The 114209-nt window shown below is 71.1% G+C and carries 103 protein-coding genes, 5 tRNA genes, 1 pseudogene and 1 riboswitch (2 of these 110 running past the window's edge); of the genes and pseudogenes, 57 read left to right on the forward strand and 52 right to left on the reverse strand.

Annotated elements, in window-relative coordinates; genetic code table 11:
- From wrbA to ACGFYP_RS07815, 3 genes are all read right to left on the reverse strand, one after another.
- Positions 1-467 carry the 5' portion of an NAD(P)H:quinone oxidoreductase gene (wrbA, locus tag ACGFYP_RS07805; protein WP_393487775.1) on the reverse strand. Its footprint begins 142 nt before the window's first position, so only the first 467 of its 609 coding nucleotides appear in the window; its start codon is at positions 465-467; the stop codon falls past the left edge of the window.
- 110 nt (positions 468-577) lie between these two features.
- Positions 578-1666 (reverse strand): RNA polymerase sigma-70 factor, encoded by a 1089-nt coding sequence (locus ACGFYP_RS07810; protein WP_393487777.1) that lies wholly within the window; start codon positions 1664-1666, stop codon positions 578-580.
- Positions 1667-1735: 69 nt separating this feature from the next.
- Complete coding sequence (locus ACGFYP_RS07815; RefSeq protein WP_393487780.1) at positions 1736-2965, reverse strand: NAD(P)/FAD-dependent oxidoreductase; 1230 nt, start codon at positions 2963-2965, stop codon at positions 1736-1738.
- Between the two features lie 193 nt (positions 2966-3158).
- Between ACGFYP_RS07815 and ACGFYP_RS07820 the strand changes: the two genes are divergently transcribed.
- The gene (locus tag ACGFYP_RS07820; protein ID WP_393487783.1) at positions 3159-3785 is read left to right on the forward strand and encodes a TetR/AcrR family transcriptional regulator; all 627 of its coding nucleotides are present in this window, start codon (positions 3159-3161) and stop codon (positions 3783-3785) included.
- On the opposite strand, the gene ACGFYP_RS07825 is transcribed toward ACGFYP_RS07820, so the two are convergent.
- Positions 3766-4773, reverse strand: a complete 1008-nt coding sequence (locus ACGFYP_RS07825; RefSeq protein ID WP_393487785.1) for a TetR/AcrR family transcriptional regulator — start codon at positions 4771-4773, stop codon at positions 3766-3768. The two genes, ACGFYP_RS07820 and ACGFYP_RS07825, sit on opposite strands and share 20 nt — an antisense overlap.
- 96 nt (positions 4774-4869) lie before the next feature.
- Between ACGFYP_RS07825 and ACGFYP_RS07830 the strand changes: the two genes are divergently transcribed.
- The 6 genes from ACGFYP_RS07830 (at position 4870) to ACGFYP_RS07855 (ending at position 12395) form a co-directional block, all read left to right on the forward strand.
- Positions 4870-7140, forward strand: coding sequence for an ATP-binding cassette domain-containing protein (locus ACGFYP_RS07830; RefSeq protein WP_393487788.1), 2271 nt, complete (start codon positions 4870-4872; stop codon positions 7138-7140).
- An 89-nt stretch (positions 7141-7229) separates the two neighbouring features.
- The gene (locus tag ACGFYP_RS07835; protein ID WP_393487790.1) at positions 7230-7835 is read left to right on the forward strand and encodes an RBBP9/YdeN family alpha/beta hydrolase; all 606 of its coding nucleotides are present in this window, start codon (positions 7230-7232) and stop codon (positions 7833-7835) included.
- A gap of 10 nt (positions 7836-7845) precedes the next feature.
- Complete coding sequence (gene pip / locus ACGFYP_RS07840; protein ID WP_393487793.1) at positions 7846-8796, forward strand: prolyl aminopeptidase; 951 nt, start codon at positions 7846-7848, stop codon at positions 8794-8796.
- Between the two features lie 111 nt (positions 8797-8907).
- The gene (locus tag ACGFYP_RS07845; RefSeq protein WP_393487795.1) at positions 8908-10050 is read left to right on the forward strand and encodes a hypothetical protein; all 1143 of its coding nucleotides are present in this window, start codon (positions 8908-8910) and stop codon (positions 10048-10050) included.
- A gap of 54 nt (positions 10051-10104) precedes the next feature.
- Complete coding sequence (locus ACGFYP_RS07850; protein ID WP_361957899.1) at positions 10105-10716, forward strand: HhH-GPD-type base excision DNA repair protein; 612 nt, start codon at positions 10105-10107, stop codon at positions 10714-10716.
- Between the two features lie 116 nt (positions 10717-10832).
- The gene (locus tag ACGFYP_RS07855; protein WP_393487798.1) at positions 10833-12395 is read left to right on the forward strand and encodes a M28 family metallopeptidase; all 1563 of its coding nucleotides are present in this window, start codon (positions 10833-10835) and stop codon (positions 12393-12395) included.
- 50 nt (positions 12396-12445) lie between these two features.
- Here ACGFYP_RS07855 and ACGFYP_RS07860 read toward each other — a convergent pair whose 3' ends face one another.
- Positions 12446-14020: a helicase HerA-like domain-containing protein gene (locus ACGFYP_RS07860; protein ID WP_393487801.1), complete on the reverse strand. Its 1575-nt coding sequence runs from the start codon at positions 14018-14020 to the stop codon at positions 12446-12448.
- Between the two features lie 98 nt (positions 14021-14118).
- On the opposite strand from ACGFYP_RS07860, the gene ACGFYP_RS07865 reads away from it, so the two are divergent.
- Positions 14119-14415 (forward strand): type II toxin-antitoxin system VapB family antitoxin, encoded by a 297-nt coding sequence (locus ACGFYP_RS07865; protein ID WP_260230859.1) that lies wholly within the window; start codon positions 14119-14121, stop codon positions 14413-14415.
- Positions 14416-14578: 163 nt separating this feature from the next.
- A complete protein-coding gene (locus ACGFYP_RS07870) occupies positions 14579-15214 on the forward strand; it encodes a LytR C-terminal domain-containing protein (protein WP_393487804.1) in 636 nt (211 codons plus the stop codon).
- 58 nt (positions 15215-15272) lie between these two features.
- Here the strand turns inward: ACGFYP_RS07870 and upp are convergent, their stop codons facing one another.
- Positions 15273-15908, reverse strand: a complete 636-nt coding sequence (gene upp / locus ACGFYP_RS07875; protein ID WP_361957886.1) for a uracil phosphoribosyltransferase — start codon at positions 15906-15908, stop codon at positions 15273-15275.
- Positions 15909-15992: 84 nt separating this feature from the next.
- Here upp and ACGFYP_RS07880 point away from each other — a divergent pair, with 84 nt between their 5' ends.
- The 10 genes from ACGFYP_RS07880 (at position 15993) to ACGFYP_RS07925 (ending at position 22401) form a co-directional block, all read left to right on the forward strand.
- Entirely contained in the window at positions 15993-16190 is a 198-nt protein-coding gene (locus ACGFYP_RS07880) for a hypothetical protein (RefSeq protein WP_384503552.1), read from the forward strand.
- 228 nt (positions 16191-16418) lie between these two features.
- Complete coding sequence (locus ACGFYP_RS07885; protein WP_393487808.1) at positions 16419-16952, forward strand: hypothetical protein; 534 nt, start codon at positions 16419-16421, stop codon at positions 16950-16952.
- Between the two features lie 131 nt (positions 16953-17083).
- Positions 17084-17566 carry a tRNA adenosine(34) deaminase TadA gene (gene tadA / locus ACGFYP_RS07890; protein ID WP_361958184.1) on the forward strand — a complete coding sequence of 161 codons (483 nt, stop codon included), beginning with the start codon at positions 17084-17086 and terminating at the stop codon, positions 17564-17566.
- A gap of 56 nt (positions 17567-17622) precedes the next feature.
- Positions 17623-17707: transfer RNA gene (locus ACGFYP_RS07895), tRNA-Ser, on the forward strand.
- A gap of 470 nt (positions 17708-18177) precedes the next feature.
- Positions 18178-18342 (forward strand): hypothetical protein, encoded by a 165-nt coding sequence (locus ACGFYP_RS07900; protein WP_355110869.1) that lies wholly within the window; start codon positions 18178-18180, stop codon positions 18340-18342.
- A gap of 23 nt (positions 18343-18365) precedes the next feature.
- Complete coding sequence (locus ACGFYP_RS07905; RefSeq protein WP_361957877.1) at positions 18366-18659, forward strand: Dabb family protein; 294 nt, start codon at positions 18366-18368, stop codon at positions 18657-18659.
- Between the two features lie 194 nt (positions 18660-18853).
- On the forward strand, positions 18854-19804 hold the full coding sequence (locus ACGFYP_RS07910; protein WP_393487812.1) for a SigB/SigF/SigG family RNA polymerase sigma factor: 951 nt from the start codon (positions 18854-18856) through the stop codon (positions 19802-19804).
- Positions 19805-20039: 235 nt separating this feature from the next.
- Positions 20040-20990 (forward strand): RNA polymerase sigma factor SigF, encoded by a 951-nt coding sequence (locus ACGFYP_RS07915; RefSeq protein WP_361957871.1) that lies wholly within the window; start codon positions 20040-20042, stop codon positions 20988-20990.
- Between the two features lie 106 nt (positions 20991-21096).
- Positions 21097-21858, forward strand: a complete 762-nt coding sequence (locus ACGFYP_RS07920; protein WP_393487817.1) for a hypothetical protein — start codon at positions 21097-21099, stop codon at positions 21856-21858.
- Positions 21859-22023: 165 nt separating this feature from the next.
- Positions 22024-22401, forward strand: coding sequence for a hypothetical protein (locus ACGFYP_RS07925; RefSeq protein WP_393487820.1), 378 nt, complete (start codon positions 22024-22026; stop codon positions 22399-22401).
- Position 22402: 1 nt separating this feature from the next.
- Here ACGFYP_RS07925 and ACGFYP_RS07930 read toward each other — a convergent pair whose 3' ends face one another.
- The gene (locus tag ACGFYP_RS07930; RefSeq protein WP_393487822.1) at positions 22403-22741 is read right to left on the reverse strand and encodes a DoxX family protein; all 339 of its coding nucleotides are present in this window, start codon (positions 22739-22741) and stop codon (positions 22403-22405) included.
- 326 nt (positions 22742-23067) lie between these two features.
- Here ACGFYP_RS07930 and ACGFYP_RS07935 point away from each other — a divergent pair, with 326 nt between their 5' ends.
- Positions 23068-24984 (forward strand): calcium-binding protein, encoded by a 1917-nt coding sequence (locus tag ACGFYP_RS07935; protein ID WP_393487824.1) that lies wholly within the window; start codon positions 23068-23070, stop codon positions 24982-24984.
- 98 nt (positions 24985-25082) lie between these two features.
- Here ACGFYP_RS07935 and ACGFYP_RS07940 read toward each other — a convergent pair whose 3' ends face one another.
- Positions 25083-25313, reverse strand: coding sequence for a hypothetical protein (locus ACGFYP_RS07940; RefSeq protein WP_393487827.1), 231 nt, complete (start codon positions 25311-25313; stop codon positions 25083-25085).
- A gap of 235 nt (positions 25314-25548) precedes the next feature.
- Between ACGFYP_RS07940 and ACGFYP_RS07945 the strand changes: the two genes are divergently transcribed.
- Positions 25549-25992, forward strand: a complete 444-nt coding sequence (locus ACGFYP_RS07945; RefSeq protein ID WP_361957853.1) for a MarR family transcriptional regulator — start codon at positions 25549-25551, stop codon at positions 25990-25992.
- 15 nt (positions 25993-26007) lie between these two features.
- Complete coding sequence (locus ACGFYP_RS07950; RefSeq protein ID WP_393487831.1) at positions 26008-27609, forward strand: MDR family MFS transporter; 1602 nt, start codon at positions 26008-26010, stop codon at positions 27607-27609.
- A gap of 91 nt (positions 27610-27700) precedes the next feature.
- Here ACGFYP_RS07950 and ACGFYP_RS07955 read toward each other — a convergent pair whose 3' ends face one another.
- The 9 genes from ACGFYP_RS07955 to ACGFYP_RS07995 form a co-directional block, all read right to left on the reverse strand.
- Complete coding sequence (locus ACGFYP_RS07955) at positions 27701-28480, reverse strand: TetR/AcrR family transcriptional regulator (RefSeq protein WP_393489085.1); 780 nt, start codon at positions 28478-28480, stop codon at positions 27701-27703.
- A gap of 46 nt (positions 28481-28526) precedes the next feature.
- The gene (locus tag ACGFYP_RS07960) at positions 28527-30041 is read right to left on the reverse strand and encodes an MFS transporter (RefSeq protein WP_393487834.1); all 1515 of its coding nucleotides are present in this window, start codon (positions 30039-30041) and stop codon (positions 28527-28529) included.
- Positions 30042-30117: 76 nt separating this feature from the next.
- Entirely contained in the window at positions 30118-32295 is a 2178-nt protein-coding gene (locus ACGFYP_RS07965; protein WP_393487837.1) for an ArnT family glycosyltransferase, read from the reverse strand.
- On the reverse strand, positions 32292-33551 hold the full coding sequence (locus tag ACGFYP_RS07970) for a glycosyltransferase (RefSeq protein WP_393487840.1): 1260 nt from the start codon (positions 33549-33551) through the stop codon (positions 32292-32294). Before ACGFYP_RS07970 ends, ACGFYP_RS07965 begins: the two co-directional genes overlap by 4 nt.
- Positions 33552-33717: 166 nt before the next feature.
- Positions 33718-35199: a sensor histidine kinase gene (locus ACGFYP_RS07975; protein ID WP_393487843.1), complete on the reverse strand. Its 1482-nt coding sequence runs from the start codon at positions 35197-35199 to the stop codon at positions 33718-33720.
- Positions 35200-35207: 8 nt separating this feature from the next.
- Positions 35208-35945, reverse strand: a complete 738-nt coding sequence (locus tag ACGFYP_RS07980) for a response regulator transcription factor (protein ID WP_393487845.1) — start codon at positions 35943-35945, stop codon at positions 35208-35210.
- A gap of 40 nt (positions 35946-35985) precedes the next feature.
- Positions 35986-36930: an amidohydrolase family protein gene (locus ACGFYP_RS07985; RefSeq protein ID WP_393487847.1), complete on the reverse strand. Its 945-nt coding sequence runs from the start codon at positions 36928-36930 to the stop codon at positions 35986-35988.
- Positions 36920-37252 (reverse strand): antibiotic biosynthesis monooxygenase family protein, encoded by a 333-nt coding sequence (locus ACGFYP_RS07990; RefSeq protein WP_393487849.1) that lies wholly within the window; start codon positions 37250-37252, stop codon positions 36920-36922. Before ACGFYP_RS07990 ends, ACGFYP_RS07985 begins: the two co-directional genes overlap by 11 nt.
- 78 nt (positions 37253-37330) lie before the next feature.
- A complete protein-coding gene (locus ACGFYP_RS07995; RefSeq protein WP_393487853.1) occupies positions 37331-38212 on the reverse strand; it encodes a DUF2797 domain-containing protein in 882 nt (293 codons plus the stop codon).
- An 11-nt stretch (positions 38213-38223) separates the two neighbouring features.
- Here ACGFYP_RS07995 and ACGFYP_RS08000 point away from each other — a divergent pair, with 11 nt between their 5' ends.
- A complete protein-coding gene (locus ACGFYP_RS08000) occupies positions 38224-38637 on the forward strand; it encodes a hypothetical protein (RefSeq protein WP_393487855.1) in 414 nt (137 codons plus the stop codon).
- Here ACGFYP_RS08000 and ACGFYP_RS08005 read toward each other — a convergent pair.
- The gene (locus ACGFYP_RS08005) at positions 38622-39593 is read right to left on the reverse strand and encodes a Bro-N domain-containing protein (protein ID WP_393487858.1); all 972 of its coding nucleotides are present in this window, start codon (positions 39591-39593) and stop codon (positions 38622-38624) included. The two genes, ACGFYP_RS08000 and ACGFYP_RS08005, sit on opposite strands and share 16 nt — an antisense overlap.
- A gap of 195 nt (positions 39594-39788) precedes the next feature.
- On the reverse strand, positions 39789-40361 hold the full coding sequence (locus ACGFYP_RS08010) for a hypothetical protein (protein ID WP_393487860.1): 573 nt from the start codon (positions 40359-40361) through the stop codon (positions 39789-39791).
- A gap of 323 nt (positions 40362-40684) precedes the next feature.
- On the opposite strand from ACGFYP_RS08010, the gene ACGFYP_RS08015 reads away from it, so the two are divergent.
- Positions 40685-41134, forward strand: coding sequence for a hypothetical protein (locus ACGFYP_RS08015; protein ID WP_393487862.1), 450 nt, complete (start codon positions 40685-40687; stop codon positions 41132-41134).
- Positions 41135-41598: 464 nt separating this feature from the next.
- Here the strand turns inward: ACGFYP_RS08015 and ACGFYP_RS08020 are convergent, their stop codons facing one another.
- Complete coding sequence (locus tag ACGFYP_RS08020; RefSeq protein WP_361957812.1) at positions 41599-41859, reverse strand: hypothetical protein; 261 nt, start codon at positions 41857-41859, stop codon at positions 41599-41601.
- Positions 41860-42108: 249 nt separating this feature from the next.
- On the opposite strand from ACGFYP_RS08020, the gene ACGFYP_RS08025 reads away from it, so the two are divergent.
- Both ACGFYP_RS08025 and ACGFYP_RS08030 read left to right on the forward strand, forming a co-directional pair.
- Positions 42109-42528: a RidA family protein gene (locus ACGFYP_RS08025; protein WP_393487867.1), complete on the forward strand. Its 420-nt coding sequence runs from the start codon at positions 42109-42111 to the stop codon at positions 42526-42528.
- Positions 42529-42600: 72 nt separating this feature from the next.
- Positions 42601-42842: pseudogene (locus ACGFYP_RS08030) on the forward strand (hypothetical protein); the annotation flags it as partial.
- Here the strand turns inward: ACGFYP_RS08030 and ACGFYP_RS08035 are convergent.
- Positions 42808-42880 (reverse strand) — tRNA-Arg (locus ACGFYP_RS08035). The pseudogene ACGFYP_RS08030 and the gene ACGFYP_RS08035 overlap by 35 nt on opposite strands.
- A gap of 241 nt (positions 42881-43121) precedes the next feature.
- A tRNA-Ser gene (locus tag ACGFYP_RS08040) sits at positions 43122-43212 on the reverse strand.
- Between the two features lie 368 nt (positions 43213-43580).
- Here ACGFYP_RS08040 and ACGFYP_RS08045 point away from each other — a divergent pair.
- Positions 43581-44042 (forward strand): SSI family serine proteinase inhibitor, encoded by a 462-nt coding sequence (locus ACGFYP_RS08045; RefSeq protein ID WP_393487870.1) that lies wholly within the window; start codon positions 43581-43583, stop codon positions 44040-44042.
- Between the two features lie 177 nt (positions 44043-44219).
- Positions 44220-48047, forward strand: coding sequence for a PAS domain-containing protein (locus tag ACGFYP_RS08050; RefSeq protein ID WP_393487873.1), 3828 nt, complete (start codon positions 44220-44222; stop codon positions 48045-48047).
- Positions 48048-48135: 88 nt separating this feature from the next.
- Here the strand turns inward: ACGFYP_RS08050 and ACGFYP_RS08055 are convergent, their stop codons facing one another.
- From ACGFYP_RS08055 to ACGFYP_RS08090, 8 genes are all read right to left on the reverse strand, one after another.
- Entirely contained in the window at positions 48136-49782 is a 1647-nt protein-coding gene (locus tag ACGFYP_RS08055) for a long-chain fatty acid--CoA ligase (protein ID WP_361957800.1), read from the reverse strand.
- A gap of 306 nt (positions 49783-50088) precedes the next feature.
- Positions 50089-50679 carry a SigE family RNA polymerase sigma factor gene (locus ACGFYP_RS08060; protein WP_393487876.1) on the reverse strand — a complete coding sequence of 197 codons (591 nt, stop codon included), beginning with the start codon at positions 50677-50679 and terminating at the stop codon, positions 50089-50091.
- A 169-nt stretch (positions 50680-50848) separates the two neighbouring features.
- Positions 50849-52015 (reverse strand): lipid-transfer protein, encoded by a 1167-nt coding sequence (locus ACGFYP_RS08065; RefSeq protein WP_393487878.1) that lies wholly within the window; start codon positions 52013-52015, stop codon positions 50849-50851.
- Entirely contained in the window at positions 52012-52470 is a 459-nt protein-coding gene (locus ACGFYP_RS08070) for a MaoC family dehydratase (protein ID WP_393487880.1), read from the reverse strand. Before ACGFYP_RS08070 ends, ACGFYP_RS08065 begins: the two co-directional genes overlap by 4 nt.
- On the reverse strand, positions 52467-53594 hold the full coding sequence (locus ACGFYP_RS08075) for an acyl-CoA dehydrogenase family protein (RefSeq protein ID WP_393487883.1): 1128 nt from the start codon (positions 53592-53594) through the stop codon (positions 52467-52469). Before ACGFYP_RS08075 ends, ACGFYP_RS08070 begins: the two co-directional genes overlap by 4 nt.
- Before the next feature lies 1 nt (position 53595).
- Positions 53596-54609: an OB-fold domain-containing protein gene (locus tag ACGFYP_RS08080; protein WP_393487886.1), complete on the reverse strand. Its 1014-nt coding sequence runs from the start codon at positions 54607-54609 to the stop codon at positions 53596-53598.
- Positions 54606-55772, reverse strand: coding sequence for an acyl-CoA dehydrogenase family protein (locus ACGFYP_RS08085; protein WP_393487888.1), 1167 nt, complete (start codon positions 55770-55772; stop codon positions 54606-54608). Before ACGFYP_RS08085 ends, ACGFYP_RS08080 begins: the two co-directional genes overlap by 4 nt.
- A gap of 277 nt (positions 55773-56049) precedes the next feature.
- The gene (locus tag ACGFYP_RS08090) at positions 56050-56358 is read right to left on the reverse strand and encodes a hypothetical protein (RefSeq protein ID WP_361957779.1); all 309 of its coding nucleotides are present in this window, start codon (positions 56356-56358) and stop codon (positions 56050-56052) included.
- 385 nt (positions 56359-56743) lie between these two features.
- Between ACGFYP_RS08090 and ACGFYP_RS08095 the strand changes: the two genes are divergently transcribed.
- Complete coding sequence (locus ACGFYP_RS08095; RefSeq protein ID WP_393487893.1) at positions 56744-57649, forward strand: bifunctional DNA primase/polymerase; 906 nt, start codon at positions 56744-56746, stop codon at positions 57647-57649.
- A gap of 24 nt (positions 57650-57673) precedes the next feature.
- On the opposite strand, the gene ACGFYP_RS08100 is transcribed toward ACGFYP_RS08095, so the two are convergent.
- A tRNA-Ser gene (locus ACGFYP_RS08100) sits at positions 57674-57758 on the reverse strand.
- A gap of 46 nt (positions 57759-57804) precedes the next feature.
- Positions 57805-59340, reverse strand: coding sequence for a S1C family serine protease (locus tag ACGFYP_RS08105; protein ID WP_393487895.1), 1536 nt, complete (start codon positions 59338-59340; stop codon positions 57805-57807).
- A gap of 176 nt (positions 59341-59516) precedes the next feature.
- On the opposite strand from ACGFYP_RS08105, the gene ACGFYP_RS08110 reads away from it, so the two are divergent.
- The 3 genes from ACGFYP_RS08110 to ACGFYP_RS08120 all read left to right on the forward strand — a co-directional run bounded on the left by ACGFYP_RS08110 (position 59517) and on the right by ACGFYP_RS08120 (position 62592).
- On the forward strand, positions 59517-60350 hold the full coding sequence (locus tag ACGFYP_RS08110; RefSeq protein ID WP_361957770.1) for a glycerophosphodiester phosphodiesterase: 834 nt from the start codon (positions 59517-59519) through the stop codon (positions 60348-60350).
- Positions 60351-60521: 171 nt separating this feature from the next.
- The gene (locus ACGFYP_RS08115; protein WP_393487899.1) at positions 60522-61124 is read left to right on the forward strand and encodes an ATP-binding protein; all 603 of its coding nucleotides are present in this window, start codon (positions 60522-60524) and stop codon (positions 61122-61124) included.
- Between the two features lie 499 nt (positions 61125-61623).
- Complete coding sequence (locus tag ACGFYP_RS08120) at positions 61624-62592, forward strand: DUF5926 family protein (RefSeq protein WP_393487903.1); 969 nt, start codon at positions 61624-61626, stop codon at positions 62590-62592.
- Between the two features lie 221 nt (positions 62593-62813).
- Here the strand turns inward: ACGFYP_RS08120 and ACGFYP_RS08125 are convergent, their stop codons facing one another.
- Both ACGFYP_RS08125 and ACGFYP_RS08130 read right to left on the reverse strand, forming a co-directional pair.
- On the reverse strand, positions 62814-63485 hold the full coding sequence (locus tag ACGFYP_RS08125) for a hypothetical protein (RefSeq protein WP_393487906.1): 672 nt from the start codon (positions 63483-63485) through the stop codon (positions 62814-62816).
- Positions 63486-63757: 272 nt separating this feature from the next.
- A complete protein-coding gene (locus tag ACGFYP_RS08130; protein WP_361957758.1) occupies positions 63758-64438 on the reverse strand; it encodes a bifunctional DNA primase/polymerase in 681 nt (226 codons plus the stop codon).
- A gap of 380 nt (positions 64439-64818) precedes the next feature.
- Here ACGFYP_RS08130 and ACGFYP_RS08135 point away from each other — a divergent pair, with 380 nt between their 5' ends.
- The gene (locus ACGFYP_RS08135; RefSeq protein ID WP_393489089.1) at positions 64819-66444 is read left to right on the forward strand and encodes a PP2C family protein-serine/threonine phosphatase; all 1626 of its coding nucleotides are present in this window, start codon (positions 64819-64821) and stop codon (positions 66442-66444) included.
- 201 nt (positions 66445-66645) lie between these two features.
- Entirely contained in the window at positions 66646-68103 is a 1458-nt protein-coding gene (locus tag ACGFYP_RS08140; protein WP_393487909.1) for an aminopeptidase P family protein, read from the forward strand.
- Positions 68104-68188: 85 nt separating this feature from the next.
- Here ACGFYP_RS08140 and ACGFYP_RS08145 read toward each other — a convergent pair whose 3' ends face one another.
- Entirely contained in the window at positions 68189-68635 is a 447-nt protein-coding gene (locus tag ACGFYP_RS08145) for an ATP-binding protein (protein ID WP_361957749.1), read from the reverse strand.
- A gap of 220 nt (positions 68636-68855) precedes the next feature.
- On the opposite strand from ACGFYP_RS08145, the gene ACGFYP_RS08150 reads away from it, so the two are divergent.
- The 9 genes from ACGFYP_RS08150 (at position 68856) to ACGFYP_RS08190 (ending at position 78996) form a co-directional block, all read left to right on the forward strand.
- On the forward strand, positions 68856-69659 hold the full coding sequence (locus tag ACGFYP_RS08150; RefSeq protein WP_393487911.1) for a hypothetical protein: 804 nt from the start codon (positions 68856-68858) through the stop codon (positions 69657-69659).
- Between the two features lie 341 nt (positions 69660-70000).
- Positions 70001-70765, forward strand: coding sequence for a YcnI family protein (locus ACGFYP_RS08155; protein ID WP_393487913.1), 765 nt, complete (start codon positions 70001-70003; stop codon positions 70763-70765).
- A 177-nt stretch (positions 70766-70942) separates the two neighbouring features.
- The gene (locus ACGFYP_RS08160; protein ID WP_393489094.1) at positions 70943-71611 is read left to right on the forward strand and encodes an SCO family protein; all 669 of its coding nucleotides are present in this window, start codon (positions 70943-70945) and stop codon (positions 71609-71611) included.
- Positions 71608-72093, forward strand: coding sequence for a copper chaperone PCu(A)C (locus ACGFYP_RS08165; protein ID WP_393487915.1), 486 nt, complete (start codon positions 71608-71610; stop codon positions 72091-72093). The genes ACGFYP_RS08160 and ACGFYP_RS08165 overlap by 4 nt, the downstream gene beginning before the upstream one ends.
- 24 nt (positions 72094-72117) lie before the next feature.
- The gene (locus ACGFYP_RS08170; protein WP_393487917.1) at positions 72118-74079 is read left to right on the forward strand and encodes a copper resistance protein CopC; all 1962 of its coding nucleotides are present in this window, start codon (positions 72118-72120) and stop codon (positions 74077-74079) included.
- 5 nt (positions 74080-74084) lie between these two features.
- The gene (gene efeB, locus ACGFYP_RS08175) at positions 74085-75377 is read left to right on the forward strand and encodes an iron uptake transporter deferrochelatase/peroxidase subunit (RefSeq protein WP_393487919.1); all 1293 of its coding nucleotides are present in this window, start codon (positions 74085-74087) and stop codon (positions 75375-75377) included.
- A 27-nt stretch (positions 75378-75404) separates the two neighbouring features.
- The gene (pheA, locus tag ACGFYP_RS08180; RefSeq protein ID WP_361957728.1) at positions 75405-76340 is read left to right on the forward strand and encodes a prephenate dehydratase; all 936 of its coding nucleotides are present in this window, start codon (positions 75405-75407) and stop codon (positions 76338-76340) included.
- Between the two features lie 563 nt (positions 76341-76903).
- Positions 76904-78193, forward strand: coding sequence for a serine--tRNA ligase (gene serS / locus ACGFYP_RS08185; protein ID WP_361957725.1), 1290 nt, complete (start codon positions 76904-76906; stop codon positions 78191-78193).
- A complete protein-coding gene (locus ACGFYP_RS08190; protein ID WP_393487922.1) occupies positions 78190-78996 on the forward strand; it encodes an HAD family hydrolase in 807 nt (268 codons plus the stop codon). Before serS ends, ACGFYP_RS08190 begins: the two co-directional genes overlap by 4 nt.
- 90 nt (positions 78997-79086) lie before the next feature.
- On the opposite strand, the gene ACGFYP_RS08195 is transcribed toward ACGFYP_RS08190, so the two are convergent.
- The 3 genes from ACGFYP_RS08195 to lpdA form a co-directional block, all read right to left on the reverse strand.
- Positions 79087-79172: transfer RNA gene (locus ACGFYP_RS08195), tRNA-Ser, on the reverse strand.
- A 118-nt stretch (positions 79173-79290) separates the two neighbouring features.
- Entirely contained in the window at positions 79291-79959 is a 669-nt protein-coding gene (locus ACGFYP_RS08200) for a rhomboid-like protein (RefSeq protein WP_393487924.1), read from the reverse strand.
- 115 nt (positions 79960-80074) lie between these two features.
- Positions 80075-81478 carry a dihydrolipoyl dehydrogenase gene (gene lpdA / locus ACGFYP_RS08205; RefSeq protein WP_393487926.1) on the reverse strand — a complete coding sequence of 468 codons (1404 nt, stop codon included), beginning with the start codon at positions 81476-81478 and terminating at the stop codon, positions 80075-80077.
- A gap of 153 nt (positions 81479-81631) precedes the next feature.
- Here lpdA and ACGFYP_RS08210 point away from each other — a divergent pair, with 153 nt between their 5' ends.
- Positions 81632-82312 carry a FadR/GntR family transcriptional regulator gene (locus ACGFYP_RS08210; RefSeq protein ID WP_393487928.1) on the forward strand — a complete coding sequence of 227 codons (681 nt, stop codon included), beginning with the start codon at positions 81632-81634 and terminating at the stop codon, positions 82310-82312.
- Positions 82313-82364: 52 nt separating this feature from the next.
- Here ACGFYP_RS08210 and ACGFYP_RS08215 read toward each other — a convergent pair whose 3' ends face one another.
- The gene (locus ACGFYP_RS08215) at positions 82365-82502 is read right to left on the reverse strand and encodes a hypothetical protein (protein WP_393487930.1); all 138 of its coding nucleotides are present in this window, start codon (positions 82500-82502) and stop codon (positions 82365-82367) included.
- Here ACGFYP_RS08215 and ACGFYP_RS08220 point away from each other — a divergent pair.
- Positions 82501-83760, forward strand: a complete 1260-nt coding sequence (locus ACGFYP_RS08220) for a CynX/NimT family MFS transporter (RefSeq protein WP_393487932.1) — start codon at positions 82501-82503, stop codon at positions 83758-83760. The genes ACGFYP_RS08215 and ACGFYP_RS08220 overlap by 2 nt on opposite strands.
- Positions 83761-83807: 47 nt before the next feature.
- On the opposite strand, the gene ACGFYP_RS08225 is transcribed toward ACGFYP_RS08220, so the two are convergent.
- Genes ACGFYP_RS08225 through ACGFYP_RS08240 form a run of 4 tightly spaced genes read right to left on the reverse strand, consistent with a single transcriptional unit; the run spans position 83808 to position 87311 of the window.
- Positions 83808-84527 carry an ABC transporter permease gene (locus ACGFYP_RS08225; RefSeq protein WP_361957710.1) on the reverse strand — a complete coding sequence of 240 codons (720 nt, stop codon included), beginning with the start codon at positions 84525-84527 and terminating at the stop codon, positions 83808-83810.
- A gap of 14 nt (positions 84528-84541) precedes the next feature.
- Positions 84542-85453, reverse strand: coding sequence for an ABC transporter ATP-binding protein (locus ACGFYP_RS08230; protein WP_361957707.1), 912 nt, complete (start codon positions 85451-85453; stop codon positions 84542-84544).
- Positions 85450-86346, reverse strand: coding sequence for an ABC transporter permease (locus ACGFYP_RS08235; protein WP_393487936.1), 897 nt, complete (start codon positions 86344-86346; stop codon positions 85450-85452). Before ACGFYP_RS08235 ends, ACGFYP_RS08230 begins: the two co-directional genes overlap by 4 nt.
- Positions 86343-87311: an ABC transporter ATP-binding protein gene (locus ACGFYP_RS08240; RefSeq protein WP_361958174.1), complete on the reverse strand. Its 969-nt coding sequence runs from the start codon at positions 87309-87311 to the stop codon at positions 86343-86345. Before ACGFYP_RS08240 ends, ACGFYP_RS08235 begins: the two co-directional genes overlap by 4 nt.
- A gap of 248 nt (positions 87312-87559) precedes the next feature.
- On the opposite strand from ACGFYP_RS08240, the gene ACGFYP_RS08245 reads away from it, so the two are divergent.
- The 7 genes from ACGFYP_RS08245 (at position 87560) to ACGFYP_RS08275 (ending at position 94482) form a co-directional block, all read left to right on the forward strand.
- On the forward strand, positions 87560-88408 hold the full coding sequence (locus tag ACGFYP_RS08245) for a M24 family metallopeptidase (RefSeq protein WP_361957701.1): 849 nt from the start codon (positions 87560-87562) through the stop codon (positions 88406-88408).
- Positions 88405-90186, forward strand: a complete 1782-nt coding sequence (locus ACGFYP_RS08250; RefSeq protein WP_393487939.1) for an SDR family oxidoreductase — start codon at positions 88405-88407, stop codon at positions 90184-90186. Before ACGFYP_RS08245 ends, ACGFYP_RS08250 begins: the two co-directional genes overlap by 4 nt.
- 110 nt (positions 90187-90296) lie before the next feature.
- On the forward strand, positions 90297-91280 hold the full coding sequence (locus ACGFYP_RS08255; RefSeq protein WP_393487941.1) for a MerR family transcriptional regulator: 984 nt from the start codon (positions 90297-90299) through the stop codon (positions 91278-91280).
- Between the two features lie 131 nt (positions 91281-91411).
- Positions 91412-91954 (forward strand): RNA 2'-phosphotransferase, encoded by a 543-nt coding sequence (locus ACGFYP_RS08260; RefSeq protein ID WP_393489099.1) that lies wholly within the window; start codon positions 91412-91414, stop codon positions 91952-91954.
- A 116-nt stretch (positions 91955-92070) separates the two neighbouring features.
- The gene (locus tag ACGFYP_RS08265; protein WP_393487943.1) at positions 92071-92523 is read left to right on the forward strand and encodes a hypothetical protein; all 453 of its coding nucleotides are present in this window, start codon (positions 92071-92073) and stop codon (positions 92521-92523) included.
- 94 nt (positions 92524-92617) lie between these two features.
- Positions 92618-93520 carry an LLM class flavin-dependent oxidoreductase gene (locus ACGFYP_RS08270; RefSeq protein WP_393487945.1) on the forward strand — a complete coding sequence of 301 codons (903 nt, stop codon included), beginning with the start codon at positions 92618-92620 and terminating at the stop codon, positions 93518-93520.
- A gap of 104 nt (positions 93521-93624) precedes the next feature.
- Positions 93625-94482, forward strand: coding sequence for an HAD family hydrolase (locus ACGFYP_RS08275; RefSeq protein WP_393487948.1), 858 nt, complete (start codon positions 93625-93627; stop codon positions 94480-94482).
- Between the two features lie 42 nt (positions 94483-94524).
- Here the strand turns inward: ACGFYP_RS08275 and ACGFYP_RS08280 are convergent, their stop codons facing one another.
- The 4 genes from ACGFYP_RS08280 to ACGFYP_RS08295 form a co-directional block, all read right to left on the reverse strand.
- A complete protein-coding gene (locus tag ACGFYP_RS08280; protein ID WP_393487950.1) occupies positions 94525-96237 on the reverse strand; it encodes a GAF domain-containing protein in 1713 nt (570 codons plus the stop codon).
- Between the two features lie 136 nt (positions 96238-96373).
- Complete coding sequence (gene cydD, locus ACGFYP_RS08285) at positions 96374-99886, reverse strand: thiol reductant ABC exporter subunit CydD (RefSeq protein ID WP_393487953.1); 3513 nt, start codon at positions 99884-99886, stop codon at positions 96374-96376.
- 15 nt (positions 99887-99901) lie between these two features.
- Positions 99902-100909 (reverse strand): cytochrome d ubiquinol oxidase subunit II, encoded by a 1008-nt coding sequence (gene cydB / locus ACGFYP_RS08290; RefSeq protein WP_393487956.1) that lies wholly within the window; start codon positions 100907-100909, stop codon positions 99902-99904.
- 18 nt (positions 100910-100927) lie between these two features.
- Complete coding sequence (locus ACGFYP_RS08295; RefSeq protein ID WP_393487958.1) at positions 100928-102436, reverse strand: cytochrome ubiquinol oxidase subunit I; 1509 nt, start codon at positions 102434-102436, stop codon at positions 100928-100930.
- Positions 102437-102642: 206 nt separating this feature from the next.
- Between ACGFYP_RS08295 and ACGFYP_RS08300 the strand changes: the two genes are divergently transcribed.
- Positions 102643-103023, forward strand: coding sequence for a cyclophilin-like fold protein (locus ACGFYP_RS08300; protein ID WP_361957671.1), 381 nt, complete (start codon positions 102643-102645; stop codon positions 103021-103023).
- 102 nt (positions 103024-103125) lie between these two features.
- On the opposite strand, the gene hisC is transcribed toward ACGFYP_RS08300, so the two are convergent.
- The gene (gene hisC / locus ACGFYP_RS08305; protein WP_393489102.1) at positions 103126-104250 is read right to left on the reverse strand and encodes a histidinol-phosphate transaminase; all 1125 of its coding nucleotides are present in this window, start codon (positions 104248-104250) and stop codon (positions 103126-103128) included.
- 378 nt (positions 104251-104628) lie between these two features.
- On the opposite strand from hisC, the gene ACGFYP_RS08310 reads away from it, so the two are divergent.
- The 3 genes from ACGFYP_RS08310 (at position 104629) to ACGFYP_RS08320 (ending at position 108217) form a co-directional block, all read left to right on the forward strand.
- Positions 104629-105735 (forward strand): LacI family DNA-binding transcriptional regulator, encoded by a 1107-nt coding sequence (locus ACGFYP_RS08310; RefSeq protein ID WP_315894917.1) that lies wholly within the window; start codon positions 104629-104631, stop codon positions 105733-105735.
- Positions 105736-105958: 223 nt separating this feature from the next.
- Positions 105959-107182 (forward strand): metallophosphoesterase, encoded by a 1224-nt coding sequence (locus ACGFYP_RS08315; protein ID WP_393489106.1) that lies wholly within the window; start codon positions 105959-105961, stop codon positions 107180-107182.
- 159 nt (positions 107183-107341) lie between these two features.
- The gene (locus ACGFYP_RS08320; protein WP_393487961.1) at positions 107342-108217 is read left to right on the forward strand and encodes a hypothetical protein; all 876 of its coding nucleotides are present in this window, start codon (positions 107342-107344) and stop codon (positions 108215-108217) included.
- Positions 108218-108295: 78 nt separating this feature from the next.
- Here ACGFYP_RS08320 and ACGFYP_RS08325 read toward each other — a convergent pair whose 3' ends face one another.
- Entirely contained in the window at positions 108296-109696 is a 1401-nt protein-coding gene (locus ACGFYP_RS08325; protein WP_393487963.1) for a VWA domain-containing protein, read from the reverse strand.
- A 106-nt stretch (positions 109697-109802) separates the two neighbouring features.
- A complete protein-coding gene (gene thiC, locus ACGFYP_RS08330; protein WP_393487965.1) occupies positions 109803-111578 on the reverse strand; it encodes a phosphomethylpyrimidine synthase ThiC in 1776 nt (591 codons plus the stop codon).
- Positions 111572-111719, reverse strand: a riboswitch (TPP riboswitch). (Overlaps the previous gene by 7 nt.)
- A gap of 71 nt (positions 111720-111790) precedes the next feature.
- On the opposite strand from thiC, the gene ACGFYP_RS08335 reads away from it, so the two are divergent.
- Positions 111791-113185, forward strand: coding sequence for a YibE/F family protein (locus tag ACGFYP_RS08335; RefSeq protein WP_393487967.1), 1395 nt, complete (start codon positions 111791-111793; stop codon positions 113183-113185).
- Between the two features lie 81 nt (positions 113186-113266).
- Here ACGFYP_RS08335 and ACGFYP_RS08340 read toward each other — a convergent pair whose 3' ends face one another.
- Positions 113267-113701: an SsgA family sporulation/cell division regulator gene (locus ACGFYP_RS08340; protein WP_393489109.1), complete on the reverse strand. Its 435-nt coding sequence runs from the start codon at positions 113699-113701 to the stop codon at positions 113267-113269.
- A 138-nt stretch (positions 113702-113839) separates the two neighbouring features.
- A protein-coding gene (locus ACGFYP_RS08345; RefSeq protein ID WP_393487969.1) for an IclR family transcriptional regulator crosses the window boundary here: on the reverse strand, positions 113840-114209 show its end. Its footprint extends 401 nt past the window's final position; 370 of the gene's 771 nt are visible here — the last part of the coding sequence; its start codon lies beyond the right edge, outside the window; the stop codon is at positions 113840-113842.

Consider the following 114209-nt stretch of genomic DNA (forward strand, 5'->3'; position numbering starts at 1 on the left):
TAGACGGCCGCGTCGGTGAAGCCGGGGGAGACGATGACCGAACCCCAGTGGTGGAAGGTGTTGTAGAGCGCGAGCAGGGTGGACTCGTTGCCGCCGTGCACGTTGTGGGCGCTGGTGAAGGCGGTGGCGGGCTTGTCCCAGAAGACGCCGCGCTGCCACAGGCCGCCCGTCGTGTCGATGAACTGCTTCAGCTGGGCGGCGACGTTGCCGTACCGGGTCGGCGAGCCGAGCGCGTACGCGTCCGCCCACTCCAGGTCGTCCAACGTGGCGACCTCGACGTCCCCGGTGGCGTCCACGTGGGCGCGCCAGGCGGGGTTGCCGTCGATGGCGGCCTCGGGTGCGAGCTCGGTCACGCGCCGCAGCCGTACCTCCGCACCGGCCTTCTCGGCACCTTCGGCGACGGCCTGCGCGAGCTGGTGCACGCTTCCGGTGGAGGAGTAGTAGATGACAGCGACGTTCACGGACATGACGAGCTCCCCTTTAAGCGGATTCAGTTCCGTTTCAATGAACTCGAGGTTAAGCGGATACCCATCCACTTCGCAAGGGGGCAAGGGGCGCCGACCCTCGGCTTCGGTCCTCAGCGGAGGGTCAGTTCCGTCTCGGACTCCACTCGGGTCAGCTTCTCCGGGTTGCGGACGTAGTACAGGCCGGTGATCCGGGCCTCTTCGAGGCGGACCGCCATGACGCCGTCGATCTCGCCGTCCAGGTGGATGACGAGCGCCGGGCTGCCGTTGACCACGGTGAGGCCGACGGCGAGCGCGCTCTCCTGCCTGCCGGTGCCGCCGATGATGAAGCGGGCCACCTTGTCCGCGCCCACGACCGGCCGCCGCGCCGCCTGCTTGATGCCGCCGCCGTCGCTCAGCAGGACCACCTCGGGGGCGAGGACGTCCAGCAGGCTCTGCAGGTCCCCGGTGGCGAGGGCGCGCTGGAACGACTCCAGGGCCGCCCGGGTCTCGCTCGCGGAGACCACCGCGCGGGGCCGCCGCGCGTCGACGTGCCGGCGTGCGCGGTGCGCGATCTGGCGCACGGCCGCGGGGGTCTTGTCGACGGCGGCCGCGATCTCGTCGTAGCCGACGTCGAACACCTCCCGCAGCACGAAGACGGCGCGTTCCGTCGGCGACAGCGTCTCCAGGACGAGCATCAGCGCCATCGACACGCTCTCGGCGAGCTCGACGTCCTGGGCCACGTCGGGCGCGGTGAGCAGCGGCTCGGGCAGCCACGGGCCGACGTACGCCTCCTTGCGGCGCGACAGGGTGCGCAGCCGGTTGAGCGCCTGGCGGGTGGTGATCCTGACCAGGTACGCCCGGTGCTCACGCACCTCCGCCAGGTCGACGTCGACCCACCGCATCCAGGTCTCCTGGAGGACGTCCTCGGCGTCGGCGGCCGAGCCGAGCATCTCGTACGCGACGGTGAAGAGCAGGTTGCGGTGCGCGACGAAGCTCTCCGTCGCCGGGTCGGAGGCCGGGTCCGACCCGGGGTCGGGCGCCGGGTCGGAGGCCTGGTCCGACCCGGGGTCGGGCACCGGGTCGGACGCGGGGCCTGCCCCGGAGTCCGACGCCAGGCCCGACGCCAGGTCGGGCGCGGGGCCTGTCCCCGAGCCTGACGCCGAGTCAGTCACCGGGTCCGACGCCGGGTCTACGGTGCGCTCTCCGGGCTCGCTGCTCATGCCTCAGCTCCTCGTCCGCGCCCCCGGCCCCGTCGGCCGGAGGCATTCACACGTGCGTCGCGACCCAAGTCAGGCCGCCTGCTCGGCGATCGCGCGCACGTCACCGCGCTCGACGAGCACGGCGCGCTTGGCGTCCTTGGCCCACCACTTGCGCGCGCCCGGCTTGCGAGCCTCGTACCCGAGCTGCCAGGGGACGGCCTTGCAGATGATCTCCTTGATCAGGGCGCCCGCGCGCCCGCCGACGTAGTACTTCTTGACGGTGTCGTCACGGTCGGCGAGCTGGAGGACGCCCCCGCTCCGGCCCAGGCTGATGCACTGGCTGACGAACCCCACCTCGACCTCCGCGGGCCGCTCGCCCGCGATCCTGCTGAGGACCGTCTCGGCGGCCTGCGGGCCGAGCTGGACCGCGGCCTGGCAGCTCATCCGGTACGGCAGGTCCGACGGCGCCGCCGCGTCCCCCGCCGCCACGACCCGCTCGTCGTCCACGCTGGTGAGCGTCTCGTCCGTGAGCAGCCGGCCCAGGGAGTCGGTGCTCAGGCCGCTGCGCGCGGCCAGGTCCGGCACGGTGAACCCGGCGGTCCAGACGGTCACCGCGCTCGCCACCTCGCGCCCGTCCGCCAGCCGCACCGCGTCCCGGGTCACCTCCGCCACCCTCGCGCCCGCGCCCTCGACGACCGTCACCCCGAGCCTGGCCAGCCGCTTGGCGACCGCGCGCCGCCCGCTCTCGTGCAGGGACGGGGCGAGGACGTCGCCGCAGACCAGGGTCACCTTCCGGCCCACCTCCGCCAGCTCGGCGGCCGTCTCGATCCCGGTCGCCCCGCCGCCCACCACGGTGAGCGCGGCCGACGCGGGAGCGGCCGCGACCGCGGCCCGCAGGCGCTGCGCCTCCTCCCACCCGCCGAGCGGGTGGGCGAACTCCGCCGCCCCCGGCACGCGCGCCTCGGCGCTTCCGCTGCCCACCGCGTAGACCAGGTAGTCGTAGGCGACCGTGTCCCCCGACGCCAGCGCCACGCTCCGCCCTGCCGCGTCGATCTCCGCCACCGTGTCCACGACGAGCCCGACGCCCGCGGCCAGCACCTTGCCGTACTCCACGACCCCGTCGTGCGACCCGCCCACGAACTGGTGCAGCCGGATCCGGTCGACGAACGACGACCTCGGGTTGATCAGCGTCACGGCCACGTCCTCGCGCCGCGTCAGCCGGTTGGCCGCCATGACACCGGCGTACCCGCCCCCGATCACGACCACCGCCGTGCTCCCCGTCGCCGTGCCCGCCGTGCTCCCCGTCGTGTTCCTCGTCATGATGTCTCCCTCGCCACGCTTCGGTGAGCCTCGAAAACCTCGTTCGCCCTCTGGACACCGCAGGGCCGCCGGTTGTGACATACGTGAGCCGGATCACGTGACGCGGTGCACCGATCCGGTAACCGGATAGCGCTCCGTTATGCTCGTGAGCAGGGACGGACCGAGGGGGATCGGAAGGAAAGGGCAGGCGGACATGATCAGCGCGAAGGGCTCCGGGGCGGCCGACGTCACCCTGCTGCCGACCGCCGGACGGGCCGTGCCCGAGCGCGCCGACGCCGCGCGGAACCGGCGCAAGATCCTCGACGCGGCCGCCCGGATCGTCGCGGAGACCGGGCCCGCGGGCGTCACCATGAACCAGGTCGCCCACGCCAGCGGCATCGGCGTCGGCACGGTCTACCGCCGCTTCGGCGATGTCTCCCAGCTCCTGTGGGCGCTCCTCGACGACCGGGAAGTGCAGTTCCAGGAGGCGTACATGGGCGGTCCGCCGCCCCTCGGCCCCGGTGCCCCCGCCGACGAACGGCTGCAGGCCTTCCTCGACGCGCTCGTCGACCGTGTCATCGAGCAGCGTGAACTCCTGCTCGCCGCCCAGGCCGCCGCCCCCAGCGCGACCTACACCAGCGGCGCGTACCTCGCCATGCACACCCACGTGACCATGCTGCTCGGCCGGCTCAGGCCCGGGACGGACAGCGCGCTCCTCGCGCACATGCTGCTCGCCCCGTTCACACCGAGCCTGATGAACCACCTCACCGCCGAGCGCGAGTTCACCGCCGACGCGCTCAAGGCCGGGGTCGACGCCCTCCTCAAGCTGGGGAACCCGTAGGGCCCGTCGGACCCGGAGCACCCGTAGGGCCCGGACCGCCCCCAAGGCCCGTAGGCCCCGTAGGGCCCGGAGAACCCTTAGGACCCGTAGGGCCCGGACCAGGGCCCTGACCAGCGACAAGCGCCCCCAGTCCGTCCAGTACCCGCGCCAGGCCGAACCCGTACGCGTACTCAGGGCTGTACATGCCCTGGTACGCCACCGCCGCCGCCTCCCCCACCCGTGCCGCCAGCGGGTACCGCTCCGCGTCGAACACCCGCTCAAGCAGCGGCGCGTGGGCGTCCCACCACTCGTGGTCGGACATCGCGCTCTCGCGATCCACCGCCCGCGCGTCCAGCTCCGTACGAGCCGCGGACTGGACGAACCCGAGAACGTGCGCCAGTGCCGAGTCCATCACCACGTCGTCGAGCCCCAGGCCCTCGAAGGCGCCGAGCTCGTGCTCGTACTTCGCCATCACCCCGGGCCCGAGCGGCGGCCGATGGACCCGCAGCTCCGCCAACCAGGGATGCCCGAGGTAGAGCGCGCGGTTCGCGTCGGCGACCGCCGTCACCCGCTCCCGCCACGGCACCTCCGGCGCGAAGAGGGCCCGCTCCATCCCCAGGAAGACCTGGTCCAGCATCAGGTCGAGCAGCTCGGCCTTGCCGGGGACGTACGTGTAGAGCGTCATCGGGGTCACCCCGAGGCGCTGCGCCACCGCGCGCATGGTGACCGCGTCGAGGCCGCCCTCGTCGGCGAGACCGATCGCCGCGTCGACGACCGCGTCCACGGTCAGACCCTGGCGAGGACCTCGACGGCCACCGCCGCCCCTCCCACCGCCGGTCCGCCCGGCACCGACCCTCCCACCGCCGGCCACCCCCGCCCGATCCGAGTCCCGATCCGAGTCCCGATCCGAGTCCCGATCCGAGTCCTGGTCCCGGTCCCGCCACAGCAGCTCCAGCGTCCGCGCCGGATCCCCCGCCCCGCTGCTCCGCTCGTTCGCCATGGCACCCATTCCCGCAGGTCAGACCTAACTCCCATTACTTTATACGCTGTATAGAGTAACGTGGTCGAGGTACGGACGGGCCACACCATCGGAGGGCGCAACCCCATGACCACCCCCGCCGCAGCGGACAACCACCACGTCATCCAGGTCCGCGGAGCCCGCGAGAACAACCTGCGGAACGTCGACGTCGACCTCCCCAAGCGCCGCCTCACCGTCTTCACCGGCGTCTCCGGCTCCGGAAAGTCCTCGCTCGTCTTCGGCACCATCGCCGCCGAGTCGCAGCGCCTGATCAACGAGACCTACAGCGCCTTCCTCCAGTCCTTCATGCCGGCCCTCGGCCGCCCGGACGTCGACGGCCTGCACAACCTCAGCGCCGCGATCGTCGTCGACCAGGAGCGGATGGGCGCCAACTCCCGCTCCACCGTGGGCACGGCGACCGACGCGTACACGATGCTGCGGATCGTCTTCAGCCGCCTCGGCACCCCGCACGTCGGCACCTCCGGCGCGTTCAGCTTCAACCTGCCCGAGGGCATGTGCCCGCGCTGCGAGGGCGCCGGCCAGATCTCCGACATCGACGTCGACGAGCTCGTCGACCGCACCAAGTCCCTCAACGAGGGCGCCATCACCGTCCCGGGCTACGCCGTCGACTCCTGGATGTGGCAGGTCATGGCCCACTCCGGGTTCTACGACCCCGACAAGAAGCTGGCGGACTTCACCGATCAGGAGTGGGAGGACTTCCTCCACAAGCCGTCCTGCAAGGTGAAGGTCGGCAGCAACAACTTCACCTACGAGGGCCTCGTGGTGAAGCTCCAGCGGACCGTCCTCGTCAAGGACCGCGAGGCCATGCAGGCCCACATCCGCGCCTTCGTCGACCGGGCCGTCGTCTTCCGCACCTGCCCCGAGTGCGAGGGCACCCGCCTCACGCGGGCCGCGCTGTCCTCCCGTATCGACGGGGTCAACATCGCCGAGTGCTCGGCGATGCAGATCAGCGACCTGGCCGGCTTCATCCGCGGGATCGACGATCCGTCCGTCGCCCCGCTCCTCGCCGGCCTGCGCGAACTGCTCGACTCCCTCGTCGAGATCGGCCTCGGCTACCTGAGCCTGGACCGCGCCTCCGGCACGCTCTCCGGCGGCGAGGCGCAGCGCGTGAAGATGGTGCGCCACCTCGGCTCCTCCCTCACCGACGTCACGTACGTCTTCGACGAGCCGACCATCGGGCTGCACCCGCACGACATACGCCGCATGAACGACCTGCTGCTGCGGCTGCGCGACAAGGGCAACACCGTCCTCGTCGTGGAGCACAAGCCGGAGGTCATCGAGATCGCCGACCATGTGGTCGACCTCGGCCCGCGCGCCGGTTCCAACGGCGGCGAGGTCTGCTACTCCGGCGACGTGCCCGGCCTGCGCACCTCCGGGACCCTGACCGGCGAGCACCTCTCCCACCGGGCGAAGCTCCGCCCCGAGGTGCGGCCGAGGACCGGCGCGCTCTCCATCACGGACGCCTCGCAGCACAACCTCCGGAACGTGAGCGTCGAGATCCCGACCGGCGTCCTGACCGTCGTCACGGGCGTCGCCGGCTCCGGCAAGTCGTCCCTGATCCACGGGAACCTGCCGGGCCGCGAGGGGGTCGTCGTCGCCGACCAGTCCCCGATCCGCGGCTCGCGCCGCTCGAACCCGGCGACGTACACGGGTCTGCTGAACCCGATCCGTACCGCCTTCGCCAAGGCCAACGGCGTCAAGGCGGCGCTCTTCAGCGCCAATTCGGAGGGCGCCTGCCCGAAGTGCAACGGCCTCGGGCTCGTCTACACCGACCTGGCGATGATGGCGGGCGTGGCCTCGGTCTGCGAGGAGTGCGAGGGGAAGCGTTTCACCGCGGAGGTGCTCTCCTACACCCTCGACGGCAAGAACATCCACGAGGTCCTGTCGATGTCGATCGAGGAGGCGTACGACTTCTTCACCGCCAAGGGTCAGGCGCGGACGATCCTCGGCCGCCTGAAGGACGTCGGCCTCGGCTACCTCCGCCTCGGCCAGCCCCTCAACACCCTCTCGGGCGGTGAGCGCCAGCGCCTGAAGCTGGCGATCCACATGGCGGAGAAGGGCGCGATCTACGTCCTCGACGAGCCGACGACCGGCCTCCACCTGGCCGATGTCGACCAGCTCCTCGCCCTCCTGGACCGGCTGGTCGAGGCGGGGAACACGGTCGTCGTCATCGAGCACCACCAGGCGGTCATGGCCCACGCCGACTGGCTGATCGACCTCGGTCCGGGCGCGGGCCACGACGGCGGCCGGATCATCTTCGAGGGGACGCCGTCCGAACTGGTCGAGAAGGGCGAGACGCTGACGGCCCGTCATCTGCGGGAGTACGTCGGCGCCTGACGGCCGGCGTGAGGCCGTGAGCCATGGGGTGGGTCCACACCCTGGAAACTCCTGGACCCGCCCCTCCCCCACCCCGCACCATCACCCCCATGGCGACCTTCCTCCTCCTCCACGGCTTCCAGAACCACCGTCCCCCGGGCCACTGGCACCACTGGCTCGCCGGGCAGCTCGCCGAGCGCGGGCACGAGGTCCGGTATCCGCAGCTCCCCGATCCGGACGCGCCCGTACTGGACGACTGGCTGGACGCCCTACGGGAGAACCTGCACCGGCCCGCCGACGGCGGCGAGTTCGTCGTCGTCGCCCACAGCCTCTCCGTGCTCCTGTGGCTGCGGGCCGCGGCGCTCGACCCGGACGCGCTCGACGTCGACCGCGTCCTCCTGGTCGCCCCGCCCTCCCCGGCCGTGACCGCCTCGATCCCCGAGATCGCCGCCTTCGCCGACGGGCTCGACGGGCTCGACCGGCTCGCCGGGCTCGACCTCGGCTCCGTACGGCTCAAGGCGCCCGCCCGGCTCGTGTACGCCGCCGGGGACCCCTACTGCCCCGAGGGGGCCGACGTCCCCTACGGGACCCCGCTCGGCCTCGACATGGACGTGATCCCGGGCGGCGCGCACCTCACGCCGGACTCCGGGTACGGGGAGTGGCCGTCCGTCCTCGCGTGGTGCGAGGACCCGGCGACGCGGCTCGGCCCCCGGTAGGGTCGGCCGGATGTTCCCGGAGATCGAAGCGTACGAAGAGGGCCTGCTCGACGTCGGTGACGGCAACCGCGTCCACTACTCCGTCGCCGGGAACCCGGAAGGGAAGCCCGCCCTGGTCGTCCACGGCGGGCCCGGCTCCGGCACAGGACCGAGGGCGCGCCGCGTCTTCGACCCGGAGAAGTACCGGATCGTCCTCTTCGACCAGCGCGGCTGCGGCCGCTCGCTCCCGCACGCGAGCGACCCGGCCGCCGACATGTCCGTGAACACCACCGCGCGCCTGATCGCGGACATGGAGCGGCTGCGCGAGCACCTCGGCATCGACCGCTGGTTGCTCCACGGCGGCTCCTGGGGCTCCACCCTGATCCTGGCGTACGCCGAGGCCCACCCCTCCCGCGTCTCCGAGATCGTGATCGCCTCCGTGACGACGACCCGCCGCTCGGAGACGGCCTGGCTGTACGAGGGGGTGCGCCGGTTCTTCCCCGAGGCGCACGAACGGTTCCGCGCGGGCGTCGACGCGCCGGAGGACGCGACGGGCCTCGAGCTGGCCGCCGCGTACGCCCGCCGGATGGAGGACCCGGACCTTCCCGTACGGGAGAAGGCGGCGGCGGACTGGTGCGCCTGGGAGGACGCGGTGCTGTCCGGGGAGGGGATGGGCACCCCGTACACCGACCGGGTCGACGACGCCCGTCTCGCCTTCGTCCGGATCTGCGCCCACTACTTCGCCCACGGCGCCTGGCTGGAGGAGGGCGCCCTGCTCCGCGACGCCCACCGGCTCGCCGGCATCCCCGGCGTCCTGATCCACGGCCGCCTGGACATGGCCGGCCCCCTGGACACGGCCTGGGAACTGGCCCGTGCCTGGCCGGACGCGGAGCTGCACGTGGTCGAACGCGCCGGGCATCTCGGCGGCGGGGAGACCCGCGCGCTCATCCTCTCCGCCCTGGAGCGCTTCGCGAAGAAATGACCGTCCCCCATCGCCCATCGCCCACCTCTCCCACACGTGCCCTCACCCTCCCGGGGGAACGGCTCCCGGACCCCTCCTGGTCTTCCCCGCCGCCCCCTAAGGTGGCGAGCCATGTGGTGGCGTACCAGGGGTGCGGTCGAGAACGCGGTCGTCGCCGCGCAGATGCGGACCTTCTTCAAGGGCCTGTCGGCCGAGACCCGTAAAGCCCCCCGACTGGTGGCCCGGGAGTACGGCAAGCACCTCTTCCACAGGCGCCGGGGCAGGCTCGTGGACGAGAAGCGCTTCGCCGCCTCCCGCTTCCACGTCGGCATCGGCGTCGGGGCGGACGACTTCGCCGACCTGACCAAGCGGGCCGTCCTCGTCTCGGACACCCTCCTGCTGTCCCACAACGGCGCGGGCGATCGCCACCACGTCAGGGAGCTCGCGAACCGCGGCTCGTACATTCCCCGGACCGAGGAGGAGGACCGCTCCGGCGTCCTGCCCACCGGGTCGAGCACGACCGAAGACCTGTACATGCACTGCCCCGATCCGGACCGGCTCGGCCGCTGGCTGTTGCAGACCGAACCGCTGCTGCGCGCGGGCTGCGCCTGGTACCTGCCGACGTACTCGGTGTCCCGTCACACCACCCACCACGGTTACGGCGGGGAACCGATCGACCCCGTCTACGAGACGCACTCCGGCCCGAGCACGGACTCCGACGTACCGAGCCTCCTCGACTTCGCCGCGACCGGGCGCCGGGTCGTCGCCCAGAGCCACACCCCCGCCGTACTCAGCCAGCTCGTGATCCCGGTGATCGAGGAACTGGAGCTGCCCTTCATCGACGGCGTCTCGCTGGAGGAGTTCAGCCGGATCACCGTCGGGGAGTTCGACTCCTACCGGGCCCACCGCGGATGGCTGCGCATGGAACTGGCCGGCCTCGACAGCGCGCTCGACGCGGAAGGGCAGCAGAAGGAGCTGCTGAAGATCGGCCTCCGGATGCAGGACGGAGTCCGGGGCATGCAGGCGCAGATGAACCAGGTCCGCCGCAAGCGGGCCGTGGCCGTGACCGGGGCGGTCGTCGGTACGGTCACCGCGAGCCTCGTCGCCGTCTACGGCCCCGCCCTCCAGTCGGCGCTCACCGCCGTCGTCGGCGGGGCGGCCGGTGGACTGTGGGGCGCGTTCCAGGCGGGGGCCGACAACAGCCCGCGCACGCTCCGCGAGAACGCCTGGTACTACGTCTGGACCCTCTCCCGCGCCGCCGACCGGAACCCGTGACCGTAACGGGTGACCGGCCGTGCGGCCCGCCCTCCCGGGGGAGATCATCGGAGCATGACCACCGAGATCCACCTCGCCCAGCAGCCCGAGGCCGACGAACTCCTCGGCCGCTCCCCGCTCGCCGCGCTCGTCGGGATGCTGCTCGACCAGCAGGTGCCCATGGAGTGGGCGTTCTCCGGGCCGTACACGATCGCCCAGCGGCTCGGCGCGGACGATCTCGACGCGGGGCAGATCGCCGCGTACGACCCCGAGGCCTTCGGCGCGCTGCTCTCCGAGAAGCCGGCCGTGCACCGCTATCCGGGGTCGATGGCCAAGCGGATCCAGCAGTTGTGCCAGTTCCTCGTCGACGAGTACGGCGGTGACGCCGAGGCCGTCTGGGCGGACGCGGGGTCCGGCAAGGAGCTGCTCGCCCGGCTGAAGGCGCTGCCCGGTTTCGGGGTGCAGAAGGCGCAGATCTTCCTGGCGCTGCTCGGCAAGCAGTACGGCGTACGGCCTGAGGGCTGGCGGGAGGCGGCGGGCGCGTACGGCGACCAGGGCTCCTACCGTTCGGCAGCCGACATCACGGGGCCCGAGTCGCTGGCGAAGGTGCGGGCCTTCAAGCAGGAGGCCAAGCGCGCGGCGAAGGCCGCCAAAGCCGCGAACGATCCCAAAACCTCCGGGAATTGATCGTTCCGGATGTCAATCCTGCTAAATCAGACATGAATTGTGCTGAGACTGTTCACAGGAAGCACCGGAGATCGCTAACTTCCCCTTCAACCTCGTTCGCACCGGGAAGGACCTCTGTGAACGCATCCTCTCGCAGAGCCGCGGCCACCCTGGCCGCAGCCGCACTCGCCACCCCGCTCCTGCTGGCAGCCGCTTCCCCCGCCACGGCCACGTCGGACCCCGCGGCCAAGCCCGCGCGTGACGCCGCGCAGCTGGCCAAGAAGCTGGTCCGTGAGACGTCGGCACAGGGCGCCTACAAGCACCTGCAGAAGTTCCAGGCCATAGCCGACTCGGCCGGCGGTCACCGCGCGGCCGGCTCGCTCGGGCACGACGCCTCGGCGGCGTACGTGTACCAGCAGCTGAAGAAGGCCGGCTACAACGTCTCGTACCAGAAGTTCAGCTTCATCTACACGCAGACGCTGGCCGAGAAGGCGTCCGTGGTCTCCCCGGCCGCCCGCGACTTCGACATCTCGGCCATGACGTACACGAAGTCGACCCCGGTCGGCGGCATCAAGGCCGACCTCGTCGCCGCGCCGCTCGACGCGGACGGCACGCACGGCTGCGAGCCGGCCGACTTCGCGGCGGGCGCCTTCACCGGCAAGATCGCGCTGATCAAGCGCGGTGCCTGCTCCTTCGCCGTCAAGCAGCAGAACGCGGCGGCGGCCGGTGCCGTCGGCGCGATCATCTACAACAACACCGAGGGGACCCTCTCCGGCACCCTCGGGGACCAGGCCTCCGCCAAGATCCCGACGGGCGGCATCACCCAGGCCGAGGGCGCGAAGCTCGCCGCGGACCTGGCCAAGGGCCCGGTGAACCTCTCCTTCGAGATCCGCCAGCTCCAGGAGAACCGTTCCACCAACAACGTCATCGCGGAGACGAAGGGCGGCAACGCCGCCAACACCGTGATGCTCGGCTCGCACCTCGACTCGGTGACGGCAGGACCCGGCATCAACGACAACGGCTCGGGCTCCGCCGGTCTGCTCCAGGCCGCCCTCGAGCTCGCCGAGTCGAAGGACAAGGTCCGCAACAAGGTCCGCTTCGCCTGGTGGTCCGCGGAGGAGAACGGACTGCTCGGCTCCGAGCACTACGTCGCGAACATGAGCGAGCTGGACAAGAAGGAAGTCAAGCTCTACCTCAACTTCGACATGATCGCCTCGCCGAACTACGGCCTGTTCGTCTACGACGGCGACAACTCCGACGGCGTCGGCGCGGGCGCCGGCCCGGAGGGCTCCGCGCAGCTGGAGCGGGACATCACCGACTTCATGGACAAGCGCGGCCTCCCGCACGAGGGCACCGACTTCACGGGCCGCTCGGACTACGGCCCGTTCATCGAGATCGGCATCCCCTCCGGCGGCACCTTCACGGGCGCCGAGGGCATCAAGACGGCCGCCCAGGCGGCGAAGTTCGGCGGTACGGCCGGCGTCGCGTACGACGTGAACTACCACGCGGCCGGCGACGACCTGTCGAACATCAACATGAAGGCCTTCGACGCCAACATCGACGTCATCGCCAACGCCGTGGGCACCTACGCCCACGACATCAGCTCCCTGAAGCGCCCGGTCACCACGGTCCCGACGGAGGGCGACGCCGGCAGCGGCGGCGGCCTGCACGACGGCCACGACCACGAGGTCACGGAGTAACAAGAAGTCGTACGGAAATCAGGGCCCGGTCCCCTCACGGGGGCCGGGCCCTACCGCTTCCGCCGCGCGGTCCCGAAGATCGACCGACTGATCTCCCGCCCCAGCTGCGTCCCGATCGACCGCGCCAGCGACGTGAAGATCCCGCTCCCCACCACCTGCTGCGCGAGCGACGCGTCCTCCTTGCCCGGCGCCCGCGCGGACGTCTTCGCCGCCTCCGCCGCCTTCGCCGCCTCCGCCTCCTCCGCCGCCCGGACCGCCGCGGCCTCCGCCTCCCGCTGCTCCGCCGTCAGCTTCTCGTACGCCGACTCCCGGTCCACCGCCTCCGCGTACCGCCCCCACAGCAACGAGCCCTTCACCGCCGCCTCGAGCGCGCCCGCGTCGATCGGCCCCATCAGGGACTCCGGCGCCCGCAGCCGTGTCGCCGCGACCGGCGTCGGCGCGCCCGTCTCGCTCAGTACGGTGATCACGGCCTCGCCCGTCCCCAGGCCCGTCAGGACCTCCTCCAGGTCGTAAGGGGAGTTCGGGAACGTCCGTACCGTCGCCTTCAGCGCCTTCGCGTCGTCCGGGGTGAACGCCCGCAGCGCGTGCTGCACCCGGTTGCCCAGCTGGGCGAGCACGTCCCCCGGCACGTCCTTCGGGGTCTGCGTCACGAAGAAGACCCCGACCCCCTTCGAGCGGATCAGCCGCACCGTCTGCGTGATCGACTCCAGGAACGCCTTCGACGCCCCGTTGAAGAGCAGATGCGCCTCGTCGAAGAAGAAGACCAACTTCGGCTTCTCCACGTCCCCGACCTCCGGCAGGTCCCCGAAGAGGTCCGCCAGCATCCACATCAGGAACGTCGAGAAGAGCTGCGGCTTGTCCTGCACCGCCGGCAGCTCCAGTACGGAGACCATCCCCCGCCCGTCCGCCGCCGTGCGCAGGAACTCACTCGTGTCGAACTCAGGCTCCCCGAAGAAGCCGCCGGCGCCCGCCTGCTCGAACGCCGTGATCGCCCGCAGGATCACCCCGGCCGTCACCGTCGAGAGCCCGCCGATCCCCTTCAACTCCGGCTTCCCCACGTCCGACACGAGAAAGGCGACCACCGCCCGCAGATCCTTCAGGTCCACCAGCTCCAGACCCTTCTGGTCCGCGTAGTGGAAGATCAGCCCGAGCGACTGCTCCTGCGTCTGGTTGAGCTGGAGCACCTTCGACAGCAGGACGGGCCCGAAGCTGGTCACCGTGGCCCGTACGGGAATCCCCGGACCGATGCCCCCGAGACCGTAGAACTCGCACGGGAAGCCGGTCGCCACCCACTCCTGCCCCACCTGCCCCGCCCGTTCCCTGACCTTCTCGCCGTCCGTGCCCGGCGCGGAGATCCCCGAGACGTCCCCCTTGATGTCGGCGAGGAAGACCGGAACCCCGTTCGCGGACAGCTGCTCGGCGATGAGCTGGAGCGTCTTCGTCTTGCCGGTACCGGTCGCGCCGGCGACCAGACCGTGCCGGTTGAGCATCGGCAGGGGGATCCGGATACGCGCGTCCGGGTGACATTCCCCGTCCCACAGCAAGGCGCCCAGTTCCAGCGCGGGCCCGGAGAAGGCGTACCCCGCCGCGATCTCGCCGGTCGGAGACTGCTCGCTCACGCTCATGACAGGACCCCTAGTTCCCGAATCGTGACGGTTTGCCCCAGCATCCCACCGGCGCCGCGTGGCTGCGCCGGGAGCCGCTCGCCCGGTAGGCTTTCCGTGTGATCTTCAAGCGCATCGGACAAGGCCGGCCGTACCCCGACCACGGCCGGGAAAGCACCCGGCAGTGGGCGGACGTCGCCCCGCGCCCGGTCCGCCTCGATCAGCTGGTCACCACCAAGGGCCAGCTGGACCTGGAGACGCTGCTCGCCGAGGACTCCACCTTCTACGGCGACCTCTTCGCGCACGTCGTGAAGTGGCGGGGCGACCTCTACCTCGAGGACGGGCTGCACCGCGCCGTGCGCGCGGCGCTCCAGCAGCGACAGGTGCTGCACGCCCGCGTCCTGGAGATGGACTGAGCCCGAGGGCCGACCGAGGGGTGACAGACCAATGGTCAAAGCCCTGCTGACAGGCCTCAGGACGCCGCTCCGCTGATCCTTTCGGGGGCTCTTCCCGCCCATCCGGACGCGATCACATGATCGTCCAGTATCCATCCTCCGGCAGCGGCATTACGCTGCGTCCATGAGCATGCTCACTCCCCCCGGAATGGGCGGAAAGTACCGCATCACGGGGGACAAGTACCCGCGCATGCGACGCCCCCGTCACCGTCGCAGGATCGTCCTCGCGGCCGGAGCCGCCGTGGTCGTGCTCGGCGCCGCCGGGTGGGGGACGCTGCAGCTCATCGACGTGTTCTCGGGTGGTGGCGCCGACGGGACGAAGACCACCGCCGGCCGGGCCGCCGACTGCAAGCCGGCCCCCAAGGCGACGGTCGCGCCCGTCGCCGCGCTGCCCAAACCCACGCAGATCACGGTGAACGTCTACAACGCGACCCCGCGCAGCGGCCTCGCGAAGTCCACCGCCGACGAGCTGAAGAAGCGTGGCTTCGTCATCGGCAAGGTCGGCAACGCCCCCGCCGCGTACGACAAGAAGGTCCCCGGCACCGGGATACTGCTCGGCGCCCCCGGGGCCACCAAGGGCGCGTTCTCGGTCCTCGGGACGCAGCTGAAGGGCGCCACGACGAAGACGGACGCCCGCGCGACGGCGGACGTGGACCTGATCATCGGTACGGCGTTCAAGGCCCTGGACGCGAAAACGACGGCGGACGCGGCCCTGGTCGCTCTGAACAAGCCCAAGCCCGCGCCCGCCGGTAGGTGCTGAAGACGCCGAGCACCGAACGCCGTTGGTGGCCGGCGCGAGTCGGTGCCGGTTGCTGTTACTACTCGGCCGAGCCGTACATCCGGTCGCCCGCGTCGCCGAGGCCCGGCACGATGTAACCGTGCTCGTTGAGGCGCTCGTCGACCGAGGCCGTCACGACGGTCACCGGCGTGCCCGCCAGCTCGCGCTCCATGATCTCGACGCCCTCCGGGGCGGCGAGCAGCACGACGGCCGTGACGTCGTCCGCACCGCGCTTGATCAGCTCGCGGATCGCCGCGACGAGCGTGCCGCCGGTCGCCAGCATCGGGTCCAGGACGTACACCTGGCGGCCCGACAGGTCCTCCGGCATCCGCGTCGCGTAGGTCGACGCCTCCAGCGTCTCCTCGTTGCGGATCATGCCGAGGAAGCCGACCTCGGCGGTCGGGAGCAGCCGGACCATGCCGTCGAGCATGCCGAGACCGGCGCGGAGGATCGGGACCACCAGCGGCCGCGGGTACGACAGCTTCACACCGGTCGTCGGCGTGACGGGGGTCTCGATGTCGACCTGCTCGGTCCGCACGTCCCTGGTGGCCTCGTAGGCGAGCAGGGTGACCAGCTCGTCGGCGAGCCGGCGGAAGGTCGGGGAGTCCGTGCGCTTGTCGCGCAGCGTGGTGAGCTTGTGGGCGACCAGCGGGTGATCGACGACGTGGAGACGCATGACTCCAACAGTAGCCCGCACTGGCATCAACCCACGCCGTGGAGGGAAGGTGGGGGCAAGGACCCAGTCGTGGGGTGGTGGCCCATGCCCGACCCGGAAGACCCGGCGGACGTACGGGGCGGTGAGACGCCGCCCGAGACGGACGCGGAGCGCCGCAGGCGCCGCGCCCAGTTCCTGCGCGAGCTGCACGAGGCGAAGGCGCTGCGCGACCGCGTGCAGCCCCGGCGCGCGCGAGCGGCCCGGATGCGCCAGGCCATGCGGATGCGGACCTTCCGCTGGTGAGGGCGGCGGCGCCCGGCGCCACGCGTGCGCCTCCTGTGCGCCGGGGCCGTGCGCCGGGCCGGTGCGCCGGGTTCGTACGCCCGCCGTCGGCGTGTCGATCAGACTGATGCACGACGCAAGAGCCGAAGACCTCTCCTGAAGCCGCTGTTTCTGCCACGATGCCGATTGGGCGGGGCATCAGGAGCGCGCCGCCGGATCGTCACACCTCTGATCAGTGGGAGAGTCACGGTGTACTTCGCCGCACTGCTCGCGCGCACCGAAGACGGGTGGGAAGCGAGCGACACAGAGCTCGACGATGTGGAGACCCTGTCGGATCTGACCGACCTGGCCCGCGAGGCCTCGGTCGACGACGACATGGTGATCGTCTTCATCGAACAGGAGGACGCCTGGTTCGGCATCCTCCGGGTCGAGGGCGAGGACGACCCTCGCATCTACGTGTCGGACGGGGCGGCCGCCGCCCGCTCCTCGTACGGGGAGATCCTCACCAAGGAGATCCTCGGGGACGACCTGGACGACGCCGACACCCTGGAAGACCTGAACCTCGACGGCACCGAGGACGGCGAGCCGCTCGACCGGGAGGACGACGAGGAGGACGAGGCGGGTGCGTCCGCGGACGCCGTCCCCGCCGCGCCCGTCGGCGACCGGCTGATCCTCGCGGACCTCGGCATGTCCGAGAGCCAGCTGCAGGAGCTCGACAGCGACGCCCTCGCGGAGATCGCGGACGCGCTGGGCGCCGCGGAGGTTCTGGAGACCGTTCGCTAGTGACCGAAGCAGTACCCGATCCCGTACGCGTACCCGTACTGGATCCCGTACCCGATCCCCTGTCCGTACTCGATTCAGTGACCGACGTGGTGACCGACCCCGAATCCGACCCCGCACCCGTACCCGACCCCGTGACCGACCCCGAGCCCGCCGCCGATCCCGTACGGGATCCCTGGCGGGAGTCCATGCGGCTCGCGCTCGCCGAGGCCGACCGGGCCGCGCTGGCCGGTGACGTACCGGTCGGCGCGGTCGTGCTGTCCCCGGACGGCACGGTCCTCGCGGTCGGGCACAACGAGCGCGAGGCGACCGGCGACCCGACCGCGCACGCCGAGGTCCTGGCCCTGCGCCGGGCCGCGGCGGCGACCGGGGAGTGGCGGCTGACCGGCTGCACGCTCGTCGTGACTCTGGAGCCCTGCGTGATGTGCGCCGGCGCGCTCGTGCAGTCCAGGGTCGAGCGGGTGGTGTTCGGCGCGCTCGACGAGAAGGCGGGCGCGGCCGGTTCGCTCTGGGACCTCGTACGGGACCGGCGGCTCAACCACCGTCCCGAGGTGATCCAGGGCGTCCTCGGCGAGGAGTGCTCGGCGCAGCTCACGGCCTTCTTCCGAACCCGCTGACCTGGGGATCGATACGGATTTCATCGCAGCGGCATGTTTGGGCTAAGCTCTCTCTCGGTAGCGTGTCCGAGCGGCCGAAGGAGCTCGCCTCGAAAGCGAGTGTGGCGCAAGTCACCGAGGGTTCAAATCCCTCCGCTACCGCTTCGATCGAAGGGTCCGGTGCATCGCACCGGGCCCTTCGGCGTATCCGGACTCCCTGTGCCCCCCGTCCGCGTGTGCCCCGTCCGTGCGCGGACGACGGAAGGCCCCGGCCACGCGTGTGCGCGGGCCGGGGCCTTCTTCGTCGGACGGGGGGAGCGGCATCGGGGGGACAAGCCGCTCCCCCCGATGAGAACCGGTCCTGCAAGTCCTGCGCCGCAGTCAGGGGGGAAGCTCGCGGCGCGGACCCCGCAGTGAGGGCCGGTTCCTCGGCCCTTCGGATTCCTGCCAGATCCGCCGGGCTCGACATCCATCCTGCTCTGCCGTCACCCTTCCGGGGGGCGGCAAAAGGCCCCGATCTCCGGGCCCTTGGTCCATAAAGTCCCGGTGAAGTGGCTGAAGTGGCTCCGTTAGACTCACGCGTCCACGCAGGGGTACGGACACAGGGACACGGACAGGGGAGGGCGCGGCAGATGGCGCAAGCGAAGAAGGTCGCGCTGTACGCAGTGGTGGTCTTTGTGCTGTACACGATCATCAATTCCCCGGACAGGGCGGCCGATCTCGTCCAGGTAGGGTTCGAGGGCATATCGTCCGCCGCACAGGGCGTCGGCGAGTTCATGACCGAACTCGTCAACTAGAACCACCGACGAGGAGTCCTGCTGTGATCCGCCATCTGGTCCTGTTCAAGCTCAACGAGGGCATCGCGAAGGACGACCCGCGTGCCCTGGCCGCCGCCGAGGCGTTCGACGGGCTGGAGAAGGAGATCCCGGAGCTGGCGTTCTGGGAGTGCGGCTGGAACATCAGCGGGCGCCCGATCGCGTACGACTTCGCCATCAACTCGGCCGTCGCGGACCCCGATGCGCTCCAGCGCTACCTGGAGCACCCCGCCCACCAGGCGGGTGTCGCCCTGTGGCGTGAGATCGCCACGTGGGTGATCGCGGACTACGCGTTCTAGAGCGCACCCCGGTTCACTTTCCGGAAGGCCCCCCGCCGTCATGGCGGGGGGCCTTCCTGGCGTCCGCGTCCGTCGCGACGCCGTCAACACGTTGCTATGCGGTGCTTGCACACAGTGGACATGTCTTGTGATGCTATGACCGCTTTTGACGGATGAGTTGACCGTAGTTGACCAGCAAAAGGGGTGGCGTGAACGTGCCGGCCAGTACAGCGCCTCAAGTCCCGCCCCAGAACGAGGCCGGCGGGGCGGACACCGCGCGCCCCCGGCCAGAGACCCACCGGCCGGAGAACACCCACCCCGAGAACCCCCGACCGGAGACACCCCGACCTGAGACCCACCGACCGGAGACCCCCCGGCCCCAGAACCACCGGCCCCAGAGCACGCGCGGCGCCGACACCCGGGCGCTGACGCAGGTGCTCTTCGGACAGCTCAAGGGGCTTGAGCCGGGCACCCCCGAGCACGACCGCGTGCGCGGGGCGCTGATCGAGGCCAACCTCCCGCTCGTGCGGTACGCGGCGGCCCGCTTCCGCTCCCGCAACGAGCCGATGGAGGACGTCGTCCAGGTCGGCACCATCGGACTCATCAACGCCATCGACCGCTTCGACCCGGACCGGGGCGTGCAGTTCCCGACCTTCGCGATGCCCACCGTCGTCGGCGAGATCAAGCGGTACTTCCGCGACAACGTCCGCACCGTGCACGTACCGCGCCGGCTCCACGAGCTCTGGGTCCAGGTCAACGGCGCCACCGAGGACCTCACCACGGCCCACGGCCGCTCCCCCACCACCGCCGAGATCGCCGAACGCCTGAAGATCGGCGAGGACGAGGTACTGGCCTGCATCGAGGCCGGACGCTCGTACCACGCCACCTCCCTGGAGGCGGCCCAGGAGGGCGACGGACTGCCCGGACTCCTCGACCGGCTCGGCTACGAGGACCCGGCCCTCGCCGGGGTCGAACACCGCGATCTCGTACGGCATCTGCTCGTACAGCTGCCCGAGCGCGAGCAGCGGATCCTGATGCTCCGTTACTACAGCAATCTGACCCAGTCCCAGATCAGCCAGGAACTCGGCGTCTCACAGATGCATGTGTCAAGGCTCCTCGCCCGGAGCTTCGCCCGTTTGAGATCCGCAAACAGGATCGAAGCGTAGCTGAAACGGGTAGACCGGTTCGGAGTAGTTCCGCGGCCTCCCAAATGCCGTACACCCCTTGTTTCCTGCGGATATTCACCCACGCCATGTCGACAAGTCACTACAGCGTGTTGCCGACATGTGACATTCTGCTGGAACCGCGTTTGCCGCAGCCCCGCCTCCGGTATTCAGGTGGAGGCTGCGTTCCTCCGATGGTCGTGGCCGCCGCGACCGTCCGCGACCTCAAGGGGGTGGCATGTCCGCAGAACAGGGCAGCTCGAAGGTGCTCACGCTCACGCCCGCGGCGACGCCGGTATCGATGTCCGAGTCGATGTCCGACCCGATGCCCGTGTCGATGCCTGTGTCGATGCCCGTCCAGCCGTCGGCGGAGACCGTCGAGGCCCCCGCGCCGGTCGTCGTCACGCCGGAAGTCCTCGACACCCGCACGCTCTCCCGCTCCCTCTTCCTCCGGCTCCGCGCCCTGGACGACGACGGCGCTGCCGCGGACAGCCCCGAGCGGACGTACGTCCGTGACACCCTCATCGAGCTGAACCTGCCGCTCGTGCGGTACGCGGCGGCCCGCTTCCGCTCCCGGAACGAGCCGATGGAGGACATCGTCCAGGTCGGCACGATCGGCCTGATCAAGGCGATCGACCGCTTCGACTGCGAACGCGGCGTGGAGTTCCCGACGTTCGCGATGCCGACCGTCGTCGGCGAGATCAAGCGCTTCTTCCGTGACACCTCCTGGTCCGTGCGCGTCCCGCGCCGGCTCCAGGAGCTGCGCCTCGCCCTGACGAAGGCCAGCGACGAGCTCGCCCAGAAGCTCGACCGCTCGCCGACCGTCCCCGAACTCGCCGCCGTGCTCGGGGTGTCGGAGGAGGACGTCGTCGACGGCCTCGCGGTCGGCAACGCGTACACCGCCTCCTCGCTCGACTCCCCCTCCCCGGAGGACGACGGCGGCGAGGGCTCCCTCGCGGACCGCCTCGGCTACGAGGACACGGCCCTGGAGGGCGTCGAGTACCGCGAGTCCCTCAAGCCCCTCCTCGCCAAACTCCCGCCGCGGGAGCGGCAGATCATCATGCTGCGGTTCTTCGCCAACATGACCCAGTCACAGATCGGCGAGGAGGTCGGCATCTCGCAGATGCACGTCTCGCGCCTCCTGACGCGGACGCTGGCGCAGCTACGGCAGGGCCTGATCGCGGACTGAGCGCGGACTGAAAGCGGACTCGCGGACTCGGCGCGGACCGGGCATCGTTCGGGCGAGATTCGCCGTTCGCGTTCCCAACTGACAGTCCGTCAGCAAGACTGGCGCCATGCGGCGACAGACGTCTCTCCTGACAGTGGTCGCGCTCTGCCTCGGTGGAGCGCTGACCGCGTGCGGCAGCGGCAACGACGACGAGGGCTACGCGGCGATCGGCGCGGGCTCCTCCCCGAAGGGCGCGGTCGCGCCGTCGGGATCGGTCACGCTGATCCCCCTGCCCCTGGACGGCACCCCGTCGCCATCGGCGAGCGGTACGACGTCGAGCACGTCCTCACCGTCCCCACGCCCACCGGGGACGACACCATCGGCCGGCGGCTCAGGCACGGGCACGGGATCCGGTACTGGTACAGGTACGGGTACTGGTACAGGTACGGGATCCGGTACGAGTACGACCCCGGGCGCCACCCCCGCCGCCCCACCCGGCACCACCCCGCCCCGCACGGCGACCGCTCCGGCCCCGGGCACGACCGCACCGCCCCCACCGTCCACTCCGGCCCCTCCGGCGACCCCGGCCACGCTGACGCTCTCCGCCCCGGTCCTTGCGGACGCGGACAGACGCTGGTGCGAGCAGGTCACGATGACCTTCCGCAACACGGGCGGCACGGCGGCCACTTCGGGCACGGTCACCTTCGCGACGCACATCATCGGCGCGCTCGGCGTCGACTGGGCGACGATCGACTCGGCCCAGCCGTTGCCGACCCCCATCGCCCCGGGGGCGGCGCGGACCCACACGTACACGGTCTGCGTGGACTCCTGGCGCGTCCCGCTCGGCATGCGCGTCGACACTCAGAAGGTCACGGCGACGTGGAAGTAGCGGGGTCCGCGGCAGGCGATCCGTCCCGTCCTGCTCCTGCCCACCCCGACCTATGATGGGTCGGGGGCGGATGCACGGTCGGCTCGCGAATTCGCCGCTCTGCCAGGTGACTTGACCGAAGGGGACGGGAATCATGCAGATGCACGACACGTTCGTGAGCTCGCTGTGAGCACGAGGGTCCTGTCCATCGGGCTGCACCCCCGGACGCTCGACTACAGCAAGCTGCCCGGCATCGACGAGGCGTCGTTCACCGCCCGGATCCAGGCCGGGAACGCCGCGCTGCGGGAGGCGGGGTTCGACGCCGTCAGTTGTCTGATCGACCCCGACCCCGACCTCGCCGAGGCCGCCGTGCGGGAGGAGCTCAAGGGTGGGGACTTCGGGCTGGCGATGATCGGTGCGGGGGTACGGATGCTGCCCGAGCACACCGTGCTGTTCGAGCGGATCGTGAACGTCCTCACCGAGGCCGTGCCCGGGATCCGGCTCTGCTTCAACACCTCGCCGGAGAGCACCATCGACGCGCTCCGGCGCTGGATCGAGCCGTAGCTCAGGCAAGGACGAGCGCGGCGACGGCCGGGGCCGCGTACATCAGCGGCCAGGCCACGTGCGGGTACTGGCGGGCGCGGATCACGGTGACGACGGCGCCGGTGAAGTACAGGATCACGCCGATCCCGGCCGCCAGGCCGATCGCCGGGACCCACAGGCCGACGACGAGGCCCGCCGCGCCGGCCGCCTTGGCGAGTCCGAGCCAGGTCCACCAGGAGCGGGGCACGCCGTACTCGGTGAGCGGCTGGACGACCCACGGGGCCTTGATGAAGATCGAGAGCGCCGAGAAGCCGACCATGAACGCGGCGACTGCGGTGACGACGATGTAGGTGGTGGACATGGCGGGCTCCTCGGCTCGGTGGCGGCGAGCGTTTCCCGCTCGCACACCCCACTGACGGAGCGCACCGCGCATGTGTGACAGGTACGGGCGGAGAAAGTCACGGCCCTGTCCTGGACGGCGCTCCGACGTGCTCACCCGGGTGGGTGGATCACACCGTCCAAGCAGCTCAGCGGGGCGAGCCGTCGGCCTTGGGCGACGCGCGTGGCCGGAGTCTGTGGACCGTCACGCAGGACGGCCCGATCCGAGAGGTCTCCATGTCCACATTCACTGGTCTGCGAAGAGCCTTGGGGCGCGGTGGTCTCGCGGCAGTCGCGAGTCTGGCGCTGGTGCTCGCCCTTCCCGGAGCGGCGCTGGCCGCCCCGGGAGATCTCGATCCCGGCTTCGGGGGCGACGGCACGGTGCTCACCGACGCCGGCGGTGAGGAGGTGGGCAACGACGTGGTGGTGCAGGCCGACGGCAGGATCGTCGTCGTCGGCACCGACGCGCCGGACTCGTTCGGAAACTTCGCGATCACCCGCTACCTCGCGGACGGCAGTCCTGACCCCACCTTCGGCGACGGTGGAAGGGTCTCCACCGACATCGGTGGCTTCACCGACGCCGCCGAGGCGGTCGCGGTCCAGGACGACGGCAAGATCATCGTGGTCGGGAGCTCCGCCACGGGCTTCGAGGAGTGCTGCACGTTCACGGTGGCCCGCTACACGGCCGCCGGCGGTCTGGACCCGACGTTCGGCGACGGCGGCATCGCCTTCCTCACCGCGTTCGGCCAGCCCGCGGCGGCTCTGGACGTGGCGGTGCGTTCCGACGGCAGGATCGTCGCCGCCGGATACGCCGGCGGTCGCTTCGCGGCGGCCCGCCTCCTGACGGACGGCACCCCGGACCCCAGCTTCGACGGCGACGGCACGGTGGCCACGGACCCGGCCCCGAGTCTGGAGGAGGGCGGCACGGGCCTCTCCCTCTCCCTGCAGTCCGACGGCAAGGTCGTCGTCGGCGGCGAGGTGGGAACCACCCGCTTCGACTTCATGGTGATGCGGTACAACGCCGACGGCAGCCTGGACACCGGGTTCAGCGGTGACGGCATGGTGCGGACCGACTTCGGCGCGTACGAGGGCGCCGAGGAGGTGGCGGTGCAGGCCGACGGCAAGATCGTCGCCATGGGGAACACCGACGCGGACGCCGCGGTGGTCCGGTATCTCGCCGACGGCAGCCTGGACACGAGCTTCAGCGGTGACGGCAGGGTGACCACCGCCGGTGGAGCCGCCAGGGACGGGTTCGTGCAGGCCGACGGCAGGATCGTCGTCGCGGGCAGGGGTGGCGACGGCGGCGACTTCGGGCTGATCCGCTACAACCCCGACGGCGCTCAGGACCCCGGCTTCGGGACCGGTGGCAGGGTGTCCACCTCGTTCGGCGGCGCCGACATCGCCGGCGCGGTCGCGCTGCAGTCCGACGGCAAGATCGTCGCGGCCGGCAACGGCGGGCCGAACGTCGACTTCGCGGTCGCCCGTTACGAAGGCGGCGGGGGCGCCCCGACCCCGCCCTCCGTCGACGTCTCGGTGACCAAGACCGGGCCCGCCACCATCAGCATCGGTGACCAGGCCACGTACACGATCCGGGTGACCAACAACAGCACGACGGCGACGGCCACCGCGGCCTCGGTCTCCGACACGCTCACCGGCGGCTCCGGGACCCTGCTGTCGGCCACGCCCAGCCAGGGCGGCCCGTGCACCGTCAACCCGACCACGATGACGTGCCCGTTGGGCAACCTGGCCCCGGGCGCTTCGGCCACCATCACCGTGGTCGCGGAGCCGCGCGCGACCGGCACCCTGACGGACTGGGTGGCGACGGCGGCGGTCGAGGCCGATCCCGTACCCGCCAACAACAACGCCAACGCGGCCACCACGGTGAACAACGCCCGCGGCTGCACGATCATCGGCACGAGCAACTTCGAGACGCTCAACGGCACCTTCGGCAACGACGTCATCTGCGCCCTCAGCGGCCACGACACCGTCAACGGCGGCGGCGGCAACGACACCGTGTACGCCGGACCGGGCAACGACCTGGTCAACGGCGGCAACGGAGCCGACCGCCTGATCGGGCAGAGCGGCAACGACCGCCTCAACGGCGACGCGGGCAACGACAACCTCGACACCCGGGACAGCGTCGCAGGCAACGACGCCGCATACGGCGGGACGGGCTTCGACACCTGCTCCACCGACACCGGCGACTTCCGCAACAGCTGCCCGTAGCGGACCGACCCGGCCGACCGGCACCGGAGCCCGCGGAGGGCTCCGGTGCCGGTTTCACGTCGGTCCCGGCCGACCAGGGCCGGGCTTCGGCATCGGCCTTAGCCCAGGGCCAACCAGGCCACCGCTCCCAGGACGACGATCGCGGCGATCACGCCGACGATGAGGCCCACGCGGGGGCCGGAGGACTGCGGGGTCACGGCGGCCTGCCGGCCACCGCCCTGGGGGCCCTCGTCGACGAAGGCGCGGAACATCTGGGTGCTGCCGGCGGGGTCGTAGTTGCCCTCGGGGCCGGGGCCCTGGCCGTACGGTGCTTGGGGGTTGTGTGCCATGAGCCTGGACACTAGCGAACCCCGGGTGGAGCGCCCAAGCCCCGGCCGTACCGCGACCGGTTCCGGCACGGATCCAGCACCGGTCGGCCACCGCTCGACCACCGGTCCCCCCACCCGCCTCACACCCACCCCACCCCCACCTTTACCGATTCTTTAGCGCGGTTTGACCGATTTAGTTTGCCTGGAGCAACCATCCATCTCTATGGTTGCCCTAAGCAACAAGATGGGACGTGTGGTGGCCGAGCCGAACCGGTACGAGAACCTCGCCCGACAGGTCAGCGCCATCGGCGCGGTCAAGCGCGGGATGGCCCGCTCACTGCCCGCCGACTGCCCCAGCGGCTCGGCCATCGTCCTCGCCCTCCTCAAGCACGACGGGGACATGAGGATGAGCCGGATCGCCGAGCGGATGGCGGTCGACATGTCGGTCAGCAGCCGCCACGTCTCCCACGCCGTCGACCGCGGCTGGGTCGAGCGGCTGCCCGACCCCGCCGACCGGCGCTCCCGCATCCTGCACCTCACCGCCGAGGGCAGGGAGAAGCTCGACGAGCTGGACCGGCGCCTGACCGCGATGCTCACCCGCAACCTCGCGGACTGGTCCGACGACGACGTCGAACTCCTCACCACCCTCCTCGCCCGTCTCCGCGACTCCTTCGGCGACTGCCGGGCCCACCACGCGTAACAGCAAAGGACGTTCATGGCCACGACCACACCCGCCCCGCCAGCGCAGGCGGGCGGCCACCCCTCCGACGGTGCGGCACCCATGTCACACCGTCAGATCATGGAGGCGCTCTCCGGGCTGCTGCTCGGCATGTTCGTCGCCATCCTGTCCTCGACGATCGTCTCCAACGCCCTGCCGGAGATCATCAAGGACCTCGGCGGCGGCCAGTCCGCGTACACCTGGGTCGTCACCGCCGCGCTTCTGTCGATGACCGCGACCACCCCGCTCTGGGGCAAGCTCGCGGACCTCTTCTCCAAGAAGCTGCTGGTCCAGATAGCCCTGATCATCTACGTCGGCGGCTCGGTCGTCGCCGGTCTCTCCCAGAGCACCGGCATGCTCATCGCCTGCCGTGTCGTCCAGGGCATCGGCGTGGGCGGTCTGACCGCGCTCTCCCAGATCATCCTGGCCGCAATGATCGCCCCGCGTGAGCGCGGGCGGTACAGCGGCTACCTCGGCGCCACCTTCGCCGTCGCCACCGTCGGCGGCCCGCTGCTCGGCGGCGTCATCACCGACACGGACTGGCTCGGCTGGCGCTGGTGCTTCTACGTCGGCGTGCCGTTCGCGCTGATCGCCCTCCTCGTCCTGCAGAAGACGCTGAAGCTCCCGGTCGTGAAGCGCAAGGTCAAGGTCGACTGGGCGGGCGCGTTCGTGATCAGCGCCGCTGTCTCCCTGCTCCTGATCTGGGTGACGTTCGCGGGTGACAAGTACGACTGGATGTCCTGGCAGACGGCCGTCATGGTCGGCGGTTCCGTCCTCCTCGGCGGGCTCTTCCTCCTCGTCGAGAGCAGGGCGAGCGAGCCGATCATCCCGCTCCGCCTCTTCCGCAACCGCACCATCACCCTCGCCTCGCTCGCCTCGCTCTTCGTGGGTGTCGCGATGTTCGCCGGCACGGTCTTCTTCAGCCAGTTCTTCCAGCTGGCCCGGAACGAGTCGCCCACGATGTCCGGCGTCCTCACCATCCCGATGATCGCCGGTCTGTTCGTCTCCTCGACCGTCTCCGGCATGATCATCACCAAGACCGGCCGCTGGAAGGCCTGGCTGGTCAGCGGCGGCGCCCTGACGGCCGGCGGACTCGGGCTGCTCGGCACGATCCGCTACGACACGGCCTACTGGCACATCGCGCTCTTCATGGCCGTCATGGGTCTCGGCCTCGGCATGATGATGCAGAACCTGGTGCTCTGCACACAGAACCAGGTGGCCCCGGCCGACCTCGGCGTCGCCTCCTCCGTCGTCACCTTCTTCCGCTCGCTCGGCGGTGCGATCGGCGTCTCGGCGCTCGGCGCGGTCCTCGGCAACCGGGTCACGCACTACGTCCAGGACGGCATCGCCGCGCTCGGCCCGAAGGCCGCGGCGGCGATGGGCCAGGGCGGCGGGGCGGGCTCCGGCTCGATCCCGGACATGGACAAGCTGCCGGCCCCGATCCGTACGGTCATGGAGAGCGCGTACGGACACGGTGTCGCGGACGTCTTCCTCTACTCGGCGCCGTTCGCGCTGCTCGCCTTCGTGGTGACGCTCTTCATCAAGGAGGTCGCCCTGAAGAGCAACAGCAGCGGCCCCAGCACCACCAAGGAGAGCTGAAAAGACTCCCGGCCGCGCTCCGAGCGGAGGCGCGGCCGGGTCGAGTACGGAGCGGCGGGCAGGGGACGGCCCGCCGCTCCGTCATTTCCTCCTACGCCTCAGGAAGACTCGCTTCCCGCGCAGCCATCACCTCGATGCCCGCGACCAGCACGTCGAGGGCGTAGTCGAAGTCGCGGTCCCAGATCGCGCTGACGCTGCCGTGCGAGGCCCGCTCGTCGAGGATCTCCGCCATCGGTTCGAGCGCCTCCACGAAGTTCGGGTCGTCGCGGAAGGCGCTGACCGCCTCGCCGTAGAAGGCGTCCTGCGACATGCCGGCCTCGGCCGCCCGGCGCTCGAACTGGGACTCGATCGTCCCGTACCCGTACACGAACTGGAAGACGGCCGACATGGCGCTCGGCTGCCGGTTGACGGACAGGCCGGTGTCCCGGACCGCCTCCTGGATCTTGCCGCCCACGGCGATCGCGTGCGGGCCGATGTTCAGGTACTGGGCCGCGAGCGGCGACATCCACGGATGGCGCACCAGCATCCGCCGGTAGTCGAGGGCGAGCACGCGGACCCGGTCCTGCCAGCCCCCGGCGGCGTCGACGGCGGCGAGGTCGATCTCGCCGTAGACGGAGTCGACGGCGAACTCGATGATGTCGTCCTTGGTGTCCACGTACCAGTAGAGGGACATGGCCGTGACGCCCAGTTCGGTCGCCAGCTTGCGCATGGAGAGGCCGGCCAGACCCTCCTCGTCCAGCATCCGGATCGCGGTCGTCACGATCCGTTCGCGGTCGAGTCCGGCCGGGCCGCCTCCGCTGCGCGGGGCGCGCTGCTCCAGCCACACACTGGAACGCGCCGGGTTCTTGGCCCGATCGGCGGCCTTGACCATCGCGTTCCTCCGTGAGTTCACCTGTCAGCGATCCGTCGCCACCATGCTATTCAGCCGCCTCCCTCTTCTCCGACCGCTCCGCCCTCCGCAGCAGCGCCGCGGCGACCAGGCCACCGGCGAAGACGGCGATCGCGCCGACCAGCTGGCTGGTCTGCAGGCCGGAGGCGAAGGCGTCGGAGATCTCCGCCCGTTCGGCGTCGCTGCCGGCCGCCGCGAGGGCCGCGGGCAGCGAGGCGGCGGTGACGGTGACGAGCGCCGCGAACCGGGCGTTGAGGACGGCGCCGAGGACGGCGACGCCCAGGCCGTTGCCGAACTCGGCGAGGGTGCCGTTGATCCCGGCGCCCACGCCCGCCTTCTCCGGCGGGATGGCGCTCATGATCGCGTTGGCCATGGCCGGGGAGGAGACCGCGATGCCCGCGCCCATCAGGACCAGGCCGAGCAGCATGCCCCAGTAGCTGCCGTCCGTGCCGCCGCCGAGCACGGCGATCGACAGCAGACCGCCGGAGACGAGCGTCATGCCGAGCAGGACCGCGGGCGGGGTGCCGATCTTCACGACGAGGCGCGGGCCGAGGCCCGTCAGGTTGAGCCCGACGATCGTCAGCGCGAGCGGCGCCATCCGCAGACCGGCCTCCAGCGGCTCGTAGCCGAGGACGAACTGCAGGTGCTGGGTGAGGAGGAAGAGCGAGCCGCCCATGCCGAAGACGACGAGCAGCGAACCACCGATGGCACCGATGAACTTCTGGTTCCGGAAGAAGTGCATGTCGAGCATCGGATACGGGATGCGCAGCTCCCACAGCGCGAAGGCGCCGAGGACGACGACACCGACGGCGGCCGGGACCAGCACCTCGGCGGAGGTCCAGCCGTGCTCGGGGCCGGTGATGATCGCGTAGACGACCGCCACCATGCCGATGGTGGAGAGCAGCGCGCCCAGCAGGTCGGGGCGGTCGCCCTGCGGGTTCTTCGACTCCGGTACGAGCTTGAGGACGGCGACGAGGCCGATGAGCGCCACCGGAATGTTGATGAGGAAGATCATTCCCCACCAGTAGTGATTGAGGATCACGCCGCCGATCAGCGGTCCCGCGGCGAAGCCGAGCGAGCTGACGGTGGACCAGAGGGCGATGGCCTTGACCCGCTCGGAGTCGTCGAAGATCTGCATGACGACGGCGAGCGTGGTGGTCATGAGCAGTGCGCCGCCGACGCCCATGCCGGCGCGGGCGGCGATCAGCTGGCCGGTGGACTCGGCGAGTCCGGCGGCGAGCGAACCGAGGCCGAAGAGCGCGAGACCGACGGCGAGGAGCTTCTTGCGGCCGTAGCGGTCGGCGGCGTTTCCGGCGGTGAGCAGCAGGCCGGACTGGACGAGCGAGTAGGCGTTGATCATCCACTGGATGTCGCTGGTGGAGGCGTGGAGCTCCGAGGTCAGCGAGGGGATGGCGACGCTGAGGACGGTGTTGTCGAGCAGCACGGTGAGCTGGGCCAGGCAGATGACGCCGAGGATCAGCCAGCGCTGCGGGTGGCCGCCTGCGGCGGCTGGGGGTGAGGACTCGGTGGTCGTCGCCGTCATGGACAGCACTCCTTGTACGGTGTACGGGGCTTGAGCTCGTACACCGTACAAGGGTCTCCCATACGCTGTATAGCGATTACTTCTTCGGGGCCGTCAGGTCGTACAGGGGGGCGCCGTCGACGGTGACCTCCTGGAAGGTGGCCGCGACCCAGCTGGAGATCTCGGAGCCGCCGCCCATGCCGCCACCCATGCCGCCGCCTCCGCCCATTCCGCCTCCGGCCGTTTCGCCGCCGGTTCCGCCCATTCCGCCTCCGCCACCGATGAAGTAGTGGATCTTTCCCTGGGCGACGTACTGCTTGAACTGGGCGAGGGTCGGGGACGGGTCGCTGCCGTTGAATCCGCCGATGGCCATCACGGGCTTCTCGGTGGCGAGCTGATAGCTGGCGGCGTTCTGCGCGCCGATCGCGGCCGCGACCCAGGTGTACGCGTCGGCGTCGGCGAGCAGCGCGGCCTTGGCCTGGGAGCCGACGGAGGCTCCGCCGAGGAGACCGCCCATGCCGCCACCGCCACGGGCGCCTCCGCGCTCCACGCCCTGGGGCGGGGTGCCGCCGGGAGTCTGACCTTGGGGCTGGCCCTGACCACCAGGGGCCATGCCGCCCGGTCCCTGCCCCTGGCCCTGACCCTGACCCCGGCCTCCGTCCATCCGCATGCCGTCGTCACCACCCGGCGCGCGACCGCCCGTCCCGCCGCCGCCCATGCCCATACCGCGCCCGCCCGCAGGCCCGGCGGTCACGATCGAGCCCTGGTGGCCGGTGCTCAGCGTTTCCAGGGTGTACGCGAACGGCGCCGCGAGCCCCGCCGCCAGACCGAGGCCCGCGAGCCCGAGCCCGATCCGCCGGTCGAGCCGCCCCGCGAGCAGCAGCCCGAGCGCGGCGACCGAACCCGCGACCAGGACCGTCCAGCGCAGCCACGGCAGCCAGTCGGGCGTCCGGCCGAGCAGGACGTACGCCCAGACCGCCGTCGCCGCGACCGTCACCGCGAGGGCCGCGGAGGCGAGGAACCGGCCCCGCTCCTCCCACAGGACGCTCGCGCCCATGCCGACGAGCGCGGCGATGTACGGGGCCAGGGCCACCGTGTAGTACTCGTGGAAGATGCCGGCCATGAAGCTGAACACGGCCAGCGTGATCAGCAGCGAACCGCCCCAGACCAGGAACGCGGACCTGGCCGTGTCCGTGCGGGACGAACGCCAGGTGATCACAAGACCGGCCACCAGCAGGAGCAGCGCGGCGGGCAGCAGCCAGGAGATCTGGCCGCCGACGGCGTCGTTGAACATCCGCCCGATGCCGGTCTCGCCCCAGCGGCCACCGCCACCACCACCGGCACCGCCAGGACCGCCACCGGCACCACCGCCCCCGACGCTGCCGACCTCGTTGCCGTTGATCCTGCCGAGCCCGTTGTAGCCGAAGGTGAGCTCGAGGAAGCTGTTGTTCTGCGAGCCTCCGATGTACGGCCGGGAGGCCGAGGGCCACAGCTCGACGACGGCCACCCACCAGCCGGCCGAGACGATCATCGCGAGCCCGCCGAGGGCCAGTTGACCGAGCCTGCGGCCCAGCCCGGCCGGCGCGCACACCGCGTGCACGAGCGCGAGCGGCGGCAGGATCAGGAACGCCTGGAGCGTCTTGGCGAGGAACGCGAGACCGAACGCGACCCCGGCCCACACCAGCCACTTCGTGCCGCTCCTCGCGTCCTCCAGGGCCCGCAGGACGCAGTACACCGCGACGGTCATCAGCAGCACGAGCAGCGCGTCCGGGTTGTTGAAGCGGAACATCAGCGCCGCCACCGGGGTGAGCGCGAGGACCACGCCCGCGATCAGCCCGGCGCCCGCGCCGAACCTGCGCCGAACCGCCCCGTAGAGGACGGCGACGGTCGCCACCCCCATCAGCACCTCGGGCAGCAGGATCTGCCAGGAGCCGAGCCCGAAGAGGCGCACGGACAGCGCCATCGGCCAGAGCGCGGCCGGCGGCTTGTCGACGGTGATGGCGTTGGCCGCGTCGAGCGAGCCGAAGAAGAAGGCCTTCCAGCTCTCGCCGCCTGCCTGGACGGCGGCGGAGTAGAAGGAGTTGGCGTAGCCGGAGGCGCTCAGGTTCCAGACGTAGAGCGCGGTGGTGACGGCGAGGAGGGCGAGGAAGGCGGGGCGTACCCAGGGCGCGTCCTCCGTCCGGCCGCGCCAGAGGCGGGCGAGGCGGCGGCCGGACGGCGCGGCGTGCGCCCCGTGGGCCGCTGGTGTCGCCGTGTCGTACGTGGTCGTGGTCATCGGGTGTTCCTTGAGAGGGAGGTGTCCGGGAAGACCCAGAGCCGGAAGAGGAGGAAGCGGACGACGGTCGCGGCGAGGTTGGCCACGATGAGGACGGCGAGTTCGGTGGAGTGCGCCGGGTCGCCGGTGGCCGCCCCGAGCGCGGCGAGCGAGCCGCTGGTCAGGGCCAGGCCGATGCCGAAGACGACGAGCCCCTGCGCCTGGTGGCGGACGGCCCGGTCCCGGCCGCGTACGCCGAAGGTGAGGCGCCGGTTGGCGGCCGTGTTGGCGACGGCGGAGACCAACAGGGCGGCCGCGTTGGCGAATTGGGAGCCCACGCCGAGCCGGAAGGCCGAGTAGAGCGCGAGGTAGAAGAGGGTGGACATCACGCCGACGACACAGAAGCCGACGAGCTGCCGGGCCAGTCCGCCCGGTACGCCCACCAGTTGGCGGTCGCGCGGGTCGTCGCCGAAGGGCCGGGCGAGCCGGTCGAGCGGCAGGGAGCCGGTGGCGAGCGCCCGGCCGACCCGCCAGACGCCCTTCAGGTCGTCGGTCGCGGTCTTCACGATGTGGACGGTGGAGTCGGGATCGTCGACCCAGTCCACGGGCACCTCGTGGATGCGGAGCCCGGCGCGCTCGGCGAGGACGAGCATCTCGGTGTCGAAGAACCAGCCCGTGTCCTCGACCATCGGCAGCAGGCGCTCGGCGACCTCGCCCCGTATGGCCTTGAAGCCGCACTGCGCGTCGGAGAACCGGGCGGCGAGCGAGCCGCGCAGGATCAGGTTGTAGGCGCGCGAGATGAACTCCCGCTTCGGCCCGCGCACGACCCGCGAGGAACGGGCGAGCCGGGAGCCGATCGCGAGGTCGGAGTGGCCGGAGATGAGCGGCGCGACGAGGGGGAGGAGCGCGTTGAGGTCGGTGGACAGGTCCACGTCCATGTACGCGAGGACGGGCGCGTCCGAGTGCGACCAGACCGTACGCAGCGCCCGGCCGCGCCCCTTCTGATCGAGCCGTACGGACCGCACCTCCGGCAGCTTCTCCGCCAGGGCGGCCGCGACCTCGGGGGTCCGGTCGGTGGAGGCGTTGTCGGCGATCGTGACGCGGAAGCCGTACGGGAAGGTGCGGGTGAGGTGGTCGTGGAGCCGCAGGACGCACGGCTCCAGGTCCTTCTCCTCGTTGTAGACAGGGATCACCACATCGAGGACGGGCCGCCCTGCCGTCCCCACGGGCAGGTGGTCCCGGGCGGGGAGGCTGCCCGCGATCGTTTGGGTTCGCATGGCACAGACCCTCGCCAGGGCGGCTGTCACGGCTGTGTGATGAGCCTGTGCCCTGCCTATGAGTCGAGTCCGGACGGGTGGGACCCGGTCGGGGTGGACCCGGTCGGGGTGGACCCGGTCGGGGACCCGGTCGGGGTGGACCCGGTCGGGGTGGACCCGGTCGGAACTACGCGGGCTCCACGGGGAGCGCCACGGCGAAGACGGTCTCCCCCGGGCGGCTCCGCACGGTCACGTCCCCGCCGTGGGCGGCCGTCACCGCGCGGACGATGGCGAGCCCGAGCCCGGTACTGCTGCTGCCGCCGGCATGGCGGGTGCGGGAGGCGTCCCCCCGGGCGAAGCGCTCGAAGACGACGGGGAGGAGCTCGGGCGGGATGCCGGGGCCGTCGTCCTCGATCTCGACGAGGGCCCGGTCGCCCTCGGCCCGTACGCGCGCGGTGACGATCGTGCCGGGCGGGGTGTGGGTACGGGCGTTGGCGAGCAGGTTGACCAGGACCTGGTGGAGGCGGGCGGCATCGGCTCGTACCGAGACGGCGGAGTCGGGCAGTTCGAGCCGCCACTTGTGGTCCTGACCGGCCGCGCGGGCGTCCGAGAGCGCGTCCACGACCAGCGGCGCGAGATCGGTGCTCTCGTACGAGAGCGGGCGTCCGGCATCGAGCCGGGCGAGCAGCAGCAGGTCCTCCACGAGCCCCGTCATCCGCGTCGCCTCGGACTCGATCCGCCCGAGCGCGTGCCGGGTGTCGGGCCCGCACTCCTCGCGGCCGCGCCGGGTCAGCTCCGCGTAGCCCCGGATCGAGGCCAGCGGGGTGCGCAGCTCGTGACTGGCGTCGGCGACGAACTGCCGTACCCGCGTCTCGCTCTGCTGGCGCGCGTGGAGCGCCGAGTGGACATGGTCGAGCATGCGGTTGATGGCCGCGCCGACCTGCCCGACCTCGGTACGCGGATCGGCCTCGGGAACGCGGTGGTGAAGGGCCGGTTCACCGCTGTGGAGGCGGAGTTCGGAGACCTGGGTCGCGGTCGCGGCGACCCTCCGCAGCGGGCGCAGCGCGATCCCGACGACCGCGCCCCCGGCGAGCGAGGCGGCGACGAGACCGGCGCCCGTGACGCTCACCGTGACGAGGATCAGGGTGGAGAGGGAGCCCTGGAGCTGGTCGAGCGGCAGCCCGACGAGGACGTCGGCGCTGACACCGGAGACGTACACGACCCGGTAGTCCCCGAGCCCCGGCAGCTCCACGGTGTGCGGACGGCCGTCGCGCGACGCGGAGGCGAGCGCGGCGCGCTGCGTCTCGTCGAGCGGGCTGCTGGTGGCCTTCGGCCCGTACCCGGCCTGCTGCACCTCGACGGAACGGTCGGCCTCGCCCAGCGTGCCGCCGTCCACGACGACGGCGCCGACCGTACCGAGCGGGGCGCCTGGCCCGAGGACGAAGGCCAGCGGGTCACGGCCCGGGTCCCCGGTCGCACGGATCGAGGGCGGCGGGCCCTGGGCGCGCGCGGAGACGTTCTGCAGCTGCCCGTCGGCCTGGTCGTACAGGTACGAACGGAACGCGATCGTCGTCACCGTCCCGATGACGGCGGAGACGATCGCGATGAGGGTGACGGCGGAGACGACGAGCCGCGTCCGGAGGGACCACGACCGGGGCGACCGGAACATCGGACGGCCTACTCCCCCGGCTTGATCAGATAGCCCGCACCGCGCCGGGTGTGGATCATCGGGGCGCGCCCGGCGTCGATCTTCCGGCGCAGGTAGGAGATGTACAGCTCGACGACGTTGGCCTGGCCTCCGAAGTCGTACGACCACACCCGGTCGAGGATCTGCGCCTTGCTGAGCACCCGGCGCGGATTGCGCATCAGGTAGCGGAGCAGCTCGAACTCGGTCGCGGTGAGGTGGATGGAGTCGCCGCCGCGCGTGACCTCGTGGCTGTCCTCGTCCAGGGTCAGGTCCCCGACGACGAGCACCGACTCGCTGCGCGCCTGCGCGGCGCCGGACCGCCGGATCAGACCGCGCAGCCGCGCCACGACCTCCTCCAGGCTGAACGGCTTGGTGACGTAGTCGTCGCCGCCGGCGGTGAGCCCGGCGATCCGGTCCTCGACGGCGTCCTTGGCGGTCAGGAAGAGCACCGGCACCTCGGGCAGCTCGCGCCGGAGCCGGCCGAGGAGGGAGAGCCCGTCGATGTCCGGGAGCATCACGTCGAGGACCACGGCGTCGGGCCGGAACGCCCGGGCCACGCGCAGGGCTCCGGCGCCGTCGCCCGCGCTGTCGACCTGCCAGCCCTCGTAGCGCAGGGCCATGGAGAGCAGCTCGGCGAGCGAGGCCTCGTCGTCCACGACGAGGACGCGGACGGCGGAACCGTCGGGCCGGAGCATGTCGGTACGCCCCTGGGGCTTGGTCGCGGTCATACGACCACGCTGGAGGGACGTACTGAGATCTCCCTTTCCGTTACCTGTGAATTCCCTGAGAAAGATCGGGACCCTGGGGAACATCGGGCCCCTGAGAAAGATCGGGGAACAGCGCGGCCCCGTTCTCGTACAGGACGCGCCGCAGCCAGTCGTCGCCGAGGCCGAGGCGTTCGAGTGCGTGGAGCTGATGGACGTACGGGTAGGGGATGTTGGGAAAGTCGGACCCGAGGAGAATGCGGCCCTGGAGTTCGCGTAGCCGGGGAAGCTCGGCGGCCGGGAAGGGCGCGAGGCGTTCGCTGAAGTCGGTGAAGGCCATGGTGGTGTCCAGAAGGACGCCGTCGTACCGCTCGGCGAGGTCGAGGAAGTCGGTGTACTCCGGCATCCCCATGTGGGCGACGACGAGCCGCAGCCGGGGGTGCCGGGCGAGGAGCCGTCCGACGGGCCCGGGCCCGGTGAACTTGCCGGGGGCGGGCCCGGAACCGCAGTGGATGACGACGGGCACGCGGGCGTCGGCGAGGAGTCCCCAACTGTCGTCGAGAGCCTCCTCGTTCGGATCGAAGTCGCCGACCTGAAGGTGCACCTTGAAGACGCGGGCGCCGGATTCGACCGCCCGGCGGACGTATCCGGTCGCGCCGGGCTCGGGGTAGAGGGTGGCGGTGTGGAGGCAGTCGGGCGTGCGGGCGGCGAAGTCGGCGGCCCAGCTGTTGAGCCACTCGGCCATGCCGGCCTTGTGCGGGTAGAGCATCGAGGTGAAGGCGAGGACACCGAACTCCCGCAGGAGCGCGACCCGGCGGTCCTCCTCCTCGCGGTAGGTGATGGGCCACTCGGTGCCGGTCGGGGGGCCGACGGCGTCGAAGTAGGCCCAGACCTTGTCGAGGACGTTCTGGGGCATGAAGTGCGTGTGGACGTCGACGAGCCCCGGGATACCGAGCCGTACGGCGAACTCCCGTGGCGTCTCGCCCTCCTGTGCTGTCTCAGCGCTCAAAGCCGTAGCTCCGCTCGACCTTGCCGATGTGGAGGCTGTAGCTCTCGTACCACTCCTCCCGGCCGCGCCGCTTCGCGGCCTGGTGCTCGGCGTTGTCCCGCCAGGCGTCGAGGGAGGGCAGGTCGCGGAAGTACGCGACGGAGATGGCGATGCCGCCGGGGGTGCGGGCGGACTCGTACCCGAGGAAGCCGGGGAGGCCGCTGACGATCTCCTGCATACGGGCGCCGGTCTCGGCGTACCCCTCGGGGGCCTCGGGACGGATCGAGGTGAAGACAGCGGTGTAGTAGGGCGGTTCGAGGCCCGCCACCAGGTTCGGGGTCATGTGGATCACCCTCCGCCGGGCGGGGTGCGCATGTAAATACGGGCCGCCGGAAGGGATCCAAGTCTTTACTCCGGAGGGTCAGGACGGAAAGAGACTCTCCTGGAAGTCGAGGTCGACGCTCCTCACAGGCACCGTGACGGAGGCCGTCTCGGTACCCGGGTTCACGAGCGCCCACCCCCGCACGAGTCGGGTGTCGAGGGCGAGGCAGCGCCCCTCGGAGTCGAGAAGGTGCAGGTCGGGACCGGCGGCGGCGAGGAGGCGCCCGGCGACGACCCCGTCGTCGACGAGCTCGGTGACGGTGCCGGTGAGCGGGGGCAGGCCGTCGAGCCCGAACGCCTCGCCGTGGTCGTACGCGCGGAACTCCAGCCGTTCCAGGGTCTCGGTCCACCCGGCGAGGGCGGTGGCCCGCCCGTACAGCTCCTCGATCTCGCGGCGGCGCGCGTCGGGGACGGGCAGGTCGTGCCGGACGGCGCGCTTACGGTCGTACGGGATCCGGTCGGGCACCTTCAGGGCGTGCCGCAGCACCTCCTCCGTGCGACGGGCGGCCATGAGCGGCCCGCGCCCCAGCCAGCAGAAGGCGACGGCGCCCTGCTCCAGGAGACGGGCGTCACCGCGCTCCTCGGCGGTGATCCCGACCTTGGTCATGCCGGGCCCGAACCACGCGAGGTACACGCGGTACGGCCGGGGGTCGTCGGCGAGGGTGTCGGCGGCGACGGAGTGGGCCCGGTCGAGCCGCGCGCACTCGGGGCACTGGCCGCCGGTGGCACGGGCGGGGACGGTCGCGGCGAGCGGGCAGGGGTTGCCGCGGGCGCCGGGACAGAGCCGCGACCCGACGGCACGGAAGGCGAGCCGCTGCCCGTACGAGAGCCGGGACACACGTCCGCCCTCCCACCGAAGCCCGGGCACGCCCCCGCTCCACCGCATTCCGGCACACCGCCACACCACGCGCGCGCTCCTCATACTCTCGTCGGGTGTCCAGTCTCCCCGGACTCCCCAGTCTCCTCTACGTCCGCTTCCAGTCCCCGACCCGTAGCGCACGGGGCCACTTCCCCGGCGTCTTCGCCCTGGCGAACGGGCTGGCGCGGGAGGGCAGGCTGTCGGCGTCGGAGCACGCGGTGTGGCGGGCGTCGAACGACTGGTACGACACGCACGTCACGAACCCGACGACGGTCGACCCGTCGGTCTACGACGCGACGCTGAACCCGGGGGCGGCGGCCTGGTTCCGCTCGACGGCGACCGGCCTGCTGACGCGGGTCCTCCCGTACCTGGACATCCTGTCGGCGCACGGGGTCCCCTGCGTACGCCTGGAGTCCCCGGCGCCGGGCCGGATCGTGTACGCGGACGCGGACCAGGTGGTGGCGGTCCCCGGCTACGGCAGCAGGTAGATCCGCGCCCCGTCGGCGGCGACGGGGCTCTCCCGGACGCACCCGCGCTCGACGAGCAGCCCGACGCAGTCCCGTACGCGCTCGACGGCGAGCCCGGTGCGCCGGGCGATCTCCTCCAGCCGGTACCGGGCACCGCCGCGCACGAGCGCGGGGGCGAGACAGGCGGCGACGGCGTGAACGTCGCGCATGTCGCGCACGTCGACGCGTCCGGACCGGCTGGCGGGCTGGTCTGGGGACTGGTCTGGGGACTGATCCGCGGACTGGTCTGGGGACTGGTCTTCGGGCTGGTCTGGGGACTGATCCGCGGACTGGTCTTCGGGCTGGTCTGCGACCGGGGCGAGATGGTCGGCCTGCCAGGAGGCGAGGAGCGCGCGGGCCGAGAGGTGGTGGCCGTCGCGCTGCGGGGGGACGGTGGGCCCCGCTCCCGGCGGGACGAGATCGCTCGCCTCCAGCCGGACGACGATGTCGACGATCTCGGGCGGAAGGACGTACCCCCAGTGCGCGGGCGAGGGTTCGAGCCCGTAGGACCCGTCGCGCTGGATGGCGGCGACGACCTCGGAGACCCAGGCCTTGAAGGGCGCGCAGGCGGGCTTGGTGCCGGCGGTGACGAGCTGGACGAGCCCTTGGAGGTCGACCATCTTCACGGACTTCCGCAGCCCGCGCCCGGCGAGCTCGCGCGCGACGTCCGCTCCACGGACACCGCGCACGAGCTCACCGAGAACCCGCTGCCGCGCCCCCTCCACATGCGCGAGGACCGCCTGCCGGGCGTTGGCGTACCCCAACTGCCTGGCGACCTCGACGGCGGGGAACCAGTGCGTCCCGTCCGGCATCGTCAGCCGCCGCACGCGCGTACCGGTCGCGGCGAACACGAAGTCACCGATGTCGATGGCGTCCCGCTGCGCGCACTCGTTCTCGCCGTCCTCGTCACGCCCGTACTCGTGCTGGTACTCGTCCATCGAGCATCACCTCCAGCAGGGAAGCTAGGCCGATGGCATATTCAAATGTCATGGAATGACCGGACGTTCACCCAAAAGAAGAACGGGGGGCCAGCGATTCCCCGCGGATCCGCGGGGCGCCGAGCCCGTCGTCGTGGAGCCATGTCGGACGGGGCGAGAACCGGGGCCGCGGGCTGCTCGCGGTGAGGCGGATGGTCAGGTGCGAGCCCTTGGGGTGGTGGACGCGGTCCAGGGACTCGGTGCTCCGCCGGCGCACGACCCTGGGGCCCATGTAGCCCACGCCGATGCCGAGCTCGTTGACGACCAGTCCGTTCGTCGTCCGCCGAGAGGACCGGCGGAAGGGCCGGGAGGATCGGGAGGATGGACGACCTCGCGGTGGGCGACGCACCACTCCAACACCTGCCGTGGCGTGGTCCGCAGGCGCGGGTCCTTGCTCAGGCAGGCGGCGGCGAGCGGACGCAGGGCGGGAGGGAGGGCGGCCAGGTCCGCGGCCTCGTGGACGGCGCGGCCGTCCCCGAAGGCACAGGCACCCGCGGCCGCGATCAGGACGGCGCCGAGCGCGAAGACGTCGGTGGCGCCGCTGGCCGGGAGGCCCTGGGCCTGCTCGGGGGCGAGGAATCCGGGGGTGCCGACGACCATGTTGTCGGTGGTGAGCCGGGTCTCGGCAAGGGCGCGGGCGATGCCGAAGTCGAGGACGCGCGGACCGTCGTCCGCGAGGACGATGTTGCCCGGTTTGAGGGCCCCACGCGGCGACGGATCGTCCCCCATGCCACTCACGCCCATCCCGACGGCCCTCCCCCGCAGAGCACCGCACGCCTGCGCGTCATGGTCCGGACCCCGACCCCCACCCTGTACAGCCCCAAACCGGCCAAACACCGCAGCAGGGCAATTCGTTGACCGATCCACAATGGATCGCATTCACCATTGAAAGATGTGCGACTTCAACATCCCGACTTGCGGTCAGGATTCAAGAGTGCTGGTCTGGAATAGGTAGGGGTTCAAACGGTATTGACGCAGACCCGCATACGTGGCGCCGCCAGAGAATCCGCTGCTGTAGGGCTGTTCGCTGCCACCGCTACCGGAGGTTCGCGATGACACACGCCTCTTCTCTACGCCGTCCCCTGCGCCAGTTGATGGCCTTGCTCATGACGGCCGCCTTGACACTCTCCCTCTCGGTCGTGGTGACGCTCACCTCGGCGACACAGGCATCCGCCTCGTGTGTCGCGAGCGGGTTCGGCGGCACCTGGCGCTCGTCCGACGACAGGCTGAGCCGTATCGACGTCTGGCCCGGAGAGGACTGCCAGCTGTACGCCCGGGCCTGGTCCACCTGCGAGCACGACTCGACGCGCGACTGCAGCTGGGGAAACAAGAAACTGGAAGCCACCCCGGAAAGGAACTTCCGGATCTGCAATTACACCTGGAGCAACGCGAGCGAGGTACTGCAACTGACCCTGAAGAGCAAGACTCGCATCTCGGTGTATGACCTCACCGACTACAACTCCGGCAAGAGGGTCGGCTTCAGAATATCGATGTACAAGTGAAGCCCTGACCTAGGCAGCGTCCCAGCCGAAACGACCTTCCAGGCCGTCGGGGCTGAGGTAGGCGAATCCAGCGCCTTGCCCGAAGTTGAGGAAGTACGGTCCGGTGTCGCCGGTGCACACCAGCGCCCCTTGGTCCCGGCCGAACCGACGGTGGCGAACCCGGGCACCCGCCCGCCGGGCTGGATCAGGAGCACGGCCTCACCGTCTTCCGGGTACATGCCACCGGTCTCGTAGTCCTCGTACGACAGGAACAGATACGCCATGCGGGGCTCGTCGCCGGCTCCGACGGGGAGGGGACCTGCCCGATGAAGTCGAGCGGCCCACCCGTGCGCGGGTGCAGAGGCCAGCAGGGCTCCCCCAGCCACACGGGATCACCGCCCAGCTTGGCGACGGGCTCGGTGATGGCGACGCGGCACCCAAGGCGGTCGGAGCGAGCCCCCCAACGCAAGAGGCCCCGGACTCTGTCATTCGAGCGTGGCGATGGCGAGGCCGGCGAGCGCGAGCACGGGCGAGCCGAGAAAGACGATGCCGCCGATGAGCCGAAAGAACCAGGCACCGAATCGCGACGGCTCCGTAAGCCCCATATTCAGCGTCCGCGCTGCGGTCACAGCCCTGACGGCATTGCGCCGCGCGACTGCCTTGTCCGCCGCGCCCCGCAGGTTGAAGAGGAACATCGCCCCCAACACCACGCCCGCCAGCCCCAATACGAACAGCGCAATCCCCACAACCACAGCCGATCCCCTCCCTTGAACACCGCCGTGACCAGCGGTCGTCCGAGGATGATGCCAGCCAGCCGACGGACGAGTACCGACAGCCCCTGGCCGGGGCTCCAGTCCCATCGGTCAGTCAGGTACGTGTCGAGGAGAAGTGGCGGCGCTGCGCGTGGGGGCGGCGAAGAAATGGGAAGGCGGGGACCAACGGGGCGTTGGCAGGATGTCCGAGCTCAACACCCGATGGGAAAGGACCCGAGGACCGTGGCTCGTGCCATTACTTTGATCCGCTCCGCCTCCCTGTCCGACGTCGCCGAGTACGCCTACGCAGCCACGGCGCCTGCCGAGTCCCGCTTGATCTTCCTCGCAGGGGCGTGTCCGCTGAACGATGACGGCTCCACGGCAGCGATCGGGGACTACGCGGGCCAGGCTGCGAAAGCCATCGAGAACATGCGGGCTGCTCTCGCTGCCTCGGGTGCGTCACTCCAGGACGTCATCAGTACAAGGGTTCTCGTCGCCTCGGCCCGGCGGGAGGACCTGGTGGCTGCCTGGGAGGTAGTCCGGGACTCGTTCGCCGACCATGACGTCCCCAGCACCTTGATGGGCGTCACCGTGCTCGGCTACAAGGACCAACTCGTCGAGATCGAGGCCGTCGCCGCCGTGCTCGATTCTTCAGCCCCCTGACCCGCTGTGGCGGCATGACCAGCAGCTTTCACCAACGGCATCCCGATGCTGTCCTGGCAGAGATCCAGTGCCAACACCCGGCACACGTGCAGCTCGCTCCTGGTGGCCTTCACGGTCCACCCGAAGGTGACACAGCGCATCCTTCGGCGCTCACAGATCGCCATGACGATGGAGATCTACGCCAGGCGAGCGAGGAGGCGGTACGCGCCGCGATCGGCAAGCTGCTGTACGGCCCGGAAACGCAAGAGGCCCGGACTCTCGTCCGGGCCTCTCAGGCTGTGCACTCGGCAGGATTCGAACCTGCAACCTTCTGATCCGTAGTCAGATGCTCTATCCGTTAAGCTACGAGTGCTTGTGCTTCTCGGCTTTTTTCTTGCCGGTCGGCGTTGCGTGGACAACATTACATGACCTGCGGCGTAGCGCGAAATCCATTAGCCAGACCCCCTCTGACCTGCGGAAACGCCATCCTGGGGTCTCTCCCTCCCCGCACCGACACCGCCGGACGGGTGACCTCGGAGGGTGCTCGGCGGGCGCTGGAACGGTTCCGGAACGGCCGAAGCCCCGGCCGTGTGGGCCGGGGCTTCGGGGTGGTGCGGAGGCGGAGGGATTTGAACCCTCGATGGGCTTTAAGACCCAAACCGCATTAGCAGTGCGGCGCCATAGACCGGACTAGGCGACGCCTCCATTCGCACCGTCGCGCGGGCGCGAGTGGTGCGTGCAGATGATGACACAGGCGAGCCGGGTGTCACCAATCGCTTCTCACCGTACTAGGCCTCCGGGGCGGAGAGCAAAGCCCGTCGGCGCACCCCGCTTGCGCAACGAACGGCAGTGCGGAGCGTTAGAGGAGACGGGCTCCGCCCGCGCACGAACCGGCCCCCCATCCGCCCAACCCGCCTCGTCCCCATCATCCGCCCAACCCGCCTCGTCCCCATCCGACCGGCCCCCGCACCCTCACCCGCCCCGACGCACCGACGCACCGAGCCTTCCCGACGCACCGCCCCCACCCGGACGCCCCACACCCGCCCCGCCTCACCCCGCCCCCTGGAGTTCGTATGTTGCGACGTCTCGTCCTCGCCTCCCTCGTCACCTCCGCCGCCGGCGTCGGTGGGCTCGGGCCGCTGCCGCCCCTGCCCCTGCTGTCCGCGCCCGACGCGCTCACCGTGACGATCTCCAAGAGCGGGCACCGGAGCGCCGACGGCACCTTCAAGCTGGAGTGCGGCGACAAGGACGGCAAGGACGCCAAGGGCGCCAAGGCCCGCGGGGACCACCCGGCCGCCGCCGGTGCCTGTGAGCGGCTCGCCGGGTACGCCAAGGCCGGGAAGGACCCGTTCGCGCCGGTCGGGAAGGACCGGATGTGCTCCCTCCAGCACGGCGGGCCCGCCGTCGCGCACATCACCGGCGAGTGGCAGGGCCGCGCCGTCGACGCCCGTTTCTCCCGCGCCAACGGCTGCGAGATCGAGCGGTGGGAGAACCTCGAGCCCGTACTGCCCCACCTGTCCCACGTGCGGGGATGAGGTGAGGATGCCGTTCGGATGTTGCCCCCGGCATGCGACCTCCCCCCGCGACCCTCGGACCTGCCTTTAGACTCCCCTCAGTGACAGGCTGCGGCCCGAAGGGCAAGATGGGGCGGGCCGGCCAGCCGGGCAAGGTGCAGTGGGCAAGGTGCAGTGGGTCAGGGAGGAAGCGTCGTCGTGAGCAGCAGGCCATCCCGAGGCGCTGCTCGCCTCGCAGCCATACTTGACGCCCTCCCCGACGGCCTCGTGCTCGTCAACTGCAACGGCACGGTCGTCAACGCCAACACCATCGCCCTCGGCATGTTCGAGACCCCCGGCACCGCACTCGTCGGCCGCGGGCTGCTCGATCTGCTCCCCGGGTTCGACTCGCGCCTGATCCCCGGCTCCATGCGCCGCCCCGAGGGCACCGACGAGCACGGCCGTACGAAGCCCACCCGGATGATCGCGCGCCGGACCGACGGCAGCGAGTTCGCCGTCGAGGTGACCAGCGCCAGCCTGGAGGACGGCCGCGAGGCCTACGACTCGTACACCTCCTACACCGGCGACGAGCTGCTCATGCTCGTCGTCCGCGACCTCACCGGCACGCTCGACACCGAGGCCGAACTCGCCCGCTCCCAGCGCCAGACCGAGATGATCCTGCGCGCGGCCGCCGAGGGCGTCGTCGGTACGGACACCGACGGGCGGGTCGTCCTCGTCAACCCCGCCGCCGCGCAGATCCTCGGCTACCGCGCCAGCGATCTCGGCGGCAAGGAGCTGCACCCGCTGATCCTGCACTCGCGCGCGGACGGCGAGCCGTTCCCGTACGAGGGCTCGCCGCTCGCCGACACCCTCAAGTCCGGGCGCAAGCACCGGGTCCGCGGACAGGTGCTGTGGGCGAAGAACGGCTCCCAGGTGCCGGTCGACCTCACCACCGCGCCTGTACGGGACGGGGACCAGCTCGTCGGCGCGGTGATGACCTTCACCGACCGCCGGCCGTACGAGCAGCTCACCGACGAGCACACGAACGAGCTCACCACGCTCACGAAGAAGCACGCCGCCGAACTCGCCGAGCTGAAGAAGAGCCAGGAAGAGCGGGCGAAGGGCGAGAAGGAGCGGTACGAGTCGCTCGCCGCCCGGCACGAGCAGCTGACGGCCGTCCTCGGCGAGTCGCTGCGCGGGCCGCTGGAGGAGCTGCGTACGGAGCTCTCCTCCCTCGCCGCCGACGACGCCGGGCAGCTGTGGCCCGAGGCCAACCAGCTCCTGCACCACCTGGCCGCCGGTTACGCCCGGATGACCACCCTCGTCGACAACGTCCTGGGCTACCAGCGGCTGAACGCCGGCGCCGAGTCGCTCGCCAAGTCCGTCGTCCTGCTCGACGGGGTCGTCACGGCGGGCGTCGACGGGTCCGTGGAGCTCATCGGGCCCGGCCGGGCGCAGTTCGCCGTGCACGCCCCGCCGATCGAGGCCGAGGTGGACGCGGGCCGCCTCGCGACCGCGCTCGCCCATCTCGTCGCGGACGTGGCCGGGGTCGACTCGACCGGCAAGGCCCGGGTCGTACCGGGCGCCGGGTACGCCGACTCGACGATCGTCGTGGCCGCCGCGCAGCGCGGTGACGTCGTACGCATCGAGGTCCGGGGCCCGTACGCCGGGGGCGACCCCGTGCACCAGCCCATCGTGCGTGGCATCGTGAGCGCGCACGGCGGGGTCGTACAGACGCACGAGGTGCCGGGGATGAGCGGCAGCGCGTACGTCCTGGAGGTGCCGCTCGGCGCCGGTAGGGGCACCGTCGCGCCTCCCCCGGCGGCGGAACCGGCGGCTCCCTCTCCCGAAGGGACGGCGCTCGCGCTGCCCGCGCAGGCCTCGGACACGAACGGCAGCGGCCGGCGCCGCGCCCGACGCGCCTCCACCGACGCCTTCCTGGAGAGCCCGATGGGCGGGGGTACGGGTACGGATTCGGGTACTGGTACTGGTACCGGTGCGGCCGTCGAGCCGACCGGGCGGCGTCGTGGGCGTACGGACGAGACCCCTGCCGGCCCAGCCGAACTGATCCCGGCCCAGAACGCGGGGCCGACGGCCCCTCCCGCCTCCGCCCCTGGCACGTCCGGTACGCCCGTCACGTCCGACTCGCCTGCCGCCCTCGAGCCGACCGGGCGTCGGCGCGGACGGCCCGCCGAGGGCGCCGTGGTGACCGCCGCCGAAGGCGCGCAGGGCCGGGCCGCGCTCGGCGACACCGTGCCCCCGCAGGGGGTACCCGTACCCGTACCGGCGCAGGGCGCCCACTCCGACGCTCCCGCGCTCGCGAGGGCCCTGCCCGCCGCGCCGGGCGACGAGGACCCGGGCCGGCAGCCCAGCGGGCGGCGAGCCCGCCGGGCGCTGGCGGCGCAGGAACGGAACGCGGCCGCCGATTCGGGGCCGCGTACGCCGTTCGCGCTGCCCCCGGCCGACGCCGACCGCGCGCCGGAGCCCCAGGCAACGCAAGGACCCCAGGGGCCGCAGGGGCCGCAAGGGTCCCAAGGACCTCAGGGGTCCCAGGCGGCCACGCCGATGTCCATGCCCATGCCGGTGCCGGCTCCCATGCCCGTACCCATGGCCATGGCCATGCCCATGCCGATGTCGGTGGACGACGAGGGACGGCACGACGCCGTACGGTCCGCGCCGGACGCCGACCACACGCCGCCGCAGCCCCACCCGCTGCCCGAGCCCACCGGCCGCCGCCGGAACCCGGTCGCGGGCGCAGGATCGCCGCAGGAGACCCGTAGCGGTACGGGTACGGCCGCGAGCACCGGTACGGGTACCGGGTCCGTACCGCTGCCGCCGGAGGTGCCCGCCGCGCCTGCCGTGCCTGCCACACCCGCAGCACCCGCCACGCCCACCGCACCCCCGGCCGCCGCGCCGAAGGACGGGTCGCTGGGTGGGCGGGCGTTCAGCGTGCGGACGCTCGGGCAGGGGGTGCCCTTCGCCCAGCAGGTGGGCGCTCAGCAGACGGGCGCCCAGCAGAACGCCACGAGCAACGGGTCCGGGCGGCGGCGCAAGCTCGCCACCCCGCCCGAGGGCGACCGCCCGGCACCCGCGACCGCGACCCCCACGGCACCCCTCGCGACGCCCGCCGCGCCGGCGGAGCCCGTGCCCGCCGCCAAGCAGCACTCGCAGCACAAGCTGGCCCCCGCTGCCCCCGAAGGGCGCGCGTACGCGATAGGAGCCCCCGCCGAGGGTTCCGCCGAGGGCCCCGAGCCGCTCGACGGTCCCGGCGGCGCGGTCGAGGTCTCCAACCAGCCGCCGCCCCGGCCCGTCGACGACGAGCTGCCCCCGGAGCCCCTGGACAACCCGCGCCGGCTGCTCGTCTGGCCCGCGCCGGACGTCCTGACCCAGCAGGCGCTGAGCGACCGCGGCTACCGTCCGGTGATCGTCCACTCCCGCGAGGAGGTCGACGCCCAGATCGCCGCCTTCCCGGCCGCGCTCTTCGTCGACCCGCTGACCGGGCCCATCACCCGTACCGCGCTCCAGTCGCTCCGCCAGGCCGCCGTCGCCGCCGAGGTGCCCGTGCTGCTCGCGGCCGGGCTCGGGCAGGCGACCCGGGAGGCGGCGTACGGCGCCGATCCCGCCGTACTCCTCAAGGCGTTGGCGCCCCGCGACAGCGAGCAGCACCCGTCGCGCGTGCTGCTCATCGAGGAGAACGAGGACATCGCGCAGGCGCTCGCCGCGACCCTGGAGCGGCGCGGGATGCAGGTGGCGCGGGCGGCGGCGGACACGGACGCGGTCGCGCTGGCCGCGCAGATCCGGCCGAACCTGGTGGTGATGGACCTGATGCAGGTGCGCCGCCGCCGGGCCGGGATCATCGACTGGCTGCGCGCGAACGGGCAGCTGAACCGCACCCCGCTCGTCGTCTACACCTCCGCCGGGCTCGACGAGGAGGAGCTGCCGAAGCTGTCGTCGGGCGAGACGGTCCTCTTCCTGGCCGAGCGGTCGACGAGCGCCGAGGTCCAGTCGCGCATCGTCGACCTGCTCGCGAAGATCGGCACCAACTGATCGGAACCAACTGATCGGCACCGACGGATCGGTACCGACGGAAAGGAGGGGGAGCGGTCCGACGACCGCTCCCCCTCCTTCGTACGAACTACAGTTGGGTGACGTCCAGTTCACCGTCCGCGTACTGCTTGCGGATCACCTTCTTGTCGAACTTGCCGACGCTCGTCTTCGGCACCGCCGGAACGATCGCCCAGCGCTCGGGCAGCTGCCACTTGGCGATCGACTCGGCGAGGAAGTCCCTCAGCGTCACGTAGTCGGCCGTCGAGCCCTCCTTGAGGACGACGGTCGCCAGCGGCCGCTCGCCCCACTTCTCGTCCGGCACGGCGACGACGGCGGCCTCGGCGACCTCCGGGTGCGCCATGATCGCGTTCTCCAGCTCGACCGACGAGATCCACTCGCCGCCGGACTTGATGACGTCCTTGGCGCGGTCGGTGAGGGTGAGGTAGCCGTCGGGGCTGATCACGCCGACGTCGCCGGTCTTCAGCCAGCCGTCCTCGCTGAACTTGTCGGCCGGACGCTCCGGTTCGCCGTCGATCCCGCCGAAGTACGAGCCCGCGATCCAGGTGCCGCGCACCTCCAGCTCACCGGCCGACTCGCCGTCCCAGGGCAGCCGTTCGCCGGCGGGGCCGACCAGGCGGGCCTCGACGCCGGCCGGGAAGCGGCCCTGCGTGACGCGGTAGGGCCACTCGTCGTCGGCGGACAGACCGGCCGGCGGGTGGGCCATGGTGCCGAGCGGGGAGGTCTCCGTCATGCCCCAGGCGTGGCAGAGGCGGACGCCGAGCCGGTCGTACGCCGCCATGAGGGAGGGCGGGCAGGCGGCGCCGCCGATGGTGACCTGCCGCATGGAGGTGAGGTCGCGCGGGTTGGCGGTGACCTCGGCGAGCAGGCCCTGCCAGATGGTGGGGACGGCGGCGGCGTGGCTCGGCTTCTCGCGCTCGATCATCTCGGCGAGCGGGGCGGGCTGGAGGAAACGGTCCGGCATGAGCATGTTGATGCCGGTCATGAACGTGGCGTGCGGCAGGCCCCAGGCGTTGACGTGGAACTGCGGGACGACGACGAGGGTCGTGTCGCGGTCCGTCAGGCCCATCGACTCGGCCATGTTGACCTGCATGGAGTGCAGGTAGATCGAACGGTGGGAGTAGACGACACCCTTGGGGTCGCCCGTGGTGCCCGAGGTGTAACACATGGCGGCGGCCGAACGCTCGTCGAGCTCGGGCCAGTCGAAGGTGGTGGGGCGGCCCGCGATCAGCTCCTCGTAGTCGTGCACGCGGGGCGTCACGCCGTCGAGGACGGAACGGTCGCCGGGGCCCGCGACCACGATGTGCTCGATGGTCGGCAGGTGGGGGAGGAGCGGGGCGAGGAGGGGCAGCAGCGAACCGTTGACGATCACCACGCGGTCGGCGGCGTGGTTGACGATGAAGACCAGCTGCTCGGGGGGAAGCCGCAGGTTGAGGGTGTGGAGGACCGCGCCCATGGAGGGGATCGCGAAGTACGCCTCGACATGGAAGCCGTTGTTCCACATGAGCGTCGCAACGCGCTCGTCGCCGGTGACCCCGAGTTCGTCGCGCAGGGCGTTCGCCAGCTGGGTCGCGCGGGCGCCCGTCTCCGCGAAGGTCTGACGCTGCGGCTCGGGCTCCCCGGTCCAGGTGGTGATGATGGACTTTCCGTGGATCGTCATCCCGTGGTTCAGGATGCGGGTCACGGTCAGCTGTACGTCCTGCATCGTGCTCAGCACGGCGTCCTCCCGGTGGGCGCTACGTGGCAGTAGTAGAGGTGTGCCGATTCTGCGCACGTACCGCGCGGTATGTCACTACCCGGGAGTACGGAAATTGCCAGTGATCGCTGGCAGGGGTGGCGGTTGGGGCTGCTGGGGGGGGCGGCGGGGGCTGGGCTGGGCAGGGCGGCAGGGGCTGGGCGGGGCGACAGGGGGGCGGCAGGGGCTGGGCGGGGCGCGGCGGGGGCTGGGCAGGGCGACAGGGGGCTGGGCGGGGCGGCCGGGGCTGGGGGCGGCCTGCCAGGCCGATACGGTCGGGGGCTGCCGTCAGCGGACCGGGGACAGCTCCGGGTCCTCCCGGAGTTTGCCGAGCGCCCGCGACACCGCGCTCTTGACCGTGCCGATCGAGACGCCGAGCACCTCGGCCGTCTGGGCCTCGCTGAGGTCCTCGTAGTACCGCAGGACGACCATCGCCCGCTGGCGGTCGGGGAGCTTCATCACCGCACGCCACATGGCGTCGTGCAGCACCTGCCGCTCGGCCGGGTCCGGCTCGGGCAGCCCGGCCGGCTCCGGCAGCTCCTCGCACGCGAACTCGTCGACCTTGCGCTTGCGCCACTGCGAGGTGCGGGTGTTCAGCAGCGCACGCCGGACGTAACCGTCCAGGGCGCGGTGGTCCTCGATCCGCTCCCAGGCGACGAACGTCTTGGTCAGCGCGGTCTGCAGCAGGTCCTCCGCGTCCGCCGGGTTCGCGGTCAGCGAGCGCGCGGTACGCAGCAGCACGGGCCCGCGAGCCCGCACGTAGGACGAGAACGACGGGTAGCCGGCGGCGGCCGGCGGGTAGCCGACCGCGGTCGACGAGTAGCCGGCGGCGGCCGTGGAGGCGCCGACGCAGACGGGGCCGGAAGGTGGCGGAGTCATGCCTCCACGCTAGGAGCGGGCACCTGGGCGGCGGATCGGCCCCAGGTCCCGAACCGCACTCCCCCTCAGGTTGTAGGGGTGGGGACAACTGGACCTCCTGAAGGTGGAGGGCGGTCGCCGCCCGAGTCAGGGTGCACCCGCCGCTGCCGCCGCCCCTGCCCATCCGCCCTCAGCCGTCCGCCGCCAGGATCAGGCCGGACGTCGGGACCCCGGTGCCCGCCGTGACCAGCGTCCTGGCCGCGCCGGGTATCTGGTTCACGGACGTGCCCCGCACCTGGCGCACCGCCTCCGCGATGCCGTTCATCCCGTGGAGGTACGCCTCGCCCAACTGACCGCCGTGCGTGTTCAGCGGCAGTGCGTCCGCCGCGACGAAGTCGGCCGCCTCGCCCGGTCCGCAGAACCCGAACTCCTCCAGCTGCATGAGCACGAACGGGGTGAAGTGGTCGTAGAGGATGCCGACGTCGATGTCGCCTGGCGCGAGCCCCGAGGTCTGCCACAGCTGCCTGGCCACCACGCCCATCTCGGGCAGGCCCGTCAGGTCGTCGCGGTAGAAGCTGGTCATCGCCTCCTGGGCGCGGCCGGCTCCCTGCGCGGCGGCGACGATCACCGCGGGCGGGTGGCGCAGGTCGCGGGCACGCTCGGCGGAGGTGACGACGATCGCCTGGCCGCCGTCGGTCTCCTGGCAGCAGTCGAGGAGCCGGAGCGGCTCGACGATCCAGCGTGAGGCGGCGTGATCGGCGAGCGTGATCGGTTTGCCGTGGAAGTACGCGGCGGGGTTGGTGGCGGCCCACCGGCGATCGGTGACGGCGACATGACCGAAGGCGTCCGGGGTCAGGCCGTACGTGTGGAGATACCGCTGGGCGATCATGGCGACCCAGGAGGCCGGGGTGAGCAGCCCGTAGGGGAGCTGCCAGCCGAGCGCGGCGCCCTCGGCGGAGGGCTCGCGCTGCTGGACCCCCGAGCCGAAGCGGCGCCCCGAGCGTTCGTTGAACGCCCGGTAGCAGACGACGACTTCGGCGACCCCGGTGGCGACGGCGAGGGCGGCCTGCTGGACGGTGGCGCAGGCGGCCCCGCCTCCGTAGTGAACGCGGGAGAAGAAGGACAGCTCACCGATGCCGGCCGCCTGGGCGACGGTGATCTCCGGGTTGGTGTCCATCGTGAAGGTGACCATGCCGTCGACGTCGGCCGGGGTCAGCCCGGCGTCGTCGAGGGCCGCCCCCACCGCCTCCACGGCGAGCTTGAGCTCGCTGCGGCCGGAGTCCTTGGAGAACTCGGTCGCGCCGATCCCTGCGATGGCCGCACGGCCCCCAAGCAGGTCGGCCCTCCTGATGCTCATGCCTCCACCTCCTTCTCCTTCTCCTTCTCCTGCTCCTGCTCCTGCTCCTGCGACTCGGGCTGCTGCCGGCGCGGCTCCGGCAGCGTCACGGTCACCGTGCCGGTGACGTGGTGACCGAGTCCGTTGGCACCGACCACCCGCACCTGCGCGGTGGCGCCGTCGACCTCAGTGACCGTTCCCGTCAACGTCATCGTGTCTCCGGGGTAGTTGGGCGCACCGAGCCGTATCGCCACCTTGCGCAGCACCGCCCCCGGGCCCAGCCGGTCGGTGATGTACCGCCCCACAAGACCGTTGGTCGTCAGGATGTTCATGAAGATGTCGGGGGAGCCCTTCGCCCTGGCCAGCTCCGCGTCGTGGTGCACGTCCTGGTAGTCCCGGGAGGCGACGGCCCCGGCGACGATCAGGGTGCGGGTGATCGGGACGGCCAGCGGCGCCAGTTCGTACCCGGGCTTCATGAGGGCTCTCCGTTCGCGATCAGGTCGCCCAGTTCGGCGAGGAGTTCGGTGCCGCAGCCGAGATACGCGTCGAGCTGTCTGCCCCAGAGGAAGTACCGGTGGACGGGGTGGTCCAGATCGGCCCCCATGCCGCCGTGCAGATGCTGGCCCGCGTGCACGACGCGCTTGCCCGCCTCCGACGCCCACCAGGCGGCGGTCAGCGCGTGCTCGGCGGCCGGCAAGCCCTCGTCGTGGCGCCAGGCGGCCTCGTAGGCGGTCACCCTGATCGCCTCGGTGTCCATGTGGGCGTCGGCGGCCCTGAGTTGGACCGCCTGGTGGGTGGAGAGGGGGCGCCCGAACTGCTCCCGTACCGAGGTGTACGCCACGGCCCGCGCCAGCGACCCCGCACAGACCCCGGCCTGGAGCCCCGCGAACACGATCCGGGCCATGGCGAGGACGTCCGCTGCGGGGTCCGTGCGGGGACCCGCAGGGGCTTCCGTACGGGTGCCGTCCGGGGCTTCCCTGCGGGTGCCCTCCGGGGCTTCCGTACGGGCTTCCGTACGGGCCCCCGTGCCCCCGAGCCGCTCCCCGCGCGCGCCGTCGAGGACGAGCCGCCCGGCCGCCCAGGGCGCGGTGAGCTCGACGGGCTCCACGAGGGCGTCCGCCGTGGGGACGAGCCAGAGCGCGGCCTCCCGGTCCGGCACGAGAACGTGCGTGGCGTCCCGGAGCCAGGGCACCCACTCCACCACCCCCGTGAGCAGCCCGTCCGCCGCTCCGGCCCGTACGTGTCCGGTGGGCGGGAAGGCCCCGGTCACCACCGTCGTACCGTCCCGGAGCCCCGGCAGCAGCCGCTCCCGCTGCTCCTCCGTACCGTGCCGGGCCACGGCGAGGAGGCCGAACACACAGCTCGCGGCGAACGGCACCTGCGCCGTCGTACGCCCCTGCTCCTCGGCGAGCAGCACCAGGCCGAGCAGCCCGATCTCCTCGACGGCCCCGGGCAGTCCGGCCGCGCACAAGGCCTTCCACAGCTCGGCGTCCGTACCCGTGCCGGCCGCCGCGAGCCGCTCGTGCGTGGCGAGGTCGCCGAAGATCCGCGCCGCCAGCTCCTGGGCCGCGCACTGCTCCTCCGTGGGCGTGAAGTCCATGTCAGCCCTCCCCGCCGTCCTGCGCCCGGAACACGGGCAGCTCCAGCTCCTCGTCCACACGGAGGAACTCCAGCCGGACCGGCATCCCGATCCGGACCTTGTCGTACGGCACCCCGACCACGTTGCTGATCATCCGTACGCCCTCGGCCAGTTCGATCAGTCCGACGGCGTAGGGCGGGTCGAAGGCCGGGAAGGGCGGGTGGTGCATCACCACGTACGAGAAGACGGTCCCGGCCCCGCTCGCCTCGACGGTGTCCCAGTCCTGCGATCCGCATGCGTTGCACCCCGGCAGCCAGGGGAAGCGGAGGGTCTCGCAGCCGGTGCAGCGCTGGACGAGCAGCCGGTGCGCGGCCACGCCCTCCCAGAACCCGGCGTTGTCCCGGTTGATGACCGGGCGGGGCCGCCGGGCCTTGGGCGCACTGTTCGTCTTCGGATCCTCCACCTTCGGCTTCGGTGCCGCCGGCGCGTACTTGAGGATGCGGAAGCGGTGGGTGCCCGCCAGTTCGCCGTCGGCGTGGATGTCCATCCGTGTCGTGACGAAGTGCCCCGTCCCGAGCTTGGTGGTCTTGCGCTCCGACACCGATTCGATGACCGCGTCGAAGGTGATCGCGTCGCCCGGCCGCAACGGCCGCAGGTACTCCTGCTCGCAGTCGGTGGCGACCACGGACGTGCATCCCGCCTCGTCCAGGAGCGTGAGCAGCTCGTCGTACGGCCCGGATCGGTCGCTGTGGCCTGACAGACCGCCCATCGTCCACGCCTGGAGCATGGTCGGCGGCGCGACGGCGTCCGGCCCGCGATACGCCGGGTCCGTGTCGCCCATCGCCTCGCACCAGTGCCTGATCATGGGCTCGTTGACCAGGTCCTTGCCGGCGGCCGCGGTGGCGGCGGGCTGTCCTTCGTACGCCTTCAGCCGTCCGTACAGACCATCCGTGCCGTCGTAGCCGTCGTAGTTGCCCTGGCCGTCACGGTCGCCCTCACTGCCGAAGCCGTCCTTGCCGTCCTTGCCGTCCTTCATCGCCGCCCCCTCCCCTTCATGCCGAGTCGCATCGTCGCGACGATCTCGCGCTGCACCTCGCTCACCCCTCCCCCGAAGGTGTTGATCTGCGCGGCGCGGTTCATCCGCTCGAGCTCACCGCCGTCGAACTCCCCCGGCGACCCCGCCCTCACCAGTCCCGCTCCGCCCGCGATCTCCTGACATATTCGGTACACCTCCACCGCCGATTCGGTTCCCGCGAACTTCACCCCGCTCGCGTCCCCGGGGGCCAGCCGGCCCGCCCCCACATCCCCCACCAAACGCCAGTTGAGCAGGCGCGTTGCCGCGAGCCTGGCATGCGCCTCGGCGGCTCGAATCCGTATCCACGGCTCGTCAACACGACGCCGCCCCGTCACCGGATCGGGTGTGCGCGCCCGGCGGAGCGCCGCCGCGTAGAAGTCCTCGGCCTGCATACCGATCGCGGCGAGGGCGACCCGTTCGTGGTTGAGCTGGTTGGTGATCAGCCCCCAGCCGCCGTTCTCCTCCCCGACCAGGTTCCCGGCGGGGACGCGGATGCCGTCGTAGTACGTCGCCGTCGTCGTCAGCCCGCCGACCGTCTCGATCGGGGTCCACGAGAAGCCGGGGTCGTCGGTCGGCACCAGGACGATGGAGATGCCCCGGTGCTGCGGGGCCTCGGGGTCGGTGCGGCAGGCGAGCCAGATCCAGTCGGCGTTCTGGGCGTTCGAGGTGAAGATCTTCTGCCCGTCGATCAGCCAGGAGTCCCCGTCCCGTACGGCTTTCGTACGGAGCGAGGCCAGGTCGGTGCCTGCCTCCGGCTCGCTGTACCCGATGGCGAAGACGGTCTCGCCGCGCAGGATCCGGGGCAGGAAGTACGCCTTCTGCTCCTCGGTGCCGTACTTCATCAGGGTCGGACCGACGGTGTTGAGCGTGACCATGGAGACGGGGGCACCTGCCCGGTACGCCTCGTCGAAGAAGACGAACTGCTCGTCGGGGCCGCGACCCTGGCCTCCGTACTCCCGCGGCCAGCCGAGCCCGAGCATGCCGTCGCCGCCGATCCGGCGCAGCAGCGCGCGCTGTGCGGCGGTGTCGGCGGGGGGTGGTGGACCGTCGGGCATCACGTCACGGAAGTACGCGCGGAGTTCGGCGCGCAGCCGGAGCTGCCGCTCGGTCGGGGCGAGGTGCACGGCGACGGCCTCCCGGGGGTACGACTAAGGTTTCTGACTGTCCGTCAGATACCGGGAGCCTGTCAAGGTCACGGACGCGGCCGCGCGAGGGAGCACCCCACCCACCGGCACGCGCGCACGGGAGCACACCGCACCGGCACGCACACACGGGTGCACCCCGCACCGGCGCACCCGCACACACGGGAGCGGCCCGCGTGTCGGCGCCGAAGCACCGTCACGCGGGCCGCCCTTCACCCCTCGGTCGTTCCCCCCGTCGGGCCGGACCCCAGCTGTGGGGCTAGAACCACCAGGGGTAGAAGTTCACCGTCGCGTTCGACTGCTCGATGTTGGTGAAGGCGGAGCCGTTCACGCTCGCGGTGTTGTTCTGGTTGGAGGCACCGGAGCCGGTGGCCACCTGCTGCGTGGTGGTCGAGTTGCCGTAGTTGTCGCCACCCACGCCGCTGCCGATGATGGAGGCGACGCTCGTGTTCGATCCGTCGTCCGCGAAGCCACCATTGTCGGCCTGGGCCACGCCGGTGAAGAGTGCGGCGGCCAGAGGCAGCGCGGCGGCGGCGGCGAGAACGCGGGCGGTACGGATGCTTGCCATGTCTTTTCCTCCGTGAGCTGAGCTGAAGCTGTGCAGTGCTGAAGCACTGAAGTACTGAAGTACTGAAGTACTGAAGTACGGCTGTTCCCAAGGCAGTTGGCCGACCGCCTCGGTCGTTGTGCTCGACGTCGCGACTCCAGAGTTGCCCACACAATCCCCGGCGAACCACCCCTCAGCGGCCGATTCCCCCTCAAGCGTGAGGACAAGTCGATAAACCACCTTCACGCACCCAAAGGCACAGCTCACCCCGGTGATGGCAACCTCACGCCACCCGAAGCGGGGCGCCGCATGGGATGAAGCGTTCCGGCAGATTTTCAGCCAATCCTTCCCGCGCCCCCCGCCCCGCCCCCTTCCCTTCTTCGAACGCGTGTACGAAAATAGCCGCATGGCCACCTTCGACCGGCGCTCCGCCACCCTGGCCCTCGCCCACGCGCTGTCCGCGGCAGAGCGCGGGCTCCCCGTCATCCCCTTGTCCGCCACCAAGCTCCCCGCCCTCCGCTCCCCCCACCGGGACGACCCCGACCCGGTCGTCTGCCACGGGGAGTGCGGCCGCCCCGGACACGGCGTGCACGACGCCACCACCGACCCCGTAGGGGTACGGGCGCTGTTCGCCGCCGCGCCCTGGGCGACCGGCTACGGCATCGCCTGCGGGCGTCCGCCGCACCACCTGATCGGCGTCGACCTCGACGTCAAGCACGCGGACGCGCCCGCGGACGTCACGGCCGAACTGCGCCACCTGGCGCTGGAGCACCTCTTCACGCTGCCGCCCACGGTCACCGTGCTCACCCCGAGCGGCGGCCGTCACCTGTGGCTGACCGGCCCGCCGGACGTCGTCGTCCCGAACTCGGCGAGCCGCCTGGCCCCCGGCATCGACATCCGAGGCGCCGGCGGCTACCTGGTGGGACCGGGCTCGGTCACGGCCAAGGGCGCGTACCGACTGGCTCCGGGCAGCCAGTACCTCGACCCGGCCCCCTGCCCCCGCCCCCTCCTGGCCCTGATCGCACCCCCCACACCACCCCCGCGCCACAGCCGACCCGCCGGCCATGGCCACGGTCGCGGCCTGGTCCACTTCGTCCGCACCGCCCACGAGGGCCAACGCAACACGCGCCTCTTCTGGGCGGCCTGCCGCGCCTACGAGAACGGCCTCGGCGACTCCCTCACCGAAGCCCTCATGACGGCGGCCGTCCACACGGGCCTGACCGAACACGAGGCCCGCACCACCATCCAATCGGCGGCCCGCCTGACCCAGAACACCGAAAGCGCGCCCCCGAACCGGGAGCGCGCTCTCTGACGTGCTGTTTCTCTGACCTGCAAGCGGTGGGTGTGGGATTTGAACCCACGGTGACTCGCGCCACGACGGTTTTCAAGACCGTTCCCTTAGGCCGCTCGGGCAACCCACCCCGCGCCGGATCCCGTTCGGGGTGGCGCGGGGGACAGCCTAGCCGGTCAGTTGTCGCCCGTGCGTTCGCCGAGGGTGACCGTCGTCGTGGTCGGCTTGCCGTCGCGCTCGTACGTGAGCTTGATCGTGTCGCCCGACTTGTGGGTCCAGATCTCGCTGATCAGCGTCGGGCCGCTGTCGATCTGGCGGTCGCCGAGGGTGGTGATCACGTCGCCCGGCTTCAGGCCGGCCTTCGCCGCCGGGCCGTTCGGGGTGATCGCCGGGGTGCCGCCCGCTCCCTCGGCGGCGATCGTGGCGCCCGCGCCCTTGTCGGTCATGTTCACGGTCGCGCCGATCACCGGGTAGACCGGCTTGCCCGTCTTGATCAGCTGCTCGGCCACGTTCTTGGCCTGGTTGACCGGGATGGCGAAGCCGAGGCCGATCGAGCCCGCCTGGGACTGGCCGAAGCCGTTGCCGGTCGACTGGATCGCCGAGTTGATGCCGATCACCGCGCCGCTCGCGTCGAGGAGCGGGCCGCCGGAGTTGCCCGGGTTGATCGAGGCGTCCGTCTGCAGGGCGCTCATGTACGAGTTGTTGCCGCCGGAGCCGTCACCCGAGGCCACCGGGCGGTTCTTGGCGCTGATGATGCCCGTCGTCACCGTGTTGGACAGGCCGAAGGGAGCGCCGATCGCGATCGTCGAGTCGCCGACCGCCACCTTGTCGGAGTTGCCGAGCGGGAGCGGAGCCAGCCCGTCCGGTGCCTTCTTCAGCTTCAGGACGGCCACGTCGTAGCCCTCCGCGCGGCCCACGACCTCCGCGTCGTACGTCTTGCCGTTCGAGAAGGTCGCCGAGAGCGTGCCGCCCTCCGCCGCCGACGCCACCACGTGGTTGTTGGTGACGATGTGGCCTTCCCTGTCGTAGACGAAGCCGGTGCCCGTGCCGCCCTCGCCCTCGCTCTCGCCGCCGCTGCCACCGGACTTCGCCTGGATGGTCACCACGCTCGGCAGCGCCTTGTTCGCCACCGCGGCGACCGTGCCCGGGTCGCGCTTGAAGGACGCCGGGGAGTCGCCCGCGGAGACCGTCGTCGAGCTGATCCCGGCGTCGCCGCGCTCGGCCGCCCAGTAACCGATGCCGCCGCCCACACCGCCGGCCACGAGAGCCGCCACGAGGACCGCCGCCACCAGGCCACCGGTCCGCTTCCGCGGAGTCTCCGGGACGGGCGGGACGGACGCGCCCCAGGCCGGCACGGCCGGGGGAGGCGGCGGCCAGCCTCCGGCACCGGCCGGTGCCGGAGCAGGTGCCGGTGCCTGCGCGTGAGCCTGGGTCTGAGCCTGCGCGTGAGTCTGGGCCTGCGCGCGAGCCTGAGTCTGAGCCTCAGCCTGCGCTTGGATCTGCGGCTGCGGCTGCGGCTGCGTCTGCGGCTCGGGAGGCGTCGGGGCTCCGACCGTCGTCGGCTCCTGGCCTTCGCCGCCCACGGACGCCGCGGGCGCAGACGCGGGCGCGGCCGGCGGTGCGGCGGGAGCCGGTGGCGTGGGAGGGGCTGGAGGGGCGGACGGGGCACTCGGGTCCGCCGGAACCTCGGTGCCCTCGTTCTCGGTGCTCACGGCTCTCTCCTCGTTCACTGCGCGGGTGGATGCCTCACTAGGGTGCTGCGAACAGCTTTTCCCACAGGACGTCAGGCCACTGTAAGGCGGAGCTGTGCATCCGCACCCCACTCTTTATATACGGACAGAACGGACACAATCCGGTACGCCCGCCCCGCCAATGGCACCATGACGCGGTGACCCACGCACGGCAGCACCCCCGGCCGCACACGAACCCCGCCCCCGTCCAGGTGGTCGCCCACCGCGGAGCCTCCGAGGAAGCCCCGGAGCACACGCTCGCCGCCTATGTGAAGGCCATCGAGTACGGCGCCGACGCCCTCGAGTGCGATGTCCGGCTCACCGCCGACGGCCACCTCGTCTGCGTCCACGACCGGCGCGTCGACCGCACCTCCAACGGCCGCGGCGCCGTCTCCGCCCTGGAGCTCGCCGACCTCGCCGCCCTGGACTTCGGCACCTGGAAGGGGCGCGAGGAAGCGCGCGAGAGCCCGGACTGGAAAGACCCCGGACTCACCTCCGTACTCACCCTGGAACGCCTCCTGGAGCTGGTCTCCGACGCCGGGCGCCGTATCGAGCTCGCCATCGAGACCAAGCACCCCACGCGCTGGGCGGGCCAGGTCGAGGAGCGGCTGCTCCACCTGCTCAAGCGGTTCAACCTCGCGGAACCGGCGGCCCCCGAGGAGTCTCCCGTACGGGTCATGAGCTTCTCGGCGCGCTCCCTGCACCGGATCGCGGCCGCCGCGCCGACCCTCCCCACCGTCTCGCTCTCGCAGTTCGTCAGCCCCCGGCTGCGCGACGGCAGGCTGCCGGCGGGTGCGCGGATCGCCGGTCCGTCGATCCGGATCGTCCGCCACCACCCGGCCGTGATCCTGCGGCTCCAGAAGGCCGGACACCAGGTCCATGTATGGACGGTGGACGAGGCGGAGGACGTCGAACTCTGCGAGCGGCTCGGTGTCGACGCGATCATCACCAACCGGCCTCAGCAGGTGCTGTCCCAGTTGGGCCGCCTTTGACCCCTGCCCCGCCCTCTCCCCACCCCTTCCCCGCCCTCTCCCCACCCCTTCCCCGCCCTTTCCCGCCCCGTCCCCGTCCTCTCTCCGTGCTCTCTCGTCCCCTCCGCCCCATCCGTCCCAGGGCTTACAGGGAGTGCACCGGCGCGTTCGGTCCGTACGCGATCGTCACGAGTGCGTCACCGCACGCTCATGGGGCGGTTTCCGGTCCAGGCCATTGGGGCATTCACACCGTGGCGTGGGGCAAAGGAGGTCTCGGGGGTGGCGTTGGTGGTGGCACAGGAGGTGCCCACGTCGTCGAGCATGGCCGTACCCCATGGCCCTGCGGGCGTGGGTGAGGCGAGACACCGCATGCGGGAGCAGTTGATCCGCAGCGGAATGTCCGAATCGGTCGTCGACGACGCGGTACTGATCCTTTCCGAACTGCTCAGCAATGCCTGCCGACACGGCAGGCCGCTGGGGCGGGCGGAAGTGGGCGACGGGGATGTCCGTGCGGCCTGGCGCGTCGATCCGTCGGGTGGCCTGACGGTCGAGGTGACGGACGGCGGTGGTCCGACCCGGCCCGTTCCGTCGACGCCCTCGGTCACCGCGCGCGGCGGCCGCGGGCTCAACATCATCAGCGCCCTGGCCCAGGACTGGGGCGTACGGGACGACGCGTCCGGCGAGGTGACGGTCTGGGTGGTGGTCACCGAGGGCCATCGCCGCGAGGACTTCGCCGCGCGGGTCGGCGGCGGCTCGGGCTTCGACTTCCTGGACGCGTACGACGATCTGGACTGACGTGCACGGGCCGGTCTGGAGCGTCCGGAGCGAGATCACGCCGCGACATCACGCGAGATCACTCGACATCGCCCGAGGTCGACTGCGGGCGGTCGAGGCAGGCTGAGGTGGCCATGGGCCGTCGACGTTGGCCGACGGCCGTCGACCTTGGGCGAGGTCGGGCCGAGATCGGCCCGGCCTCGCCCAAGGTTCGGTCGAGGTCGCCTGCGGTTCCGCCGAGGGTCGAGAGCGGGCGCCGGTGGTCCGATGTCGGCCACGGCTCCGGGGCTGCCGTACGCGTATGACGGTCGCTGCCGTACGCGTATGACGGTCGGCTCCGCGGCCGCCTCGCTCGGCGCGCGCTCAGCGTCCGCCCGGCACCCCCGCGGGGTCCGCAGGCGGTGAACGTCCCCGCTTGAGTCCCTCGGCGCTCCCGTACGGCTAGGCTCGCCCGACACAGAGCCGTGCACCATGCACGGCCCTGCACCACAGCACTGCCGCTATCGGGAGAAGCCACACCATGGCCAAGAAGCGCCCCCAGACGAAGGCCGCCAAGGCACAGGTCACGAACGGGGAGATCCCGGTCGTCGGTGCGCGCGAGCCGTGCCCCTGCGGGTCGGGTCGCCGTTACAAGGCGTGCCACGGCCGAGCCGCCGCGCACGCCGTGACCGAGCTGGTCCAGCGTCCCTTCGAGGGACTGCCCGGCGAGTGCGACTGGGTCGCGCTGCGCGAGCTGGTGCCCGCCGCCACCGTCCCGCTCACGCTGAAGGACGGGCTCCCCGAGGGCGTCCCGTCCGTGACGCTCGCGACGGTGCTGCCCATGGCATGGCCCGCGCTCCGCCGCGACGACGGCTCCGTCCTCCTCGCCCTCCAGAACGACTCCTCCTCCGGCGACCTGGCCCGCGACCTCGCGGACACCCTGCAGCGCGCCCTGGAGACGGAGCCGGGCTCGCCGGTCACCCCCCGTCGCGTGCCGGCCGAGGGTCCGCGCCTCCAGGAGCTGCTCGACCCGAACGGCGATTTCTCGCCGGTCGTGCACACCGGTTTCGAATTCTGGATTCCGGAGTCCGCCGACAACTCCAACCCCGAGGTCACCGCCTCCCTGGAGCGCGCCAACGCCGCCGCGATCCCCACGGTCAAGCTGACCGGTGTGGACTCCTCCTACTGGTGCGAGACCCCGGACAAGAACCACCTGCGCTGGGTCATGCCGCACCCCGAGGAAAAGCTCCTCGACGCGCTCGCCCGCCTGCACGCCGCCGGTACCTCGTCCCTCGGCGAGAACACGCGTCTGGTCGGCTCCTTCCGGGCCCACGGCCTGATGGTCCCGGTCTGGGACCTGCCGACATCGATGAGCGCCGAGGACTGCGAGAAGCCCGCCGCCGAGTTCGCCGAGCGACTGGCCGCGGCGCTGGCCACCGACACCCCGCTCACCCCGGAGGAGCGCCGGGCCCGCGGCGGTCTCACCAACCGGCAGGTCACTCTCAGCTGAAACGCGTGGTGCCTGTGGTGACGGTGTTGACTGACAGACCGACCAGTCGGTGACATCCGCCACAACTCCCCGTGCGGTCAGGTAAATCCCTGTCCGAATAACCGAGATCGAATTTGCGAACCGCAGATCTCTTGTTACCGTTCTAGAAGCCCGGTCGCTGGTGCATCCCCCGTCGCCAGCGACCGGGTCTTCTCATGTCCGGACGGATCCCGTCCGGAACCTCAACTTCCGCTCGCACCGGCCGTGTTGCTCCCGGCCCGCAGCAGCAGCGGCGTACTGGATCCCTCTCCCGCACCGGCGAATTCCGCGACAGCCGAATATGCCGATACAGCGCCCCGCGCACGCTCCCTAGGCGTCTCGCACGCCCCCGGTTCATCCCGCGCCACGACGGCACAACGCACTTGTACGGTGCGCCCCGCGGGCCCCATCAGGGTGAGCACGGCGTCGAGCCGCTGGCCGCCGGCGTTGCGGTAGTACGTACGCCCCCAGGTGTCGGGCCCCTCCGTGAGCACACAGGTCTGCGCCTCGATCCCGTCGGGGGAGGTCAGCTCGGGGCCGCAGTGCGAGGTGCGCGCAGGAGGAGTGTCCCCGGAGGGGTTCCCGGAGGAGTTCGCTGAGGTCTTCGGGGAGGTGCCCGAGGGGGTCTCGGGGGAGCCAGGGGGCGCGCTCGGGGGCGTGACCTCCGACGCGGACTCCGGCCCGCGCCCGCCGAGGCCGAGCCCCGGCAGCAGACCTCCGTCCGCCCGGGGCTTGCCGTCGCCGTCGCCGTCGCCGCCGCCGTTGCCCGGACCGGCCCCAGGGCCGGGGCCGGACGCCTCTCCGGCGAGGGCGACGAGCGGCAGGAGCGTGGCACACACCACGGCGGCCCCGAGCCCGATCATGCGGAGATTCATGGGACCCACCTGCCCGACTGGCCGCGACTCACGACGACTCGCGAACGGTCCGCCGAAGATATCGGCGGACCGGCGGCGCGTTGTGCGCCGCGCGCCCATTTCCCGTACAAGTCGGACAGCCTCACACCCGTATGGGTGAGGCAGCCCCCCGCCCCGACGCCCGTAGCCAGGCAGACCCGTCCCTGCCGGCCGCCCCGCCAGGACCAGCCATAACGAGCCAGCCCCCAGCCAGAGATCAGCCCGAGATCAGCCAGGGATCAGCCACAGACCCGTCAGTACGCGAGTCTGCTGCCGCCCTCCGGCGCGCCCGTGCTCGCCTCGACCAGCGCGTCCACGACCGCCTCCACGTCCGGCAGCCAGGGAGTGGCCGACCCTGCGAGCGGCGCGCGCTCCCAGCGCACGGGCCCCGTGCCCGCGACCGACGGGGGCAGCAGCAGATAGCCGCCCTCGCCGTGGAACCGCAGCGAACTGGGCACGCTGTCCTTCGCGTAGAGGAGTTCGCCGAGCTGTTCGAGGCCGTACGGAGCGACCAGCAGCGACCAGCGCGTGGGCGTCGCCACCACCGGACCCAGCCGCATGCCCATCGCGTCGAGGGCGACCAGTGCGCGCGCCCCCGCGACGGCCGACAGGCTCACCGCGCAGGGCGCGCGGCCTCCGGTGGCCAGGACGATCGGGGCGTCCGGGCGCCGCGCCCACCACCAGCGGATCATGCGCTCGTCGGTGGTGGCCGCGAGCAGTCCGGGGTCGAAGGGGTGTGCGCCGGGTACGACACACCCGGGGTCGGGGCAGGCGCAGCCAGCCCCTCTGGACGTACGGGTCGTCGCCTTCAGCCCGACGCCGGGCAGGACGGGCCAGTCCCACTCGGTGGCGCATACGAGCGCCGCGTCGAGCTGGACGGTCCTTTCCCTGCGCCGAAGCCGGAACCTGCGTCGCCTTCCGAGGATCTCGCGCATGAGCGCTCGTTCCTTTCCGTTGAACGCCGAATCCACATCACACCATGTGCGGATCACTTCACCGTGCGTAGCAGCGCGTACAAGGTCGCCGGTTCACCGCCCCGTGTGCGGGGCGGGAGGGGTCGAGCTGAGGCTCGTCGTCCACTCGAGGGGCGCGGCCTGCGGCGGTGAGGACGCCCAGGCACCCTGCCAGGTTCCGGGGCCGTTCCAACTGCCCCTGGCCATCACCGATTACGTACCCGTCACGTTCAAATCAACGCGCTTTCAAACGACGCCAGTCGACCGCAAATGGTGCACTGAGGGGGTAATTTTCAGCCAACTTGGCCTGCACTTCAACCCTTCTGCCAAACCCCACGGACACCACAAGTCCCGTGGGGACAATGCTGGACATCGCTCCTCTTGTGCGTGTACATGTGGATGCATTGCTAGCGGCGCAGATTGACATGGGGGTTTGCGATGCTATTGAGCGAAACGCACCCGTCGGAAAGCCGGCCGACATGAGCGCCCCACACCTGCCGAAAGTGGCTGGAATCGATTCCACGGTTCCTTCGCCCGCGCACACTACCGCGCCCGTCCCGCCCGTAAATACCTCCGCGGGGGCCCTCCCGGGCATCCCCGGCGCACTGATCCAGGACCGGCTGGCCGGCTGGGTCTCCGACCTCACCACCCTCCACGAACTCACCGAACGCCTGATCAGGACCGCTTCGCTCGACGAAGCCCTGCGTGAGGTGCTGCGCGCCGGAGCCGCCCTGGTCGGCGCGCGCCGCGGCATGGCCGTCTTCGAACCCGCCGACGGCCGCGGCCCCGCCTCGACCGTCGGACTCGGGCTCGCCCACGCCGAACTCGGCACGATCGAGACGGTGCCGCGCAGCGCCACCTCGTACGGCCGCATCCTCGACGGTCTCCCAGAACCGGCGGGGTCGAGAGCACCTGCCGACCCCGCCGACCCCCGAGCGGCCCCGACCCCGGCATCGGCAACGGCCACGGCTCCCGCCACGGCCCCGTCCCCGGGCCCGGGCCCCGGCCCCATCCCCGACCCCATCGCCGTCCCCGACCTGCTCGGCGAGCCCGAGCTCGACCCGCGCCAGCGCGAGGTCGCCGCCCGGCTCGGCTACGCGGCCAGCTACGCGCTCCCCCTCGCCACCGAGGCCGCGGGCAAGCTCGGCGCCGTCGTCTGGCTCTACGACGAGCCCGCCGAACCCGTCGAACGCCAACGTGATCTCGTCGGTCTCTACGGCCGCTACGCCACCGAGCACCTCGCCCGCCTCCTGGAGCTCGAGCGCGCCCGCGCCCAGGTCGCCACCGTCGCCGAGGAGTTGCTGCCGAGCCGCCTCCCCCGGGTCCCCGGCGTCCAGCTCGCCGCGCGCCACCGCACCGGCCCCCAGGGCGGTGGCGACTGGTACGACGCGCTGCCGCTGCCCGAGGGCGCCCTGGGTCTCGCCGTCGGCTCCGTCTCCGGTACCGGGGCGAGCGCGCTCGCCGCGATGGGCCGGCTGCGCGCCTCCCTGCGGGCGTACGCGGTCATGGAGGGCGAGGATCCGGTCGCCGTCCTCTCCGACCTGGAGCTCCTCCTCCGGCTCACCGAGCCCGCCCGCTCGGCCACCGCGCTCTTCGCGTACTCCGAGCCCAAGCAGCGCAAACTCGTCCTCGCCGGCGCGGGCCACACCCCGCCGCTGATCATCGGCGAGCACCGGACCGAGTACGTGGAGACCTCGCTCTCGGCACCACTCGGCATGCTCGCCTGCTGGGAGGCGCCGAGCGTCGAGATCGCTCCCGCCCCCGGAGAAACGGTGCTGCTCTACACCGACGGACTGCTCCGCCGGACCGGCGACCCCATGGACCGGGCCTTCGCCCGGCTGCACGCAGCCGCCGCGAGCGTCCCGAGGGCGGACCGCGCCGACCCCGGGGCCATCGCCGACCACGTCCTGCGCACGATGCTGCCGGACGGCCTGGACCAGAACGTCGACGGTGAGGACGTGGTCCTGCTCGCGGCCCGCTTCGAGTGACGCGGACGGGACGGGCGGCACGGGACGGGCGGCACGGGACGGGCAAGGCGCGTACGACGCGTACGACGACGACACGTCGCGCTTCGTACGCCGTGCGTAGCCCCCGCGTGACGCAGCGGTGACGGGTCTTACGGCCCTGGGCCCACTTCCGTACTTCCGTACGATGGAGTGGGTTCAGTGTCGTACCAAAGGAGACCCCCCGTGGCAGACGAGCTCACCCCGGAAACCCCGGACGAGACCGAAGAGCCGATCAAGCAGCGCAAGAACGGCCTGTACCAGGGCGTGTCCGACGAGCTCACCGAGAACATGAAGTCCGGCTGGGCCGACACCGAGCTGCACGACCTGCGGCCGATCGCCCAGGCCGCGCACACCGCCGCCCGTCGCGCCGCGCTGTCCGCGCGCTTCCCGGGCGAGCGCCTGGTGATCCCCGCGGGCAACCTGAAGACGCGCTCGAACGACACCGAGTACAGCTTCCGCGCCTCGACCGAGTACGCCTACCTCACCGGCGACCAGACCGAGGACGGCGTCCTCGTCCTTGAGCCGACGAAGACCGGCCACAAGGCGACGATCTACCTGCTGCCCCGCTCCAACCGTGAGAACGGCGAGTTCTGGCTCGACGGCCAGGGCGAGCTCTGGGTCGGCCGCCGCCACTCCCTGACCGAGGCCGAGCAGCTCCTCGGCATCCCGGCCAAGGACGTCCGCGAGCTGACCGCCGCCCTCAAGGAGGCCACCGGACCGGTCCGCGCCGTCCGCGGTCACGACGCCGGCATCGAGGCCGCGCTGACCGACAAGGTCACCGCCGAGCGCGACGAAGAGCTGCGCGTCTTCCTCTCCGAGGCCCGCCTCGTCAAGGACGAGTTCGAGATCGCCGAGCTCCAGAAGGCCTGCGACTCGACCGCCCGCGGCTTCGAGGACGTCGTCAAGGTCCTCGACAAGGCCGAGGCGACCAGCGAGCGCTACATCGAAGGCACGTTCTTCCTGCGCGCCCGGGTCGAGGGCAACGACGTCGGCTACGGCTCCATCTGCGCCGCGGGCCCGCACGCCACCACCCTCCACTGGGTACGCAACAACGGCCCGGTCCGCTCCGGCGACCTGCTGCTCCTCGACGCCGGTGTCGAGACCAACGAGCTCTACACCGCCGACGTGACCCGCACGCTGCCGATCAACGGCCGCTACACCGAGCTCCAGCGCAAGATCTACGACGCCGTGTACGAGGCGCAGGAGGCGGGCATCGCCGCGGTGAAGCCGGGCGCCGCCTACCGCGACTTCCACGACGCCGCCCAGCGCGTGCTCGCCGAGAAGCTCGTCGAGTGGGGCCTGGTCGAGGGGCCCGCGGACCGCGTCCTGGAGCTCGGCCTCCAGCGCCGCTGGACCCTGCACGGCACCGGCCACATGCTCGGCATGGACGTCCACGACTGCGCCGCCGCGCGCACCGAGGCGTACGTCGACACCACCCTTGAGCCGGGCATGTGCCTGACCGTCGAGCCGGGGCTCTACTTCCAGGCCGACGACCTGAGCGTGCCGGAGGAGTACCGGGGCATCGGCGTCCGGATCGAGGACGACATCCTCGTCACCGAGGACGGCAACCGGAACCTCTCCGACTCGCTGCCGCGCCGCTCCGACGAGGTCGAGGCGTGGATGGCCGGCCTGAAGGGCTGAGTCTGAGACACGTACGGGAAAGGGCCCCTGCCGACCGACCGTCGGTGGGGGCCCTTCCGTAACTCCGTATGCGACGACGTACGTTTCACGTCAGCGCGAGCGGCGCGTCCGCCCGCCACTTCACGATCTTGTCGAAGCTGACGAGCGCCCCGCCCCGGCCCGTACGGCCGAAGTGGACGTGGTCCGCGAGCTCCTCGATCAGCCGCAGTCCCCGCCCGTTCTCGGCGTCGGCGGCCGCGGCTGCGGGGAGCCGGGCGCCCGAGAAGCCGGGTCCGGCGTCCGCGACCTCGATACGACAGGTCTCACCGTCCAGATAGGCCGTGACCCGGTACGCCTCCGAGGCCGGGCCGGATCCTGTGTCGCCGCCGCCGTGCTCCACGGCGTTGGCGCACGCCTCGGTCAGGGCCACCGACAGGTCGTAGGAGACATCCGGATCGACCCCGGCCGTCTCCATCGTGCCGAGCAACAGCCGTCGGGCGAGCGGCACGCTCGCGGCCTCGCGCCTCAGATGGAGGGACCACCAGATGCTCATGCTCCAGCCTCCTGGCTGCGGCTCGACATGCTGCGGCGCGACATACCGTTACCTATTGCCACGCCGAGGGGTCCGTAAGCCCCCGGGAGCCAGAAGAGCGCTCGTTCGGCGGATGTGTGCACACCGTGCGCCGGTGTATGTCGCGCCCGAAGAGGCTGAAAAGTGATCTTACGGACCTGCCTCATGGAGGGTGGGGGCCTGGTGCGATGATGGGCCCGCCATGTCTGCCCCCGCGCTCGCGCCACGCCTGCTGAGGGCCGCGGTGTTCACCGCGGTCTGCGTCGTGCTGTCCGGGCTCGGGCACGCGATCGCCGCCTGTGCGGGGATCGCCCTGTGGACCGTGGTCGCCGGCTTCCTGTTGATCTTCGGCGTCACCGTCCTCTTCGCGGGACGGGAACGCTCGCTGCCCGTCATCGTCGCGGCCCTGGCCGGCGGACAGCTCGGACTGCACGTCCTCTTCGGGCTCGGGCAGCGACCGCTCACGGCCGGCTCCCTCGGACCGGCCGCCGACGACGCGCTGATCCGGATGGCCGCCAAGATCGTCTGCGGCGCCGGGCCGGCCTCCATGAGCGCCGCCGACGCCACCCGGATCCTCACCGACGCCGGTCTCGACCCGACCGCCGCCGCGACCCACGCGCACCCCGGCCACGCCGCCCATCTGGCGACCGGGGCCGCGCAGGGCGGCGACCTCCTGCCCGACCTGCCGATGGTGCTCGGCCACCTGCTGGCCGCGCTCGTCACCGGTTGGCTGCTGCGCCACGGCGACCTGGCCCTCGGCCGGCTCGCCCGGCTCTCCACCCACGGGGCGACCGAGCTCGCCGCATGCGCCCTCGTACGCTCGCTGCGCGCCGCGCTGACGTTCGTACGGGCCCTGCTCGCCGGCCTTCCCGGGCTCCCTGCGGCCGCGCCGCGCCGGCTCGCCCGGACAGGGCACGACGCCTCACCGCCGACCGGCGCCGAGGCACTCCAGCACACGGTGATCCGGCGCGGGCCGCCGGCCGCCACCCTCGCTCTCGCGGCCTGACGCGGACCGCTCACCGCTTACCGCTCACCGCTTACCAAGCACTGAGCACCGAGCACCGCAGGCCAGGAATCGAGAGCGGAACCGTCGCTCTTCGTACGCCGAACCCGGATCCGATCCGACCGCACGCCGCACCGCACTTGCGCTGCACCACAGGCACAGGCCGTGCTCCGCAGGCGCGGACCATGCTCCCCGGATCCCCCCGTTCCGTACGACCGGCACCCGTACCACCGGCACCCGTACACGCCCGTACGCACACGTACGTACCCGTACCCGGATCGCACGTTTCGGTCCTCGGCGTGCCGGAACCCCGACCCCTCTCCCGAGCTGGAGTGTCTTCTGCCATGAACGTTTCCCGTATCGCCGTCGCCGGCGGCATCGCCCTCTCCTCCGTCGTGCTGCTCTCCGGCACCGCCTTCGCCCACGTCGGCGTGCAGCCGCAGGGCGAGGCCGCGATGGGTGGCTACGCGACCGTCAACGTCAAGGTCCCCAACGAGCGCGACAACGCCTCCACCGTCAAGGTCGAGGTCAACTTCCCGGCCGACCACCCGCTCGCCTCCGTGATGCCGCAGCCCGTCCCCGGCTGGAAGGCCGAGGTCACCAAGTCCAAGCTCGCCAAGCCGCTGGAGCTGCACGGCAAGACCATCAACGAGGCCGTCACCAAGGTCACCTGGACCGCCGAGGGCGGCGCGAAGATCGGCCCCGGCCAGTTCCAGCAGTTCCCGCTCTCCCTCGGCCAGCTGCCGGAGAACACCGACCAGCTCGTCATCAAGGCCATCCAGACGTACGACAACGACGAGGTCGTCCGCTGGATCGAGGAGGCCAAGGAAGGCGCCGAGGAGCCCGAGCACCCCGCCCCCGTCCTGAAGCTCTCCGCGGCCAAGGACGACCACCACGGCGGCGGCGCGACGACGGACGAGAAGGCCGACGAGAAGGCCGGTCACGACCACAAGGCGGACGACAAGGCCAAGGGCGAGAAGGGCCACACCGAGGCCGCCTCCTCCGACTCCAGCGACACCACCGCGCGCGTGCTCGGTGTCGTCGGCATCCTCGTCGGCGTCGCCGGCGTCGCCTTCGGTCTGCTCGCGGGCCGTCGCCGCTCTGCCTGAACCGACAGCCGGAGCCCAGAGCCCAGGGCCCAGGCCCAGAGCCAGACCCCAGAGTCCAGAGCGCGCAGCGCACGGCGCCGAGCGCAGAGAGACACGAGAGAAGCACGTTCCATGTCAGTCCAGAAATCGGCCGACCCGGCCACCGACGAGCAGGCCAGGCCCAGCCGCCGCGCACCCCTGATCGCCGCCGCCGTCGCGGTCGTCGCCGCCCTCGCGGTGACGGTCGCGGTCGGCCTCAACGGCGGAGACGACAAGGCCGGCGGATCCGGGAACGGAACCGTCGCCGAGGTCTCCGCCGAAGGCGGCAACAGCACCAAGGCGGCGACCGTCCTCGACCGCCCCTTCACCAAGCCCGACCTCGTCCTCACGGACACCAGGGGCCAGAAGTTCGACCTCCGCGCGCAGACCAAGGGCAAGCCGACGCTGATCTACTTCGGCTACACGCACTGCCCTGACGTCTGCCCGCTGACGATGAGCAACATCGCCGTCGCGAAGAAGCAGCTCCCCAAGGCCGACCAGGACAAGCTCCAGGTCGTCTTCGTCACCACCGACCCCGAGCGGGACACCTCGGCCGAGCTGGCCAAGTGGCTGCCCGCCGCCGGTGACCCGTCGTTCGTCGGCCTCACCGGCGACTTCTCCACGATCCAGGCGGGCGCCCTGAAGATGGGCATCGGCATCTCCCCGGCGAAGAAGGAGAAGAACGGCTCGGTCGTCTCCATGCACGGAGCCCAGGTGATCGCGTTCTCGCCCACGACCGACCAGGGCTACGTCCTGTACGGCGAGGACACGACCGTCGACGACTACGCCAAGGACCTGCCGAAGCTCATCAAGGGGGAGAACCCGTGAACCGCCGCACCACCGTCCTGTCCGCCACCGCCGCCCTCGCCCTGACGGCCGCCCTCGCCCTGTCGGGATGTTCGTCCGACGGCTCCGCCGACGGCGCCGCCGGGACGGACGGCAAGCCGGAACTGAAGGTCAGCGGCGCGTTCATGCCGCAGCCCGTGATGGACATGGCCGGCGGCTTCCTGACCATCAAGAACGAGAGCGACACCGCCGACAAGCTCACCTCCGTCACGAGCCCGATCTCGGACGACGTCCAGATCCACGAGACGAAGAACCAGAAGATGCAGCAGGTGAAGTCCTTCGACATCCCCGCGAACGGTGCGCTCGACCTCGAACGTGGCGGCAGCCACATCATGTTCATGGGGCTGAAGACCAAGCCGAAGCAGGGGGAGAAGGTCAGCATCGAGCTGCACTTCGAGAAGGCCGACCCCATCAAGGTCGACCTGCCCGTCGAGGCTGCCACCCACAACCCGAAGCAGCACTGAGCTACTTGAGGGACTGACACACACATGCCCACCACCACCGCCCCGCGCCTCGGAACCGCCCTGGCACGGCTGCTGCTCGTCGCGGCCGCGCTCCTCGGCGCGCTGCTCGCCGGCGCCGCCCCCGCGTCCGCGCACGCGGCGCTGACCGGCAGCGACCCGCAGGACGGGGCGGTGGTCGCCACCGCCCCCAAGGACGTCAACCTCACCTTCTCCGAACAGGTCGCCATGGGCGGCGACTCGATCCGGGTCCTCGACCCCGCGGGGAACCGGGTCGACACCGGAGAGATCCGCGACCTGTGCAGCGGCAGCATCATCCGGTACGGGGTCGGCCTCCGCTCCGGACTGCCCGAGGGCACCTACACCGTGGCCTGGCAGGCCGTCTCCGCCGACAGCCACCCCGTCGCCGGCGCCTTCACCTTCTCCGTCGGCGCCCCCTCCGAGACCTCCGTCGCCCTCCCCGACAGGACCGTCGGCGGCGGACTCGTCGGCACGCTCTACGGCATCGCCCGCTATCTCTCGTACGCCGCCTTCACCGTCCTCGTCGGCGGCAGCGCCTTCGTCCTCGCCTGCTGGCCGCGCGGCGCGAGCGTCCGGCCGATCCAGCGGCTCGTCGTCCGGGGCTGGCTCACGCTCACCGCCGCCACCGTCGTCATGCTGCTGCTGCGCAACCCGTACACCGGCTCCGGCGAACTCGGCGACGCCTTCGACCTCGGCGGTCTCAAGTCCGTCCTGGAGACGAAGACCGGCGCCGCGCTCATCTCCCGGCTGATGCTGCTCGGCGCGGCCGCGCTCTTCGTGGCCGTGCTCTTCGGGGCGTACACCAAGCGGACCGACGAGAAGGAGAAGAAAGACCTCACCTTCGGGCTCGCGATCGGCGGCACGGTGGTGGCCGCAGGGATCGCGGGCACCTGGGCCCTCGCCGAGCACGCCTCCACCGGCATCCAGCCGGGGATCGCGATGCCCGTCGACCTCCTGCACCTGCTGGCGGTGGCCGCCTGGCTCGGCGGCCTCACCACGCTGCTCGTCGCGCTGTACCGGGCACCCGGCATCGAGCGGGCCGCCGTGGAACGCTTCTCGAAGATCGCCTTCGGCTCGGTGGTCGTCCTGGCGGCGACCGGGCTCTACCAGTCCTGGCGGCAGGTCGGCTCCTGGTCCGCCCTGACCGGCACGGCGTACGGACAGCTCCTCCTGGTCAAGGTCGGTCTCGTGGCCGTCCTGCTCGGCATCGCCTGGATATCGCGCCGCTGGACCCAGCGATTGGGAGCACCGGCGGACACCCCGAAGCAGGACCAGGAACGCGAGGAAGACGAGACAGAAGAGACGGAGGGGACGGAGGGGACGGACCAAGAGTCCGAGACGGCCGAGACGGCCGCCGGGGCCGCCGAGGACGCCGAGGACGACGTCGACCCCGTGCGGGCCGCCCAGCTCGCGCGGCAGCGGGCCGCCGTCGCCACCGCCCGTACGAAGCGGGACCGCGACGCCGACCCCGAGCGGACCGGTCTGCGCCGCTCCGTCCTGACCGAAGCCGTCGTCGCCGTGGTGCTGCTCGCCGTGACGACCGTCCTGACCTCGACCGAGCCCGGCCGTACGGAGGAAGAGGCGGGGCGCTCGCAGTCCGCCTCCGGCTCGACCGCCGTGCCCGAGCGGCCCGTGGACATCCGGCTGCCCTTCGACACCGGGGGCGTCAACGGCAAGGGCACGATACGGCTCAGCCTCGACCCGGGCCGGACCGGCGCCAACGCGCTGCACGTCTTCGTCGACGGCCCGGACGACCGTCCCCTGGACGTTCCCGAGCTGAAGGTCGCCTTCACCCTGAAGGCGAAGGACATCGGCCCGCTGCCGGTCGTCCCCGACCGCATCCAGGCAGGTCACTGGAGCGCCAACGGGGTGCAGATCCCGATGGCGGGCGAGTGGCAGATCCAGGTCACGGTCCGTACCTCCGACATCGACCAGACGACCATCGACAAGAACGTGAAGATCGGCTGACCTTCGTGAGCAACGACGACAACAGCAACGACGCCTCCCTCGAGATCTCCCGGCGGCGCCTCCTCGGCACCGTCGGCGCTGCGGGCGCCGCCGGCCTCGCGCTCGGTGCCGCCGGCGGCGCCGGGGTGTACGCGGCCACCACCGACTCCGGCTCCTCGACCACCGGCGCGGGTGGTGCGGGCGGTGCGACCGCGCTGACGACGGTCGGCGCGACGGAGGCGATGTTTCACGGGAAACATCAGGCGGGGATCACCACTCCGCTTCAGTCGCGCGGCCATCTGATCGCCTTCGACCTCGCGCCGGGCGCGGGCCGCAAGGAAGCCGCCGCCCTGCTGCGCCGCTGGTCGACGACGGCCAAGGCCCTGATGGCGGGCGAGCCCTCGACCGACGACACCGGCATCGCCCTCGACGCCGGCCCCTCCTCTCTGACGGTCACCTTCGGTTTCGGCCACTCCTTCTTCGGGCGTACGGGACTCACGGCCCGCCGCCCCTCGCAGCTAGACGCACTGCCCCCCTTCTCCGCCGACGCGCTCGACCCGCAGCGGTCCGAGGGCGATCTCTGGGTGCAGATCGGCGCCGACGACGCCCTCGTCGCCTTCCACGCCCTGCGCGCCCTGCAGAAGGACGCCGGCGCGGCGGCCAAGGTCCGCTGGCAGATGAACGGCTTCAACCGCTCGGCCGGCGCCACCGCCAAGCCGATGACGGCCCGCAACCTCATGGGCCAGGTCGACGGCACGGGCAACCCGAAGCCGTCCGAGCCCGACTTCGACCGGCGGATCTTCGTCCCCCAGGGCGCCTCGGGGGCACAGGAGTGGATGGCCGGGGGCTCGTACGCCGTCGTCCGCCGGATCCGCATGCTGCTCGACGACTGGGAAGGGCTCCCGCTGAACGAGCAGGAGAAGATCATCGGGCGGCGGAAATCCGACGGGGCGCCGCTGACGGGCGGGACGGAGACGACCGAGCTCGATCTGAACAAGACCGGCTCCGACGGCAAGCTCGTCATCCCGGACAACGCCCACTCCCGGATCTCCGCCCCCGAACAGAACGGCGGAGCCGCCATGCTGCGCCGCCCCTTCTCCTTCCACGACGGCATCGGTCCGGACGGCACACCCGACGCCGGGCTGCTCTTCATCTGCTGGCAGGCCGATCCGCTCAGGGGCTTCGTCCCCGTGCAGCGCAAGCTGGACCGGGGTGACGCGCTCTCCCCCTTCATCCGGCACGAGGCGAGTGGCCTGTTCGCGGTACCAGGCGGGGCGGCGGAGGGTGAGTACGTGGGTCAGCGGCTTCTGGAGTCCTGAGAGCGCCGCGCCTATTAGGGTGACCGTATGTCAGCCACCCGGTATACGTATCTCGGCCCCGAAGGCACGTTCACGGAGGCCGCGCTGCGTACGCTGCCCGAGGCCGCGACCCGGGAACTCGTCCCCATGGTCTCCGTCCCGGCGGCCCTGGACGCGGTACGCAACGGGGAGGCGGCTGCCGCGCTCGTACCGATCGAGAACTCGGTGGAGGGCGGGGTCACGGCGACCCTGGACGAGCTGGCCTCGGGCGAACCGCTGATGATCTACCGCGAGGTGCTCCTGCCGATCGCCTTCGCCCTGCTCGTGCGGCCGGGCACCACGCTCGCCGAGATCAAGACGGTCACCGGTCACCCGGTGGCGCAGCCGCAGGTACGGAACTGGATGCGGGCCCACCTGCCGGACGCCCTGTGGGAGTCGGCGGCCTCGAACGCGGACGGTGCTCGGCTGGTGCAGGAGGGCCGGTTCGACGCGGCCTTCGCCGGCGAGTTCGCGGCGGCGACCTACGGCCTGGAGGCCCTGGTCACCGAGATCCACGACGCGGAGAACGCCGAGACCCGGTTCGTCCTGGTGGGCCGGCCTGCCCGGCCCGCGGCGCCGACCGGGGCGGACAAGACGTCGGTGGTGCTGTGGCTGGGTGATGACCATCCGGGTGCCCTCCTTGAGCTGCTCCAGGAATTCGCGGTGCGCGGGGTGAACCTGATGCTGATCCAGTCCCGTCCGACGGGGGCCGGCATCGGGAACTACTGCTTCGCCGTGGACGCCGAGGGCCATATCTCGGACCGGCGCGTGGGCGAGGCGCTGATGGGGCTCAAGCGGATCTGCCCGAAGGTGCGGTTCCTCGGGTCGTACCCGCGGGCGGGTGTCGCGGTGAAGGATGTCGGCGCGCTGCGGCGCGGGACGTCGGACGCGGAGTTCATGGCGGCCTCCGATTGGTTGGCGAGGGCCCAGGACGGTCGGGCCTGACCCGATCGTGCCCCACCGCCCCCTCCGTCGGGGGCGGTCGTCCACAGGCCCGAACCACTTGTCCTACCTGCATATTTTCGACTCCCACACAGAGTTATCCACAGGCTCCCTTCCCGTCCTGGGGACAAGTCGATACGGCGGTCCGCCAAGGTCGACAAATCGCCCCACTCGGCTTCCGTTCACCCACAGTGCGCAGATCAGCCCCCGTCACCCCCGTTCCATTGATCAACTCTTTAGAGCGAGGAATTCCCACTCGGACGAGTGCGCGCGGCAGGTTTGATCATGATTACGCCCAGGAATTCGTTCACGATCCACAGAAGTTCCGCACAGCCTGTGGAAAACTCCACGGCCCTCGCTCCTGCTGTGGAGAAGCCCGAAGAAGTCCCTTGATCCACAGGGCGGTTCGGTCAAGGACCGCACACCGATCCGCCCCTTTTCGGGGGACCCTGCACCGTTTATTGACGAATAGGGAGAGCATTTCCGAATACCGGCAATTCGGGCAAAGCGACACGCACGGCTATATCGGGTGGGGTGGCGCGAGCCCGCACCGGTAGCCTGGTGGGGTGATTGACCTTCGCCTGCTCCGTGAGGACCCCGACCGTGTTCGCGCCTCCCAGCGCGCCCGTGGAGAGGACGTCGAGCTCGTCGACGCCCTGCTCTCCGCCGATGAGCGGCGCAGGTCGTCCGGCGTCCGCTTCGACGAGCTCCGTTCCGAGCAGAAGGCGCTCGGCAAGCTGATCCCCAAGGCCTCCCCCGAGGAGCGCGCCGAGCTCCTGCAGAAGGCCGAGCAGCTCAAGACCGACGTCAAGGCCGCCGAGGCCGAGCAGAACGAGGCCGACGAGACCGCGCGCGCCCTCCTGCTCCAGCTCGGCAACATCGTCCACGCGGACGTGCCGGTCGGCGGCGAGGAGGACTTCGTCGTCCTGGAGACGCACGGCACCATCCGCGACTTCGCGGCCGAGGGCTTCGAGCCCAAGGACCACCTGGAGCTGGGCGAGGCGCTGGGCGCCATCGACGTCGAGCGGGGCGCCAAGGTCTCCGGCTCGCGCTTCTACTACCTCACGGGCGTCGGCGCCCTGCTGGAACTGGCCCTCGTCAACGCGGCGATCGCGCAGGCGACCGAGGCCGGCTTCATCCCCATGCTGACGCCGGCGCTGGTCCGCCCGCGCGCCATGGAGGGCACCGGCTTCCTCGGCCAGGCCGCGGAGAACGTGTACCACCTGGAGAAGGACGACTTCTACCTCGTCGGCACGTCCGAGGTCCCCCTCGCCGCGTACCACATGGACGAGATCATCGACGCCGACAAGCTGCCGCTGCGCTACGCCGGCTTCTCGCCGTGCTTCCGCCGCGAGGCCGGTACGTACGGCAAGGACACCCGGGGCATCTTCCGGGTCCACCAGTTCGACAAGGTCGAGATGTTCTCGTACGTCGCTCCCGAGGACGCCGAGAACGAGCACAAGCGGCTCCTGGACTGGGAGAAGCAGTGGCTGACCAGCCTTGAACTGCCCTTCCAGGTCATCGACGTGGCCACCGGCGACCTCGGCTCCTCCGCCTCGCGCAAGTTCGACTGCGAGGCGTGGATCCCCACGCAGGGCAAGTACCGCGAGCTGACCTCCGCGTCGAACTGCGACGGCTTCCAGGCCCGCCGCCTGTCCGTCCGGATGCGCGACGAGCGGAACGGCAAGAAGGTCGTCCAGCCGCTGGCGACGCTGAACGGCACCCTGTGCGCCGTACCGCGCACCATCGTGGCGATCCTGGAGAACCACCAGCTCGCGGACGGATCGGTGCGCGTGCCGGAGATCCTCCGGCCGTACCTGGGCGGCCGCGAGGTCCTGGAGCCGATCTCCAAGTGAGCCCCTTCCCGTACAAGCTCGTCGCGACGGACCTCGACGGCACGCTGCTGCGCGCCGACGAGTCGGTCTCGGACCGTACGCGTGACGCCCTCGCCGCCGTGGTGGCGGCGGGGGCCGCGCACATCGTGGTCACCGGCCGGTCCGTCCCCTGGACCCGGCACATCCTCGACGACCTCGGCTACGAGGGGCTCGCGGTGTGCGGTCAGGGCGCGCAGGTCTACCACGCGGGCGAGCACCGGCTGCTGACCTCGGTGACCCTGGACCGGCAGCTGGCCGGCCTCGCGCTGTCGAAGATCGAGGCCGAGGTGGGCCCGCTGGCCCTGGCCGCGAGCCGCGACGGCCTGGACGGCGAGGTGCTGATCAGCCCCGGGTACCGGGTGCAGGAGGGGCCGCTGCCGTACGTCCCGTTCGAGGACCCTGCGGAGCTGTGGGCCGCCCCGTTGAACAAGGTCTACATCCAGCACCCCACCCTGTCCGACGACGAGCTGGCGGGGGCCGCCCGGCTGACGGCAGGCAGCCTGGTCGACGTGGTCATGGCAGGCCCGGGGATCGTGGAGATCCTCCCGCTCGGCCTGAGCAAGGCCACCGGCCTGTCGCTCGCCGCGCGCCGTCTCGGTGTGAAGGCGGCCGACACGATCGCCTTCGGCGACATGCCCAACGACATCCCGATGTTCGGGTGGGCGGCGCGGGGCGTGGCGATGGCGAACGCGCACGACGACCTGAAGGCGGTCGCGGACGAGGTGACGACCTCGAACGAGGACGACGGCATCGCGGTGGTGCTGGAGCGCCTGCTGGCGGCGTAGGGAATCTCTGTACGGGGAGTTCCTGTACGGGGAGTTCCTGTACGGGGAGTTGCTGTACGGGAAGTCGCTGTACGGGAAGTCGCTGTACGGCGGAGGATGCGCGGATCGAACGCGCGCGGGGGGTGACCCCGACGACGGCTTAGCAAGCCGCTGCCTTACCACTCGGCCAATCCTCCGGGTGGGCGGCCTCGCGCGGAGAACCCGCGCGCTCGAAGCGGCCGCCCCGGCGGCGCTAGGGGGCGCCGCCCTGCAGGGAGCTCGACGGACTCGAACTCCGGCTCGAACTGGTGTCGGTCATCGTCGCGCTCCTCCCCGGCCTTGTGGCGGGCGTCTCCCGCTCAACCAGTGTGCGGGCGACGGAGCTTCGTAGGCCAATGATTTACCGCGCGGGCCGACGCCCCGCGTCAGCGGCCAGAACGCAAGGCCGATGGCGAGCGAGATCGCGTGCCCCAGATCCGTGTACGTATGACTCGTGCAGAGCGGTACGGCGAAGAAGGCCACCGCCCCCGCCAGATAGAGCCATCGCCACGGCCGCGGGATCCGGTACGTCAGGATCCCGATGGAGGCCGCGAGTCCGTAGCTGACGCCGATGTCGACGACGTGCGCCATGCTGCGCGGCACGTCGTGGTCCTGGATCGCCTCCAGGACGACCTTCTGGCTGATGAGCGTCGCCGCGATGTGCGCCGTGGCGACCACGACGAACCAACGCAGTGTGCCGAGCCAGCGCTCGACCGGCGCGTGGAAGGCCTCGAACAGCACCGCGTACAGGGCGAAGTCCGCCGGGTTCTCGATCCAGAACGCGCTGCCGAGCAGCGCCCGGACCGGGTGGTGCGAGAGCTGGTGGAGGTTGCTGCTGTTGCGATGGAGGAGGTAGTGCTCCAGGCCGTCGGAGGACAGCGCGATGACCAGGCTGGTGATCGCGATGACGAGCAGCCACAGATGCGTACCGGGTGACGAACGCACCCACGACCTGACCGGTCGGGACGGTTCGCCACCCGGCTCGCCACCAGGTACGGCAGCGGGGAGGGGTTCACTCGGCACATTCCGTGCCTATCACCCCGAGCCGGCAGAAACCACCTCAGAAGTTGATCATGTGTCCCGCGAGACCGTGGATCGCTTCCTTGACGGCCTCGCCCAGGGTCGGGTGGGCGTGGACGTTCCGCGCGACCTCGTTGACCGTCAGGTCCCACTGCTGCGCCAGCGTCAGCTCGGGCAGCAGCTCGGTGACGTCGGGGCCGATCAGGTGGGCGCCGACGATCTCGCCGTACTGCGCGTCGGCGATGATCTTGACGAAGCCGGTCGAGTCGCCGAGGCCGTGCGCCTTGCCGTTCGCGGTGAAGGGGAACTTGGCGACCTTGACGTCGTACCCCTTCTCCCGCGCCTGCGCCTCGGTCCAGCCGAAGCTGGCGATCTGCGGCTGGCAGTAGGTGGCGCGCGGGATCATCGGGTAGTCGAGTTCCATCGTCTCGGCGTCCCCGATGGTCTCGGCGGCGACGACACCCATGGACTCGGCGGTGTGCGCGAGCATCAGCTTCGCGGTCACGTCACCGATGGCGTAGATGTGCGGCACGTTGGTGCGGCAGCGGCCGTCGACCTCGATGGCGCCGCGCTCGGTGAGCGCCACGCCGGTGCTCTCCAGGCCGTAGCCGGAGACGTTCGGGGCGAAGCCGATGGCCTGCAGGACCTTGTCGGCCTCCAGGACCTTCTGCGCGCCGTCCTTGCCGGTGACGGTGACGCGGACCTGGGGGCCGGACTCGTCGATCGTCTCCACGCGGGTCGAGGTCAGGACGTCGATGCCGAGCTTGCGGTACTGCTTGGCCAGCTCCTTGGAGACGTCCGCGTCCTCCAGCGGCGCGATCCGGTCGAGGAACTCGACGATGGTGACCTTCACGCCGTAGTTGTGGAGCACGTACGCGAACTCGATGCCGATCGCGCCGGCGCCCGCGATGATGATCGACTGGGGCACGTCCTCGGCGAGGATCTGCTCCTCGAACGTCACCACGCGCTCGCTGCGGGCGGTGCCCGGCAGCAGGCGCGGAGTGGCACCGGTGGCGATGATGCAGTTGTCGAACTGGATCGTCTGCGAGGTGCCGTCGGCCTTGTTCACCTGCAGGGTGTTCGCGTCGAGGAAGGTGCCCCTGCCGTCGAACTCCGTGATGTTGTTCTTCTTCATCAGGAAGTGGACGCCCTTGACCCGGCCGTCCGCGACGGTGCGGCTGCGACGGAACGCCTCGCCGTAGTCGAAGGAGACCGAGCCGTCGACCTTGATGCCGAAGGTCTTCGCCTCGTGGTTGAAGATGTGGGCGAGCTCGGCGTTGCGCAGCAGCGCCTTGGTGGGGATGCAGCCGACGTTCAGGCAGACACCGCCCCAGTACTTCTCTTCGACGACCGCGACCCGCTTGCCCAGCTGGGCGGCGCGGATGGCGGCGACGTAGCCGCCGGGGCCAGCTCCGAGTACGACGACGTCGAAGCGGTCTGACATGACTGACTCCCGAGGGTGGTGAGGGTGTTCGTGTCCCGTACGGGCCCACAGTAGTCCCGCGTTCCTCGGCGAGCCCGGGTAGCTGGTCGACGCCCGAGAGCCAGTTGTAGGATGACTGGGCAACCGGGCGAATGATGGTGGGACGGAGTGCTCATGGCGCTGAAGGCGGCGGGACGGACCTCGCTGGTGGACTCGGTCGTCGAGCAGCTGCGGGAGCAGCTCGCGGCGGGCGAGTGGTCGGTCGGCGACCGCATCCCGACCGAGCACGAGCTCGCCGAGCAGCTGGGCGTCGGCCGCAACACCGTCCGCGAGGCGATCCGGGTCCTGGTCCATGCCGGACTTCTGGAGTCGCGGCAGGGCAACGGCACCTTCGTCCGGTCGACCGCCGACCCCGCGGCCGTACTGCGCGGCATGCGGCACGCGGGCGCGCGGGACGTCCTGGAGCTGCGGGTGGCCCTTGAGGCGGAGGCGGCGCGCCTCGCGGCGGTACGGCGCGACACCCACGACCTGCTGCGGCTACGGGCCGCGCTCACGACCCTGCGCGAGGAAGGCGACCGCGACGCGGACGCGGACCTCGCCTTCCACCTGGCGGTCGTCTCCGCCACGCACAACGCGGCCTTCACCGAGGTGTACCGCTTCTTCTCCACCCAGGTCCACGAGGTGCTCGTGGAGGCGCTCGGCGACCGGGAGATGCCGCCGGTCGACATCGACGCGCACGAGGCGTTGGTCGCGGCGATCGAGTCGGGCGACGCGGAGGCCGCGGAGGCGGGGGCGCGGGAGCTGCTGCGGGTGCCGATGGAGACGGTGGCGACGCTGACGGGGGAGACGCGGTGAGAGCGGGGGTGGAGACCGGCGGGGTGGAGACCGGCGGGCCGGGGTTGGGCGCTCAGGCCTCGGGCTCGGTGGCGACCGGCGCGCCGGCGACCGGCAGTGCCCAGGCTCTCGACGCGCGGGCGGAGGCAGTACCCGCCGGCCACAGGACGGCGGGGCGCCGGGCGTGGTTCGCGCATCCGCTGCTGCTCATGGCCGCGATCGTGCTGGCCTCGCTCAACATGCGGGCGGCCCTCGCGAGCGTGGCGCCCCTGGTGGGCGAGATCGCGGCGGACTTCGGCCTGTCGTCGACGGCCAGTTCGCTGGTGACGTCCGTGCCCGTGCTCTTCCTCGGCGCGGGCGCGATCGTCGCGCCGTGGCTGGGGCGGCGCTTCGGCCCCGAAGCGGTGCTGCTGGCAGCCCTTGTCCTGCTCGGCGCCGGCATCCTCGTACGGGTCCTGCCGTCGGTGTACGCGCTGTACGGCGGCGGTGTCCTGGTCGGTACGGCGATCGCCCTGCTCAACGTCTTGATGCCGGGCCTGATCAAGCGGGACTTCCCCGACCGGGCCGCGTCGATGACCTCGCTCTACACGGGCGCGATGATCGCGGGCGCCACGCTCGTCGCGGCGGCATCGGTGCCGCTGGAGGAGGCGTTCGGCGGGAGTTGGGAGGCGTCGCTCGCCTTCTGGTCGCTGCTGGCGGCGCTCGCGGCGACGGCCTGGCTGCCGCAGGTGCTGCGCGCCAGGGGCCGTACGGGCCGGGGCCGTAACGGAGTCGGACGTACGGAACACGTGTCCCGTACGGGACAGGTGGGCCGTACGGGACAGGTGGGCCGTACGGGACAGGTGGGCCGTACGGGACACGAGGTGCGCGCCGCCGCCGTGCCGTCGGTGCCCGCGACGCGGAGCGTCTGGCGGTCGGCGCTCGCCTGGCAGGTGACCCTCTTCATGGGCATGCAGTCCCTGTGGACGTACGTCCTGATCGCCTGGATGCCGACGATCTTCACGGACCACGGCATGAGCCGCTCGACGGCGGGCGTGATCTTCGCCTTCAACAACCTGACGCAGGTGGCCGGCGCGTTCGCGGTGCCGCTGCTCGCCGGCCGGATGCGGAGCCAGCGTCCGCTGGTCGTCCTCGTCACGACGCTGGTCGCGGCGGGCTACGCGGGGCTGCTGACCGCGCCCGTGCAGGGGGCCTGGCTCTGGGCCGCGCTCCTCGGCGTCGGACAGGGCGGGGCGGTCGGCCTTGCCCTCACCCTGATCGTGCTCCGGGCGGGCGACGCGGTGACGGCGTCCCGGCTCTCGGGGATGGCCCAGACCGTCGGCTATCTGCTGGCGGCCGCGGGGCCACTGGCCGCCGGCGCGGTCCACCAGGCGACCGGCTCGTGGACCGTGCCGATCGTCCTGGTGCTGTGCGTGTGCGCGGCGGCCCTGGGGGTGGGGCTCCTCGCGGCCAGGGACCGCAAGGTCTGAGGCCGTGGCCGCGAGGGGCCCCTTCGCGGGGCGCCGGGACCGTCGTCCTACTCCTCGCCCGCCAGCTTCAGCGTCCGCAGCTTCTGGCCCGCGTACCAGGTCGCCACGACCGTCACGCCGACCAGCAGCGACACCGCCACCGGAAGACCGACGTCCGAGGTGACCAGCCCCTCGCCGCTGACCTTTTGCGCGACCGCGAGCGCCCACTGCTGCACGCTGAGCGTCTTCGCACCGTCGATCAGGGAGCCGAACAGCGTCTCCCAGACCAGCGCGTACACGAGCCCGATGACCACCGCGTGCCGGCTGACGGTGCCCAGCAGGAGGAAGAGGGCGCTGTACGCGATGGAGGCGACCAGCGCCGCGACCGTGTACGCGACCGCCACCTGCTGGCCGTTGCCGTTGAGGATCATGCCGGCGATGAACGTGGGCACGGCCGAGAAGGCCATGGTCACGGCGATCGCCACGATCAGCTTGGTGAAGATGATCGACGGCCGCTTCACCGGCTTGGACAGCAGATAGACGATCGAACCGTCGTCGATCTCCGGTCCGATCGCGCCCGTTCCGGCGATGACGCCGATCAGCGGCACCATCGTGGCGAGCGCGAAACCGCCGAGGACGTCGGCCGCGATCTGGTCGTCGGCGCCGTTGAACAGGCGTACGGCGGTGGCGATCAGCAGCAGGAGGGCGGGCAGCGCGAAGAGGATCAGCGCCCGTCGGCGGCCGAGGAGGGCCCGGTAGGTGAGCCGGGCGACTGTGGGGTTATACATCGGTCAGGCTCCTTTCAGGCCGCTACGAGGTACGAGAAGACCGATTCGAGGGACTCGTCCGAGGGCGAGACCGTGAGCAGCCGGATCCCCTGCGCCCGGGCGACCCGGGGCAGCAGTTCCGTGAACCGCCCGAAGTCCACCGCCTGGACGCGCAGGGCGCCTTCGGCGAGGTCGACCTCGATGCCGGCCGTGGACGGGTCGGCGATGAGGGCGGCCGCGAGCGCCCGGTCGTCGCTGGAGCGGACGAGATAGCGGTGCGGCCGGTCCGTCATCAGCCGGCGGATCTTGCGGAAGTCGCCCGAGGCGGCGTGCCGGCCGGCGACGATCACCTCGATGTGCGAGGCCAGCTGCTCGACCTCCTCCAGGATGTGCGAGGAGAAAAGCACCGTGCGCCCCGCGGCGCCCATCCGGCGCAGGAGGTCCATCAACTGCATGCGCTGGCGCGGGTCCATGCCGTTGAACGGCTCGTCGAGCAGCAGCACGGACGGCTCGTGGACGAGGGCCGAGGCCATCTTCACGCGCTGCCGCATGCCCTTGCTGTACGTGGCGATCTTCCGGTCCTGCGCGTACTCCATCTCGACCGTGGCGAGCGCGTGCTGGGCCTCCTTGGCGCCCAGGCCGTGCAACTCGGCGTTGGCGAGGACGAACTCGCGGCCGGTGAGGAAGTCGTACATCGCTTCCCGCTCCGGAACGACGCCGATCTGCGTGTACACGGACTCGTTCTTCCAGATCGGCCGGCCGTCGAGGGTGACGGTGCCCGTGGAAGGGGCGAGGAAGCCGCCCATCATGTTGATGAGGGTGGACTTTCCGGCGCCGTTGGGGCCGAGGAGGCCGGTGACGCCGGGGCCGATCGTCATCGTGACGTCGTTGACGGCGACGACGTTGCCGAACCACCGAGAGGCGTGGTCGATGTTCAGGGTTGTCACAGCCCGACCTTTCGGTAGCGGCGCATCAGGACTCCGTACGAGCCGACGATGAGCGCGAGGACGACCAGCAGATAGACGACTCCGGCGCCGGCGCCGGGTCCGACACCTTCCCCTCCGGGGAAGGAGGTGCCGGCGCCGAGGAACGCGGTCTGCACGCCGTCGATCAGCGTGATCGGGGAGAACAGGCCGAGCCACTGGATGACGTCGGCGTTGTCCGAGCTGTAGGCGATGCCCTGGAGGGTCGAGACCGCGCCGTAGGAGATCACCAGGGTGGCGATGACGGCGGCGACGCCGAAGCCGCGGCGCGGGGTGAGCGCGGCCATGACCAGCCCGATGCCGCCGAAGAGCACCGAGAGGAGGGCGACGGAGACGAGCCCCTGGCCGAACTCCTGCGTCTGGTCGGCGAAGTTCATCTTGGCGAGCAGCGAGCCGATCCAGAGGATCAGCAGCGGGATCGCCGTGAGGATGAACAGCGCCGAGGCCATCGCGCTGTACTTGGCGAGGACGTAGTCGATGCGCTCGATCGGCCGCGAGAAGTACAGCGGGACCGTCTTGAAGCGCAGGTCGCGGGAGACCGACTGGGGCGCCTGGGAGGCCAGGAAGAGCCCGATGACGGCCTGCATGATGATCGCGTACCGGGTGTAGTCGACCGGCAGGTCCTTGGCCTTCATGGTGACCGCCACGGCGACGATGATCAGTGCCGGGACGCACATCACGGTGAAGAGGATCATCGGCAGCACCTTGGACTTGGCGCTGCGGCCGAGGCCGTAGGAGCCGCGCAGGGACTGCGAGAAGAGCGCCCGGCGCGCGGAGGCGCGGCCGAGGCGGGGGCCGTCGTAGTTGCGGTACCCGATGTTGTGGATCTGCGTGGTCTCGGGGGCCGGGGTGCTCATCGCGCCGACACCTCCTCCTGCTGCTGCGGCTGCGCGTCGGGCCGGAAGACCTCGGCGATGTGGTGGCGACGCTGTTCCATCCGGACGAGGCCGAGGCCGAGGTCGGCGACGGTGTCGCGGACCAGGTCGTACGTCTCCTCGCCCGCCGCCTCGACGAGGAGGATGTGGCCGGCGCCGGGCAGACCCTCCTCCTCGCTCGCGTGGAGCGTCACACCCGCCGCGGTGAGGGCCGTGCGGAGCGCCTCCGTGCCGTCGGGGTGGGTGTCGGAGTCGGTGACCTCGACCGCGAGGGTCGTGGTCATCTGCGTGAAGTCACTGGTGGAGCTGGAGCGCAGCAGGGTCCCGCCGTCGATGACGACGACGTGGTCGCAGGTCCGCTCCAGCTCTCCGAGGAGGTGGGAGGTGACGAGCACGGAGATGCCGAAGTCGGTCCAGACCCTGCGGATCAGGCCGAGCATCTCGTCGCGGCCCACCGGGTCGAGGCCGTTGGTCGGCTCGTCGAGGAGGACCAGCTGCGGGTCGTGGACCAGCGCCTGGGCGAGCTTCACCCGCTGCTTCATGCCCGTCGAGTACCCGCCGATGGGGCGGTACCGCTCCTCGTACAGGCCGACGTGGCGCAGGGTGTCGGCGGTCCGCTCGCGGGCGGCGTCGGCGGGCAGGCCGGACATCCGCGCCATGTGGACGACGAACTCGGTGGCCGAGACGTCCGGCGGGAGGCAGTCGTGCTCGGGCATGTAGCCGACGCGCTCGCGGATCTGGGCGCCGGACGTGGCGACGTCGAGACCCAGGACCTCGGCGCGTCCCTCCGTGGCGGGGGACAGGCCGAGCAGGATCTTGATCATCGTGGACTTGCCGGCTCCGTTGGCACCCACAAGTCCGGTCACACCGGGCCCGATGTCCAGGGAGAGCCGGTCGAGAGCGGTCACCCGGGGGAACCGCTTGCTGAGGCTTTCGGTAGCGATCACAGTCACGCTTCGAAGGTAGTGGCGTGCGCCACAGCAGTCGTCAGACCAACGGCTCGATCCGTATCCGACTCCAGGAGTACAAGCCCGTAGGGGAGTCGAGACCAAAGTCGTTCGGCGACGGCGCCGGCCGGGTTTTCCACAGGGTCTCGTGCACACCCCTTGACGCAGCCGCCAGGCATTGTCACATTCATCAGTGTCACGTTACGGGCACGTAGCGCACACGGATGTTCACGGGACGGACGGGTGGCATGACCTCAGCAGTGGCAAGCGAACTCACCGCGGAACTGCGCGGGTTCAGAGAAGTGCAGCGCCTGTCGTACGCGTGCGCGGAAGCCGTCGCGGCGCAGCTGCGACCGGGGGTGACCGAGCGCGAGGCCGCGAAGATGCAGCGTGACTGGCTGTACGAGCGGGGTGTGCGGGACTGGTTCCACCGGCCCTTCGCCTGGTTCGGCGACCGCACGGCCTTCGTCGACTTCAAGATCCCGCTGCAGTTCTTCCCCACGAACCGGCGCCTCGAAGCGGGGATGCCGTTCATCCTCGACATGGCGCCCGTGTACAAGGGCTACACCTCGGACATCGGCTACTCCGGCTGCCTGGGCCTCAACCCGGTCCACGACAAGCTGCTCGCCGATCTGCGGGCCCACCGCGAGCTGATCCTGACCGAGGTCCGCGAGCGCCGCTCGCTGCGCGAGATCTACGAGGACGTGGACCGGCTCATGGTCCGCCAGGGGTACGCCAACCGGCACCGCGCGTATCCCTTCGGCGTGATCGCCCACAAGATCGACCGGGTCAAGGAGCGCCGCTGGTCGCCCACGCTCTTCGGCTTCGGCACGCAGTCGCTCAAGGGCCTGGCGAGCGACGCGATCCACGGCCACCGCGACGGCTGGTCGCCGCTCTGGTCGCCGTACACGTTCTCCGACCACCCGCCCCAGCCGGGGCTGTGGGCGGTCGAACCGCACCTCGGATTCCGGGGTACGGGCGCGAAGTTCGAGGAGATCCTCGTGGTCACCGACTCGAAGGACCCGGAGCAGAGCGCCTTCTGGCTGGACGACGACCTGCCGCACGTGCGGCGCTGGAACGAAGAGGGGGCGGCATGAGCACGGGGCTGACGGGGGCGCGGGAGCGCTGGGTCCGTACGGGCGGGATCGAGCTGTGTGTCGCCGAGCTGGGCGACGCCGAGCGGCCGACCGTCCTTCTCGTGCACGGGTACCCGGACTCCAAGGAGGTCTGGTCGGAGGTCGCGCACCGGCTCGCCGAGCAGTTCCACGTCGTGCTGTACGACGTCCGGGGCCACGGCCGGTCCACGGCGCCGACACCGCTTCGGGGCGGATTCACGCTGGAGAAGCTGACGGACGACTTCCTGGCCGTGGCCGACGCGGTGAGCCCTGACCGGCCGGTGCACCTGGTCGGGCACGACTGGGGTTCGGTGCAGGCCTGGGAGTTCGTGACCGTCCCCCGCACGGAGGGCCGCATCGCCTCCTTCACCTCGATGTCCGGCCCCTCTCTGGACCACTTCGGGCACTGGATCAAGCAGCGCATGACCAGGCCCACCCCGCGCAGGGTCGGCCAGCTTCTCGGCCAGGGCGCCAAGTCCTGGTACGTGTACATGCTGCACACCCCCGTCCTGCCCGAGCTGGCCTGGCGCGGCCCGCTCGGCAAGCGGTGGCCGAAGCTCCTGGAGCGGGTCGAGAAGATCCCGGCCGGCGACTATCCGACGCCCTCGCTGCCGAACGACGCGGCGCACGGAGCCTGGCTGTACCGGGACAACGTCCGCTCGCGGCTGAGCCGGCCGCGCGCCGACGCGTTCGCGCACGCGCCCGTGCAGCTGATCACTCCCACCGGTGACGCGTTCCTGTCCGAGCGGCTCTACGACGATCTCGCCTCCTGGGTCCCCGAGCTGACCCGACGCTCCCTCCCGGCCAAGCACTGGGTCCCGCGCACGCGGCCCGACCAACTGGCCGCCTGGATCACCGAGTTCGTCCGGGTGAACGAGGACCCGGCGACGAAGGCCCCGGTCACGGCCGCGAAGAGCACGGCCGACCCCGTGTACGCCGAGCGGTTCGGCGGCCAGCTGGTCCTGGTCACGGGAGCGGCCAGCGGCATCGGCCGGGCCACCGCCTTCGCCTTCGCCGAGGCCGGCGCGAGGATCGTCGCGGTCGACCGGGACGGCGAGGGTGCGGCGCGCACGGCCGAGATGGCCCGGCTGATCGGCGCCCCGGAGGCCTGGGGAGAGATCGTCGACGTCAGTGACGAGCAGGCCGTGGAGAAGCTCGCGGCGAAGGTCGCGAGCGAGTACGGAGTCGTCGACGTCCTGGTCAACAACGCGGGCATCGGCCTCTCGGGCTCGTTCTTCGCGACGACCAGCGAGGACTGGAAGAAGGTCCTCGACGTCAATCTCTGGGGTGTCATCCACGGCTGCCGGATCTTCGGTGGGCAGATGGCCGAGCGCGGCCAGGGCGGCCACATCGTCAACACCGCTTCCGCGGCGGCCTTCCAGCCCTCCCGCGCCCTGCCGGCGTACAGCACGTCCAAGGCGGCCGTGCTGATGCTGAGCGAGTGCCTGCGCGCCGAGCTGGCGGGCCAGGGCATCGGTGTCTCGGCGATCTGCCCCGGGATCGTGAACACGAACATCACGGCGACGGCCAGGTTCGCCGGAGCCGGCGAGGAGGAGCAGAGCCGCCGCCAGAAGAAGGCTTCCCGGCTGTACGGGCTGCGCAACTACCCGCCGGAGAAGGTCGCGGACGCGATCCTGCGCGCCGTGGTGCGCAACGAGGCCGTCGTCCCCGTCACCCCGGAGGCGCGCGGCGCCCACGCCCTGTCCCGGCTCGCGCCCAGGGCCCTGCGCGCGATAGCCCGGCTGGAGCCGCCCGCGTGAGGGTCGTACGGGCGGTGTAGGGGGCCGTACGATCCCTGGCGGACGGACGGGCCCCGCGCGGGACCGCGATCGGGCAGCAGGAGCTAGCGGTGGGAGTGGGTGGAGTGGGTTTGTCGGAGCAGACGGCACAGGGGGCGCCTTCGGCGCAGGCCTCCCCCGTGGAGTACCGGATCGAGGACCTGGCCCACCACAGCGGCGCCACGGTCCGGACGATCCGCGCCTACCAGGACCGCGGTCTGCTCCCCCGCCCCGAGCGCCGGGGCAGGTCCAATGTGTACGGGGACACGCATCTGGCCCGGCTCCGGCAGATCGCCGACCTGCTCGACCGGGGCTACACCCTGGCCTCGATCAAGGAGCTCCTGGAGGCCTGGGACGCGGGGCGCGGCCTCGGCGGCGTCCTGGGTCTGGTCGCCGAGGTCGACGGGCCGTGGACGGACGAGGAGGCCGACCGGATCTCCCGCGCGGATCTGGACGCCACGTTCGGCGGCAAGCCCGACGAGGACGCGATCAGGGAGGCGATCGAGCTCGGCGTCCTGGAGCGGATCCCGGACCGGGACGACGAGTTCCTGGTGCCCAGCCCGCAAGAGCTGGCCGTGGCGGCGGAGTTGTACGAGGCGGGGGTCCCGCTGACCGCTATCTCCGGCCACCTGAGGGAACTTCGCGTCCAGGTCGAGCACATCGCCTCGCGTTTCCTGGAGTTCACGACCGAGCACGTCTTCGCGCGCTATCTGGAGCACCGGCCGCCCACGGACGCCGATGCCTCCGAGGCGGCGGCGATGGTGCGCCGGCTGCGGCCGCTCGCCCAGCAGACCGTGGACGCGGAACTCGCGCGCGCGATGCGTCTGTTCGCCACCCGTCACCTTCAGCACCATCTGTCGCCGGAGCCTCCGCCTCTCCGGGAACCCCGGGACGACGAGGCGCGTCCGGTGGCGCTCCCGGCCGGGACGATTCGGGCCGTACAGCAGCTGGTTGGCGCGGAGAACGTGGCGGCGTTCGTCGCAGCCGCCACCGAACGGGAGGTACAGACACGCACATTGGATGCACTCGCATCAAATCACTCTGAAATCAGCGAAATAGGTCAAGTGCCTCGATAACGCATGGCCGTTGTCCACAGAATCGCCAATTCCCCTGTGGATAACTCAAGTTGGCTGTGGATCAAACATCCGAACCGAAATCATTGGTCGCCGGATCCGCGCTCCGTCATGCTGTCGCCATGAACGGACCCATGGACGAGAGACGCACCGTGAAGGTGTCCAAGTACCTCTCGAAACACCTGCGGCACCAACCCGAGCGGATCGGCCTGGCCCTCGACCCGAACGGCTGGACCGAGATCGACGCCCTGCTCCGAGCGGCCACCGAGCACGGCTTCCCGATCACCCACGCCGAGCTGGACCATGTCGTCGCCTCCAACGACAAGAAGCGCTTCGCGATCGACGGCACCCGGATCCGCGCCAGCCAGGGCCACACCGTCGAGGTCGACCTCGACCTGCCGCCCGCACAGCCGCCCGCGTACCTCTACCACGGTACGGTCGCCGCCCGGCTGGACGCCATCCGGGCCGAAGGCCTGCGCCCCATGGCCCGCCACCACGTCCATCTCTCCCCCGACCGGGAGACCGCGACCCGGGTCGGCGCCCGACGGGGCCGCCCGGTGGTCCTGAGCGTGGACGCCGGCGCGATGCACCGGGCCGGCCATGTCTTCCACGTCAGCGCCAACGGTGTCTGGCTGACCGACGCCGTCCCCCCGGAGTTCCTCCGTTTCCCGGGCTGACCCATCCGGGGCCGGCCCGTTCCCGGACTGACCCACCCGGGGCTGACCCCACCCGGCCGGACCCGTTCCCAGGCCGACCCACCCGGAACCGCCCACCCTCGGGCATGATCGTTCCCATGGCCCATCCACAGCTGCCCACCACCGAATCGGCCGTCACCGCGCTCCGCGAGATCGCCCGCGAGTTCAACCTGGAGATGGCCGTCACCGACGACATCGGTGCCGACCAGACCTCCCGCCGGACCTCCTCCGGCGCCTTCACCGTCCTCGACGCCGACGGCTCGCTCCCGCACGAGGCCTTCGTCGAGCTCGGCGGCTCCCCCTCGGTCACCGTCCAGCTCTTCCCCGAGGACGACGCGAAGATCGTGGTCGACGGCGTGGAGTTCCACGACGTCCCCCGTGACTCCGTGCCCGCCTTCGTACGCTCCGTCCACGGCGGGCTCGCGTACGTGAAGGGCAGGTTCTTCCCGCCCGGCTGGTGGCTGATCGTGCCCCTGCCCGGCGACGAGACGTACAAAGAACTCGTCCTGGACGACACCCTCACCCCCTGGCTGAGCCGAAAGGTCCGCTGACGGCCGCCGGCCCCGGCCGGCAGGGCCTCCGCCGCCCTCCGCCGCCCTGGTCCGGGCCTGCACCGGGCCTGCGCACCGCCGTAGGCTCGTGGGCATGACCTTGCGCCTGAGCACCGTGATCCTTCCCGTCCACCGCTGGCACGACGGCGGCCGCGAGCGCTGGCAGCGTGCCGAGGAGCTCGGCTTCCACGCCGGCTACACCTACGACCACCTGTCCTGGCGGACCTTCCGCGACGGACCCTGGTTCGGCGCGATGCCCACGCTCACCGCCGCCGCGACGGCCACCGAGCGGCTCCGCCTCGGCACCTTGGTCACCTCGCCCAACTTCCGCCACCCGGTGACGCTCGCCAAGGAGCTCATCTCCCTCGACGACATCTCGGACGGGCGGGTCACGCTCGGCATCGGGGCCGGCGGCGACGGCTTCGACGCGACCGTGCTCGGCCAGGAGGCGTGGACGCCGAAGGAGCGGGCCGACCACTTCGGCGAGTTCCTGCCGCTGCTCGACCGGCTGCTCACCGAGGACGCCGTCACCGAGCGGGGCACGTACTACTCCGCCGTCGAGGCCCGTGACATCCCCGGCTGCGTCCAGCGCCCGCGCCTGCCCTTCGCCGTCGCCGCGACCGGGCCGCGCGGTCTGAAGCTCGCCGCCCGGTACGGCCAGGCCTGGGTGACGACCGGTGACCCGAAGCTGTACGCGGAGGGCACGCCCGAGCAGTCCGTGGCGGCCATCCGCGGCCAGATCGAGAAGCTCGGCAAGGCGTGCGCGGAGACCGGCCGGAACGTGGCCGAGCTCGACAAGATCCTGCTCACCGGCTTCACGCCCGACCGTGGCCGGCCGCTCGAGTCCCTGGACGCCTTCGTCGACTTCGCCGGACGGCACCAGGAGCTCGGCTTCACCGAGATCGTGATCCACTGGCCGATCCCCGACTCGGACTTCGCCGCCGACCAGCGCGTCTTCGAGCAGATCGCCACCGAGGCCGCCGCCCAGCTCGCCTGACGGCGGAACCGATCATGTGACGCGGAGCTGAGAGGGCCGGCCGCGGCCCTCTCAGATGTGCGCCCCTTCGCACGCCCGTGCACGGAGTGCGGAACAATGGTCCGGTGACCTCACCCCACTCCGCGCGCCCCGCCGCCCCGGCCCCCCGACTGATCGCCACCGACCTCGACGGCACCCTCTTGCGCGACGACAAGTCCGTGTCGGAACGCACGGTCGCCGCGCTCGCCGCCGCCGAGCGGGCCGGCATCGAGGTCTTCTTCGTCACCGGGCGCCCGGCCCGCTGGATGGACGTCGTCAGCGCCCACGTCCACGGCCACGGCCTCGCGATCTGCGCCAACGGCGCGGCCGTCGTCGACCTGCACTCCGGGGGCACGTTCGTGAAGGTACGCCCGCTGGCGCGGGAGGTGGCCCTCGACGTCGTGTCGGCGCTGCGCGCCGCCACCCCGGGCGTCTCCTTCGCGGTCGAGCAGACCACCGGCATCCACTACGAGCCGCTGTACCCGCCGTTCTTCCTCGACCCGGGCGCCACCGTCGCCTCCGCCGAGAAGCTCCTCTTCGAGGAGGAGCCGGGCGCCGCACCGCCGGTCATCAAGCTGCTCGCCCAGCACCCGGACCTGGACCCCGACGCCTTCCTCGCCACGGCCAGGGCGGCAGCGGGCAGCCTGGCCTCGTTCACCCGGTCCAGCCCGACCGCCCTCCTGGAGATCAGCGGCCTCGGCGTCTCCAAGGCCTCCACCCTGGCCCTCTGCTGCGCCGAGCGCGGCATCTCCGCCGAGGAGGTCGTCGCCTTCGGGGACATGCCCAACGACATCGAGATGCTCAGCTGGGCGGGCCGTTCGTACGCGATGGCCAACGCCCACCCGGACGTGATCGCCGCCGCCTCCGGCCATACGGTCGCCAACAACGAGGACGGCGTGGCCGTCGTCATCGAGCGGATCCTCGCGGGCACGATCGACGACTGACCGCTCCGCCACGGACGTCCCGTAGGGCCCTCCGGAGGGCCCTTACAGGGGCGCCTGCCACACCACCGTCGTACCGCCGCCGTCCTCGCCGATGCCCGGGCCGCTCCAGCTCGACCCGCCCAGGGACTCCGCCCGCCGCGCCAGGTTGCGCAGTCCGCTGCGCCGCCCGCCCTCCGGGATGCCGACGCCGTCGTCCGCGACCGAGAGCCGGACGCCGGCGGTGCCGTCCGGGAGTTCGGCACCTGCGTCGACGACGACCTCGATCCTGGTGGCCTGCGCGTGCCGGAAGGCGTTGGACAGGGCCTCGCGCAGGGCCGCGATGAGGTTCTTGCCGGTGAGTTCGCCGACCGTCGAGTCGATCGCCCCGAGGAAGCGGTGCGCGGGCTTGAAGCCGAGCGGCACGGCGGCCATGTTGATCTCCCGCAGCACGCGGGTGCGCAGCCCTGACGGGGCCTCGGCGGGTCCCTGCTGGAGGGCGAAGATCGCGGTACGGATCTCCTGGATGGTCACGTCGAGTTCGTCGACCGCCTTGCCGACGCCCTCGCGCACCGCGGGCACGATCGACTTCCGCTGGGCGCTCTCCAGCATCATCCCGGTGGCGAAGAGCCGCTGGATGACCAGGTCGTGCAGGTCACGGGCGATCCGGTCACGGTCCTCGTAGACCGCCAGCCGCTCCCGGTCGCGTTGGGCGTCGGCCATCATCAGGGCGAGCGCCGCCTGCGAGGCGAACTGGGTCGCGAGCGTCCGCTCGGCCTCCGTGAACGGCCGGCCGCCACGCGCGCGTGGCGTGGCGAGCGCGCCGAGCACCTTCCCGCCGCTGTGCAGGGGCAGCAGCATGCTGGGGCCGTACTGGGCGGCGAGGCGGCTGATCATGCGCGGGTCGCTGGAGGCGTCGTCCACGAACACCGCGTCGCCGTCCAGAAGACGGTCCACCACGGCGCTCTCCGGCGGGATCACCATGCCCAGCGACTTGGACGGCCGGTCCGAGGAGACGGCGACGATCTCCAGACCACCCTCCTCGGCGGGCAGGAGGACGATCCCGGCGGCTGCGTCGGCCAGCCTGCGTGCCTGTTCGGCGACCACCGTCAGGGCGTCGTCCGCGTCGCCGCCGGAGAGCAGGGCGGTGGTGACGGCCACGGAGCCGTCGATCCAGCGCTCGCGCTGCCTGGCCGCCTCGTAGAGCCGGGCGTTGCCGATGGCGATGCCCGCCTCGGTCGCGAGGACCCGGACCATGTGGACGTCGTAGTCGTTGAACTCGCCGCCGTCGATCTTCTCCGCGAGGTAGAGGTTTCCGAAGATCTCGCCCTGGACCCGGATCGGGACCCCGAGGAAGGTCCGCATCGGAGGGTGCCCCGGCGGGAACCCGGCGGAGCGGGGGTCGTCGGACAGCTCGGCGAGCCGGATCGTCTGGGGGTCGCGGATCAGCGCGCCGAGCAGCCCCGCGTGTCCGTCGGGGCGCCGCCCGATCCGTCGGGCGACCTCCTCGTCGACGCCGTACGTGACGAAGTCGGAGAGGCCCTTGCCCTCCTCGTCGACGACTCCGATCGCCGCGTAGTGGGAGCCGGCGAGTTCGGCCGCCGTCTCGCAGATGCGGTCGAGCGTGGAGTGCAGCTCGAGCCCGGTACCGACCGAGCGCATGGCCTCCAGGAGCTGTGGCACCCGTGCGGTGAGCTCCGTGGACAGGCCCTGGAGGCTGCGGGTGGCCTCGGTGGCGGCTTCCAGGGGGTCCGGGAGATCGGGCACGGCGGCGGTCATGAACCTGAGCCTAGTAAGTCCTATTTGGCGAGAAAAGTCGGGCACTCCGATGCCGGACTCGACGCCTGCTCGGGAGTCGGTCCCGCAGCCGGCCCCGGACCGGCTCCGTGACCGGCCGCGTGCCCGACCTCGGCCCTCAAGGAGCCAGCAGCAGGTCCGTCGCCCGTTCCTGCTCCAGCATCCGCCGCAGCGGTCCTTCGGCCCGCGCCAACTCCGCGTACGGTCCGCGCTGCACCGTCCGGCCCTCGTCCAGGACCACCACCTCGTCGACGGCGTCGAGGCCGTGCAGCCGGTGGGTGATCAGGACCGTCGTCCGGCCCTCGGTGGCGCGCAGCAGGTCGTCGGTGAGCGCGTCCGCCGTGGCCAGGTCGAGGTGCTCGGCGGGCTCGTCCAGGACGAGGACGGGGAAGTCGGCGAGGAGCGCGCGAGCCAGCGCGAGGCGCTGCCGCTGTCCGCCGGAGAGCCGCGAGCCGTGTTCGCCGACCAAGGTGTCGAGGCCGTCCGGCAGGCCGTCCACCCAGTCCAGGAGCCGCGCCCGGCCCAGTGCCGCCCGCAGCTCGTCGTCGCTCGCGCCGGTACGGGCGAGGCGGAGGTTCTCGCGGATGGAGCTGTCGAAGATGTGGGCGTCCTGGGCGCAGAGCCCGACGAGGCGGCGGACCTCGTCCCCTTCGAGCGCGGTCGCCTCCACTCCGCCGATCCGGTACGAACCGGAGTCGGCGTCCAGGAACCGGAGCAGCACCTGGGCGAGGGTGGTCTTGCCCGAACCGGACGCGCCGACGACGGCGACGCGCCGCCCGGCCTCCAGGGTCAGCGCGAAGTCGCCGAGCGCCTCGCCCCGCTGGCCCGCGTGGCGCGCGGAGAGGCCGGTGACCTCCAGCGGGAACGGGCTCACCGGCGGTGCGGCGGGCCGCTCGGGCTCGTGCACGGGGACGGGGGCGTCCAGGATCTCGTACACCCGCTCGGCGCTGCGCTTGACCCGCTGGCGGTACTGCACGGCGAGCGGGAGTCCGGTGACGGCCTCGAAGGCGGCGAGCGGAGTCAGGACGACGACGGCGAGCGCGACACCGTCGAGGCGGCCGTCGCGGACCGCCTGGACGCCGACGACGGCGGCCGCGGCGACCGTCAGACCGCAGGCGAGCGCGGAGAGCCCGGCCCCGATCGCGGTCGCGGCGGCCTGCCGGGAGGAGATGGAGGTGAGCGTACGGTCGGCCGCGCGGGCCCGGCCGATACGGTCCTTCAGCGCTCCGGCAACCGTCAGTTCGGCGCAGCCGCGCAGCAGGTCGACGACCGTGACGGTGAGGGCTCCGCGGGCGGGGGCGAGCTGACACTCGGCCCGTCGGGCGATCGCCCCGCTCAACAGCGGCACGGCCACCCCCGCGACCAGGAGGCCCACGGCGAGGACGGCGCCGGCCTCGGGCAGCAGCCAGGCGGTGAACCCGACGGAGCCCACGCCGACGACGAGGGCCGCGCCCGCGGGCAGCAGCCAGCGCAGCCAGTAGTCCTGGAGCGCGTCGACGTCCCGGACGAGCCGGGAAAGCAGGTCACCGCGCCGGCTGCGGCGCAGTCCGGCGGGGGCGATGCGTTCCAGGCGCCCGTAGACGGCGACCCGCAGCTCCGCGAGCATCCGCAGTACGGCGTCGTGGGACACGATCCGCTCGGCGTACCGGAACACGGCCCGGCCGATGCCGAACGCCCGCGTCGCGGTGACGGCCATCATCAGGTAGAGCACCGGGGGCTGTTCGGAGGCCCGGGAGATGAGCCAGCCGGACACCGCCATGAGCCCCACGGCGGAACCCAGCGCCAGACTGGCGAGCAGCAGCGCGAGCCCCATCCGCCCACGCAGCCCCCCGGCCATGGCACGTACGCGCCCGAAGACCGACCGCGCGGCGCGCGGCTCGGGGCCGCCAAGCGTCTGGGGCCCGGCAGGCGCTTCCCCTTCGGTCCGCTCCGGCACCACGGACGACCAGGCCTCCGGCCCAGCTGTCTCCGGCTGTCGCCGCGCGTTCGGCGCGCTCGCCCGCCCGAGCTCGACCACACGGTCCGCGACCGCGAGCAGGGCCGGGCGGTGGACGACCAGCAGGACCGTACGGCCCACCGTGAGGCGGCGGACCGCGTCGACCACGGCCGCCTCCGTCTCCCCGTCCAGCGCCGCCGTGGGCTCGTCCAGGAGCAGCAGCGGCCGATCGGCCAGGAACGCGCGGGCCAGAGCGAGGCGTTGGCGCTGGCCCGCCGAGAGACCCACGCCGTCCTCGCCGATCAGCGTGTCCACACCCCCCGGAAGGGACCCGACGAACCCGTCCGCTCCGGCGTCCCGCAGGGCCTCCCGTACCGCCTCGTCGGAGGCGTCCGGACGGGCAAGCCGGATGTTCTCTGCGATGGTGCCCGCGAACAGATAGGGCCGTTGCGGCACCCACGCGATCCGCGACCGCCACTCCTCCACGTCCAGGGAGGCGAGCTCCGCGCCCCCGACGCGCACCGATCCGCCCGGCTCGGGCGCGGCGAACCCCAGCACCACATCGAGCAGCGTCGACTTGCCGACGCCACTCGGTCCGACCAGGGCGACCGTCTCCCCGGGCTCCACGACCAGCGAGGCCGCGTCCAGAGAGGCTTCGGAGCGCCCCGCGTGACGCACGGTCACGTTCTCCAGCTCGATACGGGTCGAGGCCGGCACCGCGCCCGTGCCGTGCTCGTTCGCCGAGGCCTCCAGTACCTCGAAGATCTCCTCGGCCGCGGCCAGTCCCTCCGCCGCCGCGTGATACTGCGCCCCCACCTGCCGGATCGGCAGATAGGCCTCGGGCGCCAGGACCAGGATGACCAGACCGGTGTACAGATCGAGCTCTCCATGGACGAGCCGCATACCGATCGTGACCGCGACCAGCGCCACCGAGAGCGTCGCGAGGAGTTCCAGGGCGAAGGAGGAGAGGAAGGCGATGCGCAGCGTCTTCATCGTCGCCTGCCGGTACTCCGACGTGATGGCGCGGATCGACTCCGCCTGCGCCTTGGCGCGGCCGAACACCTTGAGCGTCGGAAGCCCGGCCACCACGTCGAGGAAGTGGCCCGAGAGCCGCGACAGCAGCTTCCACTGCCGGTCCATCCGGGCCTGCGTGTACCAGCCGATGAGGATCATGAAGAGGGGGATGAGCGGCAGAGTCACGACGATGATCGCCGCCGAGATCCAGTCCTCGGTGACGATCCTGGCCAGGACCGCCACCGGAACCACCACCGCGAGCCCCAACTGGGGGAGATAGCGCGAGAAGTAGTCGTCGAGCGCGTCGACTCCGCGCGTCGCGAGAGCGGCGAGCGAGCCGGCCTTCTGCCCGCTGAGCCATCCCGGCCCCAGCGCGGCCGCCCGGGCCAGCAACCGGCCCCGGAGCTCGGACTTGACCGCCGCGCTGGCCCGATGGGCGGCCAGTTCGGTCAGCCAGGAGACCAGCCCCCGCCCCGCCGCCACTCCGGCGAGCAGCAGCAGGGGCGTGGTCAGGTCGGAAACCGACAGGCCCTTCTGGAAGGCGCCCACCACGACCTCGGCGATGAGCATCGCCTGGGCGACGACCAGCGCCGCCCCGGCCAGGCCGAGCGCCACGACCGCTCCGAGGAAGAAGCGGGTGGCCCTGGCGTACCGGAGCAGACGCGGATCGATCGGTTTCACGTGAAACATCCCCCACTAGTGAGCGGCGTCAGGCGCGATGTGCTGCGTGCCGATCCGCTTGCGGAACACCCAGTACGTCCAGCCCTGGTAGAGCAGCACCAGCGGAGTGGCGATCGCGGCGCACCAGGTCATGATCTTCAGGGTGTACGGGCTCGACGACGCGTTCGTCACCGTAAGACTCCACTCAGGGTTGAGCGAAGACGGCATGACGTTCGGGAAGAGGGTGAAGAAGAGCATCGCCACCGCTGCGGCGATCGTGATGCCCGAGAGCGCGAACGACCAGCCCTCGCGCCCCACCTTGATCGCCCCGATGGCGCCGACCAGCGCCACCACCGCGACGAGCATGGCGCCCAGGCTCCAGCCGTCGCCCTTGTCCACCTGGGTCCAGATCAGGAAACCCAGGGCGAGGACGGCCGTGACGAGACCCAGCTTCAGCGCGAGCGCCCGCGCCCGGACCCGGATGTCCCCCACCGTCTTGAGCGCGGCGAAGACCGTGCCGTGGAAGGTGAAGAGGGCGAGGGTGACCAGGCCGCCGAGGATCGCGTACGGGTTGAGCAGGTCCCCGAAGGTGCCGACATACTCCATCTCCGCGTCGATCTTCACCCCGCGCACGATGTTGCCGAAGGCGACGCCCCACAGCACGGCGGGGAGCAGGGAGGTCCAGAAGATGGCCTCCTCCCAGTTCCGCTGCCAGTTCTCGTCCGGCCGCTTCGCCCGGTACTCGAAGGCGACACCGCGGATGATCAGGCAGACCAGGATGATCAGCAGCGGCAGGTAGAAGCCCGAGAAGAGGGTCGCGTACCACTCGGGGAAGGCGGCGAAGGTCGCGCCGCCGGCGGTCAGCAGCCACACCTCGTTGCCGTCCCAGACGGGTCCGATGGTGTTGATCAGGACCCGCTTCTCGGTGCGTCCGCGGGCGAGCAGCTTGGTGAGAACGCCGACCCCGAAGTCGAATCCCTCCAGGAAGAAGTAGCCGATCCAGAGGACGGCGATGAGTACGAACCAGACGTTGTGGAGTTCCATGCCTCGATCTCCTGAGCCTCAGTACGAGAAGGCCATGGGCCGGTCGGGGTCACGGTGGTCCCCGCCGATCTTGGTGGGCGGGTTGAGGTCGGCCTCGGTGAGCTCGGGCGGTCCGGCCTTGACGTACTTCACCAGCAGCTTGACCTCGATCACGGCGAGGACCGCGTAGAGCAGGGTGAAGATGATCATGGAGGTGAGGACCTCGCCCTGCGAGACACCGGGGGAGACCGCGTCCCTGGTGCGCAGCACGCCGTAGACGACCCAGGGCTGCCGGCCCATCTCGGTGAAGATCCAGCCCCACGAGTTGGCGATGAGCGGGAAGGCCATGGTCCAGAGGGCGACGATCCAGTACCACTTGGTGAACCGGGGGCTGAGCGCCTTCCGCTTGAACAGGACGAGATTCGGCACCTCGTCCTCACCGGTCCGCATCCCCGGCGACAGCAGGAACTTCTTGCGGGTCAGCCAGAGGCCGAGCATGCCGATGGCCAGCGAGGCCATGCCGAAGCCGATCATCCATCGGAAGCCCCAGTACGCGACGGGGATGTTGGGCCGGTAGTCGCCGGGACCGAACTTCTCCTGCTCGGCCTTGTTGATGTCGTTGATGCCCGGGACGTACGAGCTGAAGTCGTCGTTCGCCAGGAACGACAGCAGCCCCGGAATCTCTATGGCCACCTTGTTGTGACCCTTGTCGACATCGCCGTACGCGAAGATCGAGAACGGCGCGGGTGCCTCGCCGTCCCAGAGCGCCTCGGCGGCGGCCATCTTCATCGGCTGCTGCTTGAACATGACCTTGCCGAGCAGGTCGCCGCTGATGGCCGTGCCGAGCCCGGCGATGATCAGGGTGATCAGGCCGAGCCGCAGCGAGGTCCGCATGACCGGGACGTGCTTCTTGCGGGCCAGGTGGAAGGCGGAGATGCCCACCATGAAGGCTCCGCCGACCAGGAACGCGGCCGTCATGGTGTGGAAGAACTGGGTGAGCGCGGTGTTCTGCGTCAGGACCAGCCAGAAGTCGGTGAGCTCGGCCCGCCCGCGCTCCTCGTTGATCCGGTATCCGACCGGGTGCTGCATCCAGGAGTTGGCCGCCAGGATGAAGTACGCGGAGAGGATGGTGCCGATCGACACCATCCACATGCAGGCCAGGTGGATCTTCTTCGGCAGCTTGTCCCAGCCGAAGATCCACAGACCGATGAAGGTGGACTCGAAGAAGAACGCGATCAACGCCTCGAAGGCGAGAGGCGCACCGAAGATGTCACCGACGAAGCGCGAGTAGTCGGACCAGTTCATGCCGAACTGGAACTCCTGCACGATGCCGGTGACGACACCCATCGCGATGTTGATCAGGAAGAGCTTGCCCCAGAACTTCGTCGCCTTGAGGTACTTCTCCTTCTCCGTCCGCACCCAGGCGGTCTGGAGACCGGCGGTGAGCGCGGCGAGGGAGATCGTCAGCGGGACGAAGAGGAAGTGGTAGACGGTGGTGATGCCGAACTGCCATCGCGCCAGAGTCTCGGGCGCCAGAGCTAGGTCCACGTCGTCATTCTCCTTACATCGCCGTGGTCACAACGGCAGTTTGCCCCTTTAATCCCACCTATTAAGGGATGAACAGGGACACGCTTGTGAACGCGTTCACATTCACAAGCATTATGGCTCATACGAAATCCGTACGTAAGACCGGGGTACCCCTACTCGAAGGTCACCCCTTCCCCAGGCCTTCAACATATTGTTGAATCTGGGGCATGACCCTTCGGATTCGCATCTCCTGGCCCGCCGGACACACCACGGCGACCCTCGACGAAACCCCCACGAGCAAGGCGCTCGTGGGGGCTCTCCCGATCGCCTCCACCGCCCACACCTGGGGCGAGGAGGTCTACTTCGACACTCCGGTCTCCACCGCCGTCGAGGCCGACGCACGGCAGGTGGTGGAGCCGGGCACGGTCGCCTTCTGGACCGAGGGCGACGCCCTCGCGCTCCCCTACGGCCCCACCCCCATATCCCGGGGCGACGAATGCCGGCTCGCGAGCCCGTGCAACCTGCTGGGCTCGCTGGACGGAGACCCGCGCGTCCTGGCCACCGTCAGGGACGGCGACCCCATCCGCGTCGAGCGCGCCGAGGACTGACGGGGCCCGACGGCCACACCGGCCCACCCGACCGACCGGCCACCCCGCCCACCCGACCGGCCGCCGTCCAGGCCGCCCTCGGCACGCTCCTGCCCTGCCCGATCAGCCCTCCTGGCGGAAGCCCTCCGCCGTCTTCAGGAACAGGTCGTTCGCCTCGGTCTCACCGATCGTGACGCGCACGCCCTCGCCCGCGAACGGTCGCACCACCACGCCGTGCCGCTCGCACTCCGCCGCGAAGTCCAGCGTCCGCTCACCGAGCCGCAGCCAGACGAAGTTCGCCTGGGTGTCCGGCACGGTCCAGCCCTGGGCCACAAGCCCCGCGTGGACCCGCTCGCGCTCGGCCACCAACGAGCCGACCCGTCCGAGCAGTTCGTCCTCCGCCCGCAGCGAGGCCACCGCCGCGTCCTGCGCCAGCTGACTCACGCCGAACGGCACCGCCGTCTTGCGCAGCGCCGCCGCCACCGGCTCATGGGCGATCGCGAAGCCGACCCGCAGCCCGGCCAGGCCGTACGCCTTGGAGAAGGTACGCAGCACCGCGACGTTCGGCCGGTCGCGGTACAGCTCGATGCCGTCCGGGATCTCCGTGTCGCGGACGAACTCGCGGTACGCCTCGTCGATCACCACAAGGACGTCGGAGGGCACCCGGTCCAGGAACCGCTCCAGCTCGGCCCTGCGGACCGCGGTGCCCGTGGGGTTGTTCGGGTTGCACACGAAGATCAGCCGCGTGCGGTCGGTGATCGCCTCGGCCATCGCGTCGAGGTCGTGCACCTCGCCGTCGGTCAGCGGCACCTGCACCGAGGTCGCCCCGCTGATCTGCGTGATGATCGGGTACGCCTCGAAGGACCGCCAGGCGTAGATGACCTCGTCGCCCGGGCCCGAGGTGGCCTGGATCAGCGACTGGGCCACGCCCACCGAGCCCGTGCCGGTGGCCAGGTGCGCGAGCGGCACCCCGAAGCGGTCGGCGAGCTCGTTCATCAGACCGGTGCAGGCCATGTCCGGGTACCGGTTGAGCGCGCCGGCGGCGGCCACCGCACTCTCCATCACACCCGGCAGCGGCGGATACGGGTTCTCGTTGGAGGACAGCTTGAAGGCGACCGGACCGCCCGCGGCGGCCGGCTTGCCCGGCTTGTAGGTAGGGATGCTGTCCAGCACGGCGCGCAGCTTCGGTCCGCCCGCGCCCGCCCCGCCCGTACCGCCGGCTCCGCCCGCTCCGGCGGTGTCGCTCACTGCGCTCACTATGGTCCTCCTCGACCGTCCGTACCACCAATGCTCCTCACCTTATGAGGATTCGCCTCCGCTGCGAATGGGCTGTGGACAACGGATGGCGGATGCTGTGGACAAGTGGGGGAGCGCGCGATTGGGTGGCGTGCGCTGGTGGCGGGCGCCGTGGCGCGCGTCGCCCGTAGAGGTGAGTTGAGACCTCTTCGAGACATAGTCTCCTTGGCAGGCCCGTCCCGGTCGACAACCAAAGATCACTCTCGGGGACCCCTAACTCCCTTTCTTTCACAGGCAATTGACCGCTCTTGATCATGCAGAAACGTGCCTGTCAACGAGTGCATATGCGGGCGTCCCAACCACCCGCCCTCGCCCTACTATCGGCTCGCCATGACAGCAGCAGGGAAGCACCAGGTGAGCCGGGCACAGACCCGGGGAAGCCGGCAGGGGCGGGCGGGCATCCGGGATGTGGCCGCCGCCGCCGGAGTCTCCATCACGACTGTCTCCGACGCGCTCAACGGCAAGGGCCGGCTCCCGGACGCCACCCGCCGCCACGTCCGCGAGGTCGCAGACCGGCTGGGCTATCGCCCATCCGCGGCGGCCCGCACGCTCCGTACCGGCAAGTCGGGCCTCATCGGCCTGACCGTGACGACCTACGGGGATGAACCTTTCACCTTCACCGAATTCGCGTACTTCGCGGAGATGGCCAGAGCCGCCACATCGGCAGCGCTCGCCCGTGGCTATGCCCTGGTCATCCTGCCCGCAACCTCCCGCCATGACGTCTGGTCGAACGTCGCCCTCGACGGCACCGTCGTCATCGACCCCTCCGACCACGACCCGGTCGTCACCGAGCTGGTCCGCCAGGGCCTGCCCGTCGTCTCCGACGGACGCCCCGCCGGCACCCTCCCGGTGACCGCCTGGGTCGACAACGACCACGAAGCCGCCGTCCTCGACCTCCTCGACCACCTCGCCGACGCCGGCGCCCGCCGGATCGGCCTTCTCACCGGCACGACCACCGACACGTACACCCGCCTGTCCACCACCGCGTACCTCAACTGGTGCGAGCGGGTCGGCCAGGACCCCGTCTACGAGGCCTATCCGGCGCACGATCCGTGCGCGGGCGCCGTCGCGGCCGACCGGCTGCTCGCCCGCCCCGACCGACCCGACGCCGTCTACGGACTCTTCGACCCCAACGGAACCGATCTGCTGGCGGCCGCCCGCCGCTACGGACTGCGCGTACCGGACGATCTGCTGCTGGTCTGCTGCAGCGAGTCGACCGTCTACGCCAACACCGAACCGCCCATCACGACCCTCTCGCTCAAACCGCGCCGGATCGGCACGGCCGTCGTCCAGCTCCTCATCGACGCCATCGAGGGGATCGACACCGACGGACCGGTCGAGCAGGTGATACCGACCGAACTCATCGTCCGGACGTCCTCCCAGAGGCGTTCGCCGCGAACGACGGTCAGCCCGCCCCGGTCCCCCGCGAAGGACTGAGGGTCGGCTCCGGAGCCGTGCCGGACCCAAACTCCGCCCCGGCCCTGCTCCGACCCTGGACCGGACCTTCTCAATTCGGGCGAAACAACCGGTGAACCCGGAGTGGACCCGGATTCACCACCCCTGGTGCGTCACACAGGCGGACCCTCATTCCTATGATGGGCGCACGACATCGCGGACCACCCCGACCAGGCCGGTCCGCGATGTGCAGGGCATCGCGACGGTGGTGGAGGGGTCGATGACTCAGGGGGCCGGGCAGGAACCCGTGGTGCGCACGGCGACATTGCGTGACTTCCGCGTACCGCCGTACGCCCGGGTGCCCGTACAGGGCCAGCCCCTGGAACCCCCGGCAGGACATCCCGTCGTACCCGACGAGTCCTTCCGGCCCGTCGCCGATCCCACCCTCCACCTCGGACTCGGCGCTTCCGCCAGGTCCTCCTTCACGCCCCCGGTCTCGCTCTCCGCCGCCGTTCCCGGGCACCCCGGGAACGCCTTCCCGGACGGCGACATCCCCGAGGGCTACACCCCCACCGAGCGCAATCTCCCGGTGATCAACCGGGGGGACACCGTCCAGGTCCGCGTCGAGGACCCGGTGCCGTCCCCCGCGCCCGCCCCGGCAGGCGAAGGCCCCGGCCCGCTCTACGTGGTCGGCGACGTCCACGGCTATCTCGACGAGCTCCTCGCCGCCCTGCGCGCGCAGGGCCTCATCGACGACAACGGCGCCTGGGCCGCGGGCAACGCCCGCCTCTGGTTCCTGGGCGACTTCACCGACCGCGGTCCCGACGGCATCGGCGTCATCGACCTCGTCATGCGCCTGTCCGCGGAGGCCGCCGCCGCCGGTGGCTACTGCAAGGCCCTGATGGGCAACCACGAGCTGCTGCTCATCGGCGCCAAGCGCTTCGGGGACACCCCCGTCAACTCCGGCGCCGGCACCGCCACCTTCCAGGCCGCCTGGCTGCTCAACGGCGGCCAGAAGCACGACATGGACCGGCTCCAGGACGTCCACCTGCAGTGGATGTCCCGGCTCGACGCCATGGTGGAGGAGGACGGGCACCTGCTGATGCACTCCGACACCACCGCCTACCTGGACTACGGCAGCACCATCGAGGACGTCAACGAGACCGTCCACGAGACCATCAACCGGAACGACGCGGACGAGGTCTGGGACCTGTTCCGCAAGTTCACCAAGCGCTTCGCCTTCCGCGACGACGGCGGCCCCGAGGCCGTCCAGGAGCTGCTCGCCACCTATGGCGGCGACCGTGTCGTGCACGGTCACAGCCCCATCCCGTACCTCCTGGGCCAGGTCGGCACCGAGGACGACGAGGGCGGCTCGGACCCGGTCGTCGACGGTCCGCACGTGTACGCGGACGGACTGGCGATCGCCATGGACGGCGGTGTGACCATGGCCGGAAAGCTGCTGGTCGTCCAACTCCCCCTGCATGGCTGACGCATAACGCTGCGCATCCGGGGAAGGCGATTTCAGGAAACCCCCTGTCACCCTGTGCCATAACCGCAATACCATCGGATCATCCGTAGCAGGCTCTCCTCCGTTTCCGCCCAACTGGCCGTATCCCACGGTCAATACGGCCCTACGGAGCATCGGGGGATGCACATGAACGTGGCTCCGCACCTGCTGACCGAGGACCGTGCCGAGTACGAGCGCCTCCTCGACGACGCACTGCGCAACGCGTACGACCATCCAGATCTCGCCGAGATCGGGAAACGGCTCACGGCCGGGCAACTGCGCACGATGGCGCTGAGCGCGACGGCCCTGATCACCGCCGCGGCGGCGATCGAGTACGACCACTTCGTAAAAGTCCGCGAAGAGGTCCGGTCACCGAGTGGTACGAGCGTCATGGACGCCGTCCTGACGGCGGACGGCGACGGGGCGAGCGGCGGCCCTGGCGCGGGCATCGTCGCGATCGTCACCGTTCTCGCGCCGGTCCTCGCCGGCCCGGCCGCGCTGATATTCCTGCTGGTCGGAGCCGTGCTCAAGGTGCTCGATCCCTCGATCACCGTCGCCGACACCCTGCTGACGGCCGGCTGGTTCTTCGGGGCCGTCGCCGCCGCCGGCCTCTTCTGCGCCGCCGTCGGACTGCTGGTCACGGCGCTGCGCAACCGCTCCACGGAAGTGGCCGCGAACGATCCACCCCGTACGGAAGCGGACGACGAGCTGTCCCGCGCCCGGGAGTCCTGGCGCCGCGCCCTCCTTGAGCGGGGCATCCTGCCGTTCCTGCGCGAGGCCCTGGCCACGCCGGGACCGCCGGCTGCCCCGCAGTCCGTGCCGCCGCCCCGCACCGACCGCATACCGAAGATCGGCTACAGCGGACCGGACTTCTCCAGCCCGAACGAGGGTTCGTCCGGGATGCGCCCGACGTTCGCGAGCCCCGACTTCACCAGCCCGGACTACACGGGTCCCGACTTCACCGGTCCCGACTACACCGGCCCGGAACTCGGTCCTTCCGAACGCCGGCCGGACTGAGCCGGGCTCGGCCGGGCTCAGTCCGGACTCTGCCGCGGCTCAGTCCAGGCCCCGCAAGGTCGGGGTCAGCGGTCCGGCTCAGAGGATCCCGGCTCGCCGGGCAGCCGTGATCCAGGACGGGAACTCGGACAGGAGCCGGTCGTACAGCTCCGCGTCCGGCACCTTGCCGATGTCGTCCACCGCGAAGAACCCCACGTTGTCGACGCGTCGCCCCGTCATGGTGTCGAGGCGTTCCAGCACCCCGTACTGGGACCGTCCCAGACCGACGAACTGCCAGAAGATCGGCTCCTCGACGGCCTCCCGCAGCTCCCGTTCGATCTGCGCGTTGCGGTACACGCCTCCGTCCGAGAAGAAGAGCACGAGCGTGGGAGCGGCCGCCGGATTCTCCCGGACGAAGGCCCGGATCTGGGCGATCGCCTTCTGCTCCTCGTTCTGGATGCCGACGTCCCGCATGTCGAGCTGACCGGGCACGAGACCGTTCCGGGGCCTCCGCCGCCGGAAGAGGCCGAGCTCACCGACCCGTACATGAAGCCGCAGCCAGTCCGGAAGGTCACCCAGGCGCAGATCGGGCAGCCGGGCGGCGTTCGAGGCGAAGGTCCAGGCCTGCATCTCACCGTCGTCGTCCAACTGCGCGGCGACGGCCGCCATCCGCTCCACTACATCGGCCACGATGCCCTTGGAGTAGAGGAAGGACATCGAGCCGGAGGCGTCGAGGACGAGGACGACACGGGCGGTGACCCCGGCCGCGCCGTGCTTCCGCAGGCTCACCGCCACCTGCTCCTTGCGCAGCGACAGCCGCTTGCGCATGTCGACGGGCAGCCGCTCCACGTCCTTCTCGAACCGCGGCCGGTCGGCCACCGACGCCTGCCGTACGGGAGCCGGGGCGGGTGTGGGTGTGGGGGCAGGGGCGGGTACGGGCGCCGGGGACGGAGGCGCCGCCGGCTCCTCTTCGTCGACGCTGATCCCGAAGTCGGTGGCGAGACCGGCGAGCCCGGAGGCGTACCCCTGCCCCATCGCCCGGAACTTCCACTGTCCCGCCCGCCGGTACAGCTCGCCGCCGATGAACGCGGTCTCGGTCGTCGCCGCCATCTCGAAGCGGGCCAGTTCGGCCCCCGTACCGGAGTCGAGCAGCCGCAGCGTAAGGCCGGACATCTGGCCGAACGTCCCGCCGTCCGCCGACGCGGCCAGAACCACCCGGTCGACGGCGGGCTCGATCCCGCGCAGATCGACCTCGACGGTGTCGGTCGTCGCGCCCGCCTCGGGCCGCTTTCCCAGGTGGCGTACGGCCCCGGAGGCGTGGGTGGGCTGGTTGTAGAAGACGAAGTCGCTGTCGTCGCGCACCCGTCCGGCCCCGGTGAGCAGCAGCACCGAGGCGTCGGCGTCGGGCACCCCCGCCCCGGCGGACCAGGAGAGCACGGCACGCACGACGGGTGAGCCGACCGGAAGGTTGGCGCCCTTGCTCAGGGAACTCGCTGTCATGCCGTCAGTCTGCCGAGTCCGGCCGCCTGCGGGAACGGCGACGGGAACGCCGAAGGGCCCGCGATCCCCCCGTGGGTCGCGGGCCCGTACGCCGAGCGCCGGCCGACTACTCCGCCAGCGGCAGGTACACCCGGTTGCCGGACGCCGCGAACTCCTTGGACTTCTCCGCCATCCCGGCCGAGATCTCCTCCGACTTGAGGTCGCCGCCGTGCTCCCGGCGGATGTCCTGCGAGATCTTCATCGAGCAGAACTTCGGACCGCACATCGAGCAGAAGTGCGCGGTCTTCGCGGGCTCGGCGGGCAGCGTCTCGTCGTGGAACTCACGGGCCGTGTCCGGGTCGAGCGCCAGGTTGAACTGGTCCTCCCAGCGGAACTCGAACCGCGCGTCCGAGAGCGCGTCGTCCCACTCCTGCGCCCCCGGGTGCCCCTTGGCCAGGTCGGCCGCGTGCGCCGCGATCTTGTACGTGATGACGCCGGTCTTCACGTCGTCTCGGTTGGGCAGGCCCAGGTGCTCCTTGGGCGTCACGTAGCAGAGCATCGCCGTGCCCCACCAGGCGATCATCGCGGCGCCGATGCCCGAGGTGATGTGGTCGTAGGCAGGGGCGACGTCCGTGGTCAGCGGGCCGAGGGTGTAGAACGGCGCCTCCTCGCAGATCTCCTGCTGGAGGTCGATGTTCTCCTTGATCTTGTGCATGGGGACGTGCCCCGGGCCCTCGATCATCGTCTGCACGTTGTGGCGCTTGGCGATCGTGTTCAGCTCGCCGAGCGTGCGCAGCTCCGCGAACTGCGCCTCGTCGTTGGCGTCCGCGATCGAGCCGGGGCGCAGACCGTCGCCCAGCGAGTACGTGACGTCGTACGTCGCCAGGATCTCGCAGAGCTCCTCGAAGTTCGTGTAGAGGAAGTTCTCCTTGTGGTGCGCGAGGCACCAGGCGGCCATGATCGAGCCGCCGCGCGAGACGATGCCGGTCTTGCGACGGGCGGTCAGCGGCACGTACGGCAGCAGCACGCCGGCGTGGACCGTCATGTAGTCGACGCCCTGCTCGGCCTGCTCGATGACGGTGTCCTTGTAGATCTCCCAGGTCAGCTCCTCGGCCTTCCCGTCGACCTTCTCCAGGGCCTGGTAGAGCGGCACGGTGCCGATCGGCACGGGAGAGTTGCGCAGCACCCACTCGCGGGTGGTGTGGATGTTGCGGCCGGTGGACAGGTCCATGACCGTGTCGGCGCCCCACTTGGTCGCCCAGGTCATCTTCTCCACCTCCTCCTCGATGGAGGAGGTGACGGCGGAGTTGCCGATGTTGGCGTTGACCTTCACCAGGAACCGCTTGCCGATGATCATCGGCTCGATCTCCGGGTGGTTGACGTTGGCCGGAAGTACGGCCCGCCCCGCCGCGATCTCCTCCCGTACGACCTCGGCGGAGACGTTCTCGCGGATCGCGACGTACTCCATCTCCGGCGTGATCTCGCCCCGGCGGGCGTACGCGAGCTGGGTCACGGCCTTGCCACCGCGGCCCCGGCGGGGCAGCCGCGGGCGGCCGGGGAAGACGGCGTCGAGGTTCTTCAGCCCACCGCCGCGCGGCGAGGTGTGCTTGATGCCGTCGTCCTCGGGGCGGACCGGGCGGCCCGCGTACTCCTCGGTGTCGCCCCGCCCGATGATCCAGTTTTCGCGCAGCGGCGGCAGGCCCCGCCGAACGTCGGTGTCGATGGTGGGGTCGGTGTACGGACCGGACGTGTCGTACAGCGTCACGTCCTTGCCGTTGGTGAGGTGCACCTGGCGGACGGGCACCCGGAGGTCGGGGCGCGAGCCCTCGACGTATCCCTTGTGCCAGCCCGGCTTGCGCTCGTCCTGGCTGGTGGCAGGCGTGCGTGCATCCTGAATGGTCATGAGACCGATCTCCCTACGCCGGCATTACCCGGTAACAGGTTCGGCGGTCGGCGCAGCCTCTTCCCGTACGTACATCCAGTACGCGCGTACGGTGATCAGCGCCCTCTCAGCCCGGTGCTCCGAGCTCCCGCGTGTGCAAAGGTGTCACCACGCTAGCGTCAATCCGGCCGTGCTGAACAGTGGGCCCCCGCCGTTCTTGCGATGATCGGTCGGTGACTTCCTCGCAGCAGACCCCAGAACCCGACGGTCATGACGGCCACGGCGCCCCTGGCGACGGGGGCCACGGGCACGCCCACTCGCACAGCCATGGGCCGGCCGCGCCCGTCTCCCGGCATCTGCGCAGGGTCATCGCCGCTGTCCTGATCCCGTTCGCCACGGCCGTGGTGGTCGGGCTCGTGGTCCTGTGGCCGGGCGGCGCTCCCGAGCACGAGCGCACCGGCGTCGGCTTCGACCGGCAGACGTACCAGGGCGAGGTCGTCTCCGTGGAGAAGATCGACTGCAAGGACGTGAACGCCGCTCAGGTCCCGCCGACCGCCGACCCTTCGACGCCCGAGGGACGCGAGGCGGCCAACGCCCAGCAGGGGGAGTGCGAGAAGGCGACGATCGAGGTCACGAGCGGTCCGGACAAGGGCCGTACGTTCGTCGAGATCGTGCAGCCGGACGCGCCCCGCCAACTGGACGACGGGCAGGGCGTGGTGGTGGCGTACGCGCCGGATGCGCCGCGCGACCTGCAGTACTCGGTGACGGATGTGAACCGCAAGGTGCCGTTGGCGGTGCTCGGTCTGATCTTCGCCGTGGCGGTCGTGCTTGTCGGCCGGATGCGCGGGGTGATGGCGCTGATCGCGCTCGCCGTGAGCTTCATGATCCTGACCTTCTTCATCCTGCCGGCGATCCTCCAGGGATCGAATCCGCTGGTGGTGGCGGTCGTCGGATCGAGCGCGATCATGCTGATCGCGCTCTACATGTGCCACGGACTCTCCGCCCGCACCTCGGTCGCGGTGCTCGGAACCCTGATCTCGCTGCTCCTGATCGGGCTGCTCGGCTCGCTCTTCATCGGCTGGGCCTCGCTGAGCGGCAACACGGACGACAACACCGGCCTGATCCACGGCCTCTACCCGGACATCGACATGTCCGGTCTGCTGCTCGCGGGCATCATCATCGGTTCGCTGGGTGTCCTCGACGATGTGACGGTGACACAGACCTCGGCGGTGTGGGAGCTGCACCAGGCGGACCCCAAGCTCGGGCCCCGCGGCCTCTATCGGGCGGGCATCAGGATCGGTCGCGACCACATCGCGTCCGTGGTGAACACGCTGGTCCTCGCGTACGCCGGTGCGGCCCTGCCCCTGTTGCTGCTCTTCTCCATCGCGCAGAGCAGTGTGGGGACGGTGGCCAACAGCGAACTGGTCGCGGAGGAGATCGTCCGCACGCTGGTGGGATCGATCGGTCTTGTCGCCTCGGTGCCGGTCACGACCGTTCTCGCCGCGCTCGTCGTCTCGGCGGACCGGCCGGGCCCGCTGGGCGCGCCGGGCTCGTCGGGCTCGCTGGAGAAGCGTTCATCCAGGCCGTCGAGGCCGTCCAAGGGTGGGCGCCGCCGCCGCGCGAAGTGACGGGGCGCGAGGCCGGGTTGCGGGCTCTGGGCTCTGGGCTCTGGGCCAGGTTGGCGCCGGGGCCCAGAGCCCAGGGGCCGGTCAGCCGGCGTTCTCCTCCGCAAGAATCCGACCGAGTGCCGCCTCCAGGTTGTCCTCGAAGTCGCCCAGTGTCCGTTCCTGACCGAGCGGAACCAGCTTGTCCGTCCGGTCGAGGAAGGCGACGAGCGGCGGAGCGCTGGCCCGGAACAGGGCCCGGTCACTGCCGACCTGAAGCCGGATGGCGACGTCCGAGAGGACCTCGGGGTCGGTCGGCGCGATGTGCACATCGCCGTCCCCGCTCGGTCGGTTGATCCCGTCGAGCAGCAGCTCCCGGCCGAACGCCCAGGTCACGGGCGCGTCCCCGGGAAGGTGGAAGGTCATCCGCACCGCGTAGGGATCCCGGGCCTCGTAACGCAGTTCCACGGGGATCCGGAAGGAGAGCTCCTCAGAGACGAGGAAGCTCATCAGGACCTCGGCCTGAACCGACTCTCGCATCATGTACCCCGCAGTCGATGAAGCAGTTGTGTAAGCACGGCTGCTGAAAGCTGTGTTTAAAACGGCCAGGAATGATCCCCCATGGCCCTCTTGACGCAATCGTGCTGGAAGGGCTAGCAGATCACAAGGAGTGATTTTTCAGATACTGATAGAGAACGCGAAGGAGCTGAGGAGCCTTCCGATCTCATTGCGTAGCCGATCGACTGCGGGCAGCAACCGTTCTTCCTGGTGAAGGGGGAGGGAAATCGCCATCGCGGCCGCCGTGGACCCCGCGGTGATGGGGATCGCGGCACAGACCGTGCCGAGCGCATATTCCTGACGCTCCACCAGGGGCTCCATTCGCCCCATACCGCCCAAACGATCCAAAAGCGCACTCCGGTTACGCACCGTATACGGCGTGATGGCTTCCACCGGATGGCGGTCGAGGTGGTCTTGACGACTCTTCAGATCCAGTTGGCTGAGCAGGCACTGCCCGATCGCATGCGCGTGCCCCGTCTCGCGGAAGTCG

The sequence above is a fragment of the Streptomyces sp. NPDC048370 genome, from assembly GCF_043200825.1.
GTDB lineage: Bacteria > Actinomycetota > Actinomycetes > Streptomycetales > Streptomycetaceae > Streptomyces.

Bases quoted from the DNA above. Each gene is read 5' to 3' on its own strand.
- ACGFYP_RS07810 (WP_393487777.1), bottom strand. From the start codon at position 1,666: ATGAGCAGCGAGCCCGGAGAGCGCACCGTAGACCCGGCGTCGGACCCG.
- ACGFYP_RS07815 (WP_393487780.1), bottom strand. From the start codon at position 2,965: ATGACGAGGAACACGACGGGGAGCACGGCGGGCACGGCGACGGGGAGC.
- ACGFYP_RS07820 (WP_393487783.1), top strand. From the start codon at position 3,159: ATGATCAGCGCGAAGGGCTCCGGGGCGGCCGACGTCACCCTGCTGCCG.
- ACGFYP_RS07825 (WP_393487785.1), bottom strand. From the start codon at position 4,773: ATGGGTGCCATGGCGAACGAGCGGAGCAGCGGGGCGGGGGATCCGGCG.
- ACGFYP_RS07830 (WP_393487788.1), top strand. From the start codon at position 4,870: ATGACCACCCCCGCCGCAGCGGACAACCACCACGTCATCCAGGTCCGC.
- ACGFYP_RS07835 (WP_393487790.1), top strand. From the start codon at position 7,230: ATGGCGACCTTCCTCCTCCTCCACGGCTTCCAGAACCACCGTCCCCCG.
- pip (WP_393487793.1), top strand. From the start codon at position 7,846: ATGTTCCCGGAGATCGAAGCGTACGAAGAGGGCCTGCTCGACGTCGGT.
- ACGFYP_RS07845 (WP_393487795.1), top strand. From the start codon at position 8,908: ATGTGGTGGCGTACCAGGGGTGCGGTCGAGAACGCGGTCGTCGCCGCG.
- ACGFYP_RS07850 (WP_361957899.1), top strand. From the start codon at position 10,105: ATGACCACCGAGATCCACCTCGCCCAGCAGCCCGAGGCCGACGAACTC.
- ACGFYP_RS07860 (WP_393487801.1), bottom strand. From the start codon at position 14,020: ATGAGCGTGAGCGAGCAGTCTCCGACCGGCGAGATCGCGGCGGGGTAC.
- ACGFYP_RS07870 (WP_393487804.1), top strand. From the start codon at position 14,579: ATGAGCATGCTCACTCCCCCCGGAATGGGCGGAAAGTACCGCATCACG.
- upp (WP_361957886.1), bottom strand. From the start codon at position 15,908: ATGCGTCTCCACGTCGTCGATCACCCGCTGGTCGCCCACAAGCTCACC.
- ACGFYP_RS07880 (WP_384503552.1), top strand. From the start codon at position 15,993: ATGCCCGACCCGGAAGACCCGGCGGACGTACGGGGCGGTGAGACGCCG.
- ACGFYP_RS07900 (WP_355110869.1), top strand. From the start codon at position 18,178: ATGGCGCAAGCGAAGAAGGTCGCGCTGTACGCAGTGGTGGTCTTTGTG.
- ACGFYP_RS07915 (WP_361957871.1), top strand. From the start codon at position 20,040: ATGTCCGCAGAACAGGGCAGCTCGAAGGTGCTCACGCTCACGCCCGCG.
- ACGFYP_RS07920 (WP_393487817.1), top strand. From the start codon at position 21,097: ATGCGGCGACAGACGTCTCTCCTGACAGTGGTCGCGCTCTGCCTCGGT.
- ACGFYP_RS07930 (WP_393487822.1), bottom strand. From the start codon at position 22,741: ATGTCCACCACCTACATCGTCGTCACCGCAGTCGCCGCGTTCATGGTC.
- ACGFYP_RS07940 (WP_393487827.1), bottom strand. From the start codon at position 25,313: ATGGCACACAACCCCCAAGCACCGTACGGCCAGGGCCCCGGCCCCGAG.
- ACGFYP_RS07950 (WP_393487831.1), top strand. From the start codon at position 26,008: ATGGCCACGACCACACCCGCCCCGCCAGCGCAGGCGGGCGGCCACCCC.
- ACGFYP_RS07955 (WP_393489085.1), bottom strand. From the start codon at position 28,480: ATGGTCAAGGCCGCCGATCGGGCCAAGAACCCGGCGCGTTCCAGTGTG.
- ACGFYP_RS07960 (WP_393487834.1), bottom strand. From the start codon at position 30,041: ATGACGGCGACGACCACCGAGTCCTCACCCCCAGCCGCCGCAGGCGGC.
- ACGFYP_RS07965 (WP_393487837.1), bottom strand. From the start codon at position 32,295: ATGACCACGACCACGTACGACACGGCGACACCAGCGGCCCACGGGGCG.
- ACGFYP_RS07970 (WP_393487840.1), bottom strand. From the start codon at position 33,551: ATGCGAACCCAAACGATCGCGGGCAGCCTCCCCGCCCGGGACCACCTG.
- ACGFYP_RS07975 (WP_393487843.1), bottom strand. From the start codon at position 35,199: ATGTTCCGGTCGCCCCGGTCGTGGTCCCTCCGGACGCGGCTCGTCGTC.
- ACGFYP_RS07980 (WP_393487845.1), bottom strand. From the start codon at position 35,945: ATGACCGCGACCAAGCCCCAGGGGCGTACCGACATGCTCCGGCCCGAC.
- ACGFYP_RS07990 (WP_393487849.1), bottom strand. From the start codon at position 37,252: ATGACCCCGAACCTGGTGGCGGGCCTCGAACCGCCCTACTACACCGCT.
- ACGFYP_RS07995 (WP_393487853.1), bottom strand. From the start codon at position 38,212: ATGAGGAGCGCGCGCGTGGTGTGGCGGTGTGCCGGAATGCGGTGGAGC.
- ACGFYP_RS08005 (WP_393487858.1), bottom strand. From the start codon at position 39,593: ATGGACGAGTACCAGCACGAGTACGGGCGTGACGAGGACGGCGAGAAC.
- ACGFYP_RS08010 (WP_393487860.1), bottom strand. From the start codon at position 40,361: ATGGGGGACGATCCGTCGCCGCGTGGGGCCCTCAAACCGGGCAACATC.
- ACGFYP_RS08015 (WP_393487862.1), top strand. From the start codon at position 40,685: ATGACACACGCCTCTTCTCTACGCCGTCCCCTGCGCCAGTTGATGGCC.
- ACGFYP_RS08045 (WP_393487870.1), top strand. From the start codon at position 43,581: ATGTTGCGACGTCTCGTCCTCGCCTCCCTCGTCACCTCCGCCGCCGGC.
- ACGFYP_RS08060 (WP_393487876.1), bottom strand. From the start codon at position 50,679: ATGACTCCGCCACCTTCCGGCCCCGTCTGCGTCGGCGCCTCCACGGCC.
- ACGFYP_RS08065 (WP_393487878.1), bottom strand. From the start codon at position 52,015: ATGAGCATCAGGAGGGCCGACCTGCTTGGGGGCCGTGCGGCCATCGCA.
- ACGFYP_RS08070 (WP_393487880.1), bottom strand. From the start codon at position 52,470: ATGAAGCCCGGGTACGAACTGGCGCCGCTGGCCGTCCCGATCACCCGC.
- ACGFYP_RS08075 (WP_393487883.1), bottom strand. From the start codon at position 53,594: ATGGACTTCACGCCCACGGAGGAGCAGTGCGCGGCCCAGGAGCTGGCG.
- ACGFYP_RS08080 (WP_393487886.1), bottom strand. From the start codon at position 54,609: ATGAAGGACGGCAAGGACGGCAAGGACGGCTTCGGCAGTGAGGGCGAC.
- ACGFYP_RS08090 (WP_361957779.1), bottom strand. From the start codon at position 56,358: ATGGCAAGCATCCGTACCGCCCGCGTTCTCGCCGCCGCCGCCGCGCTG.
- ACGFYP_RS08095 (WP_393487893.1), top strand. From the start codon at position 56,744: ATGGCCACCTTCGACCGGCGCTCCGCCACCCTGGCCCTCGCCCACGCG.
- ACGFYP_RS08120 (WP_393487903.1), top strand. From the start codon at position 61,624: ATGGCCAAGAAGCGCCCCCAGACGAAGGCCGCCAAGGCACAGGTCACG.
- ACGFYP_RS08125 (WP_393487906.1), bottom strand. From the start codon at position 63,485: ATGAATCTCCGCATGATCGGGCTCGGGGCCGCCGTGGTGTGTGCCACG.
- ACGFYP_RS08130 (WP_361957758.1), bottom strand. From the start codon at position 64,438: ATGCGCGAGATCCTCGGAAGGCGACGCAGGTTCCGGCTTCGGCGCAGG.
- ACGFYP_RS08135 (WP_393489089.1), top strand. From the start codon at position 64,819: ATGCTGGACATCGCTCCTCTTGTGCGTGTACATGTGGATGCATTGCTA.
- ACGFYP_RS08145 (WP_361957749.1), bottom strand. From the start codon at position 68,635: ATGAGCATCTGGTGGTCCCTCCATCTGAGGCGCGAGGCCGCGAGCGTG.
- ACGFYP_RS08150 (WP_393487911.1), top strand. From the start codon at position 68,856: ATGTCTGCCCCCGCGCTCGCGCCACGCCTGCTGAGGGCCGCGGTGTTC.
- ACGFYP_RS08155 (WP_393487913.1), top strand. From the start codon at position 70,001: ATGAACGTTTCCCGTATCGCCGTCGCCGGCGGCATCGCCCTCTCCTCC.
- ACGFYP_RS08170 (WP_393487917.1), top strand. From the start codon at position 72,118: ATGCCCACCACCACCGCCCCGCGCCTCGGAACCGCCCTGGCACGGCTG.
- pheA (WP_361957728.1), top strand. From the start codon at position 75,405: ATGTCAGCCACCCGGTATACGTATCTCGGCCCCGAAGGCACGTTCACG.
- lpdA (WP_393487926.1), bottom strand. From the start codon at position 81,478: ATGTCAGACCGCTTCGACGTCGTCGTACTCGGAGCTGGCCCCGGCGGC.
- ACGFYP_RS08210 (WP_393487928.1), top strand. From the start codon at position 81,632: ATGGCGCTGAAGGCGGCGGGACGGACCTCGCTGGTGGACTCGGTCGTC.
- ACGFYP_RS08220 (WP_393487932.1), top strand. From the start codon at position 82,501: ATGGCCGCGATCGTGCTGGCCTCGCTCAACATGCGGGCGGCCCTCGCG.
- ACGFYP_RS08215 (WP_393487930.1), bottom strand. From the start codon at position 82,502: ATGAGCAGCAGCGGATGCGCGAACCACGCCCGGCGCCCCGCCGTCCTG.
- ACGFYP_RS08225 (WP_361957710.1), bottom strand. From the start codon at position 84,527: ATGTATAACCCCACAGTCGCCCGGCTCACCTACCGGGCCCTCCTCGGC.
- ACGFYP_RS08235 (WP_393487936.1), bottom strand. From the start codon at position 86,346: ATGAGCACCCCGGCCCCCGAGACCACGCAGATCCACAACATCGGGTAC.
- ACGFYP_RS08245 (WP_361957701.1), top strand. From the start codon at position 87,560: ATGACCTCAGCAGTGGCAAGCGAACTCACCGCGGAACTGCGCGGGTTC.
- ACGFYP_RS08250 (WP_393487939.1), top strand. From the start codon at position 88,405: ATGAGCACGGGGCTGACGGGGGCGCGGGAGCGCTGGGTCCGTACGGGC.
- ACGFYP_RS08260 (WP_393489099.1), top strand. From the start codon at position 91,412: ATGGACGAGAGACGCACCGTGAAGGTGTCCAAGTACCTCTCGAAACAC.
- ACGFYP_RS08265 (WP_393487943.1), top strand. From the start codon at position 92,071: ATGGCCCATCCACAGCTGCCCACCACCGAATCGGCCGTCACCGCGCTC.
- ACGFYP_RS08270 (WP_393487945.1), top strand. From the start codon at position 92,618: ATGACCTTGCGCCTGAGCACCGTGATCCTTCCCGTCCACCGCTGGCAC.
- ACGFYP_RS08280 (WP_393487950.1), bottom strand. From the start codon at position 96,237: ATGACCGCCGCCGTGCCCGATCTCCCGGACCCCCTGGAAGCCGCCACC.
- cydB (WP_393487956.1), bottom strand. From the start codon at position 100,909: ATGGAACTCCACAACGTCTGGTTCGTACTCATCGCCGTCCTCTGGATC.
- ACGFYP_RS08300 (WP_361957671.1), top strand. From the start codon at position 102,643: ATGACCCTTCGGATTCGCATCTCCTGGCCCGCCGGACACACCACGGCG.
- ACGFYP_RS08310 (WP_315894917.1), top strand. From the start codon at position 104,629: ATGACAGCAGCAGGGAAGCACCAGGTGAGCCGGGCACAGACCCGGGGA.
- ACGFYP_RS08320 (WP_393487961.1), top strand. From the start codon at position 107,342: ATGCACATGAACGTGGCTCCGCACCTGCTGACCGAGGACCGTGCCGAG.
- ACGFYP_RS08325 (WP_393487963.1), bottom strand. From the start codon at position 109,696: ATGACAGCGAGTTCCCTGAGCAAGGGCGCCAACCTTCCGGTCGGCTCA.
- thiC (WP_393487965.1), bottom strand. From the start codon at position 111,578: ATGACCATTCAGGATGCACGCACGCCTGCCACCAGCCAGGACGAGCGC.
- ACGFYP_RS08340 (WP_393489109.1), bottom strand. From the start codon at position 113,701: ATGCGAGAGTCGGTTCAGGCCGAGGTCCTGATGAGCTTCCTCGTCTCT.